The sequence below is a fragment of the Achromobacter sp. RTa genome (assembly GCF_000757485.1).
Classification (GTDB): domain Bacteria; phylum Pseudomonadota; class Gammaproteobacteria; order Burkholderiales; family Burkholderiaceae_B; genus Achromobacter.
This window is the reverse complement of sequence record NZ_JPYO01000041.1, coordinates 1-111019: the sequence shown is the minus strand read 5'-3', so window position 1 is coordinate 111019 and position 111019 is coordinate 1. Positions and strand designations below refer to the sequence as shown.

Below are 111019 nucleotides of genomic sequence, written 5' to 3'. Positions count from 1 at the left end.
GAAGCGCAAGGCCGGCGAGCGGGAGAAATGGAAATCCCGCGTCTGGATGTACTTCGGGCAATTGCCGAAAGACTGCGCCACGGCGATATCGAAGCGCTTGCCGTCCCAGGCCGAAATGCGTCCGTTCGCGCGATTGCGCCGGCGCGTATGCAGCTCGATGCCCAGTGCCGCCACCGGCTGGCCCGCGCCCAGGCCGGCAAGCAATGGGTCGTCGGCGTCGGGCATGGCGGCCACGCGCAGGATGCGCGGATCGGGCGACACCGCGAATCCGGGCAGCCCTTCCAGCACGCCCGCCCAGGGATCGCCCCGCGCATCCACCGCCCCCGCCACCAGGAATGGCAGCTGCGCGAAAAACTCGCGGTGCTGGTCCGGCATGTAGTCGCGGATGACCTTGCGCCCCGCCACCTCCATGCGCTCGGCCACGCCCGCGTGCCGCTGCAGCAGCGTTTCCCCCGCATGCCAGGGCGACGGCGTGTCGATGGTTGTTTCGGCTATCGGCATGATCGCGTTCCTTGCGGCCCGGGCGGCCGCGGTCAGGCGGCGAGCGGGCCGGAGGCCGCCGACAGCCAGCGCTGCACCGCGGTCGAATCCGCAACCACGACCCCGCCGCCGTCGATGACCGGCACCTGCCCGAACGCGTTCAGGGCAAGAAAGGCGGGAAGCTTCCGTTCCCGTCCGCGCAAATCCACGTCGGTCGTCCTGTGCGGCACGTCCGGCACGGACAACATGAGGGCCACGCGATGCGCATGGCCGGACAGCGGGAAACTGTAGAAGATCAGAAGCGGAGGCTGGGCGGTCTGCATGAGGGGCTTTCCAGGTTGGAGGCAGCCTCCATCTTGAACCCGCGCCGGCCCCGGGTGAACGGCCGGCCAGCGCAAGACACTCTTGCGCCGCGTGAAAGAAAGCCGCGCGGCCCCGACGCGGGCCCTAGGCCGGCGGCGCGGCCAGGTCGCGCCTCAAGGCCTCGACACAGAACTCGACGAAGCTGCGCACCTTGGCCGAGCTTTTACGGCCTTCCGGATACACCACGTGCACCGGCAACGGCGGAAGCTCGAAGTCGCGCAGCACCACCTGCAATGCCCCGCTGGCCAGGTGCCGCGCCACCTGGTAGGACACGACCTGGGTCAGGCCCCAGCCCTCGCAGGCCGCCAGCACCGCGGCCTGGAATGTCGTGACCGTCAGCTGCGAATCCACTCGCACCCGCCTGGGCTGCCCGTCCTGCATGAAACGCCATTGCGCCCCCCGTCCTTCGAGCGCCGCCGTGATCGTGCAATAGCGCTGCAAGGCGTCCGGATCCTCGGGGACGCCATGCTCCCGCAGGAAGGCGGGCGCGGCGCAGACAACACGGCGCACCTGCCCCACCGGCACGGCCGTCAAGGAAGAATCGGGCAAGGCGCCGATGCGCACGGCCACGTCGATCCCTTCGTCCAGCAGGTTCACCACGCGGTCCACCAGCAGGGTGCGCACCGAAACCTCGCGGTGCGCACGCAGGTATCCCAGCACGGCCGGCATCACGTGCAGTTCCCCGAAGAACGCGGGCGCGGTGATGCTGAGCGCGCCGCGCGGCGCGGCCATCGCGCCGGCGGCCGCGTCATCGGCCTGCTCCACTTCCTCCAGGATGCGGCGGCAATCGGCGGCATAGCGCTGGCCGGCCTCGGTCAGGCGCAGGCTGCGCGTGGTGCGCACGACCAGCAACGCCCCCAGCCGCCTCTCCAGCGCGGCCACGCTGCGCGTGACGGCGGGCGCCGACATCTCCAGGCGCCTGGCCGCGCCCGCGAAACTCTGCGCATCGGCCACCGCCAGGAATACGCTCATTTCATGGAAGCGGTTCATGGTTCGCGGCGGTCGATGCGGCGCGGTACTAAGGTGGCAGGCCTCATGCGATAGTCTGTGTTCCAAAGCCATCGGCGCGGAAAGCGCCGATTTGCGGGACGATATTAGAAGCGGCTCTCAGCGCCCGTCAATCCAGGCCGCGCGCCTGGCTGGGCCTGGAATTCCTGGCCCAGCCAGGCCAGGAAAGCCTTGACCGGCGGATGCCGTTCGCGGCCCGGCGCGCACAGGGCGGTGTAGGCGGCGCCCTCCACCTGGACCTCCGGCCTATAGGGCGCCAGGGTCCCCGCGCCCACGCTGTCCGACACCATCACGGAACTGGCCAGCACCAGGCCCTGCCCCGCGATGGCGGCCTGCAAGGCGTAATGTTCCTCCGTGTAGGCATGCTCCGCCGCCGGCCGCAGCCAGGCCGGCAGCCCGGCCGCCTCGCACCAATCCTGCCAGCCCTGGTCATACAAGGGCGAATCGCGCCAGCGCACGGTCACCAGCGCGGGCGGGCGCTTGCCCTGCCGCGCCGCCAGGGCCGGCGCGCCATAGACGCCAAACCACTCCTGCAGCATGCAGGCGGCGTGCAGGTCGGGAAAGCGCCGGCGGCTGTAGCGCACGGCCACGTCCACGCTGGCGTCCTGCAGCAGGTCCACGGGTTCGGCGGTGGCGTTCAGGCGCAGCTGGTACTGCGGATAGGCCTCGTAGAATCGTCCCAGCCGCGGCACCAGCCACAATGCCGCGAACGAATGCGTGGTGGATACGGTCAGCGCGCCCGAGGCCGGCGTGGGACGCAAGGCGTCCAGCGTCTGGGCCACGTCGAGCAGCGCCCCGTGCACGCGCGCGAATAGGCGTTCGCCCGCGCCGGTCAGGCGGACGCCGCGCGGCACCCGATCGAACAGCGCCACCCCCACGTGCCGCTCCAGCGCCTTGACCTGATGGGAAACAGCCGTAGCGGTGACCGAGAGCTCTGCCGCGGCCAGCTTGAAACTGCGCAGCCTTGCCGCCGCCTCGAAGGTGCGCAGCGCCGTGACAGGAAGCGTCGCGAACATGGATGCCTGCCATTCAGATGAAATTGACTCATCTTAGTTTAGGAATCCTCATTTGTCGCCACTTCCCTTTAAATCTAAATTTTCCTTGTCGCATCGAACATCGCATGCGTAAACAAGGAATCCAGCATGAATTCACATCATCCTGAAAAACGCCTGCTCATCCTGGTGGGCAGCCCGCGGCGCGATGGCAACAGCGCGGCGCTCGGCGCGGCCGCGCTACGCGGGGCCGAAGCCGCCGGCGCCTCCGCCACCCTCCTGTTCCTGGACGATTACATCCAAGAATTCCTGCCCGACTTGCGGCGCAAACCCGCGCCCTCCGACCGCTATGCGGAGCTGTTCCTGGAACACTTCCTGCCGGCCGACGGCGCGCTGATCTGCACGCCCATCTATTGGTACGGCATGTCGGCGCAGACCAAGGCTTTCTTCGACAGGTCATTCGGCCACTATGCCGGCGCGGGCCCCGAGCCGGAGCGGGTCAAGGCCCGCATGGCCGGCAAGCGCCTGGGGCTGGCCGTGGCGTCGGAAGAAACATATCCCGGCGCGGCGCTGGGCATCGTGCACCAGGTCCAGGAGTACGCGCGCTACACCCACTCGGATTTCGTTGGCTACGTGCATGGCGTGGGCAATCTGCGCGGCGAGGTCGAGGCGGATCCCTGGCAGCCGCTGGAGGCGGCCGCCAGGCTGGGCGCGGATTTCTTTACGCGGAAGTATTCGGACTACCGGATCGAGACGCCCCGGGCCCGCAATGTGTGGGAATCGGCCGAGCAGCCCACCGCCCGTGAACGGCCCTAGTCCAGCGCCAGCTCCCGGGAGCGGCCGAACAGGGGCCGCTGCACGGTCTGCGCCAGCAACACGCCGGCCAGCGTCACCGCGCCGCCCAGCAGGTGGTACATGTGCAACTCTTCGCGCAGCATCACGAAGGCGGCCAGCGCGGTAAACAGCGGCAGCAGGTTGATGAAGATGCTGCAGCGGTTCGGCCCCAGGCGATGCACGCCCTCGATCCACAGGAACGACAGCAGCACGGACGAAAAAATGCCGGCGTAGAGAATCAAGGGGATGGTGTTCACGTCCAGCGCGGCCTGCGCGGCCGGCACGCGCAGGTACAGGGGCAGCATATAGAGCAGCGCGAAGAACGACTGCACGAAGGTCGATTGCCACGCCGGCACCGGCACCTTCCAGTGCCGCAGCAGCACGCCGTACAGCGCATAGGACAGGGCCGCCAGCAGCATCAGGCCGTCGCCCACGTGGATGCCGTGCTGGAACACGCTCAACACGTCCCCCTGCCCCACCAGGTACAGCAGGCCGAGGAACGAAAGCGCGCCGCCCGCGGCCATGCCCAGGGTCAGCGGATCGCGCAGGATCACCACGCTGAGCAACATGCTCAGCAAGGGAATCAGCGCGGTCAGGATGGCCATGTTGGTGGCCGTGGTGGTCTCGGCCGCCCGGTACGAAAGCGCCTGGAATACGGCAGACGACAATGCGCCGTACAAGGCCAGCTTGGGCCAGTGGCGCAGCAGGGTCTTGCGGTTGCGCCAGGCGGGCCGGGCCGTGAACAGGCCCATGAGGAACAGCGCCAGCACCAGCCGGTAGAAGGTGATGGCGGTGGGAGAGATGGCGCTGGCGGCCATCTTGGAAACGATGACGTTGCCCGCCCAGAACAGGATGGCGAACAGCGGAAACAGGTAGGACATGATGGTTTGCGCTCGGGGAATGAGGGATCGGCTGCGCGCCGCGCGCGGCGCCGGGAGGCGGCGTGCGTGGCGGCACAGGATCGATATCCTATTGAGCGCAGATCAGTCCGTCTGCCGATGAAAAGGCAGCAACTATCTAGAAATGGACATACCCGATCTTCAAGGACGGAACGGCGCGGGGTCGAGCGGCAACGGCAGGCCCGCCATCTGGGCGGTCAGGAGCGCGGCGCTGCCGCAAGCCAGCGTGAAGCCCAGCGCCCCTTGCCCGATGTTTAGCCACAGATTGTCGGCCGCAGGGCTACGTCCGATCAGGGGCTTGCCGGTCGGCGTGGCCGGCCGCAGTCCGGCCCACGGAATGGCCTGGCGCAGGTCCAGCGCCGGGAATGCCTCGTGCACCTGGCGCTTGAGCAGCGCGATGCGCGCTGGATCGATATCGGCATTGGCGCTGCCGATGTCGACCATGGCCGCGATGCGCAATACGCTGCCCACGCGGGCATAGACGATGCGCCGCTCGTAGTCCGTCACGCTGATACTGGGCGCCACGCACTCGTCGTCATCGGCCAGCGGCACGCTCAGGCTGTAGCCCTTCAGCGGATACAGCGGCACGTCGTGGCCCAGGGGATTGAGCAGCGTCCGTGTGCCGATGCCGGTCGCCAGCACGATAGCGTCCGCGCCGATATCGCCGTCGCGGGTATTCACGGCCACGATGCGGCGGCCTTCGCGCTGCAGGCCGGAGACCGGGTTGGACATGGCGCACTGCACGTTGCCCAGGGACTGCAGGCGATCGAACAGCGCTTCCGTGAACTGGCGGCAATCGCCCGCCTCTTCGCTAGGCGTGAAGATTGCGCCCGCCAGGCTGCCGCCCATCCCGGCCAGCGCGGGTTCCAGCGCCAGCGTCTGGGCCGCGTCCAGCACCTGCTGCTCGGCCCCATGCGCCGCCTGGTATTCCACCAGCGCGCGCGCCTTCTCCAGCAAGGCCGGACTGCGGTAGGCGATGAGCTTGCCGTTCTTCAGATGGCCGAAGTCCAGGTCTTCCTGCTCGAGCAGGGTATGCATGACGTCGCGGCTGAGGTAGGACAGGCCGGACAGTTGCGCGGTCGACTGCCGCGCCACGGATTCCCGGCATGCCAGCGCGAACTGCAGGCACCAGCGCCATTGGTGCGGATCCAGCCGGGGCCGGAAACGCAGCGGGGAATCCTGGCGCAACAGCCAGCCGGGCACACTGGGCAACACGCCGGGGCCGGCCAGCGGCGCCACGTAGCTATAGCTGAGTTGCCCGCCGTTGGCGTAGCTGGAGACCTCGGCCGGACGAGGCTGGCTGTCCACCAGCACCACATCGTGGCCCTGGCGCGCCAGGAAATAAGCCGACGTAACACCCACGACGCCAGCACCGATAACGCAAACGCGCATATGCCTAGATCCAGAAAACAGGGAATTCAGCCTATTCTGGGGTGCGCGCGGCTAGTCCGGCAAATGCCAAACTCCGCAGGATCCATAACAAAACATCATGCCCCGCCTCAGGCGGCGCGGTGCAGGCGGATGATGGCCGCGGCGGTCGGGTCGCGCACCAGGTCGGCCAGCGTATAGCCGTTGAGGGCCTCGTAGAAGGCCTGCAGGGTCTGCGCCAGCACGCCCGACAGCCGGCACGAACCGTCCAGCGCGCAAGGCGGTTCGCGGCAATCGATCAGCGGCCCCTGCTGCTCCAGCTCGCGGATCAGGTCGCCCACCCGGTAGTCGGCGGCGGGCCGCGCCAGGCGCAGGCCGCCCCCCTTGCCCCGCGATGTATCGATCCACTCGCGTTGCGCCATGAAGTGCGCCACCTTGACCAGGTGATTGCGCGACACGCCGAAGCGGTCCGCGATCTCCGGAATGGTGACGGCGGAGGGCCGGTCGCGGCATTGCGTCAGGTACATCAGGATGCGCAGGCCGAAGTCGGTGAATCGGGTCAGTTGCATGGCATGGATGGGAAGATCCCCGGCGGCCCCGGGCAAGCAGGCCGCCAGGATACACCGCTCAGGCGGGCGCGCCGCCGCTGCCGAAGGCCTCGGCGTGGATCCGGTCCTCGGCCACGCCCAGGCTGGTCAAGGCCTGGCGTTGCGCGCGCATGAAGCCGGCCGGGCCGCAGAGGTAGTAGTCGGCGCCCGGAACGATGGCGTCCTCGCGGATGGCATGCAAGTCCACGCGGCCGGTATGGTCGTAGTCGCGGCCGCGCTGATCGCCATGGCCCACTTCCTCGTAGAACACCGCCTTGCGCACGTTGTCGCGTTCCGCGGCGATGCTGTTGATGTGCTCCTTCATGGCATGCGCCGAACTGTTGCGGCAGCCGTGCACGAAACGGATCTGCCGGTCGTCGTTGAGGCGCACCAGGTGATTCAGGATGGAGACCATGGGAGTCAAACCCACGCCGCCGCTCAGCAGCACGACCGGGGCCTTGCCTTCCTCGCGCAGGTGGAAATCGCCCTGCGGCGGCGCCACGTCCAGCACGCCACCCTCTTCCAGGCGGTCATGCAGGGCGGTGGAAACGCGGCCGGCCGGCGTCTGGCCGCTGCCCGCTTCGCGCTTGACCGAAATGCGCAGGCGGTCTTGGCCCGGCGCGTCCGACAGGCTGTACTGGCGCGGCTGCATCAGGCCCAGTTCAGGCACGTACAGGCGCACAGAAACATACTGGCCCGGCTGATAAGCCGGCACCGCGCCGCCGTCGGCAGGCGCCAGGTAGAACGAGGTGATCTCGGCGCTTTCACGCTGCTTGCCCACCACGCGGAACGCGCGCCAGCCCGTCCAGCCGCCCGGCTTGGCGGCCGATTCCCCATACAGGCGCGCTTCTTCGCCGATCAGCAGATCGGCCAGCTGGCCGTAGGCCGCAGCCCAGGCGTCCACCAGTTCGTCCGTAGCCGCCTCGCCCAGCACTTCGCGGATGGACGCCAGCAGGTGCTTGCCCACGATCGGATAGTGCTCCGGGCGGATGCCCAGGCTGACGTGCTTGTGCACGATGCGCGTCACGACCGGCATGAGCACCGAGGGATCGTCGATGTGTTCGGCATAGGCCGCGACCGCGCCGGCCAGCGCCTGCTGCTGCTCGCCGCCTGCCTGGTGGCCTTGGTTGAAGACGTGCTTGAGCTCGGGATTGTGCTGGAACATGCGGGCATAGAAATGCCGGGTCAGCGCAACGCCATGCGTCTTGAGGACGGGGGCCGTGCCCTTGACCAGGGCGCGGATTTGGGGACTCAACATCTACTGCTCCTTGTGGTGCGATCGTGTTCGCCATTAAACATATATTTATAATACATCTTTTAAAACCTAATGGAAAACCCTGAACCAGAGATCAAACCAAGCCCGATTCCCACTCCCCCAAAACGGTAACCGCCGGCAACTCGCAACCCGTTACGGTTCGCCATAAGGGACGGATGGACTCGCCTGTGCCCACGTCCCATACGACCGAAGAAATCCATTCATCGCCCAGCCGCCAGGAGCAGGCTTTCCAGCGCCCGGGCGGCGCGCGCAGGCGCCATGCGCCGTCCGGCCCCGCCGCCAGGCCGGCCGAGGCCATATCCGCGGGAAAATCCAGCGCCGCCGCCTTGATGAAGGCTTCCTTCAGCGTCCACATCAGGTAGAAGTGTTGCAGTTGGCGGGCGCCGTCCAGGCCGGCAAGCACGCCCCGCTCCTCGGGCGTGCAGACCCAATCCGCCAGCCGCAGCACCTCGCGGGGCCGGATCCTCTCCAGATCGGCTCCTAGCGGCCGCGCCGCCGATGTCGCGGCGCAGACCGCGGAACCGCCGCTGTGACTGAGCGACGTGGCGCCGCCAGGAGGCAGCTCCGCGCGGACCTCGTGCAACAGCGCGCGGCTGACCCGCCAATCACCCTGAGCCTTCGCGCTGCGCACGGCCTGCGCCCGCCGTAAATCGTCGGCGGACAGGTTTTCTATCCTGTAACGGCGGGCGGCCCGTGCATCCGCCCACCAGACAAAAAGTTCCTGAGTTTTCACGAACAAAAGTAATCTAAGGTAAAAACAAATACAAAAATACGGTTAAAATGCGTCTTATGTAACTATATAAGTCAAAAGTACTACAATCTGCCGTAGTAGAATCGCGCGCTATGTTGACGTTTTCAATCGCGCAATGGCAAGGTTGGACGCCAGGAATCGATAGCCCCGAAGCTTGGTTGGACTGGGCGGAACATCCGTACTGTCCCCTCGGGAATCAGAGCGTGCCCAGCCTGGATTTCTTGCCCCCCCTGCAACGCCGCCGCCTGAGCCCCCTGGCTCGCGGCGTGTTTGCGTGCGCGTGGCCCATGGCCGAAGGCCGGCCGGGCATGCCGCTGGTCTATGCCTCGCGGCATGGCGAAACCACCCGGAACTTCGGGCTCCTGCAATCGCTGGCGGCGGACGAGCCGCTTTCCCCCACCGCGTTCGGCCTGTCCGTGCATAACTCGATCGCCGCGCAGTGGTCGATCATACGCCGTGAAACGGCCGAATCCGTCGCCTTGTCCGTGGAAGACGACGGCCTCGAGCACGCCATCGCCGAAGCCGCCATGCTCTTGGCCCACGGCCACGAGGACGTGCTGGTGGTGTTGGCCGAAGAGCTGCCGCCCGCCCCGTATGCCCCCTGGACGCAGGATGTGCCGTGCACCTATGCGGTCGCCCTCCACCTGCGCCCGGGCGCCGATTGGACCCTGGCCCTGGATCCGCAGCAGGCGGCGCCGGCCGCCGATGCGCGGCAGGCCTGGCCCAACCCCCTGAACCTGCTGCGCCACCTGTTGTTGCGCACACATGCCTGGCGGCACGCGAACCACGCCCGCCAGTGGACCTGGACGCGCACGGCATGACCAGCACCACGCACCACCGGCAAGATTTCTGGCTCTGGCGGCTCGTCGCCACCGGCATGGCGTTCACCTTGTTCGGGCTGGGCGGCGTGCTGCTGCGCGCGTTTGTCTTCCCCTCCCAGCGTTTGCTGCCCGGCGACACGCTCGACCGCCAGCGCCGGGCGCGCTGGACCTTGAACCGCACCTTCCGCCTTTTCATCCGCTTCATGGTCCGCGTCGGCATCCTGACCGTGGAGTTCCGGGGCGCCGAACGCCTTGGCCAGCCCGGGCAGATGATATTGGCCAACCACCCCTCGCTGCTGGACGTGGTCTTCCTGGTGGGCCACGTCAAAAACGCCAACTGCATCGTCAAGCACAGCCTGGCCACGAACCCCTTCACCCGCGGCCCGATCGCCAACGCCCGCTACATCACCAACGACGAAAGCTTCGACATGTTCGACCGCGCCGCCGACGTGCTGCGCAGCGGCGAAACCCTGATCGTCTTTCCCGAAGGCACCCGCACGCCGCGCGACACCATGCCGCGTTTCCATCGGGGCGCCTGCGCCATCGCCCTGCGCGGGGCGCGCGTCGTGACGCCCGTCGTGATCAGCATGAATCCGCGCAGCCTGACCAAGGGCGAGCCCTGGTACCGGATTCCGCCTTGCCGGATGCGCTACGTCATCCATGTCGGCGAGGACATCGACCCCGCCACCTGGAGCGCCGCGCATCCGCTGCCGATCGCCGGACGCAGGATGAACGATCACCTGCACGCCTATTTCGAAGCCGAACTGGCGCGCACCGCGCCCTCCGGCGCCCCACTGAACAAATAATCGCCCATGGCGGCGAATGCGGAGTCCACGCTGGATGAATCAACTGGAACTTGAACTGAAGACCCTCGTCATCGAATCCCTGGGGCTGGAAGACATCACCCCCGAGGACATCGACCGCGACGCCCATCTGTTCGGCGACGGACTCGGACTGGATTCCGTGGACGCGCTGGAGCTGGGCCTCGCTCTGCAAAAACGCTACGGCATCACCATCGATCCGGAAACGAGGAACATGCGCGAGCATTTCGCCAGCATCGCCAAGCTGGCGGCCTTTGTCACCGCGCAACGCCACGATTAACGCATACGGAGTTCACGATGCATACCCGCGAGGAAATCTTCAATACGCTGCGCGGCGCGCTGGTCGAACTGTTCGAGATCGAACCGGAACGCATCACGCCCGAAGCGAACCTGTACACCGATCTTGAAATCGACAGCATCGACGCCATCGACCTCATCGACCACGTGCGCCGGCAGACCGGCCGCAAGCTCGACGCCAACGACTTCCGGACCGTGCGCACCGTCGAAGACGTCGTGCAGGCCATGTGGCAGAAGCAGGATCCCGCCGCATGAGGCACGGCGCGGCGGCCGCCCTGGCCCTGGCCGGCATCGCTTACCCCTTCGCCGTCCATGCGGCGCTGGGGCGCCTGAGCGTGGCCTGGGTGGTCCTGCCGCTGGCGCTGCTGTGGCTGGCGCGCGGCCTGACCGCAAGCGCCAGGCAACCCGGTTCGCGCCTGCTGCCCGCCGTGGCCATCGTCTTCTGCGTGATATTGGCGGTCTCGGATTCGGAAGCCGGGCTGCGCTGGTATCCGGTATTGATCAACGCCATGATGCTGGCGATCTTCGGCGCCAGCCTGAAGGCTGGCCGGCCCGTGATCGAACGCCTGGCGCGGCTGCGCCATCCCGACCTGCCGCCCGAGGGCGTGCGCTACACCCGCAACGTAACGCGGGTCTGGTGCGGTTTTTTCGCGTTGAACGGCGCAATAGCCGCGGCGCTCGCGGCCTGGGCGCCCTGGAGCTGGTGGGTCGCGTACAACGGCGCGATCAGCTACGGGTTGATGGGCCTGTTGTTCGCCGGCGAATGGATTTTGCGCCCCGCCGCCGCCAAAGTGGCTTGAACCATGGCCTGGATTCCCCTGACGCATCTGCTGTTGCCGGCTCCGCCCGAGGAAGCCGGTATTCCCGTCGCCGACGAACCGCTCCTGTCGCGCGGCGCTTTCGCGCAGGCCAGCCTGGCGGCGGCCGGCGGATTGCAGGCAAAGCCGCTGCGCCGCGTGGCGCTATGGTTCGAAGATGCCGCGCAGATGGCGGTCGCCCTCCTGGCCTGCTGGCGCGCAGGCGTGGTCGCCGTGCTCCCCGGCGATGCCCAGGCGCACACCTGCTCCGCGCTCGACGCCACCGTGGATGCCTGGCTGACCGATGCGGCCCTGCCCGTGCCGGCGGACCGGCAGTGGCGGCTGGAGGATCTTGAAGGCCACCCGCCGCTGGCGCCCGCCGAACTCGATCCCGCGCTCGGACTGGTGCTGTGCACGTCGGGATCCAGCGGACGGCCCAAGCATATCGCCAAGACCTGGCGGCAATTGATGGACGAGGTCCGCGCGCTGCAGGACCAATGGCCCGACGCGGACACGCCCGTGCTGGGCAGCGTATCGGCCCAGCATATGTACGGCCTGCCCTTCAGGGTGCTGTGGCCGCTATCCGCCGGACGGCTCCTCGACCGCCCCCAGCGCATCTACCCCGAGGACCTGCAGCAAGCCAGCCTGCGCCATCCTTCCTTCGTCTGGATCGCAAGCCCCGCGCTGCTGCGGCGCCTGGGCGAACGACTGAACTGGAAGGCGTTGCGCGGCAGGCTGGTCCGCATCCATTCATCGGGCGGCGAGCTGCCCGCCGAGGTCTCCGGCCACATCGAACGCCATCTGGGGCTGCGCCCCACCGAGATCTACGGCAGCTCCGAGACGGGCGCGGTCGCGTGGCGCCGGGGCGCGGAGGATTGGCAGCCGCTGCCCGGCGTCGCCGTCAGCCTGAACGCCGAGGGCGCGCTGCGCGTGCGATCCCCCTGGGTCAACGCCGCCGAAGAGCAAACGGCGGACGGCGCGGAGCTTGTCTGCGGGCGGTTCCGGCTGCTTGGCCGCCTGGACCGCATCGTCAAGATCGAAGAGAAGCGCATCTCCCTGCCGATGCTGGAACGGGCCCTGGCGGGACATCCCTACGTCACGGAAGCGCGGTTGGGCGCAATCGCCGGCGCGCCGCGCCTTGCCGCCCTGGTCGCGTTGTCGGCAAAGGGCCTGCACGCCCTGCGCAACCAAGGCCGGAAAGCGGTGACCGCCGCGTTGCGCGCGCATCTGGCCGCGGGCTTCGAATCGCTGGCCCTTCCCCGCACCTGGCGCTTCTTTTCGCAGCTGCCGGGCAACGCGCAAGGCAAATTGCCGCGCCATGAATTCGAGGCCGCCGCGGGCCCCCGTCCCCTGGCCCCGGAAGCGCGGGAACTGCCGGGCCAAGCGGAAAACGAGCGCCGGTACACACTGGACATTCCCTACGATCTCGCCTATTTCACCGGCCACTTCCCCTCCGCCCCCGTGGTGCCGGGAGTGGCGCAGATCAGCTGGGCGATGTCGTTGGCGCAGCGAGATCTCTGCCCCGGCTTTCATTTCGCCGGCATGGAAGTCCTGAAGTTCCAGCGGCTGCTTCGCCCGGGCGACGTCGCCTCCCTGGCGCTCAAATGGGACGCTTCGAAACGGAAGCTGCACTTCGCCTTCACGGTCGAGGGCGCGCCATGCTCATCGGGCCGCATCCTCGAAGGCGGCCGGCCATGACCGCGCACCGGCTCTGCGCGGTCATCCCCGTGTACAACCACGGCGCCACGGTGGGCGCGGTGCACGCGCAACTGGCGGCGCAAGGCCTGCCTTGCGTGCTGGTGGACGATGGCTCGGAGCCCGCTTGCGCCGCCGAACTGGATGCCCTGGCGGCCAAGCCCCGCACGCACCTGCTGCGGCGCGCGGCGAACGGCGGCAAGGGCGCCGCGGTGCAGGACGGGCTGCGCGCGGCGGCCTCCCTCGGCTATACCCACGCCCTGCAGGTGGATGCCGATGGACAGCATGCATTGCCGGACGCGGCGGCGTTCGCGGACGTCTCGCGCGCCAATCCGCAGGCCGTCATCTGCGGCCTTCCGGTGTACGGCGACGACGTGCCGCGCAGCCGTCTCTACGGCCGGTGGCTGACCCGCGTCTGGGTCTGGATCAACACGCTCTCCGCCGACATCCCCGACGCCATGTGCGGTTTCCGCGTCTACCCGCTGCGCCAGGCGCTATCCGTGATCGACCGGGGCCACGTCGGCCAGCGCATGGATTTCGATATCGCCATCCTGGTGCGGCTGCATTGGCGCGGCGTCGCCATGGTCTGGCTGCCGACGCGCGTGGCCTACCCGGAAGGCGGCATCTCGCACTTCAAGGGCGTGCGGGACAACGTGCTGATCAGCCGCATGCACGCGCGCCTGTTCTTCGGCATGCTGGCGCGCTCGCCCGCGCTGCTGTGGCGCCGGCTGGCGCGAGGCCCGCAACCATGAAGGCCATGGACAGGCACTGGGCGGGCCAGCCCGAGCGCGGCAGCCTGGCGCTCATGCGCATGACGGCCTGGGCGGCTCGCAACCTCGGGCGCCGGCTCGTCGCCCCCGTGGTCTGGATGGTCGTGCTGTATTTCTACCTTTCCGGCGCCCGCGCTCGGCGCGCCATTGCCGACTACCAGCGCCGGCTCGCGCAATCCGGCGACATGCCCGTTCCGCTGCCGCGCCGCATGCCCGTGTATCGCCAGTACCTCGCCTTCGCCCACGCGATACTGGACAAGCTGGACGTCTGGCAGGGCAGGATCACGCTGGCCAGCCTGGATATCTCGGACCCCGACGGCCTGCACGGCCAGATGGGCGAGGGCCGCGGCCAGATCCTGGTCGGCTCGCATTTGGGCAACATCGAAGTATGCCGCGCGCTGGCGGAACGTACCGGCGCATTGAAGCTCAACGTGCTGGTCCACGATAAGCACGCGGCCCGCTTCAGCCGCATGCTCAACGACGCTGGCGGCGGCTTGCGCATGATCCAGGTCAGCGAACTGGACGCTCCCACCATGCTGGACCTGGCGCAAAGGCTGGACCGCGGCGAATGGCTGGCCATCGCCGGCGACCGCGTTCCCTTGGAGGGCGACCGCACGGCGCCCGTGGAGTTTCTCGGCGCCACCGCCCTGCTGCCCCAAGGCCCGTGGCTGCTGGCCGGCCTGCTGCGCTGTCCGGTCAACCTGCTGTTCTGCACGCGCCACGGCCGGCGCTACCGCGTCTCCATGGAACGCTTTTCCGACGGCATCGAGTGGACGCGCGCCACCCGCCAGGCGCGGATCGCCGATTCGGCCCAACGCTATGCCGCCCGCCTCGCCGCGCACTGCCGCCAGGCGCCTCTGCAATGGTTCAACTTTTACCCCTTCTGGAAAGACGATGCGTAAACGAGGCCTCATCGGCGCTGAAGTCGAAATCCGGGTGCCCTTCTTCGACGTCGATTCGATCAACGTCGTCTGGCACGGCCACTACGTGAAGTACCTGGAACAGGCCCGCTGCGAACTGCTGGACATGCTGGGCTACAACTACGATGCCATGCGGGCCAGCGGTTACGCCTGGCCGGTGATCGACCTGCACCTGCGCTACGCTCAGCCCGCGCAGTTCGGACAACGCCTGACCGTGCGCGCCGAACTCGTGGAATGGGAGCATCGCCTGAAGATCAATTACCTGATTCTGGACGCCGAGAGCGGCCGCCGTCTCACGCGCGCCACCTCCGAGCAGGTCGCGGTCTGCATGCGGACCCGTGAAATGCAGCTGGCGTCTCCTGCCGAGCTCAGGGATGCCGTGCAGCGGCGGCTTCAATCCATGGAGGCGCCGGTATGAGGCGCTTGTTCGCTCCCCTCCTCGCGGGCCGCCTGGGCGCCCTGCTGGTCCTGGCCTTCCTGTCCTGGAACGCCAACGCCTTCGACCTGGCCGACTTGCAAGAGCAGTTGCGCGCCGCTCCCGTCGTTCGGGGCCACTTCGTGCAGCAGAAGTTCCTGCGCTCGCTGCCGCAGCCGCTGACCAGCCGCGGCGACTTCACCCTGGCGACGGGCAAGGGCCTGCTGTGGCTGCTGCGCACCCCTATCGCCCAGGACCTGCGCATCGATGCTTCCGGCATCTCCCGCCGCGACGAAACCGGCAAGTGGCAGGCCCTGCCGCAGCGCTCCGGCGCAAGCCGCGAGAACCAGCTGTTCCTGTCCGTGCTGGCCGGAGACACCGCCGGGCTGCGCGAGAATTTCGACCTGGAACTCAGCGGCGAATCGAATGCCTGGCAGCTGGTGCTGACCCCCAGGTCGGCGCTTCTGCGCCAGATCTTCGAGAGCATCCGGATCAACGGAGCGGCGCTGGTGGACCGCATCGAACTGCGCGAGACCCAGGGCGACCGCAGTGTGCTGCAGATGACGGACGCGACAGCCGCCCAGACCCTGACGGCCGAGGAACAAAGTGCGTTTGCCGACTGAACGCTGGCTGCCCCGGCTGTTCAAGCTGGGCTTCCTGCTGATCCTCTGCATCGGCGCATGGCAATGCCGCGACGGCTGGCCCGTGTCGGCCAACCTGATGGACCTGGTCCCGCAAGCCGGCACCGACGCCACGCGCCAACTGGCCGAGGCCCGCATCCAGGAGCCCCTGTCCCGCCAGCTCATCGCGCTGGTCGCGGCGCGCCCGGGCTCGGATTCCGCCGCCCCCGCGCGCCGGCTGGCGCAGCGCTGGACGGACAGCGGCCTGTTCTCCACCGTGCAGATGGAGCTCGCCGTCGACCTGGCGGCGCTGCGCGCGCAACTGGTGGCCGGCCGTCTGGCCATGCTGCCGGCGGCGGACCGGCGCCAGCTCGAAACGGACCCCGCCTCCTACGCCCAGCGCCGCGCGCGCGAATTGTCGGATCCGTTTTCATCGTCGGGGCTGGTGCCCGCGGACCAGGACTGGCTTGGACTCACCCGCCGCGCCGAACAGGCGCTGCACCCCGGCGGCGCGGTGCAGTACGACATCCGCACGGGCACTCTGCAGGCGGAGCAGGCCGGCAAGCGCTGGGTCCTGGTGCGCGCTGAAACCCAGGGCAACGCGTTCGACTCCAACGCGCCCCAGCGCATCGCAGCCCAGCTGGAACAGGACCGCCGGGTGCTGGACGCGGACGGCGCCGAATTGCTGGTGGCCGGCGGCCCCCTGTATGCGGCCGCCGGCCGGGCGCAGGCCGTGGCCGAAAGCAGCTCGATCGGCACGGGCGCCACGATCGGCATCGTCCTGGTCCTGCTGCTTGCGCTGCGGCGCGCCCGCGCGCTGTTGGCGTTCGTGCCCGTGGCGGTCGGCCTCGTGACGGGCGCCGTGGCCTGCGTGGCGGTATTCGGATCGATCCATCTCCTTACCCTCGTGATCGGCACGAGCCTGATCGGCGTGGCCGTCGATTTTCCGATGCACTGGCTGGGCAAAAGCTATGGCATGGCGAACTGGCAGGCCTGGCCGGCGCTGCGGCGGGTGTTGCCGGGCCTCACCATCAGCCTCGCCGCCAGCCTCGTGGGATACATCGCCCTGGCATTCACGCCGTTCCCGGCCCTCACGCAGACAGCGGTGTTCTCGGCTGCCGGCCTGCTCGGCGCCTATGCCTGCACCGTGTGCCAGCTTCCGGCCTGGATGAAGAATTGGCGCCCCCGCCCCTGGCAGCCGCTGCTGCGTTTCGCGCAAGCCGCCCTGAACGCGCGCGAACGCGTGGCTTCCCGCCGCGGCGTGCTGTGGTTGGGCGGCCTGGCCTTGGCCGCGGTCACCGTTGGCGGCGTTTCCCGGCTCGGCATCCAGGACGACCTGCGCCAGTGGCTGAGCCTGCCCGCGCCGTTGGTGCAACAGGCCAGGCAGATCGGCGAGATTACCGGCTTCGTGCCGACCAGCCAGTTCTTTTTGGTGCGCGCGCCCGATACGGACGAGTTGCTGCGCCGGCAGGCCCGGGTATCGCAGGCGCTGGACGGGCTGGTCGAGCGCGGGGATCTGGCGTCCTACAGCGCCCTGAGCCAGTTGGTATCGCCGGCGGCCGACCAGAAGGCGCTGGGACGGCACCTGGCCGCAAGCGCCGGCCGCCCCGAGGTCTGGAAACCCCTTACCGATCTGGGCATACCCTACGAGGCCCTGCGGCGGGAACTGCAGGCCATGGACAAGCTGGCCCCGCTCTCGATCGACGAGGCCCTGCAAGGCCAGCAGGCCGAGCGCTGGCGCCCGCTGTGGCTGGGAACGCACGGCGGGGAGGCAGCGGGCATGGTGACATTGCTGGGCCTGCGCAACGCGTCCGCCCTGGATGCCGTTGCCCAGGCCGCGCCGGGCGTCACGCTCGTGGATCGCAGCGGCGAGCTGAACCGCATGTTCGCGGCGACCCGCATCGAGGCCGCCGAACTCAAGCTGCTGTCGTACGTGGCCGCAGCCGTCCTGCTCTTGCTGACCCTGGGCCGCGCCGCGACCTGGCGCATCCTGGCCGTGCCCCTGGCGGCCACCGCCTGCAGCCTGGCCGCGCTGGGCTACCTCGGCCAGCCTCTCACGCTCTTCAGCCTGTTCGGCCTGCTGCTCGTATCGGCCATCGGCGTGGACTACGCGATCTTCATGTACGAGCGGGTCGCGGGCGCTCCCGCCAGCCTCGTGGGCATCCTGCTGAGCGCCGCCACCACGCTGTTGTCGTTCGGCCTTCTTGGCCTCAGCCACACACCTGCCCTGGCCAATTTCGGGCTGGCGGTGGCGCTGGGCGTGGCCTTTTCGCTGCTCTGGGCGCCCTGGATCCGGGCGCCCCAGGCAGCAGCGCAGCATCCTTCTTTCAATAACTGAATGTGGACACAGAAGAAATGGAACACCGGGAAGTCGTGGTAATCGGGGCGGGCCCCGCCGGCGCCGTCGCCGCCGCCCTGCTGAAGCGGCAAGGGCATGATGTGCTGATGCTGGAACGCCAGCAGTTCCCCCGCTTCTCCATCGGCGAGAGCCTGCTCGCCCACTGCCTGGAATTCGTGGAAGAGGCCGGCATGCTGCCCGCCGTCCAGGCCGCGGGCTTCCAGGTCAAGAACGGCGCCGCCTTCGCCTGCGGAAACCGCTATACCTTCTTCGATTTCCGCGACAAGTTCACTCCCGGCCCCGGCACCACGTTCCAGGTGCAGCGCGCGCACTTCGACAAGGTGCTGGCCGACGACGCCGCGCGCCAGGGCGTGGAGGTGCGCTACCTGCAGGAAGTGACCGCGGCCGATTTCAGCGGCGACGGCCCCCTACTCGACGTGCGCGGCGCGGATGGCCGCTCGTACCAGGTCAAGAGCCGCTTCGTGCTGGACGCCAGCGGCTACGGGCGCGTGCTGGCGCGCCTGCTGGATCTCGAGCGCCCGTCTTCCATGCCCCCGCGCAAGGCCATCTTCACCCACATCGAAGATCGCATCGACGACCCCGGCTTCGACCGCGAAAAGATCCTGATCAGCGTGCACCCCGAGGAGCGCGGCATCTGGTATTGGCTGATTCCGTTCTCCAATGGCCGCTGCTCGTTTGGAGTGGTGGGCGGCGAGAATCTCTTCGGCGGCCCCGGAGAAGACCTGATGACCACGCTGCGCGCCATGGCGGACGCGGCGCCGAACCTGAAACGCATCCTGAAGAACGCAGTCTGGGATACGCCCGCGAACATCATCGGCGGCTACTCGGCCAGCGTGGAGCGCTTGCACGGCCCCGGCTATGCCCTGCTGGGCAATGCGGCGGAATTCCTGGACCCCGTGTTTTCCTCAGGCGTCACGATCGCCCTGCGCTCCTCCAAGCTCGCGGCCGACGCGCTGCATCGCCAGCTGACCGGCGCCCAGGTCGACTGGCAGGCCGAATTCGCGGACCCGCTCATGGTCGGCGTGGAAACGTTCCGCGCCTACGTGCAGGGCTGGTACACGGGCGAATTCCAGGACGTGGTTTTCTACGAACGCGCACAACCGGAAATCCGCCGCATGATCAGCTCCATCCTGGCGGGGTACGCCTGGGACAGGACCAATCCCTTCGTCGCCAATCCGCAGCGCCGGCTGCGCATGCTGAGCGAACTCTGCCGCGGCCCGGAAGCGCCGCCGGTGCCCGCGTGAGGCGTGCGATGACAGCATTCCGCCATCCCGCTTCGGCCTTCCTCCGCGCCATCGGCGCGGCGGCGCTGCTGGCCGCGCTGGCGAGCTGCGCGGGCGCGCCCCCGGTGCCCGCGCGCGACGCGGGGTTTGCGCTGCCCCGGCAGCTCCACGTCGTGCAGGCGGCGCCCGGCCAACCCGCCCTGGATACGCTGCTGGTCGTGCAACGCGAAGGCGCGGCCCTGCGCTGGTCGCTGTTCGATCCCATGGGCGTGCCGCAGGCCAGGCAGATGCTCGAACGCGGAAAATGGCGCAACGACGGTTTCCTGCGGCCCAACGGCCAGGCGCGCAACCTCTTTGCCGCCCTGATATTCGCCTGGACGCCGGAGACGGAGCTGGATGCCGCCTATGGCGCGGGCAACTGGCAAACGCGCCGCGCAGGCGGCGGCGCGGCAGAGCGCGAACTGCTGGAACACGGCCGCCCGCGCTGGACGGTGCGCTGGCCGCAAGCCGCGCAGGCCGACACGTTTACCGTCGTCGACTCGGACGGCATCACCTGGCGGATATCGCCATTGAAGGAACAGCCATGAATACCTGGTTGGGCACGCCGGGCGTGGTATGCGCGCTGGGCTCGGGCATGGACGCCGTGGCGCAAGCCGCCTTCGCCGGCGACACCTCCGGCATGCGCGCCCGCACGGGCTGGGTCCATGGCCGCGCCCTGACCCTGGGCGGCTATGCCGGGGCCCTGCCCGCCATCGCCGACTCCCTGCCCGCGCACCACCATAGCCGCAACAATCAATTGCTGCTGGCCGCCGCGCTGCAGATCGAGCCGCAATTGCGCGGCGCCATTGCGCGCCACGGCCCGTCCCGTGTCGCCGTGGTGCTGGGCACCAGCACCTCCGGCATCAACGACAACGCGCCCGCCTTCCGCCACCTGGCGGCGCAAGACTGCTGGCCCGACAGCTACGACTATCGCCGCCAGGCCCTGTCCTCCCCCTCGGCGTTCTTCGCGGACTGGCTGGGAGCGCGCGGCCCGGCGTATACCCTTTCCACGGCCTGCACCTCCAGCGCCCGCGCGCTGCTGTCGGCGCGCCGCCTGCTTGAACTGAATCTTTGCGATGCCGTGGTCTGCGGCGGTGCGGACACCCTCTGCCGCCTCACCATCAACGGCTTCGCCACGCTGGAAGCCATCGACGACACGCTCTGCCTGCCGTTTTCGGCCAACCGGCGAGGCATCAATATCGGAGAGGCCGGCGTTCTGTTCCTGATGGAGCGCGAGCCGGCGGACACGCGCTCCGTAGCGTTTCTCGGCGGCGGCGCCAGTTCGGACGCCTGGCACATGTCGGCGCCGGAGCCCACCGGCGCCGGCGCGCGCCAGGCCATGCTCGCCGCGCTGGAATCGGCCGGCGTCGGTCCTGGCCAGATCGGCTGGGTCAACCTGCACGGCACCGGCACGCGGCATAACGACGCCATGGAAAGCCACGCGATGCATGCCGTGTTCCCGCAGGGCGTGCCCTGCGCGTCGACCAAGGCGCTCACCGGCCACGCGCTCGGCGCCGCCGGCGCGCTGGAAGCGGCGCTGGCGTGGGCGACGCTGTCTTCCGGCAATGCCAGCGGACGGCTCATGCCCCATGTCTGGGACGGCGAGCCCGACCCGGAGCTGCCGGCGTTGGAGTTCGTCACAGCGGCCCACCGCTATGCGCAGGGCCGGCCGCGCGTGGCCATGAGCAATTCCTTTGCGTTCGGCGGCAATAACGTCAGCCTGGTATTTGGAGCGCAGCCATGAGCCCCTGGCCCATCGCCAGCCTGCTGCCGCACGCGGGCGACATGATCCTGCTCGACGAAGTCCGCAGCTATGATGCGGAGAGCCTCTGCGCGCTTGCCGTCGTCAGGCCCGGCCCCTACTCGATGCCCGACGGTTCGCTCCCGCCCTGGCTCGGCATGGAACTCATGGCGCAGGCCGTGGGCGCCTGGGCCGGCTGCCAGGCGCGCCAGGCGGGCGAACCCGTGAAGCTGGGTTTCCTTCTTGGCACGCGCCGGTACGAAATCCATGCCGACACGCTGCCGGCCGGCGCCCGCCTTACCATCCATGTGCGCCGCGGACTGGTCGACGACAGCGGCATGAGCGTTTTCGAATGCGAACTGCACGATGACGCCCGCCTGCTGGCCGAAGCCCGGCTGAACGTCTACCAGCCCAAGGACCCCACCGCCTTTATCCAGGAAGAATCACCCGAATGAGCGCTGCCCCCATCCTCGTAACCGGTTCGAGCCGCGGCATCGGCCGCGCGATCGCGCTGGCGCTGGCCGACGCCGGCCATGATCTGGTGCTGCACTGCCGCCAGCAACGCGCCCAGGCCGAAGCCGTGCAAGCCGAAATCCAGGCGCGGGGCCGGCAGGCGCGCATCCTGCAATTCGACGTTGCCGACCGCGAGCAATGCGCGCAAGCGCTACAGGCCGACATCGATCGGCACGGCGCCTATTACGGTGTCGTCCTCAATGCCGGCCTGACGCGAGACGGCGCGTTCCCCGCCTTGAGCGGCGACGATTGGGACCAAGTCCTGCGCACCAATCTGGACGGCTTCTACAACGTGCTCAGCCCGCTGGCGATGCCCATGATCCGCCGCCGCGCCCCCGGCCGCGTCGTCTGCATGGCGTCCGTCTCCGGCATGGTGGGCAATCGCGGCCAGGTGAACTACAGCGCTTCCAAGGCCGGCCTCATCGGCGCGGCCAAGGCGCTGGCCGTGGAGCTGGCCAAGCGCCAGATCACCGTGAACTGCGTGGCGCCCGGGCTGATCGATACCGACATGCTGGACGAGCACGTTCCAGTCGAGGAAATCCTGAAGGCCGTGCCCGCCCAACGCATGGGGCGTCCGGAGGAGGTGGCCGCGGCCGTCGTCTTCCTGATGTCTCCGGGCGCGGCCTACATTACGCGCCAGGTCATAGGCGTCAACGGAGGGCTGTGCTGATGAAGCGGGTCGTCATTACCGGCATGGCCGGCATCAGCGCGCTCGGTTCCGACTGGACCACCGTGCAGGAAGCGCTGCAATCCGGCCGAAGCGCCATCCGCACCATGCCTGATTGGTCGCGCTACGCCGAACTCAACACCCGCCTGGCGGGCCCCATCGACGACTTCCAGCCGCCCGCCCACTGGACCCGGAAGCAGCTGCGCAGCATGGGCCGCGTATCGCAACTGGCGGTGCGGGCCGCGGAACTCGCCCTGGCCGACGCCGCCCTGCTGGGCGACCCTGCCATCACGGACGGGCGCATGGGCGTGGCCTGCGGCTCGTCGGTGGGCAGCACCGCCGAAATCCGCGCCTTCGGCAACATGCTGCTCAATGGCGTCACGGACGACCTGAACGCCAACTCCTATGTCCGCATGATGCCCCACACCACGGCAGCCAACGTGGGCATTTTCTTCGAGCTGAAAGGCCGCATCATCCCGACCTCCAGCGCCTGCACCTCGGGCAGCCAGGGCATAGGCTATGCCTACGAGGCCATCCGCTACGGGCGGCAGGACCTGATGCTGGCCGGCGGCTCGGAGGAACTGTGCGCGAGCGAAGCCCTGGTGTTCGACGCGCTCTACGCGACCAGCCAGAAGAACGACACGCCCGAGCTCACGCCCCGCCCCTACGACCGCGACCGCGACGGCCTCGTGATCGGCGAAGGCGGAGGCATGCTGGTGCTGGAATCGCTGGACCATGCGCTGGCGCGCGGCGCCCGCATCCACGCGGAAGTCGTGGGCTTCGGCAGCAATTCCGACGGCACGCACATCACGCGCCCGGAAGCCAAGACCATGCGCATCGCCATGGAGATGGCGCTGGCGGACGCCAACCTGCCGCCGCAGGCCATTGGCTACGTAAACGGCCACGGCACCGCGACCGAACAGGGCGACATCGCCGAAACGCAAGCCACCCACAGCCTGTTCGGCGGCAACATGCCGATCAGCTCGCAGAAGAGCTATCTCGGCCATACCCTGGGCGCCTGCGGGGTGCTGGAGTCCTGGTTCAGCATCGAAATGCTCAATCGCGACTGGTACGCCCCCACGCTGAACCTGCGCAACGTGGATCCGCGCTGCGGCGAGCTGGACTATCTGCGCGAAGGCCGCAGCATGAGCAATGAATACGTGATGAACAACAACTTCGCCTTCGGCGGCATCAACACGTCGCTTATCTTCCGCCGCTGGAGCTAGATCCGGCGGCTCAGTCGCCTTTCCCGTTTCACACCCTTGGAACTCCCACCATGAATCTGTCTAGCAAGCTGTTTGGAACCCTGGCCCTGTCGCTCGTCTGCTCCGCCCAGGCCCTTGCGGCGGACCGCACCGTCCACCTGCCGCTCCAGCCGGCGATCGAAGCCGCGCAGGCCGCCGGCAAGATCGACGGCAGCGTCCGCTTCTACCTGGCGGGCACCGGCCCCAAGGGGCAGGTGCTGCAATCGGACGTCGTCACCAACCGCAAGACCAACGCGTTCGCGAAAAAGGACGAAGAGGCATGCCTCTGGGTGGCCCAATCCGCCATCATCGCGCTGCACGAGGCGGCGAAGAAGGCGGGCGCAAACGCGGTGACCAACATCGTCAGCTACTACCGCAAGAACGTGTACAGCAACAAGACCGACTACGAATGCCACGCCGGCGCCGTGGTTGCGGGCGTCGCGCTGCGAGGCGACCTGGCCAAGGTCAAGTAGGAACGGAACCGGCCGCCCTGGCGAACCGCGGGGCGGATCGCAGGCTGCCGGTTTACACTGTTTATTTGCCGCTACACCACCACAAAGGTTCACCATGAGCACAGCTACGCTCAAAACCCGCCTCTCCGATTCCGTCAAGGAAGCAATGCGCGCCAAGGCCACCGAGCGCCTTGCGACGCTGCGCTTCCTCCTGGCCGCCGTCAAGCAGAAGGAAGTGGACGAACGCCGCGACCTGACCGACGCGGAAATCACCGCCATCATCGAAAAGCAGGTCAAGCAGCGCCGCGAATCCATCGCCGCGTTCGAACAGGCCGGCCGCACGGAAACCGCCGAGCAGGAAAAGGCCGAAGTGGTCGTGCTGCAGGAATTCCTGCCCCAGGCCGCCACGCCGGAAGAAGTCTCCGCCGCCATCGACACCGCACTGGCGGAAGTGGCCGCGCAAGGCGTGACGGGCGCGCCCGCCATGGGCAAGGTCATGGCCCTGCTCAAGCAGTCGCTGGCCGGCCGCGCCGACATGACGGCGCTGTCGCAGCAAGTGAAGGCCCGCCTGGCCTGATTCCCGGCGGCCCGCCAGGCGCGGGCCCAAAGGCTCCTGCGCCTGCAGGGGCCTGCCGCAGGCGCGGCCTCAGAACGCGCCGCCGAACAGGTCCGGCTGGCGCGACCGCTCCGCCGGATCGGCGAAATTGCTCATCCCCACCCCCGCCAGCCGGTACAGCGTTTCCGGCGGCAGTTCCACGCGTTCGCACAGCAGCCGGGCCACGGCGGCAAGCTCGGCCGCCGATCCGGGCGGGTTCGGGCTGGTCTGGCTGCGCGTCAGGATGCGGAAGCGGTCGGTCTTCAGCTTGAGCACCACCGTGCGGCCCAGCGCCCCCTTCTTCTGCGACTGGTCCCACACCTTCTGCGCCATGCGGTCGATGGCCTCGCCCAGCCCGCCCAGGCGCACGTCCTGCTCGAACGTGGTCTCGGCCGACACCTGCTGCAAAGGCGCGTCCGTCTGCACCTCGCGCTCGTCGATGCCGCGCGCCAATTCGTACAGGCGCCGTCCGTAGCGGCCAAAGTAATGTTCGAGCTCCTGGGCGCTGTGCGTGGCCAGGTCGCCCACCGTATGGATGCCCAATTGCTCCAGGCGGGCCTGCGTGACCTTGCCCACGCCCGGCACCTTGCGCACGGGCAGGGGCTCCAGGAACGCCAGCACCTTGCTGGGCCGGACCACGAACAGGCCGTCCGGCTTGTTCCAGTCGGACGCGATCTTGGCCAGGAATTTGTTGGGCGCCACCCCGGCCGACGCGGTCAGCCCGGTTTCCTCGCGGATCTGGTGACGGATGACCTGGGCGACCTCTGTGGCCGAGGGCAGCCCGTACTTGTTGACGGTGACGTCCAGGTAGGCCTCGTCCAGCGACAAGGGCTCGATCAGGTCGGTATGGCGCGCGAAAATCTGCCGGACCTGCCGCGATACCTCGCGGTAGCGGTGAAAGTCCGGCGGCACGTAGATGGCGTGCGGACAGAGCCGCTCCGCCCGCGCGGCGGACATGGCCGAATGAATGCCGAAGCGCCGCGCCTCGTAGGAGGCCGCGCAGACGACCGAACGCGGGCCCGTCCAGGCCACCACCACCGGCTTGCCGCGCAGTTCGGGGTTGTCGCGCTGCTCCACGGACGCGTAGAACGCGTCCATGTCCACATGCACGATCTTGCGCGCCTCAGACACGGGCGCTCCGCGCCGCGCCTGCCCGCCGCCCCGCGCGGGGGCAACGGTTTCCATGGCCTTTCATCGCCTGAAATCCCGTGGCAAAAGCATATATTATGACCGGCGACACCTTACTTTCCGTCCATAACGGTTCCATGACTGCACCCGAAACTGCCCAGACCGACTACTTCGGCCTCACCATCCCCTTCATGCATTTCCTCGGCCTGGTGCCCGACCATATCGAGCAAGGCTACGCCCGCACCACCCTGCCGTGGCGGCCGGATCTCACCAACAGCCGCGGCGACGTGCACGGCGGCACGCTGATGAGCGTGCTGGATTTCACGCTCAGCGCCGCCGCCCGCGGTTGCGCCGACGGCAAGGAAGGCATGGCCACCATCGACATGAACACCTCGTTCCTGTCTCCCGGCACGGGCGACCTGACCATCGAGGCGCGCTGCCTGCGGCGCGGCGCCTCGATCGCCTTCTGCGAGGGCGAGGTTCGGCGCGCCGACGGCGAACTGGTCGCCCGCGCCACAGCAACCTTCAAGATCATCCGCCGCCGCCCGGGCAGCGATTGACGGTCCCGGCGACCTTGCGCCGCCGGCGTCCCGCGCTCAGTCCGGCAGGTCGCGCGAGGGCTTGACAGGGGGACGCGGATCCAGCGGCATATAGCTGCTGCACGACACCAGGCTGTAATAGACGGCATCCTGCATGGCGCGCATCGCGGCCGGGTCCCAGGTGCCCTTGCCCCACATGACGATGCGCACGTCGGTGCTCTTGGGGCCGGCGGCCTTCAAATCGACCCGCGACATTTCGTTGTCGCTAAAAGGCGCCAGCACCCGCACCACGCCGGACTGCGCGCTTTCGTTCAGGTCGGCCACCACGCGGTAGGCGTTGTCCGTGCTGCGCAGGCAATCCCTGGATTGCCGGATCGCCGTGGCATAGGCGTCCTTGAAAGCCACAGGCGCCTTGAACTCGCTGTGCGGCGACGCGCCGTTCTGCGAAATGCCTATCGAGCACCCCGCCAGGCCCAGGGCCAGCGCCGATGCCGCGACCAGTTTCCCGTACATGTGTATCTCCAAATCAGTGCCCGCGATTATCCCGCATATCGGCCCGCTGCGCGTGGGCCGGGCCGGTCCGCCCCCCAATAGCTCGCCACGCCGCCGGCGGTTCGACACTGCCGGCGGCGCTATGGCATCATCGGTGGACCAGCCGCAGCCGGCCCTGCCCGCGGCCGCAGCAACCTCGGAGGTCCCCCTTGTTCTCATTCCTGAAGCGCACCGTCCTGGCCGCCAGCATCGTCGGCGCATCCTTGGGCGCCAGCGCCGCCCAGCCGCCGCGCGCCTATCCCTTGAAGGATTTCTTCCGCAACCCGGAACGCGGCTTCTTCCGGCTCGCCGATGACGGCAAGACCCTGGGCTTCATGCAGCCCACCAGCGTGGACGGCAACCCCGCCCGCATGAACATCTACGTGCAGCCGCTGCAAGGCAGCACGCCGGTGGGCGAACCCCGCCAGTTGACCAGCGAAACCGCGCGCGACATCAGCAATTTCTTCTGGAAAGGCGCGGACGTGGTGCTCTACCAGAAGGACTTCGGCGGCGACGAGAACTTCCACGTACTGGCCGTCAACGCCAAGACCGGCAAGATCACCGACCTGACGCCCTACGAGGGCGTGCGCGCCGGCATCGAGGACGACCTCGAAGACGATCCCGACCACGTCCTGATCAGCCACAACCAGCGCGATCCCGAAGTCTTCGACGTCTACCGCGTCAACGTCCACACCGGCGCAGGGGTCCTGGTGGCGCAGAATCCCGGCAACATCGTCGGGTGGCAGACCGACCATGCCGGCAAGGTGCGCGCGGCCGTCACCAGCGACGGGCTGAACACCACCCTGCTCTACCGCGACGACGAAGCGTCGGAATTCCGCCCGCTGATCACCACCGACTACCGGACCAGCGTCAGCCCGGCATTCTTCACCTTCGACGACAAGAAACTCTACGCGCTATCCAACCGCGGACGCGACAAGCTGGCGCTGGTGATCGTCGATCCGGCCAAGCCCGAGGCCGAAGAAGAGATCTTCACCCCCGATACCGTGGACCTGGACGCCGCGGCCTATTCCCGCAAGCGCCGCGTGCTGACGCTGGCCGCGTACCAGACCGACAAGCCACAGTACCGGTTCTTCGACGCGGAAACCGAAACGCTGTTCAAGAAGCTGTCGGCCAGGCTCGCCGGCTATGAATTCGCCATCCAGGGCTCCAACCGCGACGAGAACAAATTCATCGTCGCCGCCTACAACGACCGCACTCCCGGCTCGCGCTACATCTACGACGCCGCCGCCGACACGCTGACCAAGCTGGCCGACATCAACCCGGCCATCCCCGAAGCCGACATGTCCCGCGTCCAGCCCATCAGCTACCAGGCGCGCGACGGCCTGACGATACACGGCTACCTGACGCTGCCCGCCGGCCGCGCTTCCACCAACCTGCCCTGCATCGTGAACCCGCACGGCGGTCCTTGGGCTCGCGACGGCTGGGGCTACAACCCCGAGATACAGTTCCTGGCGAATCGCGGCTTCTGCGTGCTGCAAGTGAACTTCCGCGGCTCGACCGGCTATGGCCGCGCGTTCTGGGAGGCCAGCTTCGGGCAGTGGGGCCTGAAGATGCAGGACGACATCACGGACGGCGTGCAATGGCTGGTGCAGCAGGGCATCGCCGATCCCAAGCGCATCGGGATCTACGGCGCCAGCTACGGCGGCTATGCCACGCTGGCCGGCGTAGCCTTCACGCCCGACCTGTACGCCGCGGCGGTCGACTACGTGGGCGTGTCGAACCTGTTCACGTTCATGAAATCCATCCCGCCGTACTGGAAGCCCATGCTGGACAAGATGTACGACATGGTGGGCGATCCCGAGCGCGACCGCGACCGCCTGGCGGCGACCTCGCCCGCCCTGCACGCGGACAAGATCAAGACGCCGCTGTTCGTGGCGCAGGGCGCCAAGGATCCGCGCGTGAACAAGGACGAGAGCGACCAGATGGTCAAGGCGCTCCGGGCGCGCGGCGTGGACGTCGAATACATGGTCAAGGACAACGAAGGCCATGGCTTCCACAACGACGAGAACAAGTTCGAGTTCTACGAAGCAATGGAGAAGTTCCTGACGGAACACCTCAAGCCGTAGATTCCTCTCCCTGCCGCAAGGCAGACGCCCCGTCCAGCTGCGGGCGGGCCGCGGCCCGCCCGGTCCAGGCCATCTCCACGCGGTCGCGTCCCTGCTGCTTGGCCCGGTACAGCGCGGCGTCGGCGCGGGCCAGGATGCCGTCCGCGGTGTCGCCCGCCTGATACAGGGCCAGGCCGCCGCTGGTGGTCATCGGCACTTCCGCCCCCTGCAGGTGCAGCGGCGCGTCGCGCAAGGCGTCGCAGACGCGCTGGGCCTGCACCAGCGCGCGTGCCGGGTCGCAGTCGTACATCAGCAGCACGAACTCCTCGCCTCCCAGCCGGCCGAAGCGGTCGCTGGCCCTGACTGCGCGCTGGATCACCTGCGCATAGTGGCGCAGCGCCGTGTCGCCTCCCGCGTGGCCATGGCGGTCGTTGATGGATTTGAAGTGGTCGATGTCCAGCACCAGCACGGCCAGCCTTCCGCCGATGCGCTTGCAGCGCCGCAGTTCACGCTCGAGCTCGTCCAGGATGCTGCGCCGCGAATAGGCCCGGGTCAGGCTGTCGAAGGTCAGCGCCGCCTGCATCTGCTCGGACAGGCTGGTCTGGACCAGCAGGAGCAGCGCCAGGAACAGCGCCGGCACGGTGACCGCGCCGCAAACGATGAAGAACAGCCCCCATGGGGAAGGATCCAGCATGGACGCGGGCGCCTGTCCGCCCACCGTATAGACCGCCACGCGCAGCGCGTGCAGCGCCGCCAATCCGAAAATGGCCACCATCAGATACAGCATCACGCCGCGCGTCTGAAGCCGCCCGCGCTGCCGGAAAATCAGCCGGCCGATCGCGAGAGCGCCCGCGCAGGTATACGCGGAGAACAGCAGCATGCGCCCGCCCAGGTTGTCCTCGCCATACAGCATCAGCGCAAACGCCAGCGTGCAGAGCGCGCCCAGTCCGGCCGTGCGCAGGACATGGGCAGGCATGCAGAAGAATTGCCGCACGCCGATATAGACCAGGCTGAGCGAGCAGACCCACGCAGCGTTCGACACGATCACGTAGACGCCCGGCGGAACCACGGCGGAGGATGCATACGCCAGCAGGGACAGCACGGCCAGTGCATTGGCCGCCGTGAACGCCTTGACGCCTCCGATCTCGCGAGCATGAAAAGGCACCAGCAATGGCAATGCCAATGCCGTGGCCAGGCCCCACATCAGGAAGAATAAGGAAGTCGTCATAGGTGTTGTCGGCTCGCGCTTACGGGAGCGCCGCCGCTCGGAATTGCCGCTGCACCAAGGCCCCGCATCGCGGTACCGGTTACATCCCAGCATTACTGACGCGTTTTGTTACTAAGCAACGAAGAATACGCCAATGCCGCTCTCGCGCACCCTTCCTTTGCAGTAATTGACAGTTAAGTTCCTCAAAAACACCTAAAGTGCAGCCTATTGACGGTGCCGCCAGAGCGCCGCAATCACGCCCCACGGGCGTGGCGCGTACTAGCCATGCACTCCCATTGCGCGAGTGCGAAGGTCCCCGAAGCGGGCGCCGCGCATCAAAAATCCTAGCCTCCATCTCCCGTCGCTGGCGCCTTGCGCCCGCGTGCATCCGGCCGTCGCGCCCATGCGCGCGTCCGGCGGAGATCGCGAACGCCCTTAGTTGCAACTGCGGAAGTACTACAGATGCCATGCAAAGGAAGACCCGCGAGGGTCGCCGCCGACAGGCGGCAAACGCCTCGCATTGACGCCGCGGGCTTGTGCCTGCTTGCCGCCAGCGCCGCCCTGGCGCCCGTCCTGGCCCTTGCCAGCCCGGCCAATGACTACGACGACCTGATCGCCCGGGCGCGCGCCGGCGAATACGAACCCGCGCTGATCATGCTGCGCCAGCAAGGCCCGGATGCCGGCTGGCGAGCCATCCATGACCGGATCATCATTGCCGGCTGGGCCGGCAAGCCGGACGAAGTGGCCGCGGCCTACGAAACGCTGCCAGCCGGCGCCAGGCCGCCCGCCGAAGTCCAGTTGGCCGCGGCGCGCGCCTATCGCGACCTGCAACGCTGGCCCGAAGCGCTGGCCGCCTACCGCGCGGGCCTGCGCAGCCATCCTGGGCAAACGGCTTTCCAGGCCGGCGAAATCATGACGCTGGCCGACTCGGGCCAGCCGCAAGCCGCGCTCCAGGCCGGCGAACAATGGGTGCGCCGCCAACCCCGCAACGTCGATGCCCGCCTGGCGCTCGCCTATGTGCACGCCCGCGCACGCCGCCCTTTCGATGCCCTGCACCAGGCCGACCAGGCGCTGGCCATCGCCCCTGACACACCCTATGTCCAGCGCGAATACATCCACGCGCTGCAGCGCGCCCGCATGTCCGGCGCAGCCCTGGAGCGGGCCCGCGAGCATCCCGGCCTGTTCGACGCCGCCGAAATGCGGCGCTTCGAAGCGGACGCCGTGGCCCAGCAGGTGCGCCTGTCCTCCATGCCCACGCGCGGCGAAGCCGAACGCTTCGCCATCGCCGACCGCGCTCTGGCCCGCTATGACGAACTGATTCCCGCCTGGCGCGAACTGGGCGACGCCGCCCGCGGCGACGTGCTGCGCGCGCGCATCGACCGCCTCCACGCCCTGCACGCCCGCGTGCGCATGGCCGATCTCGTGCGCGAATACGAGGCCCTGCGCGCGGAAGGCGCCGCAGTGCCGCGTTATGCCCTGAACGACGTCGCCTCCGCCTACCTGTACCTGCGCGAGCCCGAGAAGGCCCGCGACATCTACCGGCAGGTCGCCGCGGACGACGCCGCGCGCGACGACGATCCCGAGGACCGCCTGAGCAACGAAACCGGCCTGTACTACTCCCTGGCCGAGGCCGAAGCATTCGGGGAAGCCTCGGAGGCCCTGATGGCCACGAGGGACGCATATCCGGAGTGGGTCTACATCAAGGGCCAGCCCAGCCGCATTCCGAACGATTTGAACCTGGAGCGCCTGCAGACCGAGGCGTCGGCCAGCCTGCTGGCCGATGACACCGAAGCCGCCCAGCGCAGCCTGGAACACATGGTGCGCGAGGCGCCCAACAACTCCACCCTGCTCGCCCAGCTCGCCGCGACGTACCGGGCGCGCTCGCTGCCACGCGCGTCGGAACGCACGCTGAAAATGGCGGAAACGCTGACGCCCCGCAGCCTGGGTGTGGAGAATGGCCAGGGCTTTGGCGCGCTGGAACTGCAGGAATGGCGCCAGGCCGAAGCCCTGAGCCAGGACACGCTTGCGCGCGCCCCCGAAGACCTGGTCTCGCGCCGGCTGGCGCGGCAATGGGAAGTGCACAACAAGGCCGAACTCCAGATCAACGGCTATCGCGGCCTGGCGTCCGACAGCCCGGTTTCCGGCAGTGGCGACTTCGGCATCGACGCCGTGCTGTACTCGAAGCCGCTGGACTACAACTGGCGCGTATTCGGCGGAGGCGGATACGCCGCCGGAGACTTCGAGGAAGGCCGCGGCACCTACCGCTGGGTACGCACCGGCGTGCAATGGCGCGGCCGCGACCTCACCGTCGAAGGCGAGGCCTCCACGCATGACTATGGCCATGGCGTCAAGCCGGGGCTGCGCCTGAGCGCCGCCTACGACGTGGACGACCACTGGCAGGTGGGCGGCTCGGCCGAGCTGATGTCGCGCGAAACGCCGCTGCGCGCGCTGGCCAGCGGAGTCTCGTCCAACAGCCTGTCCGGCTTCGTGCGCTGGCGCGCCAACGAGCGCCGCGAATGGACGCTGGCGCTGTCGCCCTCGCATTTCAGCGACGGCAACAACCGCTGGGCGCTGGGCCTGAACGGGCGCGAGCGCGTCTACACCGCGCCGCACCTGAAGGCCGACCTGGAGTTCGACATCTCCACGCAACGCAACAGCGGCGGCAACGACGTGCCCTATTTCAATCCGCGCTCCGACCTGATGCTGCTGCCTGGCGTGCGGTTGACGCACACCCTGTACCGCCGCTACGAAACCGCCTGGGAGCAGATCGGCACGATCGGCGCCGGCGCATACACCCAGCAGTACTACGGCACTGGCGGCGTGATCGCTCTGGGCTACGGCCAGCGCTATCGCGCCAATGACGTCCTCGACATGGGCGCCATGATCACCGGCATCAGCCGCCCGTACGACGGCGACCGCGAGCGCGAACTGCGCATCGTCTTCGACCTCGCCTACCGCTTCTGAGACTGCCTCCATGCTTAGAACCCATACCCGCATCCTGTTGGCCGGCCTGCTGTTGCTGCTCATCCTGGTCCTGACAGCCTGCGCCAAGGACATTCCCGTCTATACGCCCCCGTCCGAGCGGGCGGTCGCGCCCGTCGACCGCCCCTGGGTCTCCGGCCAGTTCCTGGCGCTGGCCTACCACGACGTCGAAGACGAGGACCCCGATCAGGGCTTCCTCAGCGTGCGCACCGACCGCCTCGTCGACCAGTTGGCCTGGCTGCGCGAAAACGGCTACCAGGCCGTGTCCGTGGACCAGATACTGGAAGCGCGCGACGGCGGCAAGCCCTTGCCCGACCGGGCTGTGCTGCTGAGCTTCGACGACGGCTACCGCAGCTTCCACACCCGAGTCCTGCCCATCCTGAAAGCCTATCGCTGGCCTGCCCTGCTGGCGCCCGTGGGCATGTGGATGGACACTCCCGCGGACAAGCAGGTGGACTTCGGCGGCAGCCCGCAGCCGCGCGAGCGCTTCCTGGACTGGAACGAGATCCGCGAGATCTCGCGCTCCGGCCTGGTGGAGATCGCCGCGCACACGGATGCCTCCCACTATGGCGCGCTGGCCAATCCGCAGGGCAACACCGAACCGGCGGCCGCCATCCGGGTCTACGACGGCCGCGATCGCCAATACGAAACCGAGCGGCAGTTCCAGGCCCGCATGGGCCGTGACGTCGCCGCCATCACCGAAAAGATCCGCCGCGCCACGGGCAAGGCCCCGCGCGTCTGGGTATGGCCCTACGGCGCGGAAGGCGGCTCGACGCTGAAGATCGCGGACGAACACGGCTACCGCATGGCGCTCACGCTGGAGGACGGCCCGAGCCGGGTATCGCGCCTCATGTCGACGCCGCGTCTGCTGCTGTCCAACGATCCGCAGCTCCGGTCCTTCGCCGACAGCGTCGCCGGCATCGAGACCCTGCCCACGATGCGCGTGGCCCACGTGGACCTGGACTATGTCTACGACCCGGATCCGGCGCAGGCCGAGCGCAACCTGGGCGAACTGGTGCAGCGCATCGTGGACATGCAGATCAACACGGTGTTCCTGCAGGCGTTCGCGGACCCGGAGGCCGACGGCCTGGTCCGGTCCGTGTACTTCCCCAACCGCTGGCTGCCCATGCGCGCCGATCTGTTCAACCGCGTCTCCTGGCAGCTGCAGAACCGGGCGCACGTAAGCGTCTACGCCTGGATGCCGGTGCTGGCCGTCGACCTCGACCCGTCCATCGCGCGCGTCACGCGCTGGGACCCCGGGCACCCCGACGCCGCGCCCACGCCGGACCCGGACCAGTACCGGCGCCTCTCGCCTTTCGACCCGATGGCGCGGCAGCGCATCGGCGATCTGTACGAAGACCTCGCGCGCTACGCGCTTTTCGATGGCGTGCTGTTCCATGACGACGCGCTGTTGAGCGACTTCGAGGACGCCAGCCCTGGCGCGCTGGCGGCCTACCGCAAGGCCGGCCTGCCCGGCTCGATCGCCGAGCTGCGCGCGGACCCGGAGACGCTGCAGCGCTGGACGCGCCTGAAAAGCCGCGCCCTGGTCGACTTCACGGCCGAGCTGGCCGAACGCGTGCGCGCCGTGCGCGGTCCGCAGATCAAGACCGCCCGCAACATCTATGCCGAGCCCATCCTGAACCCCGGTAGCGAAAACTGGTTCGCGCAGAACCTGGACGACTTCCTGGGCGCCTACGACTGGACCGCGCCCATGGCGATGCCGCGCATGGAAAACGTGCCCGAGGCCCGCGAAAACGCCTGGCTGGACCGACTGGTCGATACCGTCGCGCGGCGCCCCGGCGCGCTGGACAAGACCGTGTTCGAACTGCAGGCGCGCGACTGGCGCACCGGCCCCGGCCGTCCCGAAGCCACGCCCATCGACACGGCCGTGCTCGCGGGCTGGATGGCGCGGCTCCAACTGCGCGGCGCCCGCAGCTTCGGCTACTACCCCGACGATTTCTCGCAAGACCAGCCCCGGCTGCAAGGCATCCGGCCCGCCATTTCCGACGCCTGGTATCCCATCCGATGATAGACCGTCTGATCGCCCTGCTTATCCTCTGCGCGATGCTCGGCGCGCCCTTCGGCTTCACCCTGATGCTGACAGGCCAAGCGCTTCTGGGCTTCGTGTTCTTCTACCCTCTGTTCATGTCCGGCATCTGGATGACGGGCGGCCTCTACTTCTGGTGGCATTGGGAACGCCACTGGAAATGGGGCAAGGACCGCGAGCCCCCGCCGCTCGCGGGCAATCCGCTCGTTTCCATTCTGGTTCCCTGCTTCAACGAGGCGGACCATGGCGAAGACACCCTGCTGGCCGCGCTGGGTCAGAACTATCCGCACATCGAAGTCATCGCCATCAATGACGGCTCCACCGACGGCACGGCGGAAATGCTGGACCGCCTGGCCGGCCGGCATGACCGGCTGCGCGTGGTGCACCTGGCGCAGAACCAGGGCAAGGCCATGGCGCTGCGCATGGGCGCGCTGGCGGCGCGCAGCGAATACCTGGTCTGCATCGACGGCGACGCCTGGCTGGACCCGGACGCGGCCGCCTACCTGGTTGCGCCGCTGATCGACAATCCCCGCGTGGGCGCCGTCACCGGCAACCCGCGCATACGCACCCGTTCGACGATGATCGGCCGGATCCAGGTAGGGGAATTCTCCTCGATCATCGGCCTGATCAAGCGCACCCAGCGCGTCTATGGACAGGTGTTCACGGTGTCCGGCGTGGTCGCCGCCTTCCGGCGCACGGCGCTGGACCGCGTGGGCTACTGGAGCCTGGACATGATCACCGAGGACATCGATATCAGCTGGAAGCTGCAGCGCGACCACTGGTCGATCTTCTACGAGCCGCGCGGCCTGTGCTGGATCCTGATGCCCGAAACCCTGCGCGGGCTGTGGAAGCAGCGGCTGCGCTGGGCGCAGGGCGGCGCCGAAGTCTTCCTGAAGAACCTGCGCTCCATCTGGACCTGGCGCCATCGCCGGCTGTGGCCGCTGGTGGCGGAGTTCTGCCTCTCCACCGCGTGGTCCTTCGCCTTCGGCATCTCGGTGCTGCTGTGGGCCATCAGCCAGGTGGCCACCCTGCCCAACAACATGCACATCGCAAGCCTGATGCCTCCCGCCTTCACCGGCATGATGCTGGCGGTGGTGTGCCTGCTGCAATTCGCCGTCAGCATCCTGATCGACCGCCGATACGAGCCCGGCCTGCCGCGCGCCCTGTACTGGGTCATCTGGTATCCGCTGGCCTTCTGGATGGTGAGCCTGTTCACCACCCTGGTCAGCTTTCCCAAAGTCATGCTCCGCAAGCAGGGCCGACGCGCGCGCTGGACCAGCCCGGACCGGGGCATCAAATCACCGGACGCATCATGATCATCACTACGCAACGTTCCCGCGCGGGCTACGTGTTCGACTTCATCCTGACCGCCATTGGCTGGTTCGCTTTCGTCTACCTGTTCGGCGCGGGCATCCTGGCCATCCTGCGGGATGCGGCGGAAGGCCCCGGGCTGTCGCCTTGGCCCGCCTTCGTGCCCACGCTGCGCACGCTGTCGGGCTATGCCCTGCTCGCTGCCGCGAACGCGGCCGTGCTGGTGGCGTGGGCGGTCTACAACCATCGCCGCTTCGCCGGCAAGGACCGCCGCAAGCCGATCAAGCCCCTGAGCGATCGCAGGCTGGCGGCGAGCTTCGCCGTCACGCCCGCGCAGCTGTCCCACCTCCGGTCCGCCCGCTCCGCCGTCATCCACCACGGGGCGGAAGGCGAAATCACCGATATCGAGACCAGCAGCCCGCTGCTGAGCGCCCTGCGCACGGGCTGACCCGCGAACGCGGGAGGACGCCGCGCGCCCTCCCGCTCAGGCGCGCGCCTTTTCCACGTTCGGCAGCAGGATCGCCACCACGCCCAGCAAGGGCAGATAGGCGCACACCTGGTACACGTAGCCGATGCTCGTGGCGTCCGCCAGCTTACCCAGCGCCGCGGCGCCCACCCCGCCCATGCCGAAAGCGAAACCGAAGAACAGGCCGGCGATCATGCCCACCTTGCCCGGCACCAGTTCCTGCGCGTAGACCACGATGGCCGAGAAAGCCGAAGCCAGCACCATGCCGATGATCACGACCAGCGCGCCGGTCCAGAACAGGTTGGCATGGGGCAGCAGCAGCGTGAAAGGCGCCACGCCCAGGATCGACACCCAGATCACGATCTTGCGGCCGATACGGTCGCCGACGGGGCCGCCCACCACCGTGCCCACCGCCACCGCGGCCAGGAACAGGAACAGGTAGAGCTGCGCCTCGCGCACCGACAAGGCGAACTTGTCGATCAGATAGAAAGTGAAATAGCTGTTCAGGCTCGCCAGGTAGAAGTACTTGGAGAACACCAGCACGCCGAGCACGGCCAGGGCGCCCAGCACCTGCCTGCGCGACAACCCGTTGCCGGCCCCTTCGCGCCGCGCCTTGGGCTTGAGCCTGGCGCGGTTCGCGCTGTACCAGCGCCCGATGCCCGTCAGCACCACGATGCCGAACAGCGCCGCCAGCGAGAACCACGCCACGCTGCGCTGCCCATGCGGAATGATGAACAGCGCGGCCAGCAACGGCCCGAGCGCCGAGCCTACGTTGCCGCCTACCTGGAACAGCGACTGCGCCAGGCCGTGACGGCCGCCCGACGCCATCCGCGCCACGCGCGACGACTCCGGATGGAATACCGACGAGCCCGTGCCCACCAGCACCGCGGCCACCAGCAGCCAGCCGAAAGACGGCGCCATGGACAGCATCAGCAGGCCAACCAGCGTGAAGCCCATGCCCACCGGCAGAGAATACGGCTTGGGATTGCGGTCGGTGTAGAAGCCGATGAAGGGCTGCAGCAGCGACGCCGCCAGCTGGTACACCAGCGTGATCAGCCCGATCTGCGCGAATGACAGGCTGAATGAATCCTTCAACATGGGGTAGATGGCCAACAGGATCGACTGGATCATGTCGTTCATCAAATGCGCCACGCTGATCGCGCCCAGCACCTTGAAGGCGGTGGACGGGTCCGAAGCGGCCGGCGTGGCCGGATTGCCGTCAGCTACGGCGGCGGGATTCTGGGCGGAATTCATGGTCTCGGGCAATAAGGGGATGGCCTGCCCGGCAGGCGCGCCGGGACCTGTGGACAGTGTAGGAATCCGCGGCCGGCCCGATCTGCCATTTTTCGTCGTATAAGTGACAAGATACGGAAATTGCCCTTTTACCTTCCTTCTCATCCTTATGCCGGAAGTGACATCCATGCCCGCTCGCCTTACCCTGCCCGACCCCGCCCGCAGTGTCAACGCGCAGGATTACCAGGACCGGCCGCGCGTGGTGACGGCCATGGCCAAGGAATTTCCGGCCGGCGCCCGGACGGGCACCCATTCCCACCCCCGGGCCCAGCTGATCTATGCCGTCGAGGGGATCATGCGCGTCACCACCCCCAGCGGCTTCTGGGCCCTGCCGCCGCTGCGCGCGCTGTGGGTGCCGGCCGGCGTGCCCCACGGCGTGGACATGGTGGGCGCCGTGTCCATGCGTTCGCTCTATCTCCAGGCCGAGGCGGCCGGGCGCTACTGGCCGCAATGCCAGGTGGTCGAGGTCAGCGGGCTGCTACGCGAACTGATCCTGGCGCTTACCGCGGAACCCATCGAGTATCCGCTGGGGGGCCGGGCCGAACAGATCGCCGCCCTCGTCCTGGCCGAGCTGTCCGCCGCCCGGGTCGCGCCCTTCCAGATTCCCTGGCCGCGCGACCGCCGCCTGCAAACTATCTGCGCCGCCATCCTGGACCGGCCGGGGCTGCAGCGCGGCATCGAAGACTGGGGCAGCGAGGTCGGCGCCAGCGCACGCACGCTGATCCGGCTGTTCCAGGCCGAGCTGGGCCTGAACTACCGCCAGTGGGTGCAGCAGGTGCGGTTGGCGGACGCCGTATGCCGGCTGGCGCTGGGCGAACCCATCGCCCGGATCGCCTCCGACCTGGGCTATCGCAGCCCCAGCGCATTTTCGGCCATGTTCCACCGCGCGCTGGGCGCGCCGCCCCAGCGCTACCTCCGGCCCGCCCCGAAAGGCTGACCCGACGGCGCAAGCCGCCTTGCCGTTTGTCACGGCGCGCAATACATTTCAGTCCGCGCGCGGGCGGATCCGGCGCGGCGAAGGCGCGTTGCACATAGCCCAGACCCCGTCCCTGATTTTCAGCGTCTCCCCGCGCCCCTCCGTCCCCCGGGCAAGTTTGGTTACCGAAACCTTATCGCACGCTGGGCGGTCTATACCGTTCTGTCCTAGAATCGCCTGCAATGAGCACCCCCCAGCAATCTCCCGCCACCCCGGGCGGCAAATCGGGTTTCCCCTGGAAACGACTCCTCGTCAAGGCGGGCATCGCCGCCGCCGGAGCCGGCGTGTGCGGCGCCGTGCTGCTCGGGCTGGCGCTGGCCCTCGCCTGGCCCAGCCTGCCCGACCTGCACGCCATGACGGACTACCGCCCCCGGGTGCCGCTGCGCATCTATACCGCGGACAAGGTGCTGATCGGCGAATACGGCGAAGAGCACCGCAACGTGCTGCGTTTCGACGAAATCCCGCCCGTGATGCGCCAGGCGGTGCTGGCCGCCGAGGACGACCGCTTCTACAGCCACGGCGGCGTGGACTGGATGGGCGTGGCCCGCGCCGTGCTGACCAACATCGTCAAAGGCTCCAAGAGCCAGGGCGGCAGCACGATCACCATGCAGGTGGCGCGCAACTTCTACCTGTCATCGGAAAAGACCTATTCGCGCAAGTTCTACGAGCTGCTGCTCACCTTCAAGATCGAATCCGAGCTCACCAAGGACCAGATCCTCGAGCTCTACATGAACCAGATCTACCTGGGCCACCGCGCCTACGGCTTCGCCGCCGCCTCGCGCACCTATTTCGGCAAGCCCCTGTCCGAGGTCACCCCAGCCGAGGCCGCCATGCTGGCCGGCATCCCCAAGGCTCCCTCGCGCTTCAACCCCATCACCAACTTCCCGCGCGCCGAGATCCGCCAGCACTATGTGCTGGGCCGCATGAAGACGCTCGGCTACCTGACGCCCGAACAAACGGATGAAGCCCTCAAGCAGCACCTGACCATCCGCGGCGCGGACGGCACCAGCGCTCGCGGCTTCGCCATACATGGCGAGTATCCCGCCGAGCTGGCCCGCCAGCTGATGTATGGCGTGTTCCAGGAAGACACCTATTCCAAGGGCATCGATGTGTACACCACCATCGATTCCAAGGACCAGGAGGCCGCCTACCGCGCGGTGCGCGACGGCGTGCTGGACTACACGCGCCGCGCGGCCTATCCCGGCCCGGAAGACCAGATCGACCTGCCGGCCGACATAGAAAAGGATTCGGCCGCGCTGGACGAGATCCTGGACGGCGTGCAGGAAAAGACCCCGGACAGCGAGGATCTGCTCGCCGCCGTGGTGCTTTCCGCCAGCCCCACCGAGGTAACGCTGGCCCGCAGCGCCCGCGAGATCATCACCATTTCCGACAAGAAGGCCTTGGCCGTGGTCGCCCGCGCGCTGAATCCCAAGGCCAACGACAGCCTGCGCCTGAGCCGCGGCTCGGTGGTGTACATCCACAAGAACGGCGAGAACTGGGAAATCATCAACATGCCGGCGCTGCAAGCTGCGCTGGTGTCCGTGGTGCCCCAGGACGGCGCCATCCGCGCCATGATCGGCGGCTTCGACTACAACCGTGGCGGCTTCAACCGCGTTACCCAGGCCTGGCGCCAGCCCGGCTCCAACATCAAGCCCTTCGTCTACGCGGCGGCCCTGGAACGCGGCCTGACGCCGGCCACCCAGATCTCGGACCAGCCCTTCATGCTCACCGCCGAGCAGACCGGCTCCAAGGCCTGGCAGCCCAAGAACGACGGCAACAAATACGAACCCATGCTGACGCTGCGCCAGGGCCTGGTGCGCTCCAAGAACATGGTGTCGATCCGCATCCTGCAGGCCATCACGCCGCAGTACGCGCAGGACTACCTCACCCGCTTCGGCTTCGAGAAGTCGCGCTGGCCCGCCGTGCTGCCTCTGGCGCTGGGCGCGGGCGGCGCCACGCCCCTGCAGGTCGTCAACGCCTACAGCGTGTTCGCCAACGGCGGATACCGCGTCACCCCCTATCTGGTGGATCGCGTCACCGACCGCTCCGGCAATGTGCTGATGCAGGCGCAGCCCGTTGTCGCCGGCGACGAGCAGGCGCGCGCCATCGACCCGCGCACCGCCTGGGTCATGGACGACATCCTGCGCGGCGTCACGGTCAACGGCACGGCCGCCCGGGCGCACCAGGTGCTCAAGCGCAGCGACGTGGGCGGCAAGACCGGCACCACGAACGAAGCCGTGGACGTCTGGTTCTCGGGTTTCACGCCCAAGCTGGCCACCACCGTCTGGATGGGCTTCGACCAGCCCCGCTCGCTGGGCACCAACGAGTTCGGCAGCGGCCTGGCCCTGACCACCTGGCTGGATTACATGCAGCCCGTGCTCAAGGGCGTTCCGGAAAACAAGCCCGCGCCGCGTCCCGACGGGCTGCTGGTGGACAACGGCGAATACTACTTCTCCGAATTCCCGCCGGGCCAGGCCGTCGCCTCGCTGGACCTGTCGTCCGGCGACGAACTGACGGATTTCCTGAACAACAACCGTTCGACGGACGGCGTCGACACCTCGGTGAAGCCGCTGCCCCCCAACGGCGGAGCGGCGCCGCTCAACCCTCCCGTCCAGACGCCGCAGGCGCTGCCGATTCCGGTGCCCCGCGCCGGCGGCGCGCCGGCAGGCAACGCAACGGCCTTCCCGCCCATCCCCGTGCCGCGCGTCGACGCCGACGCCCCGGCGCAGGCCGGCACGGTCAGCGCCCCCGGAACCGTTACGGCGCGGCCCCTATAAGCGGAGTCCCGGGTATCCGGCACCCTTACGGCAAAACGCAGCAAGCCCAAGCCATAGCGACACGGGTGTCTGGCACATGAATGGCTAGACTTCCGTCACGACTTCCCTGGGCCAGGCCTGCAGGGATTCCAGCTCCAGGAACGTGAAGTAGCCCGACCTCCAGCCCTCGGTGTCGATGTGATAGACGTTGCCGAGCGCCAGCGGCGCCGCGACCGGCGTATGCCCCGCCACTACCGCTCGCACGCCCTGGATGCCGGTCCGGTTCATCTGCTGGAGACGTTCGCGCGACCACTGGCAGGCCGCGCTGGTGCGCTGGTAACGGTCCTGCAGCGCGGATTCCAGGCGCGGCCAGAACAGCACCGGGCAGTCGGCGTGCAGCAGGCCCACCGCCCCGGCCGAGGTCTCGACCTCGATGGCGATGGGCAATCGCGCAAAAGCCTCGGCAAAGGCCTCCTGCCGCTCCTGGGATAAATCCAGGAACCAGCCGCCGCCATAGTCGCGCCAGTTTTCCACGTCCACCCGCCCCGTGCGCACGTGGCGGATGGCGTAATCCTCGTGGTTGCCCTGCACGGCGTAAAACCACGGACGGGCCAGCCAATCCAGCACGGCCTCGTTTTCGGGGCCGCGGTCGACCAGGTCGCCCACGGAAAAGAGGCGGTCCCTGGACGGGTCGAAACCCAGCTGGCCCAGGCCGTCCTCCAGGCGGGAAAAATGCCCATGCAGGTCGCCCACCGCGAAATCGCGGCCGAGCTCGTTACGCGGGACTTTGAGAAAACGCTGCTCCATGATGCGGAACTACCACCGTGTCGATGCTTGATCCTTCTTTTTAACCTGCTTTCGACCCGTCCCCGGCAACCGCCCCGGCCCCGGTTCCGGAAAAATACCGTGACGAGAATCGATATTATTCGTGATAATGTTCCGACTTTCCCTACTCGCGCCTTAAAGGCCGCGCAACCCGCTGCCCCAGCCCCGCCCATGACAGCCGCGTCCACCATCAAAACCTGGTATCTGGTCCATAAATGGACCAGCCTGGTCTGCACGATCTTCCTCCTCATCATCTGTCTGACCGGCTTGCCGCTGGTGTTCCACCACGAGATCGAACACTGGCTGGACGACGCCAAGCCGCTTTCCGACGTGCCCGCCTCGACCCCGCCCGCCAACCTGGACAAGCTCGTCGGCACCGCCCTCGCCATGTACCCGGGCGAAGTCGTCGATTATCTGTTCTTCGATCCCGACGAGCCGCAGGTCTACGTAGGCATGGCGAAAAAGCCCGGCGACGGCCAGGTGTCCGGCCACGCCGTGCGCATGGACGGCCGCACGGGAGACGTGCTGCTGGACGGGCCTCCCTATGTCCAGGACCGCTTTTCTTTCATGGGCATCATGCTGGCCCTGCACGTGGACCTGTTCGCCGGCCTGCCCGGCGAGCTGTTCCTGGGTTTCATGGGCCTGCTGTTCTGCGTGGCCATCGTCTCGGGCGTCGTGCTCTACGGCCCCTTCATGAAAAAACTGGAATTCGGCACGGTGCGCGCCACCCGTTCCACCCGCCTGAAGTGGCTGGACCTGCACAACCTGCTGGGCATCGTGACGCTGGTGTGGGCCTTCGTGGTTGGCGTCACCGGCGTCATCAACGAACTCTCGACGCCGCTGTTCCGCCTGTGGCAGGGCACGGAATTGGTGCGTATCCTGGAGCCGTACAAGGGCGAAAGCGTGCCCACCGAACTCGCCTCCGCCCAGGTCGCCGCCGACACGGCCCGGAAGGCCATGCCGGGCAACGAAGTGTCGTTCATCGCCTTCCCCGGCAACGCCTTCGGCAGCCCCCACCACTACATCGCATGGATGCGCGGCGATTCGCCGCTGACCTCGCGCCTGAACACGCCCGTCCTGATCGACGGCAAGACCGGCGACCTGACGACCGTGGCCCGCATGCCCTGGTACCTGACCGCGCTGGAACTCTCGCGCCCCCTGCACTTCGGCGACTACGCCGGCATGCCCCTGAAGATCATTTGGGCGCTGCTGGACATCATCACCATCATTGTCCTGGTCAGCGGGCTATACCTCTGGCTGGCGCGGCGCCGCGCCACCGAAGCGCGCATTGCCGAACTCGTGCGCAAGCACCAGGCCGCAGCCATCCCCGACAGGACTCCCGCATGACGAAAGCAACCCGTGGTTTCATGTTTGTCTGGGGCGCGCCGATCGTGCTGGGCGTGCTCAGCGTGTTCGGCCTGCTGGCCGCCCTGCTCGGCACGGGCGCCTGGCACTGGGCGTCCTGGGTCGCCCTCGCCATCCTGCTCGGGGTGATCGTCCGCTACTGGGCCTACCCTTCGAAGTAGGATGAGTGGAGCGCGAGAGTCCTTAAGCTAGAACGCCGGCCTCCAGCGCGCGCAACCCATGCGCCTCACCCGCCCAACGCGAACGTTTCCGGATCGGGCCCCAGGCGCTTGCCGTCCGGGATGCCGTCGATGGCCGCCATGTCCGCCGCCGACAGCTCGAAGTCGAAAACGTCGATGTTCTCGCGGATGCGGGCCGGCGTGACCGACTTCGGAATCACGATCAGACCGCTCTGCAAGTGCCAGCGCAGCGTCACCTGGGCGGGCGACTTGCCGTGCTTCTGCGCCAGCTCCAGGATGGTCTTGTCCTTCGCGACCCCGCCCTGGGCCAGGGGGCTCCAGGATTCCGTCGCGATACCGTGCCTGGCATGGAAGGCCCGCAAGTCCCGCTGCGCGAAGCCCGGGTGCAATTCGATCTGGTTCACTGCCGGCACGACGCCGGACGCGTCGATCAGCCGCTCCAGGTTGGCCTGCGTGAAATTGGATACGCCGATCGAGCGCGCCCGGCCGTCTTCCTTCATCTCGATCATGGCCCGCCATGCGTCCAGGAACTTCTCGCTGCCGGCCACCGGCCAGTGGATCAGGTACAGGTCCACGTATGCCAGGCCCAGCTTCCCGAGGCTCTCGTCCATGGCCTTGTGGGCGTCGTCATAGCCGTGCCTGTCGTTCCAGAGCTTGGTCGTGATGAACAGATCCTTGCGCGCCACGCCGGAGGCGCGCAAGCCCGCGCCCACGCCGGCCTCGTTCCCGTAGATGGCCGCCGTGTCCACAGAGCGGTAGCCTGCCGCCAGCGCCTCTTTCACGCTGGAGGACGCCTGCTCGTCGGGCACCTGCCAAACACCCAGGCCCAGCTGCGGAATCTTGCCGCCGTCATTCAATTTCACTGCGGGTACCTTCGCCATAAGACCCTCCGTAGCTTGCAACGCGACGCAAGCGCGGCGAATACGCGCCAGATCGCGCAACCAAGGGGCAGCCAGGCTCAATCCTTGGTTGGAACAGTAAAAAAGCGGGCCCGTCAGGCTGCGCCCGTGTCGCGATACCGGATTGAAAGCCGCCGGAAGGGCCTTGCCATGCCCGGGGCCATGATCCCGATGATACCCCTACGGCCGTCTCCGCCCGGCCAGCCCCCCTCCGGGCAGGATTGCGGCCAGTGCCCGATAATGCCGTTCATCCGGCCCGCCGCCACGCCGCCGGCCCTGCGCAACCTACCCCTTTCCGCCCCATGAATCCTCCTGAAACGCGGCCCAAGAACCGCGGCAATCTCCACACGCTGCGCACGCTCTTCCCCTACCTGTGGCCGCCTGGCAGGACTGGCCTGAAGGCCCGGGTGGTCGCGGCGCTGCTGTGCCTGTTCGCCGCCAAGGCGGCCACCGTCTACGTTCCCCTGCTGTACAAGCAGGCCGTGGACGAACTGGGCAAGGGCGCGCCCGGAACCGTCACCGTGCCCCTGGGACTGATCCTGGCCTACGGCACCGCCCGGGTGTTCTCCCTGCTGTTTTCCGAATTGCGCGACGCCATATTCGCCCGCGTCGGCCAGCACGCCATCCACGCAGTGGGCCTGCAGATCTTCAAACACCTGCATGCGCTGGCGCTGCGTTTTCACCTGGCGCGCCAGACCGGCGGCCTGAACCGCGCCATCGAACGCGGCACCAAGGGCATCCAGACGCTGCTGTCGTTCCTGCTCTTCAACATCCTGCCCACCTTCTTCGAAATCGGGCTGGTCTGCGTCGTGCTGTGGAAGATGTTCGACGCCTGGCTGGCCCTTGCCACCGGCACGACCGTCATCCTGTACATGGCGTACACCCTCATCGTCACGGAATGGCGGACCAAGTTCCGCCGCCAGATGAACGAGACCGATTCGGAGGCCAACACCAAGGCCATCGAAAGCCTGCTGAACTACGAGACGGTCAAGTATTTCGGCAACGAAGAGCACGAAGCCCGCCGCTACGACGCATCCCTGACACGATACGAGCGCGCGGCCGTGCGCAGCCAGGTGAGCCTGTCGATACTTAACATAGGCCAGGCCGCGATCATTTCCGCGGGGCTGACGCTCGTCATGTGGATGGCCGCCACGGGGATAGCCGAGGGCCGCTACACGCTGGGCGATTTCGTCCTGGTCAACACCTATCTGCTGCAGCTCTATTCCCCGCTGAGTTTCTTCGGCTTCATCTACCGCGAGATCAAGCAGGCCATGGTCGACATGGAGCGCATGTTCGAACTGCTGGGCCAGGACCGCGAAGTGGCCGACCGGCCGCACGCCCATCCCCTGCGCGTGACGGGCGGCGAGGTGGAGTTCCGCGACGTGCGCTTCGGGTATGACGCCCGCCGGCCGATCCTCAAGGGAGTGAGCTTTACGATCCCCGCCGGCAGGACCGTGGCCGTCGTGGGCACCTCGGGCGCCGGAAAATCCACCATCGCGCGCCTCCTGTTCCGCTTCTACGACGCCGACGGCGGCGCCATACTCATCGACGGACAGGACGCGCGCAACGTCACGCAGGCCAGCCTGCGGGCGGCGATCGGCGTGGTGCCGCAGGATACGGTGCTGTTCAACGACACCATCCGCTACAACATCGGCTACGGCCGCCCGGACGCCGGCGATGCGGAAATCGAGGCGGCGGCCCGCCTGGCACACATCCACGACCTCATCATGGCCATGCCCGACGGCTACCAGACCATGGTGGGCGAACGCGGCCTGAAGCTGTCCGGCGGTGAAAAGCAGCGCGTGGCGATCGCGCGCACCCTGCTCAAGAACCCCGCAATCTTCCTGTTCGACGAAGCCACCAGCGCCCTGGACACGCATACGGAACGCGAGATCCAGGCCAATCTGCGCGAAGTCAGCCAGGGCCGCAGCACGCTGATCATCGCCCACCGGCTGTCCACCGTGGCGGACGCCGACGAGATCATCGTGCTGGCGGAGGGCCGCATCATCGAGCGCGGCCGCCACATGGACCTGCTCGCGCAGCGCGGCGTCTACGCCGGCATGTGGGCCCGCCAGCAGGAACGCGCCCAGGCCGAGCCGGCGGATTGACAAGGCCGCCGCCTTGCACGACTATCGCACCCTTTGATTTCCAGGCCTCCCATGCAGGACATCTCCGCCGCCCCTGAAGTCCGCGTCTGCGCCGCCCACGACCTCGTCAATGGCGGCCTGGGCGTGAAAATCCCCGTCTCCGACGGATCGGGGCGCACCACCGCGTTCTTCGTACGCTACCAGGACCGTGTGCACGGGTATCTGAACCGCTGCGCCCACGTCGGCGTGGAACTGGATTGGGAAAGCAGCTTCTTCACCCGGGCCGGCGACCTGATCATGTGCGCGCGCCACGGCGCCACCTACGAGCCGGACACCGGATTGTGCGTGGGCGGCCCCTGCAAGAACGGCCGCCTGACCGCGCTGTCGGTCGAAGAGCGCGACGGCGCCGTCTACTGGCGGCCCGCCGGCAAGATCCGCCCGCTGGAAGACGCGGCGGCCTGATCCTCGGCCGGGCGTTCCGCATAGCGGCGCGCCAGCACCGCGCACACCATCAGCTGCATCTGGTGGAAGATCATCAGCGGCAGCACCACCACTCCCATCTGCGAGGTGCCGAACAGAACGGTGGCCAGGGGAATGCCCGACGCCAGCGACTTCTTGGATCCGCAGAAAACCAGGGTGATCTCGTTCTCCTTGGACAAGCCGAGCTTGCGCGCGCCCCAGGTCGTGATCAGCAAGGCCGAGCCCAGCAGCAAGGCATTCACCAGCACCATCGAAGCCATGTCGATAGCCGGGAAGGCGTGCCAGATTCCTTGCGTCACGGCTTCGCTGAACGCGGTGTAGACGGCCAGCAGGATGGAACTGCGGTCCACTTTCGCCAGCGTGCGGCTATTGCGTTGGGCCCAGGCGCCGATCCATGGCCGCAACAGGCTGCCCACCGCGAACGGCAGCAGCAGCTGCAGCAGAATGCGGCCGGCATCGGCCAGGCCATGCCCTTCGCCCTGGCGGTTCAGCAGCACCGCCACCAGCAGCGGCGTCAGCACGGTCCCCAGCAGGTTCGAAGCGGTAGCCGCGCAGATCGCGCCCGGGATATTGCCGCGAGCCATGGACGTCAAGGCGATGGAAGACTGCACCGTAGAGGACAAGGTGCAGACGAACAGCACGCCCAGCCATAGCGACGGCGCCAGCAGGCCGGGAAACAGCGCACGCAGACCCAGCCCCAACGCGGGGAACAGCAGGAAGGTACAGGCCAGGATCAGCGCGTGCAGGCGCACGTCTTTCACGCCGGCCACGATGGCGTCCATCGACAGGCGCGCGCCATGCAGGAAGAACAGCAGCGAAATCGCCACGTTGCTGGCCACCATCATGAACGAAGCCCCCTTGCCCACGGCCGGGAAGAAACTGGCGAACACTACGGTGGCGATCAGGATGAGCGTGAACTGGTCGGGGAGAAAGCGGCGCATGGCAGGGATTTCCGGAGAGCTTGCGGAAAACTATAGGCGCGCGGCTTGTCATCGTGAAGGCCACTGGTTACTTTAACTGTCATCGGAATATCCTATGACAGGCCCCATGCTCAATCCTTTATGGCTCAAAACCTTCGCCGCCGCGGCGGCGGCCCCCAGCTTCACCGAAGCCGCCCGGCGCCTAGGCCTGACGCAGCCCACCGTCAGCGAGCACATCCGCCAACTGGAGTCGGCGCTGAACCGCCGCCTGTTCCTGCGCGACACGCATTCCCTCGCCTTGACCAACGATGGCCGCAGCCTGCTCGTGCATGCAGAGATCATCCTGGACGCCCATGAACGGGCCGAACGCCTTTTCGACGCGCCGCGCCTGCGCGGACGCGTACGCCTGGGCACCTCGGACGATCTGGCGATGGGACCTTTGCCCGACGTGCTGGCGGCTTTCCGGCTGGCCCACCCCGAGGTGGAATTGGACCTGACCATCGGCGTCACCAGCGAGCTCTACAAGCTGTTGGACGACAACGGGCTGGACGTCATGATCGGCAAGCGCCGCCGCGGCGACCGCCGCGGCCAGACCCTGCACAAGGAAGCATTGCTGTGGCAGGCGAAGGAAGGGCTGCGCGTGGCGCCCGACATTCCCCTGCCCCTGATTCTGCTGCGCGAGCCCAGCGTCACTCGCACGCTGGCCCTGGACGCCCTCGCGCGCGCGGGGCGCAGCTGGCAGATCGTATGCACCAGCACCAGCTACGCGGGCTGCCAGGCGGCCGCCCGCGCGGGCCTGGGCATAACCGTGCAACCGTCGCACCTGTCCACCGCGGGGCTGGCGGTGCCCGCGGGCGCCGCGCATCTGCCGGCGCTGCCGCAAGTGGAATTCATCGTTATCTCGGCGCCCGCGCCCAACCGGCCTACCCGCGCGCTGACGGACATCCTGATGCGCAGCACGCTGACCTGAGCCCGGCGCGACCTATCCGGGCAGATGGTCCGGCACGCCTCCGGCATCCACGGCTTCCACGCAGTCCAGCGCATTGCGCGCGGCCGACATGGCTTCGACGGTGCTGCGGAAGCGGCGGCTCGCGAAGATCTCGAATACCTGGCTGCTCGACGCGGACTCGCCTTCCTCGGCATCGTCCGCAGGCTCCGCGGCGCCCTTTTGGCCGAGCTTTCGCGTTTCCAGGAAAGCGCGCGGCGGAATGCGCCCTTCGGGCTGGGTCGCGTAAGCGACCACCGAGAACCCGTTGATGATCTTCTCAGCCATGGCGGCTCCGGTTGGCCGCCCCCGAAAGCGGCGCGGCTTCTGTTACCGACTACGGCCCGCCATCTGGAAACTTAAGCCTGCGCGGGCTGGCGCGCCCGCACGTATGCCGCCACTTGCGCAAGCACGTCCGACAGGTCGGCCTGCAACGAAGCGAAGCCCGAATTGCGCTCGCGCGTGGCTTCGTCCATATACAGCGGACGGCGGATCTCGACCTGGAGGCTGTGGCGGTTCAGGGCCGGCTGGCCGATCTGCGCGATCAGCTGCACGCCCTTGTAGGGATCGTTGCGCGCCACCGTATAGCCCTTGTCGCGCAGCGCCGCTTCGATCAGGGCGATGAATTCGGGCTCGCACGTCGTGCCGTCGCGGTCCCCCAGCACGAAGTCCGCCAGCGGATGCTCGCTCTTGCGGCCCAGCCGTTCGTAGGCGTCGTTGGGCATGGAATGCAGGTTGAGATGCCAGACCGCGCCGAATCGCCGGGTCACCCCCTCGATCGCCTCCGACAAGGCCGCATGGTAGGGCTGGTAGTACGCCTGGATGCGGTGCCGCACTTCGGCCAGCGTCAGCTTGCGGTCGTAGATCGGCGTGGCCTTGTCCATCCTGCGCCAGATCAGGCCCTTGCCCAGGCGGGTCTTTTCGCCCGGATCCAGCGCTTCCGGCCAGGGCTCCGCCAACAATTCCGGATCCAGGTCCTGCAAGGTCCGGTTGGGATCGATATAGACGCGCGGAAAATTCGCGGCGATCAACGTGGCGCCCAGCGCGGGCGCCGCCGACCACAACTCGTCCACGTGCGTATCCTCGCCCTGGCGCAGTTGGGCCAGGCTTGCCGCCGCCCCGAAATCCTCGGGATAGCGCTCGCCGCTATGCGGCGAATCGCAGACCAGCGGCAACGCCTGGCCTGCCGGCTCATGCACGGAAACTGCGTCGAAGTCGGCGTGTGTCATCGTCAATCTGCCTGAATGTTCGCGGTCTTGGCCACTTTGGCGTAGCGGGCCAGGGCCTGTTCGATCTGCGCCTGGAATTCCTGGGGCGTGGTGGGCATCAGCGTACCACCCACGTCCTCGGCCTTCTTGCGGAACTCCGGATCCCGCTGCGCGGCGCGCACGGCCTGGTTCAGGCGGTCGACCACGGCTTGCGGCGTGCCGGCAGGCGCCACCAGGCCGAACCAGCCGCCTGTGCCCATGTCGGGGTAACCCAGTTCGATATAGGTGGGCACGTCCGGCAGCAGGGGCGAACGCTCCATGCCCAGCACGGCCAACGGCCGCAGCTTGCCACCCTGCACCTGCGGCAGGGTCGAGGACAGGTTGTCGGTGATCGCGTCCACCTGACCGCCCATCACGTCGTTCAACGCCGGACCCGCGCCGCGGTACGGCACGTGCAGCAGCTTGATGCCCGACAGCATCATGAAGTTCTCGATGTTCACGTGGCCCAGCGAACCCACGCCGGGCGAGGCGAAGCTGTAGCGCTCCGGCTCGGCCTTGGCCAGCGCCACGAACTCGGCCATGTTCTTGGCCGGGACCTGCGGATTGATCGCGAAAATGCTGGGCACGGCCACCACGTTGGCGACCGGCACGAAGTCCTTGACCGGGTCGTAGTTCATCTTCCGGAAGACGGCCGGATTCGAGCCGTGCGTGCTCATCGTGGCCATGCCGATCGTGTAGCCGTCGGGCGTCGAGCGCGCCACCTGCTCCATGCCCAGCGAACCGCCCGCGCCGGCCTTGTTCTCCACCACGATGGTCTGCTTCAGGTCACGGCCGGCGTACTCGGCGACCAGGCGGGCAACGATGTCCGTCGAACCCCCGGCCGCGAACGGCACCACCAGCTTGATCGGGCGGGAAGGATAATCGGCGGCCTGGGCGGCGCCGGCGAGAGTCAGGGTGGCGAACAGGCCGGCGAGCGCGAAGCGCGCGGACCGGCCGGAAGGACGGCGGGACATGGGGATGGCTCCGAAAGTTGAGGTCAATCGACAAGGCCGCCAGTGTCCAAACTTTACGGTCCCCTTTCAAACGACTATATTGCACTCTTTCATTACCAAAGGTCATGCTAGAGATGCGCCTGCAGTCGCCATCCATGTCCGAACTGCATGCTTTCGTAACGGCGGCGCGCCTGGGCAGCTTCACGCAGGCTGCCGAAACCCTGTGCGTCACGCAGGGCGCGGTCAGTCGGGCCATTTCCCGGCTGGAGGCCCATTTCGGCCAACCGTTGATGCATCGGAACGCCCATGGCCTGACCCTGACCGACACCGGCCGTCGGCTCTATGACGGCGCGCTGGCGCCCTTGCAGGCGATCGAAGCGCTCAGCGCGGAATTGCGTGCGGACGACCGCCGGCTGCGCCTCACGCTATCCACGGTTCCCACGCTGGCCAGCGCCTGGCTGGTGCCGCGCCTGCCGGATTTCCACCGGCGCCACCCCGACATCCAGCTCGGCTTCGCAGCCTACCGCCGCAACGAGGATTTCTCGGGCGCCACGCCCGACGCCAGCATCCTGTCCGGCACGCCCGAGCAATGGCCCGGATGGCAGGCCGACTATGTGATCGGCCGCGAAATGGTCGTGATCTGCCATCCCGGGCGCCTGGCGGCGCGCCGGGCCCAGGGCCTCTGGAGCACACCGGCCGGCCTGCTCGGCGAAGCGCTGCTGTATCACTCCAATGGCGTAGACAACTGGGCGCAATGGTTCGCCGCCGCCGGCGTAGCGCGCGGCTCGGTCAAGCTGTCCAATGGATTCGACCAGGTATCCATACTGGTGCGCGCCGTCATGGCCGACATGGGCATTGCCGTCCTGCAACGCTGCCTGGTGCGCGACGATCTGCTTGCCGGGCGGGTGGCGGCCCCTTTTCCCGAACTGCCCATACGCATTGCCCGCGGCTATCACCTGTGCGCCCCGGCCCAGCGCCGCGATCACTACGCGCTGGCCTGCTTCCGCCAATGGCTGCTGGAAACCGCCGGCCGCGATCCCGACGTGCTGGCCGCGGGATCCGCTTCCTGATCCATGGCCGCCGCGGGAAACACATGGTTTCCCGGTATGCGGGACAAATAATTCAAAATAAAACAGGCTCCTTCCGGAGCCCGTTTCTACTGATGCCGCCCAACGCTCAAGGCGCGAGCTTGAATCCCAGGTCCACACCCCATTTGTCGGTTTCACGCAGCCACTTCGCGCCGCAATTCAAGCAGCGGAAATGGTCTTCGCGGCTTTCTTCCCGCCCTTTCTGCGTAGGATTGGTGAATCCCTGATGTCCGAGTTGGGCGTGCGGCGCAACGCCAGCAAGCCCCGGGTGAATGCGTTGGCAAGCCAAGCACATAACGCTCATTGATGCTTCCCCACAAACATAGTTACTAAATTGTAAGGGATTTCACCAATGCTTTTCTATCAATTTATGTCTATAACGCCACAAAAAATTGTTAACGCCGCAATTAAACAACGCCCGGCAACGCCGAAATGCAGGTAGCGAGGTGATACGGCGAGGTCGAAGGCATGTCTGCGCGCACGACGGCCCCGTCCGCGTCCAGGCATTCGTGCCACCCTCCCGGGTGCAGGAAACGGGCGCGGAAAACGGCAAGGCCGGCTTCCAGCGCCGGCAGGTCGCCCAGCACCGCAAGCACGCGCAGGTATTCGGTCTGGGCCCAGATCCGCCGCGTGTCATCGATGACGGCGCCCGACTCGTCCAGGGCCGCCACCACGCCGCCGGCGTCCACCCCGCGGCTGCGGGACCACTGCACCGCGCGCGGCAGGGATTCCGCCAGGTCCAGGCCTTCGAACACCGGGGCCGTCCCCTGCACCAGCGATAGCCACTCGAATTGGTGCCCGGGCTCCAGGCGGTTGCCTGCACCGCCCTGCCGCTCTTCCGAAATGCACTGCGTGGGCGCGTGCACGAAATGATGGCTGATGCCTTGCGCCAGGCCGCGCAGATGCTGTGCGAACAGCGCCGGTTCCGCTACCTGCGCGGCCGCCAGATACGCTTCGGTCAGGTGCATCATGGGGTTCTGCGCGGGCGGGCGCAACGCCTGGCCCATATCCGGGCTCAGCGCGGCGTGGTACAGGGAATCGGCGGTCTTGAAACGCGCTTCGATGGTCGACGCGGTGGCCAGCATGAGCTTGCGCGCGTCGGCATTGCGGCTGCGGCGGAAATAGGCCGAGCAAGCCAGCACGATGAATGCATGGGTGTAGAGGTCCTGCGTGTCGTCGAGCGGACGCGCCTCGGCGTCGACGCTGTAGCGCCAGCCGCCATGCGCTTCGTTGCGGAATACGCGGCGCAGCGACTCGAACAGAACATCGGCATGCTTGCCTGCCGCGGCGCCCGGCGCCCCGGAAAAAACATACAGTTGGCGCGCGCAGGCCATGGCGCGGTACCGCGCCGCCGGCAGCGGAGCCCCGGTGGCCGAATCCAGCGATTCGAAAGGAAGACCCAATGCGGAATTGAAGCCCTGCCCCGACCACATGGGCAGGACGACGGAATCGAAATGCTCGCGCAATGCGCGTATATGCGCCGCGAGATTTGTGGTGGTCTGTGCGGCAGTCATCTTGGAACGGCGCATGCCCGGCCGGAGCCCCAGGTTTTGGAGCAGCAACGATAACCGAAATTTTCGCCGCAAACCGCTGAGCATTCTCCGAAGCATCATGCACGCACAGACCGGTCCTGCTGATCAACTCCGTCGAGGGCTGGAAGCCCTATCGGAAGATATTTTCCTCTACCCAATTCTGCGCGAAGATTTCCGCGCGGTCGCGTGCTTCGTCCAGCGAAGCGCAGTTGCCCAAGTGGGAGAACGCGGCATCCACTTCAGTGCCGCCCTCGGCCGTTACCGTCAGCAAAACGCCATATCCGCCGGTATCCATGGCCGCCGTGGAAACGTCGATCAGTACTTCCTGGTCACGATGCTGCATGTGCTACCTCCCAGTCGGTTACCTAAACGCGTGAACCACGCGTGACGTTGCGGGACCAGCTTTCCCGCGCAAATGAATAGACCAGCAAACGTCACGCAAGTTCATCTTACTGGCGGCGCGGCGCCGGCGATATGCGGAAAACGACCAAATCGCGCATTCCGTCTCAGGAGATTCCCGTACTCTGTCGCGAATAGTCGCGAATGCGCGAAATACTGCGAAAACATTCGCAAATTGTGCGAAACCTGGCTTTCCAAACGATCAAGGCGCAACAAAACGCGGCAAGAATGCCGGAATGCCTGGGGATGATCGTGCGCCGCGCTCCGGCGGCAGGACTTGCGGGGTTGGCGACGGAGCTATCTCAGATGGATGGCGCCCGGCTCTTCCATGCGCAGGGCAAGCCTGCCCTTGTCCGTAATGAGCCAGCGCCCATCGGCGCCGGCGTGGATGCAACGCAAGGTCTCCAGCGCCGTCGCTACGTGCTCGGGCACCTCGGTCTGCTCGGCGCCTGGCTCGCCGTTGTCAGCGACGATCCGCAACCAATGACCCAATTCGCCCTTCTCGAAACGATGCAATGCCATGCGTGACTCTCTTTAGAACCTTCTAACGATAGCACGCGCGCCGCCCCCGGGCCGCGCGCCTCGCCTTGGCCGTGTCGGCGCCTAGGACAGCAGCTTGGGAACCGCCGATATCAGCAAGGCTACACCCGACGCGGTCAGCAGGCCCAGCACGATGCGGCGGAAGGCCACGTCGCTGATGCCCACGTAGACGCGCGTGCCCCAAAGAGTGGGAAGCAGCATCGCCGGCACGATCAGCGCGAACAGCGGCAGCATGTCGCGGGTGACGACGCCAGTGAATACATAGCTCGCCATGGTCACGACCAGCATCGACAGATTGAAGTTCTGGATGACCGCGCGCTGCACGTCACGGTCGAATCCGCGCAAGGTGCACCACAAGGTCGGAATCACGCCCGTGAATCCGCCGATGCCGCCCATGATCCCGCCCACCGCGCCCACCACGCCGTCGGCCAGGCGTCCCCCCAACGCGATACGCGGCAGCTTGGCCGCGAACAGCATGATCGGACACCAGATCGCCAGCAGCCCTCCGATGAAGGTCTTGAACACCAGAGGATCCAGGTGAGGCAGCAGCTTGACGCCTAGCGGTATGCCGAGCAGCCCGCCCGCGACGAAGGGCAGCAAGTGGCCCACGGCGAACCCGCGGCGCACGGTGAACGCAGCCAGGAGTTGCCCGGTCAGGGCGCCGAACACCACCATCGCGGCCGCAAGCTTCGGGTCCACCGTCCATGCCCAGAACGACATGGCCACCATGCCGAAGCCAAAGCCCGAAAGGCCTTGCACGAAACCCGCGGCCATGGCGCCCACCACGACCAGCACATAAAGAGAATCCATTTCCGCCGCACGCCCGCATGAAGCCGGGCCCTCCCGGCGCATGCCATTCTAGGGCCTGTTTACACCGATTGGGACCACACACGGCCCCGGGCGCGTTCTACGAGGGGCGTAGCAAGAGCGGGCGCTTATGGCGCGCCGCGGCGGCGGACGCGGCGACGCTCGCGCCGATCAAGGCCAGGCCCAGCGCCAGGTCGGCCGAGATGCGCTCGGCGAATGCCAGCGAAGAAACGAGCAACCCGATCACCGGCACGCAAAGCATCGCGATCGAGGTCGCCGCCGGCGGCATCTTCTGCGTCATGCCCAGCACCACGATGAAGGTGAGCGCCGTGGCCAGCGGCCCCGTGTAGAGGATCACAGGCCAGGCTTGCGGCTCGCCAAGGAACGCCGGCGCGCCGTCGCGCATCCATGCAAGCGCCGCGAGCGGCGCCGCAGCGATGGCCGTTTGCCACGGGATCATGTCGGCGCCCAGGCGGACGTGCCGGTTGCCGCGCAACTGGATGATGTTGCAGGCCCAGGCGAAAGACGCGCCCAGCAGCATCGCCAGCCCGATCACGGTATGCGCCTGCCATGGGCTGAAGGCCGGCGCCACGATGACGGCGATGCCCGCATAGCTCAACGCCGTCGCGAGCCACTGCGCCATCGACAGGCGCTCCTTGAGAACCAGCGACGACAGCGGGATCACCCAGATGGAGGTGGCGTACGCAATCACGGACGCGCGTCCGGGCGCCACATATTGCATCGCCCACAACGCCAGCGCGGTAAATGCGCCCATCTGCAGCAGCGCCACGCCCGCCACCAGCGGCAGCTCCTGCCGCGTGGGCAGGCGCAGGCGCCCCAGCAGGCCCAGCACCAGCACGCTGATCGCGGCGGCGGATCCGAAGCGGCTGGCGGCCAGCCATAGCGGGCTCATATGCGCCAGCCCCAGTTTCATGATGGGCCAGTTGCCTCCCCAGATCGCCACCGCGCCCATCAATGGCAAAAACCTGCCCAACACACTTCGCTGACTCATTACTACCCAACCAACCACAGGAATATTCTGCGTTTTGGCCGATTGGCCAAACGATGGAACAGTTTATAGGGTAAACCCCAGCACATTTCACCTCATTCAGCCTGGATAACCGGCATACTCAGCACATCTGAACTGCATCTTGAAGATGCCTAGGTGACTTATGCCGGAAATCAACCTCGACGCCACTGACATCCGCATCCTGAACGAACTCCAGCGCGATGCCCGCCTGACCAATGTCGAGCTGGCCGCACGCGTCAACCTGTCGGCCTCGCCTTGCCTGGCCCGGGTGCGGCGGCTCGAAGCCGAAGGGTTGATCGACCGCCGCGTCACACTGCTCAATGCGCGCAAGCTGGGCCTGAAGGTCAATGTGTTCATCCAGATATCTCTGGACAAGCAGCGCAAGGCCGCCCTGGACGTGTTCGAACGCGAAATCGCCGTCCTGCCCGAAATCATGGAGTGCTATCTGATGTCGGGAGACGCCGACTACCTGATCCGCGCCCTGGTGCCCGATGTCGACGCGCTGGAGCGCCTCATCGTCGAACACATCACCCGCATTCCGGGGGTGGCCAGCATCCGGTCCAGCTTCGCGCTGAAGCAGGTGCTCTACACAACCGCGGTGCCGCTCTCCTGACCCTCCCCGCCCGCCGCTTGCGAGAACGCCCGGCCCAGCCCACAATGAAAGCGCCGCGCGCGGGCCGCCAGGCCCGCGCCGCCCCCTCCCATCGTCTAGCAAGGAGCAAACCATGCCTGAAACCGACTGGTTCCCTGGCGGCACGCTACCCGATCGTCAGGGCTACTTCGAAGTGGAATTCGATACGGGTGAAACCGAAATCACGCGCTACGGCCTATTGGGCTGGGAACCCGGACCGGACCGCGGCCGGATCAAACGCTGGCGGGGCCTCGATCCGAACATCGAAGCCGCCGAAATGCAGCGCGAAAGCGCGGTGCGCGACAACGGCGATTCGCTGATCGGCTGAGCCACCGGCATTGCGCCAGAACAGCAAAACGCCGCGGACGTATCCGCGGCGTTTTGCTTTGCCGATGGGCGCGATCAGAGATCCAGCTTGGAGATCTTCGTGCCGGCCAGCGACACGCCCGCCATCAGGCCGCCATTGTTCATCACGAACCCCACAATCGGCTGCTGCGCCGTATTTGTGTCGATGCGCCCGTTGGCGCCGATATTGACGACCGCGACCGTGGCGTCGGCGCCCACGGTCCAGCCGCTGCTGTTGCGGAATTTATTAAGCGCCTCGTCAGTCATGAACAGCAACACCATCGCCTTGGATTGCGCGCCGGCCTGGAAGCCGATCGAACCCGCCGTCGTGCTGTAGTAGCCGGCGTTCGCGCCCCCAACCCGCAGGACGCCCTTGCCGTGCTCCGCCCCGACGATGAAGCTGCCGCTCAGCACGTCAGGAAAGACCAGCACGCCCTTCGCGCGCGCAACCAGGTCCTTGGACTGGGGCGAGGCCTGGTAGAGCTTGCCCAGCGTCGCATCCGCCGCGCTGCTGAGCGATTGCCGCTGCTCGGACGCGGTTGCGGCGGACTTGGGACTGGTGGTGGTGCAGCCGGCGAACAGCAAGCCAGCCGCGCCGATCGTCACGGCAGCCAGGCCGGCGCGACGCAAGACAGGAAAAGAATCAAACATGGAATTCTCCTTGTTGATGGCACCTTCCACCAATGTACCGGGCAAATCCATCAACGCAAGGCACACGATTGTGCCAAACGCAACAAAACCTGCCGGATGCCGGTTTCCGTCCGTCTATGCGGCGCTGCGCAACCGCCGCAATACATCTTATATTTCGTTCTGCAATCTTCTTCGCCAGTTAGACCACACACGCAATCACCGCAAGAGACGAAAGAACAGACGCCCCAACAGTTCACCACCATGACGTCCGAGCGCCTGGCGTTGTACAAAGATCTGATAGACCGCGCCGGCATCCGTCCTGAATAGGCCCTACTCCCATGAACAATCCCGCTTTCGAACCCGACACCGCCCCGCTGGAAGTCCTGCCGCGCAACCTCGCGGCCTATCGCGAAGGCAATGTAGGCATTCCCTACGTCCATCGTTTCGAGTCGGGCCTGCCTGGCCCGCACGCGCTGATCAACGCCATCACGCATGGCAACGAGATCTGCGGCATGGTCGCCGCCGCCCATCTGCTTGACACCGGCGTGCGGCCCAAGATCGGCACGCTGACGGTCAGCTTCGCGCATGTCGAGGCCTACGAGGCCTTCGACATCGAGAATCCCTACGAAAACCGCCAACTGGTGCACAACCTGAACCGCATCTGGTCGGCCGACATGCTGGATGGTCCGGAAGACAGCCCCGAACTGCGGCGCGCCCGGGAACTGCGCCCCGTGCTGGACGCCGCCGACTATGTGCTGGACATCCACTCCACGCGCGCCCCGGTGCAGCCGTTCTGGGTCTATACGGAAATGGACCGCAACACCGCGCTCGCCAGCGCCGTCGGCGCGCCGCAGGTCCACCTCGTCATGCCTCCGGGCATATTTCCCGGCACGGGCGTCATGGGCTATGGCCGCCATGGCGATCCGGACTCCGACAGCGGCGGCTCGCTGGTGGTCGAATGCGGCCAGCACTTCTCGCAGTCCGCCGCCGCGCTGGCTACCGACGTGACGCTGCGATTCCTGGCGCACCTGGGGCTGATCGACACGCCGGCGGGCACGCCGCCGCCCCCGGCGCCGCGCCGCTACCGGCTTCTGGAGGTGCACATGGTGAAATCGGCGGACTTCACCTTCACGCGACCGGTCATCGGCTTCGAGACCTACGCCAAGGGCGAACTCATCGCCATGAACGGCACCGAGGAAATCCGCTCGCCCTGCGACGACTGCACGATCTTCATGCCCACGCGCATGCCCATCGTCGGGCGCGAAGCGGTGTACCTGACCGTGGCGGTCTGACTGCCGGCAAGCGCCTGGGGCCGCGGCCCTTCAATGATCCGGGATCAGGCGCTTGCCCAGGCTGATGACTTCGTCCTGCCGGAATCCCAGCGTTCCATAGAAATCCTTCACCGCGACGTTGCTGGAGCGGATCAACAGATTGATCTTGGGGCATCCCATCTCCAGCAACCTGCGCTCCACGGCCCGCATGAGCGCGGTCGCGTAGCCCCGGCGCTGATGCGCCGGCGAAACCGCCAGGTAATTGATCCAGGCGCGGTGGCCGTCATAGCCGCCCATCAGCGTCCCGACGATCCCCCCTCCCGTTTCGCCCACCAGGAACAGCTCGGACTGCACCATCAGTTTGCGGGCGATGTCCTTGCGCGGATCGTTCCACGGACGCGTCAGGCCGCAGTCATGCCACAGCTGGATGATCGCGGCCTCGTCCGAAGAATGGTAGGGCCGGATGGATAGGTCTTGAGAGCTCATGTTTCGTTCCTTCGATGATGGAAACGAAAGCCTTGCGATACGCCTCGATAGCGGGAAGAACGGACCGAAAACACAAAAGCCACGAGGAGCATCGTGGCTTTCGGGAAAAGCGCTGAAGGATCAGCGCCCGGGTGCGACCAGCCACTCAACGCAAGCGTCGAGTGATTCGTCGATTGAAGGCGCCGGCGGGCGGCGCGAAATGCGGTGCTTCCATGAACGCAAGCATACAGGAGGCGCGCGCGGCCGCCAACAAAGCGTTGCAGCCTTCAGGCCTCGGCGGGCGCCGGCAAGGTCCCCTCCATGACTACCACGGCCTGGCCGGCCACGCCTGCCCATACTCCATCCGCCCGCGGTTCGGCATGCGCGGACAGCAGGCTGGCACGGCCCATGTCCACACCCTGGCCCACGCGCAGACGCAACAGGCCGCCGCCGCGCAAGGCCGCGCGCAGCGCCGTGACGGCCGCCGTCGCGCTGCCCGTGGCCGGGTCCTCCGTCATGCGGCCGGTGAACATGCGGGCCTGGATGTCGGTCTCCGGTTCGGCCTCGGTGTCCGTGGTGTAGGCATAGATGGATTTGGCGCCATCCAGCGGCAGCAAGGCCGCGTAGCCCTGCGCATCGGGCGCCGCGCGCCGCAATGCGTCGCGGCTTGCCAGTTGCACGACCAGAAACGTCAGCCCTACCGACACGACCTGAGGCGGATGCGCGGACGTATCGATATCCGCCGGGTCGAGCGTCAATGCCCGCGCCACCGCCGTTGTCGGCGCCACGCCTGCTCGCTCAAGCGGCCTGGGCGCGATCAGCTCCGCCTCCTGCGCCTCTTGCGCGCCAGCCTTGAGCGCTATGCGAACCAGGCCCGCCTCTTCTTCGAACACAAGGCTTTCGGGCACCGTCCCGCCCGCCGCCCTCCACTCGCGCGCGAGCACGATCGCGGTGCCCACGTTCGGATGCCCGGCAAAGGGAACCTCCCGGTCCGGCGTGAAGATGCGCACGCATGCGGTGTGGGCGGGGTCCCGCGCAGGCAGGACGAAGCTGGTTTCCGAGTAGTTGAATTCGCGCGCGATGCGCTGCATCTGCGCGGCGCTGAGCCCTTGGGCGTCGAGCACGACCGCCAGCGGATTGCCGCCATACGCGCGGCTGGTGAAAACATCGGCGGTGACATAACGGTAGCGCATGGAACTTCCTCTCTAACCGCGCATGGAAGGCGCGGCGACCGGAAAAGTGTGCCCGGACAGACGGCCTGCGCGCCAGACACAGAGCGGCGGAATCGGAGCCGTAACAGGAAGCGGCGCACCTAGGGTAAGCCGCAATTTCCACGCCCAGGCGCTCCACGTACCGTTCCGATAAATATGTTTATCGTACAAAGTCGCAACCAGGAATCGGAGCAGCACGTGGTGTAGCAAAACCAACCCAAGGGGAAGTCGTCATGAAACGTCGCAGCGCGTTGAAACTGATGGGAACCGCGGCCGGCCTGGCCGTGGCAGGCAGAGGCTGGGCCCTTGACGGGCCCTACCCGTCCCGAACGATCAAGATCATTGTCTCTTCCACCCCCGGAAGCGCGACCGATCTTGCCGGCAGGCTGGTCGGCGACCTGCTGTTCGCCAAGTACGGCCAGAGCGTGGTGATCGAGAACCGCGCCGGCGCCGGCGGCGTGATCGGCATGCAGGCCGCCGCCGCGTCCAAGCCGGACGGCTACACCCTGACGACAGGCGGTCTCGGCCACAACGTGCTGCCGCCCGCCACGCTGCGCGGGCTTCCGCTGGACATACCCACGGCCTTGCTGCCCATTGCCCAGGTCGCGGAGTTCGTCAACGCGCTGGTGGTGCGGACCGACCACCCCGCCAACTCGGTGCCTGAACTCGTCGAATACCTGCGCGCCAGCAAGCGCAAACCGCTATACGGCAGCAATGGCGTCGGCAGCTCGTCGCAGATGACCGCGGAGTTGTTCGCCATGCGCACCGGCCTGAAATTCGACCACGTTCCCTACAAGGGCGCGGCCGACGCCCTGCTGGGCACGGCCAACGGCGACCTGGACATCTGTTTCATGAACCTTCCGCCGACGCTGGCCATGGTGGAAGGCAAGCGCCTGAAGGCCCTGGCCGTCACCAGCGCCTACCGGGCGCGGCAGTTGCCCGACGTGCCCACCATGCAGCAGCAGGGCATGAAGGATTTCGACGTGACCAGCTGGCTGGGCATGTATGCCCCCGCCAAGGTCGATCCCGCCATCATCGCCCAGCTTTCGCAGACTATCGTCAGCGGCCTTGCCACGCCCGAATTCCAGGCCCGCATCATCGGCGCGGGGTTCGAGCCCAAGCTGCGCAACTCGGCGGAGTTCCAGGCGTTTTCGGCGGCGGAGTTCAAACGCTGGAGCGAAGTCGCCCAGCGGGCCGGCATCGTGGTCGCCTACGGCGGCAAGTAATCCTGCGAAAACGGGCAGGAACGCCTCGTAGGGCGTCCCTGCCCGTCCCGCTCTTCGCTGGCGATCAGGCGCGCGCCTGCCACACCTGCGGATTGACCATGGCTTGCGGCGTCCGCCCGGCCAGCGCATCCAGCAGGTTGGCCACGGCCAGATCGATCATGGCCCGCCGCGTTTCATGGGTGGCGCTGCCCACATGCGCCTGCAGCACCACGTTCGGCAGTTCGCACAAGGGGCTGGACGGCGGCAGCGGCTCCTGTTCCATGACGTCCAGGCCAGCACCGGCGATCGTGCCGGCCCGCAGCGCCTCGACCAGCGCCGCCTCGTCCAGCACAGGCCCCCGCGCCGTATTGATGATGTAGGCCGTCGGCTTCATCAGGCCGAACTCCCGCTTGCCCACGGAATGGCGAGTTTCGGCGGACAAGGGAATATGGACGCTGAGCACGTCCGACGACTTGAATAGCTCGTCGCGCGCGACATAAGCGGCCAGGCTTCCCACCGACGGATCCTCGCGGCGGTTGTGGTAGATCACCTTCATGTCGAACGCCTGCGCGGTGCGCGCCACCACCTTGCCGATGCGGCCCATGCCGAGCAGCCCCAGCGTCTTGCCGCGGATATCGGTGGTCAGGGGAAAGGCGCCCTTCGTCCAGGCGCCGCTGCGCACGAACGCATCGCCGGCCACGAGGTTGCGGGCCAGGCAGAGCATCAGGCCGATCGTGACGTCCGCCACTGCGCCGTCCAACACCCCCGGCGTATTGCAGATAAGCACGCGGCGTCCCGTGGCGGCTTCCAGATCGACGTTGTCGAAACCGACCGCGAAATTGGAGCTGACGGCAAGCGCGGGAAAGGCGTCGAGCAAGGCCTGGTCCACCCGGGTGCGGACGGTGCAGACCATGCCTGCGACCTGGGGACGGACCTCCGTGGGCACGGCTTCGGCGGGGTTCTGCCCCACCGGCACGTCGATGATCTCGCAGACGGCGGCGACGCGCTCTCGTAAGTCGGCCGGCAGCGGCGCGGACACGATGATTTTGGGCTTTTGGTTCATTGCGGCTCCATGAAGGTCAGGGTTCGATCGATTCGACGTCGGTGGCGAACACTTGTTGTTCACCGGCATCGACCAGGGAGGAATCCGTGGGATGGTCCAGGTAGCGGACGATCAGCCAGAATCCGTCCTGAGGGTTCTCTACGATCTCTGCAACGGCGCCGTCGGCCATGCGCACGCGCACGCCGGGCTGCAGATCGACGAGGTTGATGGACTTGTTGTCGGCCATGTCGGCGGCTCCTTGCGATAACCGCGGCTACAGCTCGAGCTGCTCCGACGGCACCCGCAGGCGGATGCCGTCCAGCTCGGGCCTCATGATCACCTGGCAGGACAGGCGGCTGGTGGCGCACCGCTCCGGCACCACCTCCAGCAGCGCCTCTTCGGCCATGCCGGGCGGGTCGAGCCTGTCGAACCAGGCCGCGTCGACCTGGACATGACAGGTGCCGCAGATGGCGCCGCCGCCGCACTCGGCAACGATGCCTTCCAGGCCGTCGCGCCGCGCAGCCTCCATCAGCGACCAGTCATCGGGAACGTCCAGCACCTGTTCGGCGCCGTCCGGCAATTCGAATACTGCTGAGGGCATGTCGACCACCTTTTTCAAGCAACGATTTCCGGCGTGCCGATGCGCGGCACGCCCTTGATGAATTCAACCGGGCTGTCCACCGCTTCGATCGCGGCCAGGCGGCCCTCCTGATAGCGTTCCACCAGCCATCCCTTGGCCGTGGGCAAAAGCACGTCGCGGCTGGGCTGCGCCGGATTCACCAGGCCCGCCATCTGCAGGCGCCGCCCGTGCTGCTCGGACCAGAAGGTGGGCGGCCGTGGCGCCGGCGGGCTCTTGCCGGCAATGGCGGCGGCCGCAATGCGCGCCTGCGCCAGCGCGTTCTGCACGCTTTCTATGCGCGCGTGGCGCTGCAGTTCGCCGCGAAAGGCGCTGGCGCAATCGCCGATCGCGTAGACGCCCGGCGCGGACGTCCGGCAGCATTCGTCCACCACGACGCCATCCAGGCAGATCAGGCCGGACGCCTCGGCCACGGCGGTCTCGGCGATGGCGCCGATCGACACCAGGACCAGGTCGGCGTCCACCGAGGATCCATCGGCCAGGTGCGCGCGCCAGCCCGCATCGGCGCGCTCCCAGCGCACGACCGCCGCGCCGTGCCGGATCTCGATGCCGGCGTCGCGATGAATGGAACCCATGCGTTCGGCGGTCGGTTCGGACACCTTTCCGCCCATGACGCTGCCGCCCTGCTCCAGCACCAGGACCTCGGCTCCCAGCTTGCGCGCCGAACAGGCCGCCTCCAGGCCCAGGTATCCCGCGCCAAGCACCAGCAGGCGGCAGCCGGGCCGCAACGCCATGCGCAGGCGGCGCGCGTCCTCCAGGCCTCGCACCGCGTAAACGCCCTCGCCCGCCACGCCGGCGATGCCGCGCGCCCGCGCTCCGGTGGCAAGCACGCAGTGCTCATAGCTCACGCGGCGCCCGGATCGCGTGTGCAGGACGCGCCCTTCCGTGTCCAACCGTTCCACGGGATCGCCCGCCACGATGGTCACGCGCAGCTTCTCATACGCGCCATCGGCGCGCAGGGCGATGCGCTCTTCGCTGGTGGCGCCCGTCAGCAAGGCCTTGGAGAGCGGCGGCCGCTCGTAGGGCGCGTGCCCCTCGGCGCCGAACAGCGCCACGTCGCCTTCGATGCCGGCGGCGCGCAGCGCCCAGGCGCATTCGACGCCCGCATGTCCCGCGCCGATGATGGCCGTATGCACGTGGCTCAGGCGAGAAATATCTTCCATGCCGCTCATGCTCCGAACTTCAGGGATACATTGGCGCGCCCCGCCACCTGCTTCCAGCGCGCCAGTTCGGCGCGGTTCAATTCGGCGAAAGCCTCGGCCGACGAGGCCTTGGGCTCGAAGCCCGCCGCGCTCAATGTCTCGCGCGAAGAGGCCTGGGCCATGCCTTCCTGCAAGGCCGCGCTCAGGGCCTGGACCACGGCCGGCGGCATGCCGGCAGGCCCATACAGGCCCAGCCAGCTGGTCACGTCGAAATCCGCCACGCCCTGCTCGGCCATGGTGGGCACGTCCGGCAACTGCTTGCTGCGATAGCTGCTGGTGACCGCGATCGCCCGGATCGAGCCCTTGCGGATCAGCCCCATCACGGGCGGCAGGTTGCTGAAGCTGAAATCCAGGTTGCCGTTCACCACATCGATCAGCATTTCGCCGCTGCCCTTGTACGGCACGTGCAGCAGGTTCGCGCCCGTGCGCTGCGCAAAAAACGCGGTGGTCAGGTGCACCGACGTGCCTATGCCGTTGGACCCGTAATTCAATCCATCCTTGCTGCGGGCGCGGGCCGCGGCGATCAGATCGTCGACGCTGCGGATCGGCGAGTCCGCGCGCACGATCAGCACATTGATGAACTCGGCCATCTGGCCGATCGGCGTGAACGCGCGGGACATGTCCAGCGGCAGGCCGGTGACGGTGGCCATGGGCAGGACCATGCCGCCCAGCCCGTTGAGGAGCAGCGTGTAGCCGTCCGGCGGCGCCGCCGCGACCTGCTGGCTGCCTATCATGCCGTTGGCGCCTGGCCGGTTCTCCACGACCACGGGCTGCCCGAACTTCTTGCCGAGGATCTCGCCCGCCAGACGCCCGGCCACGTCCGTAACGCCTCCTGGCGGGTACGGCACGATCAGGCGCATCGGCTTGGAAGGGAATGCCGCCTCGGCGGATCGCGCCGCAGCGGCCGTGCCCATCGCGGCCGCGGCGGCGATGGCTTTCAGTACAGTACGTCTATGCATGCTGCGACTCCAGGTATGGGCGCGCCACGCCCTCAGCGGACGCGCCCTGATCGGAAGGAAAACCATCGAACTCCGGCGAGCGGGCCGGCGCCGAAAAGCCGTGCGCTAGAAAAAGATCGTGAGCGCCTTGGAAAGCAGGACATTCTGGTCCAGGTGGATCTCCCGCGAGAGCACCTTCCAGCGTCCGTCGCGGCGGCGCAGCACGTCTTCGCGCTTGCCGACGAACAGGCTGACCTCCGCCTGCAGGCGGTTCTGGTAGATCAGGAAGCGCGAGCGCACCCGGACACGCTCCCCCCCGCCCTCGTCGGGCGTCACCTCCAGCACTCGGATATTGGTCACCAGATGGGACACCCGCGAGGCCGGCTCCTCGGCCCAATGGATGCCCGTCCGGATCTGCGCCACCCGTTGCCGCAACGTGTCGATGCCTTCGTCGAACCACGCGGCGTCGCTCTTGCCCGAATACTCCTGCGCCATGGCGTCGCGGCGCACGTTACGCGTGAGCGGCATGCGGTAGCTGATGTCCTCGTCCAGCAGCTCCAGCCAGGCATCGAACTCGCGGTGATCCAACAGATCCGCCTCATGGTGCATGAAACGCTGCACCTGCCACCAGATCTGCATATCGTCGATGCTGGAATCCAGGGCCGCGACGGACGCTTTGTCGGTGGGCGCGTTCATGCCGCCTTCTCCTGGGCGCGCGCGGCGCCGGCCATCAGCTCGTCCCAGGACAAGCCGTTCATGAATTGCGCCCAGCGGCGGTAATAGATGCGGGCGTTCTCTTCCGTGTACTCGCCATTGACTGCGCAGCCGGGAATTTCCGGCACCGGTTCGGCATGCCCCACGCCCATCTGGTAGTTGAAAAAGAGTTCGCGCGACATGGTGCCCATGCTGGCCTCGGTGGCGCCGGTCCAGTTCTCCATATCGTCCGACTCGGTCATGCCGCCCGGGCCCGAATAGCGCAGGAAGTAATGGCGCGCCGCTTCCTTGACCGCCTCGGGCGCATCCTTGTCCACCAGGTACATGCGCCACATTTCCATTTCGGTGGGGCTGATCGGGTGGAACACCGCCAGGGTGCGGGGCTGACGCCCGTGGAAGGACATGTTCGGGAAAATCGTGCCGACGCTGGTCTGCACGCGCATGGCCGAACCCAGCGTGCGTTCGCGGCGCTCATGCACCTCGCGGTAATACGCTTCGACTTCCGGATAGCGCGCATACTGCGGCGCGTATGGCCCTTCCTCGTAGAAGGGCAGCCGCCCCAGCAGCCCATGCCCCAGTTCGGGGAAACAGATGGCCGAACGCGTCGCCGAAGGATCTCGCCGCCCCCTTCCGCCCCCCGGGCCGATGCCGACGATATCCACGGAACGATGGCTGATGTCGTGGTACAGGTCGCCGATGAAATTCTCCGGCGCGAATTTCCAGTTGCACTTGACCCGCCACTTCTGCACGCCGCCGATGACCTCGGAGCCCCCGGCGCTGCCGTCGCGATGGTCCAGGGCCGCATCGAGATACAGCCGCATGTTGCCCAGATAATCGAGGAACGGCGGCGCATCCGGATCCCACGTCGCCCACACGGCGCCCTTGTAGTTGACCACCTTCGCGACCGTCTTCAGGCCCCACTGCTTCTTGTCCAGCTCGCCCTTGTAATGCGTGGCGTGTCCCGGCACGCCAACGAGCTCGCCCGGCCGTTCCACCAGCTTGCCGTCGGTGGAAAAGCTCCACCCGTGATACGGACAGGTGAAGGTCCGGTTGTTACCGTGATCGTAGCGGCACAGCTTCATGCCGCGGTGCGCACAGCTGTTGAGCATGACCTGGATCTGGCCCTGCCGGTCGCGGGTCAGGATCACGGACTCCGTGCCCATCCGCGAGACGAAATAGTCGTCCGGATTGGGCACCAGGCTTTCGTGCCCCACGAACAGCCAGGCCCGCGAAAATACTTGCCGCAGTTCCTGCTGGAAGATCTCGTCATCGACGAAGATGGAACGGCTGATCAGTCCTTCATCCGCGCGCACCAGTTCGTCTATCGTTTTACGCCCCATCGCCACTTCCCCTTGGAGATTGCCCGCAATCGGGGGGCTACGGCTTGTCCGCCGTGGCCGCCGCCGTGCGCAGTCGTGCTTCCGTGTTGTCGACGTGCGTGCGCGCCTGCTGACGCGCAAGCTCCACATCGCCTTTCTCTATGGCGGCGAACAGCGCCTCGTGCTCCTTTTGCGCCTGGGCGCCGCGGCCGGCGATCTTGGCCGACCGTGAACGCGAAACACGCAGGTTCTTCTTGAGCAGCACCGCCAGGAAATCGAAGAAATTCAGGTAATGTTCATTGCGGGTCGCCCGCGCCACGCAACGGTGGAACTCCATGTCGGCATCCACGCCGACCGCCACGTCCCCCGTGGCGATCGCATCGCCCATCTTGCGCAAGGCCCGGCGCATGGCGGCCAGGTCTTCCTCGCTGCGCCGCTGCGCCGCGAGCTGCGCGGCCTCGATCTCGAAGCCCCGGCGCAGTTCGACGATGCGCAGCACCTGGTCGGCGTCGCCGATATCCGCGGCCTGCATGCGCAGCACGGACGGCCGCGCCGTCTGCATGACGGTCAAGCCGCGGCCTTGCTTGCTCTGCACGATGCCATCGCCCTTCAGGCGCGAAACCGCTTCACGCAGCACGGTGCGCGAAACGCCCATGCGGGTGGCGATGATCTGTTCCGGCGGCAGCACTTCGCCGACCCGGTAGTCTCCGCTGGTAATCTCTTCCAGCAGCATTTCGGTGACGCGGTCGGTCAGATTGGGCTCCGACTGGACCGGCGCGACCGAGTCTTTTTTCAACAGTGATCGAGAAGCTGAAGTAGGCATAAGGAAGTTTCTGTCCGAAAACGTTCATCATTGCCAGCCCGCGTTGCCTCGGCTGTGTGCGCCGGGCGCGAGGCGTCGGCGTTGAAAATATGATAATCGTATAAAAAATCGGACGGATACTAGGGAAAGCGCGGATGCCCCGGCCCGGACGGTAAGCCGCTAGACTATGGCGGCCCGCCGCAATCCGATTCCTCCATCGCGCTGCGGATTGCGCACCACAGGACCCCGTCATGGCCAGCAGCCCGCGTACCTATTTCCTGAACCGCCTGCCGTCCGGCGAGCTCGCGCGCATCCTGCTCGGCCATGAACGGTTCTTCCTGGAAAACGTCGGCGACATGAATGGAACCTTGGCGGCGATCGAGGCGCATTGCCGGGAACATGGCCTGACGAGCCGGGTGTGCAAAAAGCCCTACAACCCCGGTCTGTCGGCCTGGGACGCGCTTCTCCTCATCCCTGCCTGGACCGGTTTGCTTGCGGCGACGGCCCTGTCTCTCCTGGGCCTGCGCGGCCCGCGCGCGGATCTGGTCATCACTCAGCGCAGCAACAGCCTGCTCGAAATACGCTATCGCACCCCCCTCGCACGCACTTGACGCAGCGCATCTCGCGGCCGATGCCAGACCGCTACACTATCCCATATATGGGGATGAAAAACATGAGAGACAGTGCCGCGCACGCAGGTGCACTCAGCATCGACGACGCATTGCGCCTGGCGCAAACCTGGGCCGCCGCGCATCACGCGGACGCGGACCGAAGCCGGAACTTCGCCGTCCAATGGCACAAGGACACCCCTGCCGCCAACAGGCGCGGCGACGCCTTGCTCCGGGACCTGGAATTCTTTTTCCGGGCGGCCGCAAAGGACGCCGCCTACTGGCAGTCGGTCGGCGACTTTTCCGAAGAAGCCACGGGCGTCTGGGGCGTGCAGGCGCTCAAGGCGCTGGCCGGCCTGAATGCCGTGGGTTTGCTGGCGGCGGCGATTCTTTTGGCGGCGCGTGGCGGCTCTGCCTACACCGCCGGCGCGATCGGCGCCTGTAGCCTGTTCCTGGCGGGCGTGCTCCTCGCCTATCCCGCGCTCAGGCTCATACGGATATCCCGCAGCCGCGCCAATGCCGCCGCCGCGTCCCAAAGCCGGGAGGCGGGCAGCGCGTCGACGTGGGAGCAGCTCCGGTCCGCGAACGACGCCAATCCCAATGTGGGCCGCAAGGAGCGCAAGCTGGCCGTCCGGCTGGCGGCGGCCATGGCCGTCACCGCCACGATAGGCTGCGCCGTGCTGGTGACGGCGGTCTGGCTCTAGCGTCCCGCGGCAGCGGCCACGGAAAGGCCGGCCACCGGAGCGGAGGCGCGACAAGGGCGCGCCGTTTGCCGTGACCCGCCCGCTCACGCTAGAATTTCGCGCGTTCCAGATCTTCCCGCCCTTCGCCTACCCATGTAACCGCGACACCCGACCTCTCAGCCTTCCACATCAAGGCCCCTCTCCGCCAGAGGTCTGTCGCGCGCCGCTTCCCTTTCCGCCGAGGGAAGCCGTCCATGGGGTGTCCCCCAAGCACGTCCAATCCGCCGTCCCCCCACGCGATGCGTGCATGGGCCAGCCGCGCGCATCCGGCCTCTCGTTCATTTCAAACATGCATCCATGCACGAATCATGATCTCTAATTCCCCACGCCAGGAATGGCTGTCCAATATCCGGGGAGACCTCCTCGCCGGCCTGGTCGTCGCTCTTGCCCTCATCCCCGAAGCGCTCGCCTTTTCCATCATTGCAGGCGTCGATCCGCAAGTCGGCCTGTACGCGGCATTCAGCATCGCGGTCGTGACCTCCATCGCCGGCGGCCGGCCCGGCATGATCTCCGCGGCGACGGGCGCGGTCGCCCTGCTGATCACCTCGCTGGTCAAGGACCATGGCGTCCAGTACGTATTCGCCGCAGCGATCGGGGCGGGAATCCTGCAGATCGCCGCGGGATTCCTGAAACTGGGCGGGCTGATGCGTTTTGTTTCCCGTTCGGTCATCACCGGCTTCATCAACGCCCTGGCCATCCTGATTTTCCTGGCCCAGCTTCCTGAGCTGACGAACGCGCCCACGGCTGTCTACGTCCTCGTCGCGGCGGGCCTGGCCATCATCTACACCCTTCCGCGAATCACGAAAGCGGTTCCTTCCCCGCTGGTATGCATAATCGTCCTCACGGCCGTCACGATGATCACGGGCCTCGACGTGCGGACCGTCGGGGATATGGGATCCTTCCCGAACGCGCTGCCGTCCTTCCTGGTGCCGGTCGTCCCCATGACCTGGGAAACGGTCCGGATCATCTTTCCCTACTCGCTCGCCATCGCGCTCGTCGGCCTGCTCGAGTCCCTGATGACCGCGTCCATCATCGACGACTTCACGGATACGCCCAGCGACAAGAACCGCGAATGCAAAGGCCAGGGAATCGCGAACATCGTCGCGGGGTTCCTTGGCGGCATGCCGGGCTGCGCCATGATCGGCCAGTCCGTCATCAATGTGAAGTCAGGCGGACGCGGGCGCCTGTCGTCGCTCACTGCCGGCGTGCTGCTCCTCATCATGGTCGTGTTCCTGGGGCCGTGGGTAAAGCAGATCCCCATGGCCGCGCTCGTCGCCGTCATGATCATGGTGTCGATCAGCACGTTCAGCTGGCGCTCCGTCAAAGACCTCCTCACACACCCGAAGAGCTCGTCTTTCGTCATGTTGACGACGGTGATCGTGGTCGTCGCCACGCACAACCTCGCGATGGGCGTCCTGGCCGGCGTGCTGCTCAGCGCTGTCTTCTTCGCATCCAAGGTACAGCGCGTGCTCAGCGTCACGTCCGCCCTGGAGGCCGGCGGAGCGACCCGGAAGTACACCGTCCGCGGGCAGGTGTTCTTCGCGTCATCGGAGGCGCTGGTCTCCGAATTCGATTTCAAGGAAGACATCGAGAACGTATTGCTCGACCTTTCGCACGCGCACTTCTGGGACATCACCGCGATCGACACACTGGACCGCATCGTGCACAAATTCCGCAGGAACGGCGTCGCAGTCACCCTGCATGGCCTGAACCGCGCAAGCACGACCATGGTGGAAAAATACGCAACGCACGACAAGCCGCAGGCTTGCGCCGCACCGCCCTCCCACTGATCCCCCAGGGCTCTCGTCCGGCCGTTCGCCGTTGCTGCGAACGGCTGGAAGAGCCGGCCGCCGCGCAACTCCCGGCGCCAGGTTTGCGAGCAAAGGCTTGTGATTAAAGCCTCGTGCTCAAAGACCGGTAAAAGACCACGAGGACAGAGGCGGCAGAGGCCTGCGAAAGCAAAATGAAAAAGGCCGTCAGTGATTTCTCACTGACGGCCTTTTGAACTACTGGTCGGGACGGCGGGATTCGAACTCGCGACCCCAAGCCTCGTATTGATATCGACCCGGCGCTGCGGGAACGACCCATTGGATGCGGACGCGGCAGCTGACGTGCTCGAAACCGACCTCATCCACGACGATCCGATAGGTGCCGGCGGCCGAACCTTCGGTCCAGTTCTCCCCCTGCACCACGCGCGTCGGCGGGATGTCCGCCTGCGTTTCGGGGCTAGTCGGTTTGACTCAGGAAATGGAAATCGGCTCGACGATCAAGGCAGGCCATACCTGCTGATCCATCTGGAGCATCGGCCGCATCGCGATCCGGCTACGGTCTCACGACAACTTGCGCGTCAGCTCGCCGTACTTGCGCAGCAGGCGCCGCCGGTTGAGCGACTTGCTCCAGGCATACAGCGGCAACAGTTGCTTGGGTCCGAAGCCGTCCACCAGATAAAGCCCTTCCCGCCCGCTCGCATTGAAGCCGACGACGATATTGCGCGCACTGACATCGTTGAAGATCACGTGCGCATCGATCAGGTCCCTGAAGAACGCCTGCAGCTTCCCCTGCAATTCCGGCCCGAACCCCTGCTGCGCCACAATCTGCTTCAGCGTCGGCGCGGGATGGCCATAAGCGTCGACGATGCGTTCCACCACCAGACCCAGCCCTTGCGAGGTCAGGGCCAGACCAGAGATGCGCGCCATCAGAACATTGCCTTGCGGCAGCTCTTGCCGCACCGTAGTGGCCACGTATTCGATCACTTCGGAAATGAAGACGCGGTGCGCATCCTCGCGCAGCAGGCGCTTGTGCCAGGGACGCTTGCGGCCGGGTTCGTTGATGCGCGAGCGGTTGATGATCTTGACGAGCAACGACTTGTCACTCGGATGCAGGTAAACGTCGCGCTCGCTCCCCGTTGCCACCAGGGTGGCCTGGGTCAGGTCCATGACCTGGAACGGGCTACAGGACAACGCGGGCAACGGCGCGGCCGTGAGAACCGCGGCTTCAAGCGCGATGGGAGCCTGCAAGGCCACGTCATGCTGGGCAGGTGTCTGGAACATGGCCGGACCTCAGCGCGCCAGCCGGCGCGAGCGTCCCGCGGCCTTGGCGTGCTCCTGCGCAAGCCAGAGCCGGTACACCTGTTCGGTACGCTCGGCCAGGCCGGCCAGCGAGAACTTGCCTTCGGCGCGCGCCATTCGAGTGCCGGCAACGCCCATGCGCGCCCGCAAATCGCCGTCGTCCAGCAATTGCTCCAGCGCGGCCCTGAGCCCGGGGATATCGCCCGGGGGCACCAATATGCCCGTCTCGCCGTCTCGCACCATTTCGCTCACCCCTCCCACATCGACCCCAACAACGGGCAGCCCCGCCGCGGCGGCCTCCACGTAAACCGTGCCGGACGCTTCCTTCTGCGTCGCCAGCGCGAAGATGTCGCTTCCCGCCAGGATATTCGGCACGTCATGGCGAAAGCCCAGCATGTGGATACGATCCGCAAGGCCGATATCCTCGATCAATGCCTGTAACTGCTCGAACAGCGGCGAACCGTTGCCCACCAGCACCAGGTGCACTTGCGGCCTCGTCTCCATCAAGGGGCGCAGCGCCTCGATGAGTTCCCGATGCCCTTTGGTCGCGCGCAGGATCGCCACGCAGCAAACCACGATGGCGTCCTCCGGCAAATTCAGTTCCTCGCGCAGGGTCGATCGGATATCCGTCGGCGGCAACGTGATGGGCGAGTAGATCGTTGCCACCCGGTCTGCCGGCACACCCCGTTCGATGAGGGTTTCCCGGACATGATTGCTGACCGTGCTGACACGATGCGGCACCCATGTGTAGGCCAGCATGGAGTTGACTCGATTGGTCAGGTGGCGGGTGCGCACGATCAGCGGCGTCCCCGCCATGCGCGCGCCCAGCCCGGCCAGCAAGGTGTCTATGCGGCTATGGGTATTGAGCACGTCGAAGCACCCTTCCCGCAGGATGCGGCGAACCTTGGGCGCGCCGCGCAGCAGATTCATGAGACCGCCCATGGGCAGCGTATGCACCTTGATGCCCGCATCGGTCGCGGCCTTGCAAAGCTTCGCCTCGGGTCTACAGATCAGTTCCACGCTATGTCCGCGTTCCCGCATCGCCCGCATTTCCTTGAGAATGCGGCGCTCCTGGCCTGCGAAGCCGAGCGCGGCCTCGGAATGTACGATGCGCAAAGAATGGTCCGTCGAGGAAGGCATGATATATGGCGGCGCGCTTCGCCCAAACACAACGAAAACGTCACCGTAACGACTTGAAGATGTCATCGACTCTAAAGGCCGATAGAACACGGCGCAAGTCGGGCATTTCCAGCAAAACAGGCGCAATCGCGCACTGAGCGGCAGCGATCCGCGCTCGAAAAAAGCGCGACGCATGGGCCGAAAAAGCACTGTTTCCCTGGGGCGCAACGGTTCACGACGCGCTTTCCTCGCCATGGCCGCGCGCCTCTAAAAACGCCTCCTGGCGGCCCTTCTTTTGCGTATGCGGAAATCAGTGTTCCGCCCCAGAGGCCTATCTGGCGGGCATTTGTCGCAAACACACCACAAAGGACTGGCACTTTTTTGCGTGGAGGGCTATCGAAGTCAAACAGCATCTTGCCGCGAAAGGGTGCGGAGTTTTCCAGCCGCCTTCGGGTGTTTTTTGGCCTATTTTTGGGTGTTTTTTTTGCCTATTTATTTTCGGCTTATATTCTTGGCCTATACCTTTCGGCTGGCGTTCTTTGGCAGCATTCTTTCGCAGCGTTCTTTCGCAGCACTCTTTGGCGTCATTCTTCAACCAAATTACTTCGGCAAAAATGAAAAGGCCGTCAGTGATTTCTCGCTGACGGCCTTTGGAACTGCTGGTCGGGACGGCGGGATTCGAACTCGCGACCCCTTGCACCCCATGCAAGTGCGCTACCAGGCTGCGCTACGCCCCGAAAGAAAAAGAGTATAGCAGAACAAAAAAATGTTTGCACGCATTCGTGCAAAAAAAGTGCTGAATACTCAAAAAAATTTGCGCCCCGTGTTCATCGATCGCATCAAATACATGCGGGTGACGGCGCGCGGGGCGCAAGGTATTGCTGTTGACAGCACGCAGCGCTTCGAACGTGCGCGTTGCCGGTACTGCGAAGAAACGGTATGTCGAACAAGAAGCGGCGCAACGCGCCGCGTCTGCTCTCAGGCTGCCGGCGTTGCGCTGGCGTTGCTTGCGCTTGCAGGATTGGCCGCCGTGCCCAGGGCCTCGGCCAGCATCGTCGAGACATTGCCGAGCTCGTTGCGCAGGGCTTGCATCTCGGCGCCGGACAGGCGCACGGCCGCGTCCTGATCGTGCGGCACGTCGCGCGCGTCGCCCAGGCGATTGCGCGCGCCGCTGATCGTGAAGCCTTGTTCGTACAGCAAGGAACGGATGCGGCGGATCAGCAGCACTTCGTGATGCTGATAATAACGGCGGTTGCCGCGCCGCTTCACCGGCTTGAGCTGCGTGAATTCCTGTTCCCAATACCGCAAGACATGAGGCTTGACGCCACACAGGTCGCTGACTTCACCGATGGTGAAGTAACGCTTGGCGGGAATGGGCGGTAAGGTAACGGTGGATTCTGTACGTGTCATAAGAGAATTTTATGCCGCGATACGTGGAGTGCCGATAACAATTACCGACAAAGCGTATCACTCCGCGGCGTCGTCGGATGCAGCAGGCACCGCCTGCTCCACCACGCTCTTGAGTTTCTGACTCGCATGGAAAGTGACCACGCGGCGTGCGGCGATGGGAATGGTCTCGCCGGTTTTGGGATTGCGGCCGGGGCGCGGCGGTTTGTCGCGCACCTGGAAATTGCCGAAGCCCGAAAGCTTCACGGAATCTCCGCGCGCCAGGGCGTCGCGGATTTCCTCGAAGAAGGTATCGACGATGTCCTTGGCTTCGCGCTTGTTCAGGCCGACCCGCTCAAAGAGCAGTTCGGCCAGCTCGGCCTTGGTCAGGGTGCGTGGCTCGGCAAGCATACTGTTCCCCATGGTTCAAGCACGCTGGCGCGCGCCATGCGCGGCCACCAAGGCGTCCTTGATGCGCGCCAGGCAATCCGCCACCCGGGCTTCATCCAGCGTGACCTCAGTGTCCTGTAGCCAGAACCGGAAAGCAAGGCTTTTCTCGGTCGCGGGCCCGCCACCCTGAGGCTTCTCGCGCCACACGTCGAACAGGCGCACGTCCTGCACCACCGCCAGCTGCGGGTCCGCCTTGACGGCCGCCGAGACGGTATCCAGCATGGATTGCAGCGACACGTGCGCGTCGACCCACAGCGCCAGATCGCGCATTACCACCGGCTGGCGGGATAGTTCGCGCACTTGCGGCAGCTCGCCCTCCGACAGGATTTCGACGTCCAGCTCGAACACGACGGGCGCGTGCGCCAGGTCGGATTGCTGCGCCCAGCGCGGGTGCAGTTCGCCGATCCAGCCCACGTGGCGGCCATCGAGCTCGACGCGCGCGCTGCGGCCCGGATGCAGGGCGGGATGGGCGGCGGCCTCGAAACGCAGGCGGCGGCCACGGATGCCGAACAGCGCCTCGACATCCATCTTCACGTCATAGAAATCCACCTGGCGCGTCGGCACGCCCCACTGCTCTTCCACGGCCGGGCCCCAGGCCGCGCCGGCCAGCTTCAGCGGCTGGCGCACGCCGGCCACTCCCAGCGGGCCGTCCTGGGCGGACGCATCGCGCATGAACACGCGGCCCAGCTCGAACAGGCGCACGCGGGACTGCTTGCGGTTGGCGTTGTGGCGGATGTTGGCGACCAGGCCGCCGATCAGGCTGGAGCGCATGACCGACAGATGGCTCGCGATGGGATTGACCAGGCGGACCGGGTTGCCGTTGTCGGCGTAGTCGCGCTCCCAATCGGCCTCGACGAAGCTGTAGTTGACGACTTCCTGGTAGTCCTGCGCGGCGGCCAGGCGACGCAGCGCATGGGCGCCGCGGCGGATTTCGGGCTGCGAGAACATCTTGGCGCGCGCCATCGGCGGCACGGCGGGAATGTTCTCGAAGCCATAGATGCGGGCCACTTCCTCGATCAGGTCCTCTTCCAGCTCCAGGTCGAAGCGGTAGGACGGCGGCGTCACGATGAAGTCGTCGCCCTCCACCGCGTACTCCAGGCCCAGGCTGCCGAAGATCTTCGCGACTTCGGCCTGAGTGACCGGCACGCCCAGCACGCGGTGGCAACGCGCCAGGCGCATGCGCACCGGCAGGCGCTTGGGCAGGTTGACGATCTGGTCGTCCAGCGGACCGGCCTGGCCGCCGCAGATATCGACGATCAGGCGCGTGATGAATTCGATGTGCTCGGGGATCGTGGCGAAGTCCACGCCGCGTTCGCCGCGGTGGCTAGCCTCGGAGCTGAACTTGTAGCGGCGCGCGCGGCCGGCCAGCGCTTCCGGCCACCAGAACGCGGCTTCCAGGTAGATGTTCTGCGTGTCCAGCGTCACCGAGGTGGCTTCGCCGCCCATGATGCCGGCCAGGCTTTCCACCTGGTCGCCCGCGGCGACCACGCCGACCTTGGGGTCCAGCGCCACGGTCTGGCCGTTGAGCAGTTCGAGGGTCTCGCCTTCGCGGGCCCAGCGCACGCACAGATCGCCCTGGATCTTATCCAGGTCGAAAACGTGGGACGGGCGGCCCAGCTCGAGCATGACGTAGTTGGAAATGTCCACCAGCGCCGACAGCGAGCGCTGACCGGCGCGCTCCAGGCGCGTCTTCATCCAGCCGGGCGTTGCGGCACGGGCGTTGACGCCGCGGATCACGCGGCCGCCGAAACGGCCGCACAGGTCGGGCGCTTCGACCTTGACCGGCAGGCGCTCGTCCAGCGTCACGGGCACGGCGGCGGCGGTGGGCACCGATAGCGGCGCGCCAGTCAGGGCGGCGACCTCGCGCGCCACGCCCAGGATGGACAGGCAGTCCGCGCGGTTGGGCGTCATCTTGAGGGTGAAGAGCGTGTCGTCCAGATCCAGCGCCTCGCGGATGGACTGGCCCGGCTCCATGTCGGCAGGCAGTTCCAGCAGGCCGGCATGGTCTTGCGACAGGCCCAGTTCGCGCGCCGAGCACAGCATGCCCGACGACTGCACGCCGCGCATCTTGGCCACGCCGATCTTCATGCCGCCAGGCAGTTCCGCGCCCACGCGGGCCAGCGGCACTTTCAGGCCGGCAGCGGCGTTCGGCGCGCCGCAAACGATCTGCAGCCGTTCGCCGGAGCCATCGTCCACTTGGCAGACGCGCAGCTTGTCGGCGTCGGGGTGCGGCGCGATCTCGACGATGTGGGCCACCACCACGCCCGTGAAGGCGGGCGCCGCGGGCACGGTGTCTTCGACTTCCAGGCCGGCCATCGTGAGCCGGTGCGCGAGTTCGTCGGTTGCGATCGGGGGATTGACCAGCGTACGCAGCCAGGATTCGGGAAATTGCATGATCAGCCGTGGGTTATTCGTTGAACTGGCGCAGGAAGCGCAAATCGCCTTCGTAGAACTGGCGCAGATCGTTGACGCCGTAGCGCAACATGGTCAGGCGCTCGAGTCCGGACCCGAAGGCAAAGCCGATATAGCGCTCGGGATCGAGGCCGAAGTTGCGCACCACTTGCGGGTGCACCTGGCCCGAACCGGAGATCTCCAGCCAGCGGCCGCGGTTCGGACCCGAGGTGAACATCATGTCGATCTCGGCGGACGGTTCCGTGAACGGGAAGAACGACGGGCGGAAACGCACGACGAGGTCGTCGCTTTCGAAGAAGCAACGCAGGAAATCGGTGTACACGCCCTTCAGGTCGGCGAACGAGATGTCCTCGGCGATCCACAGCCCTTCCACCTGGTGGAACATGGGCGAGTGCGTGGCGTCGCTGTCGACGCGATAGGTGCGCCCCGGCGCGATGACCTTGATGGGCGGCTTGTGCATGCGGGCGTAACGCACCTGCATGGGGCTGGTGTGCGTGCGCAGCAGCAGCGGCAGGCCTTCCGCGTCGTTCATGTCGACGTAGAACGTGTCCTGCATGGACCGCGCCGGATGGTCCAGCGGATTGTTCAGCGCGGTGAAATTGGTCCAGTCGTTTTCCACTTCGGGGCCGTCGGCCACATCGAAGCCGATGGAACGGAAGATCTCTTCCACGCGTTCCCAGGTGCGGATCACGGGATGGATGCCGCCAGGCACGCGGCCGCGGCCCGGAAGGGTGACGTCAATGGTTTCGGATGCCAGCCGGGCATCCAGTTCCGCCTGCGCCAGCGCGGCGCGGCGCAAATTCAGGAGCTCTTCGACCTTCTGCTTGGCCTGATTGATCCGGGCGCCCATCTCGCGCTTCTGCTCGGGATCGAGCTTGCCGAGGGCCTTCAGCAGCACCGTCAGCGCGCCTTCCTTGCCCAGGAACCGAGCCTTTGCGTTTTCCAGCGCGGCGGCGTCAGGGGCCGCGGCGAACCGTTCTTGCGCCTGGGAGACCAGGTCGTCAACCGTTTGAGTCATGAAATCCAGCCTTCAAAACGCAAACGGGGCCATTACAGCCCCGTTTGCAGCGATGCGCGATGAGTTAAAGCGCGCGATCAGGCAGCCAAGGCAGCCTTGGCTTGCTGCACGATGGCGGCAAAGCCGGCCTTGTCGCGCACGGCCAGATCGGCCAGGACCTTGCGGTCGAGTTCGATCGAAGCCTTCTTCAGGCCAGCGATGAACACGCTGTAGCTGACGCCATGTTCACGAACGGCGGCGTTGATACGCGTGATCCACAGAGCGCGGAACGTGCGCTTCTTGTTGCGGCGGTCGCGGTAGGCGTATTGGCCAGCACGCATGACCGCCTGCTTGGCGATACGGAACACATTACCGCGGCGGCCACGGTAACCCTTGGCGGCGGCAATGACTTTTTTGTGACGGGCACGGGCGGTTACGCCGCGTTTGACGCGAGGCATAGTAGATCTCCCTTAGATCAAGCGAAAGGCATCATGGCCTTGACGGAGGCCACGTTGGAGTCATGGACCGCCGTGGAACCGCGCAGCTGGCGCTTGTTCTTGGTGGTCTTCTTGGTCAGGATGTGACGCTTGAACGCCTGACCACGCTTGATGGAGCCGCTGCCGCGAACCTTAAAGCGCTTGGAGGCGCTTTTCTTGGTTTTCATCTTGGGCATGTTGATTCCCTAAACTAAAACACGCATTGTTGATTTATATGACGCCAGGTGCTTGACGCGCGTACGGCCGATGAAGCCCTACGCCGCGGCAAAACTTGGTCTACCTGTTGCCACTTCTTGGGGGTACTGCTGGGGGTACTAACTACTTTGGTACTGCTGGGTAAAACTTGATACCTTCCCTGGTAGGCAAAAGTAGCCCAGACCCGGGAAAGCCTTTGATTATATGGTGATTTCCCGTAGTTTGTCGAGCGGGCTGGCGGATATGTACCGTAAGGCGCGGCCCAGGGAGAGGAGCCGCGCGATCATACCCCCGACCGCCGGTATTGCACGGCCTGGGCCACGTGGCGCGCGGCCAGCATATCCTCGCCGTCCAGATCGGCGATGGTGCGGGCAACCCGCAACGCCCGGTGCAGGGCTCGGGCCGAACCCGCCAGCCGGCGCATCGCCTGCGACAGCAAGGCCCGGGCCTCGCCATCCATACGGCAATGCTCATCCAGCTCGGCGCCGGCCAGCGCGGCGTTGGGCTTGCCCTGGCGGGCCATCTGGCGCCGGCGGCAACCCATCACGCGTTCGCGCACGGGGCTCGACGGCTCGCCGGGCGGGCCGGACATCCAATCGGGGTCGGATGGAGGCAGGCTGACATGCAGGTCGATCCGGTCCAGCAAAGGGCCGGATATCTTGCCTACGTAGCGCGCCACCTGGTCCGGCGTGCAGGCGCAAGCCCTGGCCGGATGGCCGCGCCAGCCGCAGGGGCACGGATTCATGGCGGCCACCAGCTGGAAGCGGGCGGGGAACTGCGCGGTATGCAGCGCCCGGGCGATCACCACCCTGCCCGCTTCCAGCGGCTCGCGCAAGGCTTCCAGCGTGCGGCGGTTGAATTCGGGCAGCTCATCCAGGAACAGCACGCCCTGGTGCGCCAGGCTGATCTCGCCCGGGCGCGGGCGGCTGCCGCCGCCTACGAGCGCCGCCACCGACGCGGAATGGTGCGGCGCTCGGAATGGCGGCTGCTCCGCCAGGGCATCGGGCATGCCCGCCAGGGCGGCCATGGCCGCGGCTTCCAGGGCCTCGCCGCGCTCCAGGGGAGGCAGCAGGCCGGGCAGGCGCGCGGCCAGCATGCTTTTGCCCGCCCCTGGCGGTCCGATCATGAGCAGGCTGTGCCCCCCCGGCCGCGGCGACCTCCAGCGCCCGCCGCGCTCCGGGCTGTCCTCGCACGTCCGACAGGCACGGGGCGGGGGCAGCCGCCGGCCAAGGCCTGGGCACTGCGTCGGGCAACCGGCATGCGCCGGCCGCATGCGCCGCCACGTCGGCCAGGCTGCGCGCCGACAATACCCGCAGGTCCGGCACCCAGGCGGCCTGCTCGGCGCTGCCGGCCGGCAGGATGAGCGTGGCGCCCGGCGCCTCGCGCGCGACGCTCAGCGCGATGACCAGCGGCGCGGCGACGGGCACGAGCGCCCCCGTCAGCGAAAGCTCTCCGGCCAGCACCAAGTCCGCCAGCGCGGGATCCGGCGCCCGGGCATCCGGTATGCCGTCACCGGCGGAAGCCGCCAGTTGGCCGGAAGCCAGCAGCAGGCCCAGGGCGATCGGCAGGTCGAAGCGACCGGATTCCTTGGGAATATCGGCAGGCGAAAGATTGACGGTGATGCGGCCGGGAGGAAACTCGAATCCGCTGTTTTGAATGGCCGCGCGCACTCGCTCGCGGCTCTCGCGCACCTCGACGTCAGGCAGGCCCACCACGTTGAAACTGGGCAGGCCGGGCCCCAGGTGAGTTTCCACGCGCACCGCGTGGGCATCCAAGCCGCTCAGGGCCCGGCTGGCAAGCACGGCTAGCGTCAAGGCGTTCTCCATGGATGGACGAAAGCGCCAGTATCCGCAAAGAACCGGGAGCCACGCCTCCGACAGAGACAAAACCTTCACGCCGGAACGCGGCGGGCCGCCGCAAAAACGGCCGCTCGACGCGGCCGTGGATACGCTGCATTGCCCGGCCGCCACGCGGCCGGCGCCGCCTATTTGTCCAAGGCGGACAGGCGCGATTCCAGTTGCTGCACCTGGGCAGCCAGTTGATCCACTCGGGCCCGGGTGCGGGCCAGCAGGTCGGCCTGGACGTCGAACTCCTCGCGCGTGACGAGGTCCAGCTTGGAGAACGCCTGCGTCATCATCGCGCGCACATTGCGCTCCACGTCTGCAGCCGGGCTGCGAGCGATCAGGTCGGAAAGGTTCTTCTGGATGTCTTCCATCCACTGGGTGCGATTGTTCATGACTGCCCTCACTATGATTCTTGATGCCCCAAGTGTAGTGCGTCGGAACGCTCCGTTTTCGGAAACCCAGGCAAAAAAAAGGGCGGGCCGCATGCGGTGACCGCCCTTCAAAGCACAGGAGAAAACCGGGCTGCCATGGCGGCAACCCCCTACCAACATCAATACTCGATACTCAATACACACCTGACCGCTGCCGCGGCCCCAGCCGATTGCTGATCGGCATGGACTGTTGTCGATTCTTCTTCAGCAGACGATGCGTAACAAGCTAATGGGTGTAAACCCTCGTATCAGGCGCACGCCCTCGCGCGCGCCGTTCCGGGGCCCTTCGGTAGGTTGTCCGTCCTCATCCGTTTTGAGGCGAGAAGCAAGCCCAGCAAGGCCTGGCGGCCCGTGGCCGATATTCGAGCGGCTGGAAAATTAGGGGCATATGCAGATATGAATCGCAATATAAGCGGCATCAATTCGCAACACATCACGAGCACGGCACATATTTGGTTTCATCTGTCTGGCCCCTTGCCTGACGCACCAATTTGAAGCCGCCTCCCGGTGCATGCCGCACCACGCTGGTGCGGCCGCGCACGAATTGTGGGCCCTTTCCCTTTCCCGCCTGCGCGCCCCAACATGGCATGGAATTTGCTTGATACCCAGGGCCAACGTGCAACCATGAGAGGAAATGCCATGAAACTCATCATCGCCATCATCAAGCCCTTCAAGCTCGACGAAGTGCGGGTGGCCCTATCCGGAATCGGCGTCCAGGGCCTGACCGTTACCGAAGTCAAGGGATTCGGCCGCCAGAAGGGCCACACCGAGCTGTACCGCGGCGCGGAATACGCCGTCGACTTCCTGCCCAAGCTGCGCGTCGAGGCCGCCGTGCCGGACCACCTCGTCGATCAGGTCATCGAAGCGATCGAGATGGCCGCCCGCACCGGCAAGATCGGCGACGGCAAGATCTTTGCCGCCCCCCTGGAACAAGTCATCCGGATCAGAACAGGCGAAGCCGGCGAAGCGGCGCTCTGAACGAATAGAAAAAGACTCATTGGAGCCTGAAAAATGGATAAAGCGGATATTTCCTGGTTGCTCGTCTCTACCCTGCTCGTACTGATGATGGCCGTGCCTGGACTGGCGATGTTCTATGGCGGCCTGGTACGCAGCAAGAACGTGCTGTCCGTGCTGCTGCAAGTACTGTGCACGTTCGTGCTGGGCCTGGTTCTCTGGTTCATCTACGGATACTCCCTCGCGTTCACCGAGGGCAACGCCTTCTTCGGCGGCCTGTCGCGCGCCTTCTTCTCCGGGATATTCAATCCGGCCGACGGCACCTACGCCATGTCGAACTCCCTGACGGAGCTGCTCTTCGCCTCGTTCCAGGCCACCTTCGCCGGCATCACCTGCGCGCTGATCGTCGGCAGCTTCGCCGAACGCGCGCGCTTCTCGGCGGTACTGGTGTTCACCGTGATCTGGTTCACGTTCGCCTACGTGCCCATCGCGCACATGGTGTGGTTCGCGTCGGAAACGGCGCCCGGCCTGCTCAACGCCAAGGGCGCGCTGGACTTCGCCGGCGGCACCGTGGTGCACATCAACGCGGGCGTGGCCGGCCTGGTGGGCGCCTACGTGGTGGGCAAGCGCGTGGGCTACGGCCGCGAAGCGATGCAGCCGCACAACCTGCCCATGACGTTCGTCGGCGCCGCCCTGTTGTGGGTGGGCTGGTTCGGATTCAATGCGGGTTCGGCGCTGGCGGCCAATGAAAACGCCACCCTGGCCTTCTTCAACACCATGATCGCCACCGCGGGCGCGGTTCTGGCCTGGCTGTTCACCGAATGGGCCGTCAAGGGCAAGCCCTCGATGCTGGGCGCCGCCTCCGGCGCCGTCGCCGGCCTGGTCGGCATCACCCCTGGAGCCGGCCTGGTCGGCCCGGTGGGCGCCCTGGTCATCGGCGTAGTCGCCGGCGCGATCTGCGTCTGGGGCGTGAATGGCCTGAAGCGCCTGCTGCGCGCCGACGATGCGCTGGACGTGTTCGGCGTGCACGGCGTGGGCGGCATTGTCGGCGCCCTGCTGACCGGCGTGTTCAACGCGCAGGTCCTGGGAGGCCCCGGCCTTGCGGAGGCCGGCATGATCGGCCATCAGTTGTGGGTCCAGCTGGAAGGCGTGCTGCTGACCATCGTCTGGTCCGGCGTGGTCGCGTGGATCGCTTACAAGATCGCCAACGCCCTATGCGGCATGCGCGTGCCGGAAGACCAGGAGCGCGAAGGCCTGGACGTCACCAGCCATGGCGAATCAGCGTATCACAGTTAGGCCCACCCCCGAGGCGCTTCGCGCCTCCCCCTCAAGGGGGCGCGGCGGATGGACCGGCGGAGCCGGATCCATCGCCGCCTCGATGTGAACGGGACGATCGGTGTCATGCATGAAAAAAAGCCCGGGGCCTTGCGGTTCCGGGCTTCTTCTTTGGTCGGGGCAAAGCCCATTACTAGCCTGGACCCAGGGCGTCCAGATCGACCGGCAAGGCGCGGTTCAGGGCCGCGGCCACCTTGACCCGCAGGGCGTTGGAATGCGCGCGGCGCACTTCGCGCTTCACGTCGAGCAGTTGCTGCGGATGCATGGAGAACTCGGTAAGGCCCAGGCCCAGCAGCAATCGCGTCATGCGCGAATCGCCCGCCATTTCCCCGCACACGGCTACCGGCTTGCCGGCCCGCTCGCCCGCATTGATGGTGTGCGCGACCAGGCGCAGCACGGCCGGATGCAGCGGGTCGTACAAGGCCGCCACGTCGTGGTCGCCGCGGTCGATCGCCAGCGTGTACTGGATCAGGTCGTTGGTGCCGATGGAAAGGAAGTCCAGCGCCTGCGCAAAAGGTTCGATCGCAATGGCGATGGCGGGCACTTCGACCATCGCCCCCACCTCCATGTGCGGCGCATAGGCCTGGCCCCGGGCGTCGAGCTCGCGGCGCGCCGCTACGATGGCGGCCTTGGTCGCCACCACCTCATGCATATGGGCGATCATGGGAATCAGCAGGCGCACGGGCCCATGCGCCGACGCCCGCAGGATGGCGCGCAGCTGGGTCGCGAACATTTCCGGGCGCGCCAGGCAGTAGCGGATGGCGCGCTGCCCCAGGGCGGGGTTGGTGGCCACGGTGGCCTCGCCGTCCAGGGTCTTGTCCGAGCCGATGTCCAGCGTCCGGATCGTGACGGGACGGCCCGCCATTACCTTCACCACGGACGAATAAGCCTCGTACTGCTCTTCCTCGCCCGGCAGGTCCGGCCGCCCCATGAACAGGAATTCGCTGCGGAACAGCCCGATGCCATGCGCGCCGGAGGCCAGCGCCAGGGCTGCCTCCTCCGGCAGCTCGATATTCGCGTGCAGCACGATGTCGATGCCGTCCAGGGTGACGGACGGTTCGTCGCGCAGCAGGCTGAGCTCGGCGCGCTCGTCCGCATAGGCGGCCTGGCGGCGGCGGTACTCCTGCAGAATGCGATCGGATGGGTTCACGATCACCGCGCCGGCGCCGCCGTCGATGATCAGCATGTCCCCGTCGCGGACCAGCTCGCGCACGTTGCCCATGGCCACGACCGCGGGCACGCCCATGCTGCGCGCCACGATCGCGGTATGCGAGGTAGGGCCTCCCAGGTCGGTCACGAAGGCGGCGAAACGCCCCCCGCGCAGCCTCAGCATGTCGGCAGGCGAAATATCGTGGGCCACGACCACCAGCGCGTCATCGCCCCCCATGTGGGACATATCGGGCAGGATCGCCGAGGAGCCCGCCAGCACGTGCAGGACCCGTTCGATGACCTGGCGGACATCGGCCCCGCGCTCGCGCAGGTACTCGTCCTCCATCGCGTCGAACTGCTGCCCCAGGATCTGCCCCTGCGTGGTCAGCGCCCATTCGGCGTTGTAGTGGCGCTCGGCGATCAGGGCCAGCGTCTGTTCCGCCAGCAGTGGATCGCCCAGCAGCAGGCCGTGCACGTTCAGCATGGCGCCCAGCTCGCGCGGCGCGTCGGCCGGCAAGGTATCGGCCAGTTGCTGCAATTCCTGCTGCGCCGACGCCAGGGCCTCGGTCAGCCGGCTGCTTTCGGCCGGCACATCCTCGGGCGAAATGCGGTAGTGGGCGACCTCCAGCGCTGCGGCGCCCATGACGACGGCCCGCCCGATGGCGTATCCCTTGGCGACGCCTTTGCCATAAAGGCACACGACGGGACTGGCAGAGCCAGCCCCGTCGTGTGCGGTGTCCATAAGGGTCGTAGACGCGCCGGCCTGGGCTGCGCTCAGGCCGGCCGATTCAGAAGAAGTTCTATTCCTGCTCACCGAATTTGCTGTCGAACAGAGTTTCAATTTCCGAAAGGGCTTGCTCGGCATCATTGCCCGAAGCCTCCAGCCTGACCGTCACGCCCAGCCCCGCTGCCAGCATCATGACGCCCATGATGCTCTTGGCGTTTACGCGCTGCGCGCCACGCGAGATGAAGATCTCGCTGGAGAATTTGCTGGCCAGTTGCGTCAACTTGGCGGCCGCCCGGGCGTGCAGGCCCAGTTTATTGCTGATGACGATGTCTGTATTAGGCATAGGAAATATTATGACCGCGGCGGGAGCGCCGAGGTGTGAATTGCAGCAAAACGCCGAACCGCTTCATCGGCGTGAAAAATACCTGCCGACATAATAGGGCAAATTCCCGCCCGTCAGTCTACACGCAAGACGCCCTGCACTCCGCCGGCCAGGGCCTTTTCACGGGTCTCGGCCAAAGGCAGGCCGCGGTAGGTCAGAGCCCGCAGCAGCATCGGGGTATTCAGCCCGGCCAGCACGCAGCACTGTATGCCCTGCGCCTGGGCATCGGCCACGGCCCGTTTCGCGATGTTGGCGGGGGTGGCCCCGATCAGGTCGGTCAGCACCAGCACCCCGCCGCCGTGCTCCTGTTCCAGGATGTCCTTCAGGACGTCCGGCGCCAGGTCGTCAGGCCGGTCTTCGGGCTGGATATCGTGAATGGCCAGCATGCCGTCAAGGTTGCCCATGACGTGGCTGGCGCATTCGCGCATCGCCGCGCCCAGGGGCGCGTGCACGACGATGACAATACCCGTGGTCATGACGGAATCCTGGAGTTCAGGCCGCGGCTTTGCCCGCCACGGCTTTTTCCAGCGCCGAGACGAACATGCCCGCAACATCGAAGCCGGTCTGTTCTGCGATTTCCACGAAACAGGTGGGGCTGGTGACGTTGACTTCGGTGACGTAGTCGCCGATGACGTCCAGGCCTACCAGCAGCAGGCCGCGCGCGGCGAACTTGGGCGCCACGGCCTCGGCGATTTCCCGGTCGCGCGGCGACAGTTCCTGGGCCACGCCGCGTCCGCCGGCCGCCAGGTTGCCGCGGGTCTCGCCAGCCAGCGGGATGCGGGCCAGCGAATACGGCACGGGCTCGCCGCCGATCAGCAGGATGCGCTTGTCGCCCTTGACGATGTCGGGGATGAAGCGCTGGGCCATGATGGTGCGCGCGCCGTTGTCCGTCAGCGTTTCCAGGATGGCGTTCAGGTTCGGGTCCTTGGGCTGGAGCCGGAACACACCGGTGCCTCCCATGCCGTCCAGCGGCTTCACGATGACGTCGTGGTGCGCGTCATGGAAGGCCTTCAGGCGGGCCATGTTGCGCGTCACGAGCGTAGGCGCCGTGAACTCGCTGATTTCGGTGATGGCCAATTTTTCGGGATGGTTGCGGATCGCCGCGCCGCCATTGAATACCCGGGCGCCCTGCGCCTCGGCGTATTCGAGCAGATGCGTCGAATACACGTATTCCATGTCGAACGGCGGGTCCTTGCGCATGACCACCGCGCCGAAATCCGCCAGCGGCAGATCCTGGGCGGCGGATTCGCGCCACCAGTCGTGGCCGTGCAGATCGGCGTCCGCGACCAGTTCGATGGGCGTGGTGACGGCCTTGACCGTGCCGGCCTCGATGTAGAGATCGCCCTGCATGGCCACGCTGAGCGTGTGGCCGCGCGCCACGAGGGCACGCATCATGGCAACCGAGCTGTCCTTGTACGCCTTAAGCAGCGGCAAGGGATCCAAAACGAACAAAACGTGCATCGCGACACCCTGAACGGACGCCGCCTTCCCTCGCGGGAAGGCGGCTTTTTGACATCGTAGCGCAGAGCCGCCCAATAAGCGAACCCGCCGGTCCACGGAGCGGACGGCGGGTCGAACGAGCGGCCGGGCCTCCCGGAGAGACCAAGGCTGGAACTCAGGCCGCCGATTCGGGCTTGCCTGCGGGCGCAGCCTTCTTCTTGGGCGCCAGCACCATGACCATCTGACGGCCTTCGAGCTTAGGCATGGCTTCGACCTGGGCAAGTTCCAGCAGATCGTCGCGCACACGTTCAAGTACCCGCATGCCGAGTTCCTGGTGGGCCATTTCACGGCCGCGGAAACGCAGCGTCACCTTGGCCTTGTCGCCTTCCTCGAGGAAGCGGCGCAGGTTGCGCAGCTTGACCTGGTAGTCGCCCTCGTCGGTGGCCGGACGGAATTTGACTTCCTTGACCTGGATGACCTTTTGCTTGGAACGAGCTTCGGCCTGGCGCTTCTGCTCTTGGTACTTGAATTTGCCGTAGTCCATCAAACGGCAGACCGGCGGCTCGGCGTTCGGCGCGATTTCCACCAGATCCACGTCGTTTTGCTCGGAAAGACGGAAGGCGTCGGCAATCTTGACGATGCCGAGCTGTTCTCCGTCCAGACCTATCAGGCGCACCTCGGGGACGCGGATTTCACCGTTGATGCGATTGGCTTTTTCAGTGGCGATGTTGAAAGCTCCTAGAAATGTTAAGCAGCGCTGCTATCAGGTTGATTGACGTCGCGGCGGGTGGAGACATCCTCGGCCAATCGCGCGACGAACTCGTCGATGGCGATGGCGCCGAGGTCCAGACCACCCAGTCCGCGTACGGCGACGGTGCCGTTTTGCTTTTCCTTGTCGCCGACGACCAGGATGTACGGCACCTTTTGCAGGCTGTGCTCCCGAATTTTACGAGTGATTTTTTCACCGCGCAAATCGGACTCCACTCTAAAGCCTTGTTTTTTCAGGCTTTGCGTGATTTCAGCCGCATAATCGGCGGAAGGTTCGGAAATGCAGCATACGACAGCCTGCACCGGAGCGAGCCAGGGAGGCATCGCGCCGGCGTGGTTTTCGATCAGCATGCCGATAAAACGCTCCAGCGAACCCAGGATTGCCCGGTGCAGCATGACGGGCGGACGGCGCTGGTCGTTCTGGTCCACGTACTCGGCGCCAAGGCGCACCGGCATGGAAAAATCGACCTGGATCGTACCGCACTGCCAATGGCGGCCGATGGCGTCCTTCAGCGTGTATTCCACCTTCGGACCGTAGAACGCGCCCTCGCCCGGCGAAATTTCGAATTCGCAACCCGTGCGGCGCAGGCTTTCCATCAGGGCCTGCTCGGCCGTATCCCAAACTTCGTCCGATCCGATACGCTTTTCAGGACGCGTGGCGACCTTGTAGAGCACCTCGGTAAAGCCGAAATCGCGGTAGACCTTCTGCAGCAGTGCCGTGAAATCGGCGCACTCGTCCTGGAGCTGGTCTTCGGTACAGAAAATATGGCCGTCGTCCTGCGTGAAGCCGCGCACGCGCATCATGCCGTGCAGCGAACCCGAGGGTTCGTTGCGGTGGCATTGGCCGAACTCGCCGTAGCGCAGGGGCAGCTCCCGATAGGAATGCAGGCCCGCGTTGAAGATCTGCACGTGGCCCGGGCAGTTCATCGGCTTCAGGCCGTAGACGCGGTTTTCGGACTCGGTCGTGAACATGTTTTCACGGTAGTTGTCCCAGTGGCCGGTCTTCTTCCAGAGCGAAATATCGAGGATCTGCGGTGCCTTCACTTCCTGGTAGCCGTTGTCGCGGTAGACGGAGCGCATGTACTGCTCCACCTGCTGCCACAGCGTCCAGCCCTTGGGGTGCCAGAAAATCAGGCCCGGAGCCTCGTCCTGGAAATGGAACAGATCGAGTTCGCGGCCGATCTTGCGGTGGTCGCGGCGCTCGGCCTCTTCCAGCATGTGCAGATAGGCCTCCTGCTCTTCCTTGGTGGCCCAGGCCGTGCCGTAGATGCGCTGGAGCATCTCGTTCTTGCTGTCGCCACGCCAGTAGGCGCCGGCCACCTTCATCAGCTTGAAGACCTTCAGCTTGCCCGTGGAGGGCACGTGCGGGCCGCGGCAGAGGTCGATGAAGTCGCCTTCCCGATACAGGCTGAGCGTTTCATTCGAGGGGATCGAAGCAATGATCTCGGCCTTGTACTTTTCGCCTATGCCCTTGAAGAATTCGACGGCGTCGTCGCGCGACCATTCCTCGCGCGTAACGACTTCGTCCTTCTTGGCCAGTTCGGCCATTTTCTTCTCGATGGCGGCAAGGTCTTCGGGCGTGAACGGACGCTTGTACGAAAAGTCGTAGTAGAAGCCGTTGTCGATCACCGGGCCGATGGTTACCTGGGCGTCCGGGAACAGTTCCTTGACGGCGTAGGCCAGCAGGTGAGCCGTGGAGTGGCGGATCAAATCCAGCCCGTCCGCGTCCTTGGCGGTCACGATGGACAGGCGCGCATCGCCTTCGATGCGGAAGCTGGTGTCCACCAGACGGGATTCCGCGCCCTCGAATGTGACGCGCCCGCCCAGGGCGGCCTTCGCCAAGCCCGTGCCGATCGATTGCGCCACTTCGGCAACCGTTACCGGCCCCGGAAATTGGCGCTGCGAACCATCGGGCAATGTGATCTGTACCATCGGGAGTATTTCCTGGGAGGTTCTTGGAACTAAAAAATCAAAAAACGGAAACGAAAAACGCGGCCTTGAAGCCGCGTTCTTTTGATTTGTCTTGCTGAGTTCTGCCGCTGACCTGACACGGAGAAACCCGACGCACGAAAAAACTAACGCGACATAGGGCGAAAGTTCCGGGTCGTAGTTCGTGCCAGCGGGAAAAACATGGTGTTGGGGCCTGTCCGGGACGCGCCTTCGGCGGCGCGTATCAAAATGACGAAACTGCGCGATCGCAGCGGCAATAAAAGTTGCGTTTATCGCCCACGATTGTAGCACTATTTACGTCTGCCTGTGGCGAAAGCGCCACAGTTCACGCCAGGCGGCTCATTGCAGGCCGCGGCTGCCGGCCAAGGCCGCCAGCGCATGGGCAACGCCATCCTGCCAGGGCGGCGCGTGGACGCCGAACACGCGGGCGAGCAGCCCGGTATCCAGGCAGGAATTCAAGGGCCGGCGCGCCGCGGCCGGATACTGAGCCGAGGGCACCGGCTCGATGTCCTCCGGATTCAGGTTGACCGGCAGGCCCGCGAGCCTGGCCTGCGCGGCGATGAAGCAGGCGTATTCATGCCAGCTGGCCGCGCCCGCCGCCGCCAGGTGATAGAGGCCGAACGGGAAGCCTTCCCTTCCGTTCGCCAGGTAGCGCGCCACCGCCAGCGAGGTCACGTCGGCGATGAATGCCGCGCCAGTCGGCGCGCCGCGCTGGTCGTCCACGACGCGCAGCGCCTCGGCCTGGCGCAGCGCCATCAACACGGTCTTCAGGAAGTTGTCGCCGAAAACCCCGTAGATCCAGGACGTTCGGAACAGCAGGTGGGCGGGGTTCGTGGCCGCGACGGCCCGCTCGCCGGCCAGCTTGCTGCGGCCATAGGCATTCAGTGGCGCCGGCGCGTCGGCTTCGGTGTACGGGCCGGGCTTGGCGCCGTCGAATACATAGTCGGACGAATAATGCACGATCAGCGCGCCGCGGCTGGCGGCAAGCGCGGACAGCTCGCCAACCGCCTCGCCATTGATACGCATGGCCCGCACCGGGTCGTCTTCGGCGCGCTCGACGGCCGTGTAGGCCGCGGCATTGACGACGACGTCGGGTTTCTCCCGGCGCACCAGCCGCGCCAGCTGCAAAGGATGGGTCAGGTCGCAATCGCGCCGCCCCGCGGCCACGACCTCGCCCAGCGGCGCCAGGCTGCGCCGCAGTTCGAAGCCCAGTTGGCCATCCCTGCCCAATAGCAGAATCTTCCTGGTCATGAGTCCGCCCCGCTTAAGCGGCCCGAGGCCTGTTCGCCCTAGGGGTGCAACAGTCTGATTTTGGCGCGTTTCCGATGCGAATGGCCATACGAAACCGTAATCTGCCCACTCGAAATCTAGGACTGTTGGCGAACTCGACGCGGAGCCGGCCGCCGGCCCCGCACCCAACCCGATCGTGGAAGCACAGATGAAACATGTCTCAGCGCCCTACTCCAAAGCGCTTCCTTCTTCCTATTCCGCACGCAACGATGCGGGCAGCCCTCTTGGCACGCGCCAGCACCTGCTTCTGTCGCGCCTGCCGCCCATCGTCAAGGTAGCCATCCTCGACGACCATCCCGTGATCGCGGTGGGCGTCGGCGCCTATCTCGAAAGCCGGCCCGGTTTCCGGGTCCTGCACCGGGAAACCTCCTCGCGGGGCCTGCTGGAAAAACTGTCCCATTCGCCCTGCGACGTCGCGCTGGTCGATTTCTACCTGCCCCTGGAACCCTGGGACGGGGTGAGCTACCTGCGGCGGCTGCGCCGCTATTATCCCAACATGGCGATCATCACGTTCTCTGCCGGCAACCGCCAGGAAACCCAGTACGCCGCCTATCGCGCCGGCGCGAACGGCTACCTGGCCAAGCAATGGGGCATGGGCCTGCTGCCGGAAATGATCCGCGGGGTATTGAGCGGCAGGCACAAGTTCCTGTCGGTGCGCGACGGCCGGATCCATGCCCAGGAGCCCACCGCGCCGCACGACGCGCTCACCGCCTCGGAGGTGGAAGTATTGCGCCACATAAGCCAGGGTCTTTCCGTCACCCAGATCGCGGCGCGGCTCGTGCGCAGCAAGAAAACGATCAGCACGCACAAGCGCTGCGCCATGCGCAAGCTGCAGCTGTCCGACGATCTGTCGCTCGCACTGTACCTGCGCGAAAAATTCGTGCATGCATGATGGCGTGCCGCGCCCCTCCGGGGCGCTGCCCTAGATGATGCGGGAGTAGCTGGCGCCGGTGGCCGCAGATTGCAGATAGCGGTCGAACACCATAGCCACGGCGCGTACGAAGTACCAGCCCAGGTCGGTCACCCGCAGCTCTCCCGGCCGCATGTCCACCAGGCCCAGCTCGGCCAGGCCGGCCATCTGCAACAGTTCCGCGCCGAAGTATTCGCCGAACCGCAGTTTGTGGCGCGCCTCGATCCGCTCGAAATCCACCCGGCCCTGGCACATGACGTCCATGATGACCTCGCGCCGCACCAGGTCGTCCCCGCTCAGCGCCAACCCTCTTTCGACGGCGAACCGCCCTGCCTCGATGGCGGAGTAGTACTCGTCCAGCACCTTGGCGTTCTGGCTGTAGGTATCGCCGATGCGCCCGATGGCCGACACGCCTAGCGCGACCAGATCGCGGTCGGGCTGGGTGCTGTAGCCCTGGAAGTTGCGATGCAGCTCGCCCCGCTGCTTGGCGATCGCCAAAGAATCGGAGTCCAGGGCGAAATGGTCCATACCGATGTAGGTGTATCCCTGCTTCAGGAAACCGTCGATCGCCGCGCTCAGCAGGCCGACCCGCGTGGCGCGCTCCGGCAGATCGGCTTCATTGATGCGGCGCTGCGGCTTGAAACGCGTAGGCAGGTGGGCATAGGCGTACAGCGCAATGCGGTCCGGCCGCAGCTCGATCACCTGTTCGATGGTGCGGGTAAAGGATTCCGTGGTCTGCAAGGGCAGGCCATAGATCAGGTCCACGTTCACCGAGGCGTAGTCCAGTTCCCTGGCGCTGCGCACCAGTGCCTGCACGTCCTCGAACGACTGCACGCGGTGCACCGCGGCCTGCACCCTGGCATCGAAATCCTGGACGCCGAAACTCAGGCGGTTAAAGCCCAGTTTGCGCAGGTGGGCCAGCCGTTCGGGCGTCGCCGTGCGCGGATCCACCTCGATGGACAATTCCGCGTCGGGCTGGAAACGGAATGCGCGGCGCAGGTCCGCCATCAGCCGGTCCAGCTCGGCGTCGGACAGGAACGTAGGCGTGCCGCCGCCGAAATGCAGCTGGGACACCGGCACGCCCTCGCCCAGCTCCTGGGCGTGCAGGCGGATCTCGGCGGCGAGCGCATCCAGGTAGCGGGCGGCCCGGCCGTGCTGGCGGGTCACCACCTTGTTACAGGCGCAGTAGTAGCAGACCGATTCGCAGAAAGGTATGTGCACGTAGAGCGATAGCGGCTCATCGGGGCTCATGGCCCGTCGCTGCCTCAGCGCCAGCCGGTAGTCCAGCTCGCCGAAACCGGCATGGTAGCGGTCCGCGGTGGGATAGGAGGTATAGCGGGGCCCGTTCTTGTCCAGCCTCGCCAGCAGCTGGGGCGGAAAAAGGGGCTTGGCGACCGTGGGCGCTTCGGGGTCTGACGGTAGAGGACGTAGAGCGGCTTGCATACCTTGGATTATTCGCCTGTGCCGGCCGCCCCTACTTGATCTTGCGCAAACCCAGGCCCGTAAAATGCGTTCATTCAAGCCACACGACAAGGAAACCACAATGGGCACCGAACTGGATGGCCGCCTGCTGGCCATGCGCCAGGCCTTGGCGATCGCCATCGCCCTGTCCACCCGCAGCAGCCCGCAAGCCACAGGCATGGCGCTGGAGCTCCTCAATGACCTGAAGGCCAGCCTGGACGACACGCCGTCGGACAGCCCCTTCGAAACGCCCGAATGGGTGGCGGGCGCTCACGACGAACTGGACGGCATCGCGCGCCTGGTCCGCGCCTTCACCCAGACGCCCGAACCCGACGGCGAAGCGCAGTAGGCAACTGCCGGGCGCGGGGCCAGCCAGGCCGCGCGCCCTTTCCCCTTTCCGTTCCTCCCCCTGGAATCACACGGCCCTAGCTGGCCTGACCACCTCCACGAAAGAGGTGGAATCCCTGTGATCGTTTTCCCTTGAAACGCGAAATTTCCCTTTTTATTCAATAAGGGCGTGCCTATATTGGTGGCCTGACCACTGGCATGCGTTCTCGCTACCCCGACAGATGAGCACCTTCCAAGCCGTAGCCATCACCCGCCTGTATCGCGTGATCGCCGATCAGATCGCCGGCCGGATCCGGGCGGGCGAATTCCCCCGCGGCGGCAGGCTGCCGTCCGAAAGGGAACTGGCCGAGCAGCTCCAGGTCAGCCGCGCGTCCATCCGCGAAGCGCTGATCGCGCTGGAAATCGAAGGCTATGTGGAAGTGCGCGTCGGCACGGGCGTTTTCGTCACCCGGGAAGGCGCAGGGTTCCCCGCGGCCTCCGGCGCCTCGGGAGACGTCGAGCAGGAACACGACGACATCGGCCCGTTCGACCTGCTGGAAGCCCGCATGCTGATTGAACCCGAGTGCGCGGGCATGGCCGCGCAGCAGGCCTCTCCGGCGCAGATCGCGGCCATCCGCGACGCCCATGAAGGCATGTCGCTGACGGACTCCCCCGGCCGGCACGACCGTGAGTTCCACAATGCCATCGCCGCGGGCTGCGGCAATGCGGCCGTGGCGGCGGCGGTCGCCCGGTTGTGGGAGCTGACGCAGGCGAGCTCGGTGTACAGCCGCATGCAGGATTACTTCGTCAACACCAAGGTCTGGGCGGCGGCCCATGCCGAGCACCAACGCATCCTGGTCGCCATCCAGGCGCGCGATCCGATCCGCGCGCGCCACGCCATGCATGCGCACCTGCTCGGCATCCTGGCGCGCCTGCGTGAAGACTTCGGCGACGACAACAGCCACCGGTAGCGCCCATTCATCCCATGAGGTCACCGCCATGCCACAGCGAATTCTTGATTGCGCCTCCCGCGCACCGCCGGTTTCGCCGCAATGGTGCATGGCGCGTTGAAGAGCACCCAGACGAAGCATTGTTTTAGCGGCTCCACCCGTAGTACCCCTGAAAACGCAGGTGGCATGCAGTTTGCTTGCCGGGCAAGGCATCCGTCTTGCGCCGGCAGACACCTGTCACACCCTTTCCAGCCCGGAGGCTCGCAGTGAAATCGCAAAAATGGTTCTCCTTGAAGCTCGGCGCCCTGGTCCTTGCGGCCGCGCTGCCCGCCACGCAGGCCCTGGCCCAGACCAAGGGCGGCACCCTGAACATGATCGTCCAGCCCGAGCCGCCCGTGATCGTCACCGCCATCAACCAGCAGGGGCCGACACAGTTCGTGGCGGGCAAGATCTATGAAAGCCTGCTGACCTATTCCCCCGAACTGAAGCCCCAGCCCGGCCTCGCCAAATCCTGGGAGGCCTCGCCGGACGGCCTGTCCTACACGTTCCACCTGCAAGACAACGTCAAGTGGCACGATGGCAAGCCCTTTACGTCCGAAGACGTGGTGTTCTCGCTGGCGGACATGCTGCCCAAGACCCACGCCCGCGCGCGCGTGATCCTGAACAAGTTCGTGGACTCGGTACAGGCGCCGGACGCAAAGACGGTCGTCGTAAAGTTGAAGTCGCCCTTCCCCGCCTTCATGCTGATGTTCGAACCGGGCTTCGCGCCCATCATGCCCAAGCATCTCTACGCCGGCACCGACTACATGACCAACCCGGCCAACCAGAAGCCGGTGGGCACCGGCCCCTTCATGTTCAAGGAATGGAAGCGCGGCGAATACATCAAGCTGACGCGCAACCCCGACTACTGGAAGCCGGGCAAGCCCTACCTGGACGAACTGGTCTTCAATGTCATTCCCGACGCGGCCTCGCGCGCCGTGGCGTTCGAGCGCGGCAGCGTGGACGTGCTGCGCGGCGGCGATGTGGACAACGTCGACATCAAGCGGCTGCGCGCCCTGCCCAAGGTGGAATACACCACGGCGGGCTGGGAGATGTTCTCGCCCCAGGCGTACCTGATCTTCAACATGCGCAAGCCGCCCTTCGACAATCTCAAGGTGCGCCAGGCCGTCATGGCCGCGATCAACCGCAACATGGTGGTCAACAACATCTTCTTCGGCCTGGGCAAGGTATCCACCAGCCCGTTCGTTCCCACCGAGATGTTCTACGACAAGAACATGCCGCCGCTGCCCTTCGACATGAAGAAGGCGCGCGCGCTGATCAAGGAATCCGGCATCAAGCCCGAGGACTACACGATCCGCCAGTTGAGCTTCCCCTACGGATCCACCTGGGACCGGTTGGGCGAGTACACCAAGCAGGCCCTTGAGCAGCTTGGCTTCAAGGTGAACGTGGAATCCACCGACGCCGGAGGCTGGGCCAGCCGCACCGGCAACTGGGACTTCGACATGACGACCACCTACACGTACCAGTACGGCGACCCCGCGCTGGGCGTGCAGCGGCTCTACGTCACGTCGAACATCGTGAAGGGTTCGCCATTCGCCAACGTGCAGGGCTACAGCAATCCCGAGACCGACAAGCTCTGGGAGGCAGCCGCCTCGGAAGTGGATCCCGCCAAGCGCCAGGAGATCTACACCAAGCTGCAGACCACGCTCGTCAACGATATCGCCAACGGCTTCCTGGTGGACATGGAATTCCCCACGCTGTATCGCTCCAACGTGAAGAACCTCGTCAAGACCGCGATCGGGCTGAACGAGAGCTTCGACGACGTGTACATCGAGAAGTAAACGCAGCAGTGCGCCGCCGCGGCAGCCGTCCGCGGCGGCGCACCCCGCGGCCGCTCGACGGACGCGCGCCCCGCCCGTTCTCGGAGGAGCCCCAAGCATGAAATTCCTGTCTTTCCTCGTGTCCCGCATCGGCAAGGCCCTGGTGGTCGTGCTGGGCGTGGTGATCATCAATTTCTTCCTGATCCGCCTGGCGCCCGGCGATCCCGCCGCCGTGCTGGCGGGCCAGGCGGGAGCCGGCGACGCGGCCTACGTCGAACAATTGCGAGTGGCCTTCGGGCTGGACAAACCCATCATGACCCAGCTGCTGCTGTACCTGAAGGGCGTAGTCCAGCTGGACCTGGGATTCTCGTACCGCAACCACGTGCCGGTGCTGGACCTTATCGTGGAACGCCTGCCGGCCACGTTCCTGCTGATGTCCTGCGCCTTTGTGTTCTCCATCCTCCTGGGCGTCTTCCTGGGCGTCGTGGCCGCCAAGGCCCGCTACCGCAACAAGCGCCGCTGGATCGACAGTTCGGTCATGACGGGCGCCCTGCTGCTCTATGCCACGCCGCTCTTCTGGCTGTCGCTGATGGGGATTCTGCTGTTCTCGGTGGTGCTGGGCTGGCTGCCGGCCTTCGGTATGGAAACCGTGGGTGCCGGGCTCTCCGGATGGGCCCGCGCCGGCGACATCGCGCAGCACCTCATCCTGCCGACGGTAACGCTGGGCTGCTTCTTCATGGCCGTCTACGTGCGCCTGACCCGCGCTTCCATGCTGGAAGTGATAGGCATGGACTTCGTCAAGACTGCCCGCGCCAAGGGTGTGAGCCCGGGCCGCGTCATCCGCGCCCACGTGCTGCGCAACGCCCTGCTGCCGGTCATCACGTTCGCCGGCATCCAGCTGGGCCAGATGGCGGGCGGGGCCGTGCTGACCGAGACCGTCTTCGCCTGGCCGGGCATTGGCCGGCTGATGTTCGACGCGCTGCTGCAGCGCGACTACCAGCTGCTATTGGGCATCTTTCTGGTCACGTCCATCATGGTGGTGGTGTTCAACCTGCTGACCGACGTGCTGTACCGCCTCATCGACCCGCGCATCGCCGCGGGCGCACAGCAAGGAGCCGCCGCATGAAGGCATTCGCCCAACGCTACATGCGCAACTATGGCGCGGTGGCCGGCCTGATCATCATCTTGATCGTGGTCATCGTCGCCCTGGCCGCGCCGCTGCTATACGAAGAGTCGCCGTGGATGATGGTGGCCGACCCGCTGATCCCGCCGTTCACCAACGCCGACTATCCCTTCGGCACCGACATGCTGGGCCGCGACATCACTGCGGGCCTGGTCTGGGGCGCCCGCGTATCGCTGATGGTGGGATTGCTCTCGACCGCCGTGGCCCTGGTGTTCGGCATCCTGGTGGGCGCAGTCGCAGGCTACTGCGGCGGCCGCGTGGACGACGCGCTGATGCGCTTCACCGAGTTCTTCCAGACCATCCCGCAGCTGGCCATGGCCGTCGTGCTGGTGGCCATCCTGAGCCCGTCGATCTATTCGATCATGGGCGCAATCGCGATCGTGTCGTGGCCGCCGGCCGCGCGCCTGGTGCGGTCGGAATTCATGACGCTCAAGCAGCGCGAGTTCGTGCAGGCGGCCATCGTGATCGGACAGACGCCGGCCCGCATCGTCGGCACCCAGATACTGCCCAACGCCATGTCGCCCATCATCGTATCCGCCTCGTTCATGGTGGCGACCGCGATCCTGACCGAATCGGCGCTATCCTTCCTGGGCCTGGGCGACCGCAACCTGATGAGCTGGGGCTTCATGATCGGCGCCGCGCGCACCATGATCCGCGAGGCGTGGTGGATGAGCGTCTGGCCGGGCGTGGCCATCCTGCTGACCGTGCTGGCCATCAACCTGATCGGCGAGGGCCTGAACGATGCGCTCAACCCGCAGCTGCGCAAGCGCGGCGACTAGGGCCTGCGCCCTGCCTACTTTCCTGCGAACAGGCCTTAGGATGACGAGATGACCGAACCCACGCCTTTGCTGTCCGTCCAGAACCTCAGCATCGCCCTGCCCCGAGGCGGAGACCGCGCCTATGCCGTGCAGGACGTCTCCTATGACATCCAGTCCGGCGAGATCCTGTGCATCGTCGGCGAATCGGGCTCGGGCAAGTCCATGAGCGCCAACGCCATCATGGGCCTGCTGCCCGACTACCTCACGCCGCAGCAAGGCCGCATCCTGTTCCGCGGCCAGGATCTGCTGCGGCAGGACGAGGCGGCCCTGCAGGCCATGCGCGGCAAAGACATGGCGATGATCTTCCAGGAGCCTCTCTCTGCGCTGAACCCGCTGATGACGGTGGGCGAGCAGATCAGCGAAGTCATGCGCGTGCACAATGCCTACCCCGGCGCCCAGCGCATGGCGCGCGCACTGGAAATGCTGGCCTTCGTGGGCCTGCCCGATCCGGCCACCCTCTACCACGTCTATCCCTTCCGCCTGTCCGGCGGGCAGCGCCAGCGCGTCATGATCGCCATGGCCCTGGCGCTGGAACCCGCGCTGCTGATCGCCGACGAGCCGACGACGGCGCTGGACGTCACGACCCAGGCGCAGATCCTGGCGCTGATCGCCCGCATCCAGAAGGAAAAAGGCATGGGCGTGATGTTCGTCACCCATGACTTCGGGGTTGTGGCCGAGATCGCCCACCGGGTGGCGGTCATGGAAAAAGGCATTCTGGTGGAACAGGGGCCGGCGGACGAAGTGCTGAACCGGCCCCGCCATCCCTATACGCAGCGGCTGATCGCCGCCGTGCCGCACCGCCGCGGCGACGAGCGCGCGCTGGCCGCAGGCGACCAGCCCGTGCTGGACGTCAGGAATCTGAAGAAGACCTATGTGGTCGGCCGGGGCTGGCTGCGCGGCAAACGCGAAGTGCACGCGGTGGACGACGTCAGCTTCAGCGTGCGGCGCGGCGAAACGCTGGGCATCGTCGGCGAATCCGGCTCCGGCAAATCCACGATCGGCAAATGCCTGCTCAAGCTGGTGGGCATCGACGGCGGACAGCTCGTCTTCAACGGCCAGGACATCGCGTCCATGCCGGAAGCGCGCTTCCGGCCGCTGCGCCACGATATCCAGATGATCTTCCAGGACCCCTACGCCTCGCTCAACCCGCGCCATACCGTAGGCCGCATCGTCAGCGACGGCCCCGTCGCCAATGGCGTGCCTCGCGCCCAGGCCGAAGCCCGGGCACGCGAGTTGCTATCGCTCGTGGGATTGGATCCGTCCGCCTTCGACCGCTATCCCAACCAGTTCTCGGGCGGACAGCGCCAGCGCATCGGCATCGCCCGCGCGCTCGCGCTGGAACCCAAGGTGCTGGTGGCCGACGAATCGGTATCGGCGCTGGACGTTTCCGTACAGGCGCAGGTGCTGCAACTGTTGCACGATCTGCAGCAACGGCTGAAGATTGCGCTGGTATTCATTACCCATGACTTGCGCGTGGCCGCCCAGATCTGCAATGCCGTCCTGGTCATGCACCGCGGCAAGGTGGTCGAGTACGGCTCGCCCGCCCAGATATTCGACAACCCGCAGCATGCCTATACCCGGCAGCTGATCGCCGCCGTGCCTGGCCAGCACTGGGACCCCTCCCAGGCGCAGGCGGCCTGAACCGGCTTTGCGTTCTTTCAACTTTCATCCCCCAGGAGAACCATCCATGCAACGACCCGCAGCCATACCGACCGTGCAGATCGACAACGAGCAGGTCACCGTCACCGAATGGCGCTTCCCGCCCGGCGGGGAAACGGGGTGGCATCGCCATGGCATGAACTACGTCGTCGTACCGCAGACCACCGGCCCGCTGCTGCTGGAAACGCCCAATGGCGAGGTCACCAGCCAGCTCACCACCGGGGTGGCCTACTACCGCCCCGTCGGAGTGGAGCACAATGTCATCAACCCCGGCGATACGGAATTCGTGTTCGTCGAAATCGAACTCAAGCGCGCGTAGCGGAAGCGGCCGGGCCGCCACGCAACGGGCGCAAGCGGAGGTTCCCATGCCACAGACTCCCCGCAGGCTGCGCAGCCAGAAATGGTTCGACGACCCGGCGCACGCCGACATGACCGCCATCTATGTCGAGCGCTACCTCAACTACGGCCTCACGCGGCAGGAACTGCAATCGGGCCGGCCCATCATAGGCATCGCCCAGACGGGCAGCGACCTGGTGCCCTGTAACCGCCATCACCTCGCGCTGGCCGAACGCATCAAGGCGGGCGTCCGGGACGCCGGCGGCATCCCGATGGAATTTCCCGTGCACCCGCTGGCCGAACAGGGGCGGCGGCCCACCGCCGCGCTGGATCGCAACCTGGCCTATCTGGGCCTGGTGGAGATCCTGCACGGCTATCCGCTGGACGGCGTGGTGCTGACCACGGGCTGCGACAAGACCACCCCCGCCTGCCTCATGGCCGCGGCCACCGTCGACATCCCCGCCATCGTGCTTTCCGGCGGGCCGATGCTCGACGGCTGGCACGAGGGGAAGCGCGTGGGCTCGGGCACCATCATCTGGCACGCCCGCAACCTGATGGCCGCGGGCAAGCTGGACTACGAAGGCTTCATGACCCTGGCCACCGCATCATCCCCGTCCATCGGACACTGCAACACCATGGGCACCGCGCTGTCGATGAATTCGCTGGCCGAGGCGCTGGGGATGTCGCTGCCGACGTGCGCGAGCATTCCCGCTCCCTACCGGGAGCGCGGCCAGATGGCCTACGCCACCGGCATGCGCATCTGCGACATGGTCCGCGAGGACTTGCGGCCCAGCCAAATCCTGACCCGGCAGGCATTCGAGAATGCGATCGTCGTCGCTTCCGCGCTCGGCGCCTCCAGCAATTGCCCGCCGCACCTTATCGCCATCGCCCGGCATATGGGCGTCGACCTGAGCCTGGACGACTGGCAGCGGCTGGGCGAAGACGTGCCGCTGCTGGTCAATTGCGTGCCCGCCGGCGAATATCTGGGCGAGAGTTTCCACCGCGCCGGCGGCGTTCCCGCCGTGCTGCATGAACTGACGGCCGCCGGACGCCTGCATGCCGACTGCCCCACGGTATCCGGCCGGACCGTCGGCGAAATCGCAGCCGCTGCCCGCTCCCACGACGCAGAGGTCATCCGCAGCTGCAATGCGCCGCTGAAACACCGCGCCGGGTTCATCGTCCTGTCGGGCAATTTCTTCGACAGCGCGATCATCAAGATGTCGGTCGTGGGCGAAGCATTCCGCCGCGCCTATCTGTCCGAACCCGGCTCCGAAAACGCCTTCGAGGCGCGCGCCATCGTGTTCGAGGGACCCGAGGATTACCATGCCCGCATCGAGGACCCGGCGCTGAACATCGACGAGCACTGCATCCTGATCATCCGCGGCGCCGGCGACGTCGGCTACCCGGGCAGCGCGGAAGTAGTGAACATGGCGCCGCCCTCCTATCTGCTCAAGCGCGGCATCGATTCCCTGCCTTGCATGGGCGACGGCCGGCAGAGCGGCACGTCGGCAAGTCCGTCCATCCTTAACATGTCGCCGGAAGCGGCGGTGGGCGGCGGCCTGGCGCTGCTGCGCACCGGCGACCGCATTCGCGTCGACCTGAACCAGCGCACGGTCACCGCGCTGGTGGACGAAACGGAAATGGAGAAACGCAGGCAGGAGCCCGCCTATCAGGCGCCCCAGTCGCAGACGCCCTGGCAGGATCTGTATCGGCGGATGGTGGGCCAGCTTTCGACCGGAGGCTGCCTGGAGCCCGCCACGCTCTACCTCAGGGTCGTGGAGACCCGCGGCGACCCCAGGCATTCGCATTGAAAGCGAGGCCGCAGGCGCCTATCCCCGGCCAGGCTTGCCGTCCGGGCCGGGATCGCGCGGAGCCGGCCGGCTAAGCACATAGGCGGCGCTGGCCAGGAAGAAAACGCCGACGGCAAAGGCGAGAGGCCACGACGGATGCGCGCCCCACCAGAACAGCACGTACCCGACCGCCATTCCCAGGCAGGCATAGGTCTTGCCCTTGCCCGACACGGCCCCCTGGTCGCGCCAGGCGCGCAGCGCAGGGCCGTAGGTCGGACTGTCAAGCAGCCACTTTTCCAACCGGGGCGACGAGCGTGAAAAGCAGGCCACCGCCAGGATCAGGAAAATCGTCGTGGGCATGACAGGCAGAAACGCGCCGATGATGCCCAGCGCCAGCATCAGGCAGCCCAGGCACAGCCATAGAACTCTCATCATGATGGGCGGCAGGATATCGTGAAGATGGTGAACATTGCTGAGGGGCAGGCCATCTCAGGGCCGCGCGGGCTCCGGCATTTTCACGCGCAGCATTTCCACGAACGCCGGGCTGGGCTGGCCGCCCGCGGCTCGCGACTTGAAGATCATGGCCCAGGCGTCGGAGTATTGGCCCCGCCGATAGAAAGCGGACGCCCAAGAGGCGTAGAGATAGCCCTTGTCCGGCTCCAGCTGCTCGCCCTTTCGAAACATCGCATCGGAACGCAACGTTGCCGCCACGCGCGCCTCCGGAGGCAAGGTCTTGTCCTCGGCGGCGCAGCGAGCCGCGGTCCGGCCTGCGTCCGCATAGGACCCCTGGAAAGACCGCGGATCCAGGCTGAGCGCCCGATCCATCATGTTCATCGCATCGCAGAACCTGCCCTCGTCATGCAATACCGCGGCAAAGCCGGTGTAGACCTGGGGATTCTTCGAATCCAGCAGCCACGCCTGGTTGAACCGGCGCATGGCCATGCCGAGCTGGTCCGCCTGGTAAAAGCGGTAGCCCTGCTCCACCCAGGCCCTGGACGCGCTCTCACGGGACCCGTAGGACTGCGTCGCCTCGGCGATCAGCTTGTCGTCGGCCGCCCTCAGATCGGCGGCGGCCGACCTATCCGCGCCGCCATACATCGGCGCCTCGTCGAGCCCGGCCTTGGGCACGACCGGGGCGCCGCCCGCCGCGCAGCCGGCCAGCCAGAGGGCGGGCAGCAGAAGAATGGACCTGGCGGTCTGACGCATGGATGGCGAGTCCGAAGCTGAAGGAACACCGCAATATACCGTAGCGGGCGGTCCCGGCCATTGCCGCGCGCGCGGCGGCTGCGCCGGGAATCGTTTGCGATGCGTTCAAGCGCAAGGCGCGCAGCCGCTCAGGTGCGCTTGAGAGGCAGCAGCCGCTGGTATCCCTCGGGCAGCGGATGCTGCGCATGGTCCTGCACGGCGCCGGCCAGCCGCGCCGCCACCTCGGCGGGAAACGGCTTGGCTCGGCGCGTTTCCAGGTCCACGTGCAAAGACAATTGCTCCATCGTGGCGGCCAGGTAGCCGTCGCGGGCCTGTATCAGTTCCATCAGGCAAAGCAGCCTCTTGTCGTCCGCTTCCAGCAGGCGCAGGCGCAGTTCCAGCGGGTCGCCCGCCAGCACTTCGCGCCGGTAGGCGACATGGATGTTCATCGTATAGATGCCGCAACGCGTCTGGCGGGTGTAGTCCGAACCGACGCCAAAGCGGCCCAGCAGTTCGAAACCATGGCGGTCGAACACGCCCACGTAGTGAGCGGCATTCATGTGGCCGTACTCGTCGATCCAATCAGGTTTGACGGCCAGGGACAGCGCGGGAAGTGCGGGCATGATGGTCAGCTTTGGTTGTGGACCTGCAAGCATACGCCGTGCGAGGCGCGGCAACCCGGAGCGCCGGCGCTCTAGCGCAGCTTTTGCTCGTATAGATCCTGCGCCGCCCCGAGCGAGGCGCGCATGCCGTAGATGGTGCCGCCGCCTCCGCGGCTGAACCACAATTCGTACTGCCACGAGCCTTCCACGAAGACACGGCAAATAGTCCAGCCAGGCGGCCCCTGCCAGTAGTATTCGTCCCGCTGCGTCCATTCCACCTCAGCCATGCGCAGTCCCCTGTCGGCCGGAACCGGGGCCGATTTCATCACCATGAAAGTGAAATATACTGTGTTTTTATACAGTATATAGGACTAAATCGTAAGCTTCCCCTGCGCAATGCCGAGCCTCCATCACGGAGAACGGCCGAGGCCTTGAGACGCTTGTTTGTCGAAACCCGAGTCAGCGGCAGGACACAAACCTCGGACCTGCTTACATCTTTATCAGATTGGCCTCTACGCCAAAAGACTAGGCCCACCCTAGAATCGGCTCACTGCACTTTCGGCTGAGTAGGAGCCATGATGAGTCATCCCAATACCAAGAAATTCGTCACCGCCGCGATCTGCTGTCTGTTCCTGGCCGGCAACGCCCTGGCCGCCCCTCCTGAAGGAAAGGGCAAGCCTGACAACGCAGGCCAGGGCCAAGGGCAAAACAAGGGCAACAGCGGCGGCAAAGGCAACGGTTCCGGCAAGGGCAATAGCGGCAACGGCGGTTCGTCCAAAGGTGGCGGGAACGGCTCCGGCTCCGGCGACGTCAACGTCACGCTTCGCCACGCAGGCATCACGATCTCCACTGCCAGAGGCTACGCGCAAGAATATGGATTGTCGGGCTACAGCTCGCTGCCGCCGGGAGTCCGGAAGAACCTTGCCCGCGGCAAGCCTCTGCCTCCCGGGATCGCCAAGAAAATGGTCCCGGGCCCCATGCTCGCGCGTCTTCCTGTCTATCCCGGCTATGAATGGCGAGTCGCCGGCTCCGATCTCATTCTTGTAGCCGTCGCCACGGCGATCGTCGCCGACGTGCTGTTCGACGTTTTTGATTGACGCAGCCGCCCGCCCTTCGGCGCCCGCATCGGCCAATAGGCCGATGCGGCGAGGCAACGCATTGACTTGCGCAAGTTGAGTAAGCAACGGATCCCACTTCCGGTGGCCGCCGCTTTGCAGCGGAAAACAAAAAAGCCGCCAAGTTCGTACTTGGCGGCTTTCTTTTTGCCGTGCTTCACAGCACTTTGCAGGAATTTGGTAGGCGGTATTGGAATCGAACCAACGACCTCCACGATGTCAACGTGGCGCTCTAACCAGCTGAGCTAACCGCCTGCAAAGAAGAAGAATTATATAGTGCTTTTTTGAACTGTGCAAATCGTCTTGGAAGACTTTTTGCAGATTTCATTTCGTTCGAAGCGCCTTTGCATCTTTCCCGGCATCTCTGCCCGAGGCCTTGCCAACGGCTCGCGCCATGGCTGCTCCGAATCGCGTTTTGCACTACCTCAGTGCTGCTTATTCATCAGCACCGCTTCGCTCTTCAGCTTCGAATCTGCGGCTTGCACCGCAGCAACGAAGAACGAGATTCTATCAGAACTTTTTATTCCTTGCTGGACCTCTACTCCACTGCTGACATCCACGCCCCAAGGCTTCATCAATTGCACGGCCTGGCCGACATTTTCGGCGTTCAGGCCGCCCGAAAGAATCAGCGGGCGCGAGATGGGGTCGGCCTTCACGTCGTCGAGCAGCGCGTAGTCGAATCCATGCCCGCTGCCGCCATAGCCCGCGCTGTAGCTGTCGAACAGCCAGCCCGCCGCTTCGCCGTAGGCGCGGCAAGTGGAGGCGAGGTTTTCCGCGCTTTCCAGGCCGGGAGCGCCGGCCCGGAAGGCGCGCAGGAAGCGATGGCCGTAGTGGGCGCAGTCCTGTGGAGTTTCGTCGCCGTGGAACTGCAACAGTTCCGGTCCAACCTGATCCAGCACGGCCTGCACTTCATGGCGCGACGGATTGACGAACAGCGCCACGACGTCGACGAAAGCCGGCACCATGCGGCGCAATTGGGCCGCCCGCAGCGGCGTCAGGCAGCGCTTGCTCTTGGGGTAGAAGACAAAACCTATCGCGTCGACGCCCGCCGCGACGGCGGCGTCGATATCCTGTTCGCGGGTCAATCCGCAGATCTTGATGCGTGTGCGCATGGAACTCATCACTTACGCCGTCGCCCCGCGCGACGGTTTGAATCAGTATATCCGCCGCGCCTAGGTGGTTGGCTGGCCCAGGGTTGCGACGAGGTTGTCGAAACTGCCTTCGGCCAGGCGGAACCAGGGAACTTCCTTGTCGCGAAACGCGGCCATGCTCTCATAGAGCTTCTTGAACATCGGATCCTTTGCGCTCATCTCTTTATAAGCGGCGAGGGACGCTTCGTAGCTTGCCTGCAGGACCGGCTTGGGAAACGCTTTCAATTGCGCGCCGCGAGACACGAGGCGGCGCAGCGCGTCCGGGTTGCCGGCGTCGTACTTGGCGATCATGTTGCCCGTGGCCATGCGGCAAGCCAGCGCAAGCGCGGACTGGTAGGGTTTGGGCAGTTCGTCGTAGGCATCCTGGTTCACATACAGCGACAACTGCAGCGTGCCCGCCCACCAGCCCGGAAAGTAATAGTTCCTGGCCACTTTATAGAGAGCCAGGCTTTCGTCGTCATAGGGGCCGATCCAGGCCGCCGCATCGATGACACCCTGCTCCAGCGCCGTATAGGTTTCCGACGCAGGCACCTGGACGGGCGTGGCGCCCAGCCGCGCCAGCACATGGCGGGCGAATCCGCCGGCCTTAACTTTCAGGCCGCGCAGGTCGTCGACCGTCTTGATTTCGCCGCGGAACCAGCCCCCCATCTGGGCGCCGGTATAGCCACAGGGAAAGTTGAGGATGTTGTATTTGTCGAACAACACCCGCGTAAGCGCCAGGCCTTCTCCCTGGGTCATCCACGCATTCATCTGCCGCGTATTCAGGCCAAACGGCACGCCGGCGTCGAAGCAAAGCGCGGGATCCGTATCGAAATAACGGGTGGAAGCCGTATGGCCGCAATCCACGACGCGATACTGCACGGCTTCCAGCACCTGGCCCGGCTGCACCAGGTCCCCGGCCGGGAATATCTCGATATTGAAGCGCCCATCCGTCACTTCGGCGACATAGCGGGCGACGTCCTCCGCCCCTGCGAACAGCGTTGGCGATTCATTGGGAAAACTGGAGGCCAGCCGCCATGAGACCGTAGGGGCGTCCTGCGCGAAAACCGGGGCCGCCAGGGCAGCGCCGCCGGCGGTGGCTCCCAGGGCGGTCTGTTTCAAAAACGCGCGGCGTCGCATGGCAAAAGCCTCCATCGGGCGCGGAAGATGTCGCCGTTGCCGGCGGCTTCCCTAATAGGTTTGAGTAAACGGCGACAGCAGCTGCGAGCCGCCGTCGAGTTCGTCCAGGCCGAACTCTTCGGGATATTCAATGGCTGACAGGTACAGCCCGTCGGGCGCGAACGTGGGCGCGCCGCGCTTGCGGTCGCGCCACGACAGGAGCTGCGCCATCCAGTCCACCGGCTCCCTGCCCTGCCCGACTTGCAGCAGCGCTCCCATGATATTGCGTACCATGTGATGCAGGAAGGCATTCGCCTTCAGCGTAAACACCAGGAACGGGCCGCGCTCTTCGATGTCCAGCCTGTGCAGGTGACGCACCGGATGCTTGGCTTGGCATTGCGAAGAACGGAAGCTGGAAAAGTCGTGCTCGCCCAGCAGCGCCCTTGCCGCCGCGCGCATGGCGTCCACGTCCAGCGGCTGGAAACACCAGCCCGCGCGCCCCGCCCATAGCGCCGGGCGCACGCGGCCGCACCATAGCAGATAGACATAGGTTCGCGCGCGCGCCGAGAAGCGTGCATGAAAATCGTCCGGGACGGGCTGCGCCCACTGAACGGAAATGCTCGGCGGAAGAAAGGCGTTCACGCCGCGCACCCAGGACTCCATCCTGCGGTCCAGCTCAGTATCCAGATGGACCACCTGCATGGCGCCGTGCACGCCGGTATCCGTGCGGCCCGCGCAAATCGTGGAGACCGGGCCCGCTACATCGCAAAAACTTCCCAGGGCGGCTTCCAGCGTATCCTGCACCGTCTGCCGGTGCGGCTGCGTCTGCCAACCTTGCCAGGCGGAGCCGTCGTACGCCAGCCCCAATGCAACTCTAGACATGTATCAAACCTGTGGACCGCCGACCCGGCGCGGTTCGTCCGTGGGCGGTTCGTCCAGGTCGAGATTGATGCTATTGAGCTTGCGGTTCAGCGCTGCCGTGTCGAGCGCCGGCTCGGAATATTCGTAAGTCTCCTCGTCATCGTCTCCGCGCCTTGCACCCGCCCTGCGCAGCAGCCAGGCGATGGCAAATGCGATCAGCGCCAGCACGGCGGTGACGATGACAAGCAGGTTGTCGGCCAGCCATGCAGGCATGTCCGACGTGGCGTCCTTGTTGGGGGGAGTGCCTGCGGCCTTGTCCGGCGAAGCGGCGTTCGGCGCGCTTGCCGCGCCCGGAGCGCCTGCTGCGCCCGGCGTGCCTGCTGCGCCCGGCGTGCCTGCTGCGCCCGGCGT

The 111019-nt window shown here is 66.4% G+C and carries 113 protein-coding genes, 2 tRNA genes and 3 pseudogenes (1 of these 118 cut by a window edge); 54 read left to right on the top strand and 64 right to left on the bottom strand.

Features of this window, described 5'->3' with window-relative positions; translation table 11 throughout:
* From JL37_RS16120 to JL37_RS16105, 4 genes and pseudogenes are all read right to left on the bottom strand, one after another.
* Positions 1-501, bottom strand: the 5' portion of a protein-coding gene (locus tag JL37_RS16120; RefSeq protein WP_043545311.1) for a pyridoxamine 5'-phosphate oxidase family protein. It extends 471 nt beyond the left edge of the window; the window shows 501 of its 972 coding nt (coding positions 1-501); its start codon is at positions 499-501; the stop codon falls past the left edge of the window.
* Between the two features lie 41 nt (positions 502-542).
* Positions 543-803 (bottom strand): annotated as a pseudogene (locus tag JL37_RS16115) (glutathione S-transferase N-terminal domain-containing protein); the annotation flags it as partial.
* Positions 804-927: 124 nt separating this feature from the next.
* The gene (locus tag JL37_RS16110) at positions 928-1833 is read right to left on the bottom strand and encodes a LysR family transcriptional regulator (protein WP_043545310.1); all 906 of its coding nucleotides are present in this window, start codon (positions 1831-1833) and stop codon (positions 928-930) included.
* Between the two features lie 104 nt (positions 1834-1937).
* Positions 1938-2867 carry a LysR substrate-binding domain-containing protein gene (locus JL37_RS16105; RefSeq protein WP_043545308.1) on the bottom strand — a complete coding sequence of 310 codons (930 nt, stop codon included), beginning with the start codon at positions 2865-2867 and terminating at the stop codon, positions 1938-1940.
* A 126-nt stretch (positions 2868-2993) separates the two neighbouring features.
* Between JL37_RS16105 and JL37_RS16100 the strand changes: the two genes are divergently transcribed.
* Positions 2994-3659, top strand: coding sequence for a flavodoxin family protein (locus JL37_RS16100; RefSeq protein ID WP_043545307.1), 666 nt, complete (start codon positions 2994-2996; stop codon positions 3657-3659).
* Here JL37_RS16100 and JL37_RS16095 read toward each other — a convergent pair.
* The 5 genes from JL37_RS16095 to JL37_RS16075 all read right to left on the bottom strand — a co-directional run bounded on the left by JL37_RS16095 (position 3656) and on the right by JL37_RS16075 (position 8438).
* Complete coding sequence (locus JL37_RS16095) at positions 3656-4558, bottom strand: DMT family transporter (protein WP_043545305.1); 903 nt, start codon at positions 4556-4558, stop codon at positions 3656-3658. The genes JL37_RS16100 and JL37_RS16095 overlap by 4 nt on opposite strands.
* A gap of 159 nt (positions 4559-4717) precedes the next feature.
* The gene (locus JL37_RS16090) at positions 4718-5968 is read right to left on the bottom strand and encodes a D-amino acid dehydrogenase (RefSeq protein ID WP_043545304.1); all 1251 of its coding nucleotides are present in this window, start codon (positions 5966-5968) and stop codon (positions 4718-4720) included.
* A gap of 107 nt (positions 5969-6075) precedes the next feature.
* Positions 6076-6513, bottom strand: coding sequence for an Rrf2 family transcriptional regulator (locus JL37_RS16085; RefSeq protein ID WP_043545794.1), 438 nt, complete (start codon positions 6511-6513; stop codon positions 6076-6078).
* Between the two features lie 58 nt (positions 6514-6571).
* Positions 6572-7789, bottom strand: coding sequence for an NO-inducible flavohemoprotein (hmpA, locus tag JL37_RS16080; protein WP_043545302.1), 1218 nt, complete (start codon positions 7787-7789; stop codon positions 6572-6574).
* Positions 7790-7880: 91 nt separating this feature from the next.
* The gene (locus JL37_RS16075; protein WP_231570361.1) at positions 7881-8438 is read right to left on the bottom strand and encodes a 4'-phosphopantetheinyl transferase superfamily protein; all 558 of its coding nucleotides are present in this window, start codon (positions 8436-8438) and stop codon (positions 7881-7883) included.
* A 323-nt stretch (positions 8439-8761) separates the two neighbouring features.
* Between JL37_RS16075 and JL37_RS16070 the strand changes: the two genes are divergently transcribed.
* From JL37_RS16070 to JL37_RS15980, 19 genes are all read left to right on the top strand, one after another.
* The gene (locus JL37_RS16070; RefSeq protein ID WP_231570360.1) at positions 8762-9379 is read left to right on the top strand and encodes a beta-ketoacyl synthase chain length factor; all 618 of its coding nucleotides are present in this window, start codon (positions 8762-8764) and stop codon (positions 9377-9379) included.
* On the top strand, positions 9376-10185 hold the full coding sequence (locus JL37_RS16065; protein WP_043545792.1) for a 1-acyl-sn-glycerol-3-phosphate acyltransferase: 810 nt from the start codon (positions 9376-9378) through the stop codon (positions 10183-10185). The genes JL37_RS16070 and JL37_RS16065 overlap by 4 nt, the downstream gene beginning before the upstream one ends.
* A gap of 34 nt (positions 10186-10219) precedes the next feature.
* Positions 10220-10480: a phosphopantetheine-binding protein gene (locus tag JL37_RS16060; protein ID WP_043545300.1), complete on the top strand. Its 261-nt coding sequence runs from the start codon at positions 10220-10222 to the stop codon at positions 10478-10480.
* 17 nt (positions 10481-10497) lie between these two features.
* Positions 10498-10752 (top strand): acyl carrier protein, encoded by a 255-nt coding sequence (locus tag JL37_RS16055; protein ID WP_043545299.1) that lies wholly within the window; start codon positions 10498-10500, stop codon positions 10750-10752.
* A complete protein-coding gene (locus JL37_RS16050) occupies positions 10749-11297 on the top strand; it encodes a membrane protein (RefSeq protein WP_043545296.1) in 549 nt (182 codons plus the stop codon). The genes JL37_RS16055 and JL37_RS16050 overlap by 4 nt, the downstream gene beginning before the upstream one ends.
* Before the next feature lie 3 nt (positions 11298-11300).
* Positions 11301-12992, top strand: coding sequence for an AMP-binding protein (locus JL37_RS16045; protein ID WP_043545295.1), 1692 nt, complete (start codon positions 11301-11303; stop codon positions 12990-12992).
* Positions 12989-13741: a glycosyltransferase family 2 protein gene (locus tag JL37_RS16040; RefSeq protein WP_043545294.1), complete on the top strand. Its 753-nt coding sequence runs from the start codon at positions 12989-12991 to the stop codon at positions 13739-13741. Before JL37_RS16045 ends, JL37_RS16040 begins: the two co-directional genes overlap by 4 nt.
* Positions 13738-14661, top strand: coding sequence for a glycosyl transferase (locus JL37_RS16035; RefSeq protein ID WP_043545292.1), 924 nt, complete (start codon positions 13738-13740; stop codon positions 14659-14661). Before JL37_RS16040 ends, JL37_RS16035 begins: the two co-directional genes overlap by 4 nt.
* Positions 14654-15097 carry a thioesterase family protein gene (locus tag JL37_RS16030; protein WP_043545291.1) on the top strand — a complete coding sequence of 148 codons (444 nt, stop codon included), beginning with the start codon at positions 14654-14656 and terminating at the stop codon, positions 15095-15097. Before JL37_RS16035 ends, JL37_RS16030 begins: the two co-directional genes overlap by 8 nt.
* Positions 15094-15717, top strand: a complete 624-nt coding sequence (locus JL37_RS16025) for an outer membrane lipoprotein carrier protein LolA (RefSeq protein ID WP_052097263.1) — start codon at positions 15094-15096, stop codon at positions 15715-15717. Before JL37_RS16030 ends, JL37_RS16025 begins: the two co-directional genes overlap by 4 nt.
* Positions 15701-18052 (top strand): MMPL family transporter, encoded by a 2352-nt coding sequence (locus JL37_RS16020; RefSeq protein ID WP_081955084.1) that lies wholly within the window; start codon positions 15701-15703, stop codon positions 18050-18052. The genes JL37_RS16025 and JL37_RS16020 overlap by 17 nt, the downstream gene beginning before the upstream one ends.
* A 17-nt stretch (positions 18053-18069) precedes the next feature.
* The gene (locus JL37_RS16015) at positions 18070-19317 is read left to right on the top strand and encodes an NAD(P)/FAD-dependent oxidoreductase (protein ID WP_043545288.1); all 1248 of its coding nucleotides are present in this window, start codon (positions 18070-18072) and stop codon (positions 19315-19317) included.
* Between the two features lie 8 nt (positions 19318-19325).
* Entirely contained in the window at positions 19326-19883 is a 558-nt protein-coding gene (locus tag JL37_RS16010; RefSeq protein ID WP_043545287.1) for a hypothetical protein, read from the top strand.
* Positions 19880-21079: a beta-ketoacyl-[acyl-carrier-protein] synthase family protein gene (locus tag JL37_RS16005; protein WP_043545286.1), complete on the top strand. Its 1200-nt coding sequence runs from the start codon at positions 19880-19882 to the stop codon at positions 21077-21079. Before JL37_RS16010 ends, JL37_RS16005 begins: the two co-directional genes overlap by 4 nt.
* Positions 21076-21531 carry a hotdog family protein gene (locus tag JL37_RS16000; RefSeq protein ID WP_043545285.1) on the top strand — a complete coding sequence of 152 codons (456 nt, stop codon included), beginning with the start codon at positions 21076-21078 and terminating at the stop codon, positions 21529-21531. The genes JL37_RS16005 and JL37_RS16000 overlap by 4 nt, the downstream gene beginning before the upstream one ends.
* A complete protein-coding gene (gene fabG / locus JL37_RS15995; protein WP_043545283.1) occupies positions 21528-22259 on the top strand; it encodes a 3-oxoacyl-ACP reductase FabG in 732 nt (243 codons plus the stop codon). Before JL37_RS16000 ends, fabG begins: the two co-directional genes overlap by 4 nt.
* Positions 22259-23482: a beta-ketoacyl-ACP synthase gene (locus JL37_RS15990; protein ID WP_043545282.1), complete on the top strand. Its 1224-nt coding sequence runs from the start codon at positions 22259-22261 to the stop codon at positions 23480-23482. The genes fabG and JL37_RS15990 overlap by 1 nt, the downstream gene beginning before the upstream one ends.
* A gap of 50 nt (positions 23483-23532) precedes the next feature.
* Positions 23533-23973: a hypothetical protein gene (locus tag JL37_RS15985; RefSeq protein ID WP_052097261.1), complete on the top strand. Its 441-nt coding sequence runs from the start codon at positions 23533-23535 to the stop codon at positions 23971-23973.
* A gap of 94 nt (positions 23974-24067) precedes the next feature.
* A complete protein-coding gene (locus JL37_RS15980; RefSeq protein WP_043545279.1) occupies positions 24068-24529 on the top strand; it encodes a GatB/YqeY domain-containing protein in 462 nt (153 codons plus the stop codon).
* A 69-nt stretch (positions 24530-24598) separates the two neighbouring features.
* On the opposite strand, the gene dinB is transcribed toward JL37_RS15980, so the two are convergent.
* Positions 24599-25678 (bottom strand): DNA polymerase IV, encoded by a 1080-nt coding sequence (gene dinB, locus JL37_RS15975; RefSeq protein ID WP_043545789.1) that lies wholly within the window; start codon positions 25676-25678, stop codon positions 24599-24601.
* Between the two features lie 134 nt (positions 25679-25812).
* On the opposite strand from dinB, the gene JL37_RS15970 reads away from it, so the two are divergent.
* On the top strand, positions 25813-26235 hold the full coding sequence (locus JL37_RS15970) for a PaaI family thioesterase (protein WP_043545787.1): 423 nt from the start codon (positions 25813-25815) through the stop codon (positions 26233-26235).
* A gap of 36 nt (positions 26236-26271) precedes the next feature.
* Here the strand turns inward: JL37_RS15970 and JL37_RS15965 are convergent, their stop codons facing one another.
* Positions 26272-26727, bottom strand: coding sequence for a BPTD_2524 family lipoprotein (locus tag JL37_RS15965; protein ID WP_043545278.1), 456 nt, complete (start codon positions 26725-26727; stop codon positions 26272-26274).
* Between the two features lie 188 nt (positions 26728-26915).
* On the opposite strand from JL37_RS15965, the gene JL37_RS15960 reads away from it, so the two are divergent.
* Entirely contained in the window at positions 26916-28832 is a 1917-nt protein-coding gene (locus JL37_RS15960) for a S9 family peptidase (protein WP_043545277.1), read from the top strand.
* Here JL37_RS15960 and JL37_RS15955 read toward each other — a convergent pair.
* The gene (locus JL37_RS15955; protein WP_043545276.1) at positions 28822-30039 is read right to left on the bottom strand and encodes a GGDEF domain-containing protein; all 1218 of its coding nucleotides are present in this window, start codon (positions 30037-30039) and stop codon (positions 28822-28824) included. The genes JL37_RS15960 and JL37_RS15955 overlap by 11 nt on opposite strands.
* A gap of 513 nt (positions 30040-30552) precedes the next feature.
* Between JL37_RS15955 and pgaA the strand changes: the two genes are divergently transcribed.
* Genes pgaA through pgaD form a run of 4 tightly spaced genes read left to right on the top strand, consistent with a single transcriptional unit; the run spans position 30553 to position 36806 of the window.
* Positions 30553-32982, top strand: a complete 2430-nt coding sequence (gene pgaA, locus JL37_RS15950; RefSeq protein WP_231570359.1) for a poly-beta-1,6 N-acetyl-D-glucosamine export porin PgaA — start codon at positions 30553-30555, stop codon at positions 32980-32982.
* A gap of 10 nt (positions 32983-32992) precedes the next feature.
* Entirely contained in the window at positions 32993-35029 is a 2037-nt protein-coding gene (pgaB, locus tag JL37_RS15945) for a poly-beta-1,6-N-acetyl-D-glucosamine N-deacetylase PgaB (RefSeq protein ID WP_043545274.1), read from the top strand.
* Positions 35026-36363, top strand: a complete 1338-nt coding sequence (gene pgaC, locus JL37_RS15940) for a poly-beta-1,6-N-acetyl-D-glucosamine synthase (protein ID WP_043545273.1) — start codon at positions 35026-35028, stop codon at positions 36361-36363. The genes pgaB and pgaC overlap by 4 nt, the downstream gene beginning before the upstream one ends.
* Positions 36360-36806, top strand: a complete 447-nt coding sequence (gene pgaD, locus JL37_RS15935; protein WP_043545271.1) for a poly-beta-1,6-N-acetyl-D-glucosamine biosynthesis protein PgaD — start codon at positions 36360-36362, stop codon at positions 36804-36806. The genes pgaC and pgaD overlap by 4 nt, the downstream gene beginning before the upstream one ends.
* Positions 36807-36842: 36 nt before the next feature.
* On the opposite strand, the gene JL37_RS15930 is transcribed toward pgaD, so the two are convergent.
* Positions 36843-38078, bottom strand: a complete 1236-nt coding sequence (locus tag JL37_RS15930; RefSeq protein WP_043545785.1) for an MFS transporter — start codon at positions 38076-38078, stop codon at positions 36843-36845.
* A 166-nt stretch (positions 38079-38244) separates the two neighbouring features.
* On the opposite strand from JL37_RS15930, the gene JL37_RS15925 reads away from it, so the two are divergent.
* Positions 38245-39054: a helix-turn-helix domain-containing protein gene (locus JL37_RS15925; protein ID WP_043545782.1), complete on the top strand. Its 810-nt coding sequence runs from the start codon at positions 38245-38247 to the stop codon at positions 39052-39054.
* 221 nt (positions 39055-39275) lie between these two features.
* Positions 39276-41870 carry a penicillin-binding protein 1A gene (locus JL37_RS15920; RefSeq protein ID WP_043545269.1) on the top strand — a complete coding sequence of 865 codons (2595 nt, stop codon included), beginning with the start codon at positions 39276-39278 and terminating at the stop codon, positions 41868-41870.
* Between the two features lie 84 nt (positions 41871-41954).
* On the opposite strand, the gene JL37_RS15915 is transcribed toward JL37_RS15920, so the two are convergent.
* A complete protein-coding gene (locus tag JL37_RS15915; protein ID WP_043545268.1) occupies positions 41955-42656 on the bottom strand; it encodes a metallophosphoesterase in 702 nt (233 codons plus the stop codon).
* Between the two features lie 189 nt (positions 42657-42845).
* On the opposite strand from JL37_RS15915, the gene JL37_RS15910 reads away from it, so the two are divergent.
* Together JL37_RS15910 and JL37_RS15905 are read left to right on the top strand one after the other, a co-directional pair.
* Positions 42846-44021, top strand: coding sequence for a PepSY domain-containing protein (locus JL37_RS15910; RefSeq protein ID WP_043545267.1), 1176 nt, complete (start codon positions 42846-42848; stop codon positions 44019-44021).
* Positions 44018-44200: a hypothetical protein gene (locus tag JL37_RS15905; protein WP_043545265.1), complete on the top strand. Its 183-nt coding sequence runs from the start codon at positions 44018-44020 to the stop codon at positions 44198-44200. The genes JL37_RS15910 and JL37_RS15905 overlap by 4 nt, the downstream gene beginning before the upstream one ends.
* A 65-nt stretch (positions 44201-44265) precedes the next feature.
* On the opposite strand, the gene JL37_RS15900 is transcribed toward JL37_RS15905, so the two are convergent.
* Positions 44266-45099, bottom strand: a complete 834-nt coding sequence (locus tag JL37_RS15900) for an aldo/keto reductase (protein ID WP_043545264.1) — start codon at positions 45097-45099, stop codon at positions 44266-44268.
* A gap of 320 nt (positions 45100-45419) precedes the next feature.
* Between JL37_RS15900 and JL37_RS15895 the strand changes: the two genes are divergently transcribed.
* Together JL37_RS15895 and JL37_RS15890 are read left to right on the top strand one after the other, a co-directional pair.
* A complete protein-coding gene (locus JL37_RS15895) occupies positions 45420-47225 on the top strand; it encodes an ABC transporter ATP-binding protein/permease (RefSeq protein ID WP_043545262.1) in 1806 nt (601 codons plus the stop codon).
* A gap of 51 nt (positions 47226-47276) precedes the next feature.
* The gene (locus JL37_RS15890; RefSeq protein WP_081955083.1) at positions 47277-47666 is read left to right on the top strand and encodes a Rieske (2Fe-2S) protein; all 390 of its coding nucleotides are present in this window, start codon (positions 47277-47279) and stop codon (positions 47664-47666) included.
* Here the strand turns inward: JL37_RS15890 and JL37_RS15885 are convergent.
* Positions 47615-48625, bottom strand: a complete 1011-nt coding sequence (locus tag JL37_RS15885) for a bile acid:sodium symporter family protein (protein ID WP_043545261.1) — start codon at positions 48623-48625, stop codon at positions 47615-47617. The two genes, JL37_RS15890 and JL37_RS15885, sit on opposite strands and share 52 nt — an antisense overlap.
* 106 nt (positions 48626-48731) lie before the next feature.
* On the opposite strand from JL37_RS15885, the gene JL37_RS15880 reads away from it, so the two are divergent.
* Positions 48732-49574, top strand: a complete 843-nt coding sequence (locus JL37_RS15880) for a LysR family transcriptional regulator (protein ID WP_043545777.1) — start codon at positions 48732-48734, stop codon at positions 49572-49574.
* A 12-nt stretch (positions 49575-49586) separates the two neighbouring features.
* Here the strand turns inward: JL37_RS15880 and JL37_RS15875 are convergent, their stop codons facing one another.
* From JL37_RS15875 to JL37_RS15865, 3 genes are all read right to left on the bottom strand, one after another.
* Entirely contained in the window at positions 49587-49877 is a 291-nt protein-coding gene (locus tag JL37_RS15875) for a hypothetical protein (RefSeq protein ID WP_043545259.1), read from the bottom strand.
* A gap of 71 nt (positions 49878-49948) precedes the next feature.
* Positions 49949-50818 carry an N-formylglutamate amidohydrolase gene (locus tag JL37_RS15870; protein ID WP_043545257.1) on the bottom strand — a complete coding sequence of 290 codons (870 nt, stop codon included), beginning with the start codon at positions 50816-50818 and terminating at the stop codon, positions 49949-49951.
* 2 nt (positions 50819-50820) lie between these two features.
* Positions 50821-51810 (bottom strand): tripartite tricarboxylate transporter substrate binding protein, encoded by a 990-nt coding sequence (locus JL37_RS15865; protein WP_043545256.1) that lies wholly within the window; start codon positions 51808-51810, stop codon positions 50821-50823.
* Between the two features lie 113 nt (positions 51811-51923).
* On the opposite strand from JL37_RS15865, the gene JL37_RS15860 reads away from it, so the two are divergent.
* Positions 51924-52859 (top strand): LysR substrate-binding domain-containing protein, encoded by a 936-nt coding sequence (locus JL37_RS15860; protein WP_043545255.1) that lies wholly within the window; start codon positions 51924-51926, stop codon positions 52857-52859.
* 106 nt (positions 52860-52965) lie between these two features.
* Here the strand turns inward: JL37_RS15860 and JL37_RS31065 are convergent, their stop codons facing one another.
* From JL37_RS31065 to JL37_RS15835, 6 genes are all read right to left on the bottom strand, one after another.
* Entirely contained in the window at positions 52966-53181 is a 216-nt protein-coding gene (locus JL37_RS31065; protein ID WP_081955082.1) for a hypothetical protein, read from the bottom strand.
* A gap of 103 nt (positions 53182-53284) precedes the next feature.
* Positions 53285-54391: an AGE family epimerase/isomerase gene (locus JL37_RS15855; protein WP_043545773.1), complete on the bottom strand. Its 1107-nt coding sequence runs from the start codon at positions 54389-54391 to the stop codon at positions 53285-53287.
* Positions 54392-54539: 148 nt separating this feature from the next.
* On the bottom strand, positions 54540-54752 hold the full coding sequence (locus JL37_RS15850) for a hypothetical protein (RefSeq protein WP_006218759.1): 213 nt from the start codon (positions 54750-54752) through the stop codon (positions 54540-54542).
* A 353-nt stretch (positions 54753-55105) separates the two neighbouring features.
* Positions 55106-55330 carry a hypothetical protein gene (locus JL37_RS15845; protein ID WP_043545254.1) on the bottom strand — a complete coding sequence of 75 codons (225 nt, stop codon included), beginning with the start codon at positions 55328-55330 and terminating at the stop codon, positions 55106-55108.
* Positions 55331-55411: 81 nt separating this feature from the next.
* A complete protein-coding gene (locus JL37_RS15840; RefSeq protein ID WP_043545252.1) occupies positions 55412-56158 on the bottom strand; it encodes a sulfite exporter TauE/SafE family protein in 747 nt (248 codons plus the stop codon).
* A gap of 97 nt (positions 56159-56255) precedes the next feature.
* Positions 56256-57167 carry a DMT family transporter gene (locus JL37_RS15835; RefSeq protein WP_043545251.1) on the bottom strand — a complete coding sequence of 304 codons (912 nt, stop codon included), beginning with the start codon at positions 57165-57167 and terminating at the stop codon, positions 56256-56258.
* Positions 57168-57327: 160 nt separating this feature from the next.
* On the opposite strand from JL37_RS15835, the gene JL37_RS15830 reads away from it, so the two are divergent.
* Positions 57328-57798 carry an Lrp/AsnC family transcriptional regulator gene (locus JL37_RS15830; RefSeq protein ID WP_043545250.1) on the top strand — a complete coding sequence of 157 codons (471 nt, stop codon included), beginning with the start codon at positions 57328-57330 and terminating at the stop codon, positions 57796-57798.
* Between the two features lie 112 nt (positions 57799-57910).
* Positions 57911-58144 carry a hypothetical protein gene (locus JL37_RS15825; protein WP_043545249.1) on the top strand — a complete coding sequence of 78 codons (234 nt, stop codon included), beginning with the start codon at positions 57911-57913 and terminating at the stop codon, positions 58142-58144.
* A 74-nt stretch (positions 58145-58218) separates the two neighbouring features.
* On the opposite strand, the gene JL37_RS15820 is transcribed toward JL37_RS15825, so the two are convergent.
* Positions 58219-58812 (bottom strand): YSC84-related protein, encoded by a 594-nt coding sequence (locus JL37_RS15820; RefSeq protein ID WP_043545770.1) that lies wholly within the window; start codon positions 58810-58812, stop codon positions 58219-58221.
* On the opposite strand from JL37_RS15820, the gene JL37_RS30515 reads away from it, so the two are divergent.
* Together JL37_RS30515 and JL37_RS15815 are read left to right on the top strand one after the other, a co-directional pair.
* Positions 58811-59056, top strand: a complete 246-nt coding sequence (locus JL37_RS30515) for a hypothetical protein (protein WP_156124323.1) — start codon at positions 58811-58813, stop codon at positions 59054-59056. The genes JL37_RS15820 and JL37_RS30515 overlap by 2 nt on opposite strands.
* A gap of 73 nt (positions 59057-59129) precedes the next feature.
* Positions 59130-60083: a succinylglutamate desuccinylase/aspartoacylase family protein gene (locus tag JL37_RS15815; protein ID WP_043545248.1), complete on the top strand. Its 954-nt coding sequence runs from the start codon at positions 59130-59132 to the stop codon at positions 60081-60083.
* 30 nt (positions 60084-60113) lie between these two features.
* Here JL37_RS15815 and JL37_RS15810 read toward each other — a convergent pair whose 3' ends face one another.
* Positions 60114-60548: a GNAT family acetyltransferase gene (locus JL37_RS15810; protein WP_043545246.1), complete on the bottom strand. Its 435-nt coding sequence runs from the start codon at positions 60546-60548 to the stop codon at positions 60114-60116.
* A 266-nt stretch (positions 60549-60814) separates the two neighbouring features.
* The gene (locus JL37_RS15805; RefSeq protein ID WP_043545245.1) at positions 60815-61720 is read right to left on the bottom strand and encodes a PhzF family phenazine biosynthesis protein; all 906 of its coding nucleotides are present in this window, start codon (positions 61718-61720) and stop codon (positions 60815-60817) included.
* A gap of 251 nt (positions 61721-61971) precedes the next feature.
* On the opposite strand from JL37_RS15805, the gene JL37_RS15800 reads away from it, so the two are divergent.
* Entirely contained in the window at positions 61972-62964 is a 993-nt protein-coding gene (locus tag JL37_RS15800; RefSeq protein ID WP_043545244.1) for a tripartite tricarboxylate transporter substrate binding protein, read from the top strand.
* Positions 62965-63028: 64 nt separating this feature from the next.
* Here the strand turns inward: JL37_RS15800 and JL37_RS15795 are convergent, their stop codons facing one another.
* The 8 genes from JL37_RS15795 to JL37_RS15760 all read right to left on the bottom strand — a co-directional run bounded on the left by JL37_RS15795 (position 63029) and on the right by JL37_RS15760 (position 69591).
* Positions 63029-64006, bottom strand: coding sequence for a 2-hydroxyacid dehydrogenase (locus tag JL37_RS15795; protein ID WP_043545243.1), 978 nt, complete (start codon positions 64004-64006; stop codon positions 63029-63031).
* A gap of 16 nt (positions 64007-64022) precedes the next feature.
* The gene (locus JL37_RS15790; RefSeq protein ID WP_043545242.1) at positions 64023-64232 is read right to left on the bottom strand and encodes a hypothetical protein; all 210 of its coding nucleotides are present in this window, start codon (positions 64230-64232) and stop codon (positions 64023-64025) included.
* A 27-nt stretch (positions 64233-64259) separates the two neighbouring features.
* The gene (locus JL37_RS15785; protein ID WP_043545769.1) at positions 64260-64586 is read right to left on the bottom strand and encodes a 2Fe-2S iron-sulfur cluster-binding protein; all 327 of its coding nucleotides are present in this window, start codon (positions 64584-64586) and stop codon (positions 64260-64262) included.
* Between the two features lie 14 nt (positions 64587-64600).
* Complete coding sequence (locus JL37_RS15780) at positions 64601-65785, bottom strand: NAD(P)/FAD-dependent oxidoreductase (RefSeq protein WP_231570358.1); 1185 nt, start codon at positions 65783-65785, stop codon at positions 64601-64603.
* 5 nt (positions 65786-65790) lie between these two features.
* On the bottom strand, positions 65791-66783 hold the full coding sequence (locus JL37_RS15775; protein WP_043545240.1) for a tripartite tricarboxylate transporter substrate binding protein: 993 nt from the start codon (positions 66781-66783) through the stop codon (positions 65791-65793).
* A gap of 105 nt (positions 66784-66888) precedes the next feature.
* Positions 66889-67458 (bottom strand): 3-phenylpropionate/cinnamic acid dioxygenase subunit beta, encoded by a 570-nt coding sequence (locus tag JL37_RS15770; protein ID WP_052097259.1) that lies wholly within the window; start codon positions 67456-67458, stop codon positions 66889-66891.
* On the bottom strand, positions 67455-68816 hold the full coding sequence (locus JL37_RS15765; protein WP_043545239.1) for an aromatic ring-hydroxylating dioxygenase subunit alpha: 1362 nt from the start codon (positions 68814-68816) through the stop codon (positions 67455-67457). The genes JL37_RS15770 and JL37_RS15765 overlap by 4 nt, the downstream gene beginning before the upstream one ends.
* 37 nt (positions 68817-68853) lie before the next feature.
* Positions 68854-69591: a FadR/GntR family transcriptional regulator gene (locus JL37_RS15760; RefSeq protein ID WP_043545238.1), complete on the bottom strand. Its 738-nt coding sequence runs from the start codon at positions 69589-69591 to the stop codon at positions 68854-68856.
* Between the two features lie 257 nt (positions 69592-69848).
* Between JL37_RS15760 and JL37_RS15755 the strand changes: the two genes are divergently transcribed.
* The 3 genes from JL37_RS15755 to JL37_RS15745 all read left to right on the top strand — a co-directional run bounded on the left by JL37_RS15755 (position 69849) and on the right by JL37_RS15745 (position 72738).
* Positions 69849-70208 carry a hypothetical protein gene (locus JL37_RS15755; protein ID WP_043545237.1) on the top strand — a complete coding sequence of 120 codons (360 nt, stop codon included), beginning with the start codon at positions 69849-69851 and terminating at the stop codon, positions 70206-70208.
* A gap of 62 nt (positions 70209-70270) precedes the next feature.
* Positions 70271-70909 carry a hypothetical protein gene (locus JL37_RS15750; RefSeq protein ID WP_043545236.1) on the top strand — a complete coding sequence of 213 codons (639 nt, stop codon included), beginning with the start codon at positions 70271-70273 and terminating at the stop codon, positions 70907-70909.
* A gap of 347 nt (positions 70910-71256) precedes the next feature.
* Positions 71257-72738 carry a SulP family inorganic anion transporter gene (locus JL37_RS15745; RefSeq protein WP_156124322.1) on the top strand — a complete coding sequence of 494 codons (1482 nt, stop codon included), beginning with the start codon at positions 71257-71259 and terminating at the stop codon, positions 72736-72738.
* A gap of 540 nt (positions 72739-73278) precedes the next feature.
* Here JL37_RS15745 and JL37_RS15740 read toward each other — a convergent pair.
* From JL37_RS15740 to JL37_RS15690, 11 genes and pseudogenes are all read right to left on the bottom strand, one after another.
* Complete coding sequence (locus JL37_RS15740) at positions 73279-73998, bottom strand: YrbL family protein (protein WP_081955079.1); 720 nt, start codon at positions 73996-73998, stop codon at positions 73279-73281.
* A 9-nt stretch (positions 73999-74007) separates the two neighbouring features.
* Positions 74008-75156 carry a glycosyltransferase family 4 protein gene (locus JL37_RS15735; protein WP_043545235.1) on the bottom strand — a complete coding sequence of 383 codons (1149 nt, stop codon included), beginning with the start codon at positions 75154-75156 and terminating at the stop codon, positions 74008-74010.
* 639 nt (positions 75157-75795) lie between these two features.
* Positions 75796-75872: transfer RNA gene (locus tag JL37_RS15730), tRNA-Pro, on the bottom strand.
* 241 nt (positions 75873-76113) lie between these two features.
* Entirely contained in the window at positions 76114-76545 is a 432-nt protein-coding gene (locus JL37_RS15725) for a MerR family transcriptional regulator (RefSeq protein WP_043545234.1), read from the bottom strand.
* 57 nt (positions 76546-76602) lie between these two features.
* A complete protein-coding gene (locus JL37_RS15720) occupies positions 76603-76944 on the bottom strand; it encodes an integration host factor subunit alpha (protein ID WP_043545232.1) in 342 nt (113 codons plus the stop codon).
* 3 nt (positions 76945-76947) lie between these two features.
* Positions 76948-79365 carry a phenylalanine--tRNA ligase subunit beta gene (gene pheT, locus JL37_RS15715; protein WP_043545231.1) on the bottom strand — a complete coding sequence of 806 codons (2418 nt, stop codon included), beginning with the start codon at positions 79363-79365 and terminating at the stop codon, positions 76948-76950.
* Positions 79366-79378: 13 nt separating this feature from the next.
* Positions 79379-80401 (bottom strand): phenylalanine--tRNA ligase subunit alpha, encoded by a 1023-nt coding sequence (gene pheS, locus JL37_RS15710; RefSeq protein ID WP_043545229.1) that lies wholly within the window; start codon positions 80399-80401, stop codon positions 79379-79381.
* A gap of 77 nt (positions 80402-80478) precedes the next feature.
* Entirely contained in the window at positions 80479-80838 is a 360-nt protein-coding gene (rplT, locus tag JL37_RS15705; RefSeq protein WP_006218741.1) for a 50S ribosomal protein L20, read from the bottom strand.
* A 17-nt stretch (positions 80839-80855) separates the two neighbouring features.
* On the bottom strand, positions 80856-81053 hold the full coding sequence (gene rpmI / locus JL37_RS15700) for a 50S ribosomal protein L35 (protein ID WP_043545228.1): 198 nt from the start codon (positions 81051-81053) through the stop codon (positions 80856-80858).
* A 302-nt stretch (positions 81054-81355) separates the two neighbouring features.
* Positions 81356-82886, bottom strand: a pseudogene (locus JL37_RS15695) (YifB family Mg chelatase-like AAA ATPase).
* A 170-nt stretch (positions 82887-83056) separates the two neighbouring features.
* Positions 83057-83308 carry an accessory factor UbiK family protein gene (locus JL37_RS15690; protein WP_043545227.1) on the bottom strand — a complete coding sequence of 84 codons (252 nt, stop codon included), beginning with the start codon at positions 83306-83308 and terminating at the stop codon, positions 83057-83059.
* 678 nt (positions 83309-83986) lie between these two features.
* On the opposite strand from JL37_RS15690, the gene JL37_RS15685 reads away from it, so the two are divergent.
* Together JL37_RS15685 and amt are read left to right on the top strand one after the other, a co-directional pair.
* Complete coding sequence (locus tag JL37_RS15685; protein WP_043545226.1) at positions 83987-84325, top strand: P-II family nitrogen regulator; 339 nt, start codon at positions 83987-83989, stop codon at positions 84323-84325.
* 33 nt (positions 84326-84358) lie between these two features.
* The gene (gene amt / locus JL37_RS15680; protein WP_043545225.1) at positions 84359-85597 is read left to right on the top strand and encodes an ammonium transporter; all 1239 of its coding nucleotides are present in this window, start codon (positions 84359-84361) and stop codon (positions 85595-85597) included.
* Positions 85598-85769: 172 nt separating this feature from the next.
* Here the strand turns inward: amt and ptsP are convergent, their stop codons facing one another.
* The 7 genes from ptsP to rfbD form a co-directional block, all read right to left on the bottom strand.
* Complete coding sequence (ptsP, locus tag JL37_RS15675; protein WP_052097254.1) at positions 85770-87527, bottom strand: phosphoenolpyruvate--protein phosphotransferase; 1758 nt, start codon at positions 87525-87527, stop codon at positions 85770-85772.
* A gap of 58 nt (positions 87528-87585) precedes the next feature.
* A complete protein-coding gene (locus tag JL37_RS15670) occupies positions 87586-87855 on the bottom strand; it encodes an HPr family phosphocarrier protein (RefSeq protein WP_043545224.1) in 270 nt (89 codons plus the stop codon).
* 113 nt (positions 87856-87968) lie between these two features.
* A complete protein-coding gene (locus JL37_RS15665) occupies positions 87969-88370 on the bottom strand; it encodes a PTS sugar transporter subunit IIA (RefSeq protein WP_043545217.1) in 402 nt (133 codons plus the stop codon).
* Between the two features lie 16 nt (positions 88371-88386).
* The gene (gene gshB / locus JL37_RS15660; protein ID WP_043545216.1) at positions 88387-89355 is read right to left on the bottom strand and encodes a glutathione synthase; all 969 of its coding nucleotides are present in this window, start codon (positions 89353-89355) and stop codon (positions 88387-88389) included.
* Positions 89356-89509: 154 nt separating this feature from the next.
* Positions 89510-90061: a translation initiation factor IF-3 gene (gene infC / locus JL37_RS15655; RefSeq protein ID WP_076410237.1), complete on the bottom strand. Its 552-nt coding sequence runs from the start codon at positions 90059-90061 to the stop codon at positions 89510-89512.
* Positions 90062-90081: 20 nt separating this feature from the next.
* Positions 90082-92034 carry a threonine--tRNA ligase gene (gene thrS, locus JL37_RS15650; protein WP_043545215.1) on the bottom strand — a complete coding sequence of 651 codons (1953 nt, stop codon included), beginning with the start codon at positions 92032-92034 and terminating at the stop codon, positions 90082-90084.
* A 357-nt stretch (positions 92035-92391) separates the two neighbouring features.
* Positions 92392-93303 carry a dTDP-4-dehydrorhamnose reductase gene (gene rfbD / locus JL37_RS15645; RefSeq protein ID WP_043545214.1) on the bottom strand — a complete coding sequence of 304 codons (912 nt, stop codon included), beginning with the start codon at positions 93301-93303 and terminating at the stop codon, positions 92392-92394.
* A gap of 187 nt (positions 93304-93490) precedes the next feature.
* On the opposite strand from rfbD, the gene JL37_RS15640 reads away from it, so the two are divergent.
* Positions 93491-94234: a response regulator transcription factor gene (locus tag JL37_RS15640; protein ID WP_081955077.1), complete on the top strand. Its 744-nt coding sequence runs from the start codon at positions 93491-93493 to the stop codon at positions 94232-94234.
* A gap of 30 nt (positions 94235-94264) precedes the next feature.
* Here JL37_RS15640 and hemN read toward each other — a convergent pair whose 3' ends face one another.
* Complete coding sequence (gene hemN, locus JL37_RS15635) at positions 94265-95695, bottom strand: oxygen-independent coproporphyrinogen III oxidase (RefSeq protein ID WP_043545213.1); 1431 nt, start codon at positions 95693-95695, stop codon at positions 94265-94267.
* Positions 95696-95795: 100 nt separating this feature from the next.
* Between hemN and JL37_RS15630 the strand changes: the two genes are divergently transcribed.
* The 8 genes from JL37_RS15630 (at position 95796) to JL37_RS15595 (ending at position 104617) form a co-directional block, all read left to right on the top strand.
* Complete coding sequence (locus tag JL37_RS15630; protein ID WP_043545212.1) at positions 95796-96062, top strand: hypothetical protein; 267 nt, start codon at positions 95796-95798, stop codon at positions 96060-96062.
* Positions 96063-96282: 220 nt separating this feature from the next.
* Positions 96283-97011, top strand: coding sequence for a FadR/GntR family transcriptional regulator (locus JL37_RS15625; RefSeq protein WP_043545211.1), 729 nt, complete (start codon positions 96283-96285; stop codon positions 97009-97011).
* Between the two features lie 245 nt (positions 97012-97256).
* Complete coding sequence (locus tag JL37_RS15620; RefSeq protein ID WP_043545210.1) at positions 97257-98831, top strand: ABC transporter substrate-binding protein; 1575 nt, start codon at positions 97257-97259, stop codon at positions 98829-98831.
* A 97-nt stretch (positions 98832-98928) separates the two neighbouring features.
* Positions 98929-99936, top strand: a complete 1008-nt coding sequence (locus JL37_RS15615; protein ID WP_043545208.1) for an ABC transporter permease — start codon at positions 98929-98931, stop codon at positions 99934-99936.
* Complete coding sequence (locus JL37_RS15610) at positions 99933-100772, top strand: ABC transporter permease (RefSeq protein ID WP_043545207.1); 840 nt, start codon at positions 99933-99935, stop codon at positions 100770-100772. Before JL37_RS15615 ends, JL37_RS15610 begins: the two co-directional genes overlap by 4 nt.
* A 48-nt stretch (positions 100773-100820) precedes the next feature.
* A complete protein-coding gene (locus JL37_RS15605) occupies positions 100821-102452 on the top strand; it encodes an ABC transporter ATP-binding protein (protein ID WP_043545205.1) in 1632 nt (543 codons plus the stop codon).
* Between the two features lie 46 nt (positions 102453-102498).
* Positions 102499-102789, top strand: coding sequence for a cupin domain-containing protein (locus tag JL37_RS15600; RefSeq protein WP_043545202.1), 291 nt, complete (start codon positions 102499-102501; stop codon positions 102787-102789).
* Between the two features lie 46 nt (positions 102790-102835).
* Positions 102836-104617 carry an IlvD/Edd family dehydratase gene (locus tag JL37_RS15595; RefSeq protein WP_043545200.1) on the top strand — a complete coding sequence of 594 codons (1782 nt, stop codon included), beginning with the start codon at positions 102836-102838 and terminating at the stop codon, positions 104615-104617.
* Positions 104618-104635: 18 nt separating this feature from the next.
* Here JL37_RS15595 and JL37_RS15590 read toward each other — a convergent pair whose 3' ends face one another.
* The 4 genes from JL37_RS15590 to JL37_RS15575 form a co-directional block, all read right to left on the bottom strand.
* A complete protein-coding gene (locus JL37_RS15590) occupies positions 104636-105031 on the bottom strand; it encodes a YbaN family protein (RefSeq protein ID WP_081955076.1) in 396 nt (131 codons plus the stop codon).
* A gap of 54 nt (positions 105032-105085) precedes the next feature.
* The gene (locus tag JL37_RS15585; protein ID WP_043545198.1) at positions 105086-105802 is read right to left on the bottom strand and encodes a hypothetical protein; all 717 of its coding nucleotides are present in this window, start codon (positions 105800-105802) and stop codon (positions 105086-105088) included.
* A 128-nt stretch (positions 105803-105930) separates the two neighbouring features.
* Positions 105931-106404 carry a thioesterase family protein gene (locus tag JL37_RS15580; protein WP_043545195.1) on the bottom strand — a complete coding sequence of 158 codons (474 nt, stop codon included), beginning with the start codon at positions 106402-106404 and terminating at the stop codon, positions 105931-105933.
* A gap of 71 nt (positions 106405-106475) precedes the next feature.
* Entirely contained in the window at positions 106476-106670 is a 195-nt protein-coding gene (locus tag JL37_RS15575) for a hypothetical protein (RefSeq protein WP_043545194.1), read from the bottom strand.
* Between the two features lie 288 nt (positions 106671-106958).
* On the opposite strand from JL37_RS15575, the gene JL37_RS15570 reads away from it, so the two are divergent.
* The gene (locus JL37_RS15570) at positions 106959-107480 is read left to right on the top strand and encodes an anti-virulence regulator CigR family protein (protein WP_231570357.1); all 522 of its coding nucleotides are present in this window, start codon (positions 106959-106961) and stop codon (positions 107478-107480) included.
* A 196-nt stretch (positions 107481-107676) separates the two neighbouring features.
* Here the strand turns inward: JL37_RS15570 and JL37_RS15565 are convergent.
* The 5 genes and pseudogenes from JL37_RS15565 to JL37_RS30715 form a co-directional block, all read right to left on the bottom strand.
* Positions 107677-107753 (bottom strand) — tRNA-Val (locus JL37_RS15565).
* A gap of 170 nt (positions 107754-107923) precedes the next feature.
* Positions 107924-108610, bottom strand: a complete 687-nt coding sequence (locus JL37_RS15560) for a phosphoribosylanthranilate isomerase (RefSeq protein ID WP_043545192.1) — start codon at positions 108608-108610, stop codon at positions 107924-107926.
* 60 nt (positions 108611-108670) lie between these two features.
* Positions 108671-109768: a TRAP transporter substrate-binding protein gene (locus JL37_RS15555; RefSeq protein ID WP_043545756.1), complete on the bottom strand. Its 1098-nt coding sequence runs from the start codon at positions 109766-109768 to the stop codon at positions 108671-108673.
* A 51-nt stretch (positions 109769-109819) separates the two neighbouring features.
* The gene (truA, locus tag JL37_RS15550; protein ID WP_043545191.1) at positions 109820-110629 is read right to left on the bottom strand and encodes a tRNA pseudouridine(38-40) synthase TruA; all 810 of its coding nucleotides are present in this window, start codon (positions 110627-110629) and stop codon (positions 109820-109822) included.
* 3 nt (positions 110630-110632) lie between these two features.
* A pseudogene (locus tag JL37_RS30715) lies at positions 110633-111019 on the bottom strand (peptidoglycan-binding protein LysM); the annotation flags it as partial.

Bases quoted from the DNA above. Each gene is read 5' to 3' on its own strand.
- JL37_RS16110 (WP_043545310.1), bottom strand. From the start codon at position 1,833: ATGAACCGCTTCCATGAAATGAGCGTATTCCTGGCGGTGGCCGATGCG.
- JL37_RS16105 (WP_043545308.1), bottom strand. From the start codon at position 2,867: ATGTTCGCGACGCTTCCTGTCACGGCGCTGCGCACCTTCGAGGCGGCG.
- JL37_RS16100 (WP_043545307.1), top strand. From the start codon at position 2,994: ATGAATTCACATCATCCTGAAAAACGCCTGCTCATCCTGGTGGGCAGC.
- JL37_RS16095 (WP_043545305.1), bottom strand. From the start codon at position 4,558: ATGTCCTACCTGTTTCCGCTGTTCGCCATCCTGTTCTGGGCGGGCAAC.
- JL37_RS16090 (WP_043545304.1), bottom strand. From the start codon at position 5,968: ATGCGCGTTTGCGTTATCGGTGCTGGCGTCGTGGGTGTTACGTCGGCT.
- JL37_RS16085 (WP_043545794.1), bottom strand. From the start codon at position 6,513: ATGCAACTGACCCGATTCACCGACTTCGGCCTGCGCATCCTGATGTAC.
- hmpA (WP_043545302.1), bottom strand. From the start codon at position 7,789: ATGTTGAGTCCCCAAATCCGCGCCCTGGTCAAGGGCACGGCCCCCGTC.
- JL37_RS16065 (WP_043545792.1), top strand. From the start codon at position 9,376: ATGACCAGCACCACGCACCACCGGCAAGATTTCTGGCTCTGGCGGCTC.
- JL37_RS16060 (WP_043545300.1), top strand. From the start codon at position 10,220: ATGAATCAACTGGAACTTGAACTGAAGACCCTCGTCATCGAATCCCTG.
- JL37_RS16055 (WP_043545299.1), top strand. From the start codon at position 10,498: ATGCATACCCGCGAGGAAATCTTCAATACGCTGCGCGGCGCGCTGGTC.
- JL37_RS16050 (WP_043545296.1), top strand. From the start codon at position 10,749: ATGAGGCACGGCGCGGCGGCCGCCCTGGCCCTGGCCGGCATCGCTTAC.
- JL37_RS16045 (WP_043545295.1), top strand. From the start codon at position 11,301: ATGGCCTGGATTCCCCTGACGCATCTGCTGTTGCCGGCTCCGCCCGAG.
- JL37_RS16040 (WP_043545294.1), top strand. From the start codon at position 12,989: ATGACCGCGCACCGGCTCTGCGCGGTCATCCCCGTGTACAACCACGGC.
- JL37_RS16035 (WP_043545292.1), top strand. From the start codon at position 13,738: ATGAAGGCCATGGACAGGCACTGGGCGGGCCAGCCCGAGCGCGGCAGC.
- JL37_RS16030 (WP_043545291.1), top strand. From the start codon at position 14,654: ATGCGTAAACGAGGCCTCATCGGCGCTGAAGTCGAAATCCGGGTGCCC.
- JL37_RS16025 (WP_052097263.1), top strand. From the start codon at position 15,094: ATGAGGCGCTTGTTCGCTCCCCTCCTCGCGGGCCGCCTGGGCGCCCTG.
- JL37_RS16015 (WP_043545288.1), top strand. From the start codon at position 18,070: ATGGAACACCGGGAAGTCGTGGTAATCGGGGCGGGCCCCGCCGGCGCC.
- JL37_RS16010 (WP_043545287.1), top strand. From the start codon at position 19,326: ATGACAGCATTCCGCCATCCCGCTTCGGCCTTCCTCCGCGCCATCGGC.
- JL37_RS16005 (WP_043545286.1), top strand. From the start codon at position 19,880: ATGAATACCTGGTTGGGCACGCCGGGCGTGGTATGCGCGCTGGGCTCG.
- JL37_RS16000 (WP_043545285.1), top strand. From the start codon at position 21,076: ATGAGCCCCTGGCCCATCGCCAGCCTGCTGCCGCACGCGGGCGACATG.
- fabG (WP_043545283.1), top strand. From the start codon at position 21,528: ATGAGCGCTGCCCCCATCCTCGTAACCGGTTCGAGCCGCGGCATCGGC.
- JL37_RS15990 (WP_043545282.1), top strand. From the start codon at position 22,259: ATGAAGCGGGTCGTCATTACCGGCATGGCCGGCATCAGCGCGCTCGGT.
- JL37_RS15985 (WP_052097261.1), top strand. From the start codon at position 23,533: ATGAATCTGTCTAGCAAGCTGTTTGGAACCCTGGCCCTGTCGCTCGTC.
- JL37_RS15980 (WP_043545279.1), top strand. From the start codon at position 24,068: ATGAGCACAGCTACGCTCAAAACCCGCCTCTCCGATTCCGTCAAGGAA.
- JL37_RS15970 (WP_043545787.1), top strand. From the start codon at position 25,813: ATGACTGCACCCGAAACTGCCCAGACCGACTACTTCGGCCTCACCATC.
- JL37_RS15965 (WP_043545278.1), bottom strand. From the start codon at position 26,727: ATGTACGGGAAACTGGTCGCGGCATCGGCGCTGGCCCTGGGCCTGGCG.
- JL37_RS15955 (WP_043545276.1), bottom strand. From the start codon at position 30,039: ATGACGACTTCCTTATTCTTCCTGATGTGGGGCCTGGCCACGGCATTG.
- pgaB (WP_043545274.1), top strand. From the start codon at position 32,993: ATGCTTAGAACCCATACCCGCATCCTGTTGGCCGGCCTGCTGTTGCTG.
- pgaC (WP_043545273.1), top strand. From the start codon at position 35,026: ATGATAGACCGTCTGATCGCCCTGCTTATCCTCTGCGCGATGCTCGGC.
- pgaD (WP_043545271.1), top strand. From the start codon at position 36,360: ATGATCATCACTACGCAACGTTCCCGCGCGGGCTACGTGTTCGACTTC.
- JL37_RS15930 (WP_043545785.1), bottom strand. From the start codon at position 38,078: ATGAATTCCGCCCAGAATCCCGCCGCCGTAGCTGACGGCAATCCGGCC.
- JL37_RS15925 (WP_043545782.1), top strand. From the start codon at position 38,245: ATGCCCGCTCGCCTTACCCTGCCCGACCCCGCCCGCAGTGTCAACGCG.
- JL37_RS15920 (WP_043545269.1), top strand. From the start codon at position 39,276: ATGAGCACCCCCCAGCAATCTCCCGCCACCCCGGGCGGCAAATCGGGT.
- JL37_RS15915 (WP_043545268.1), bottom strand. From the start codon at position 42,656: ATGGAGCAGCGTTTTCTCAAAGTCCCGCGTAACGAGCTCGGCCGCGAT.
- JL37_RS15910 (WP_043545267.1), top strand. From the start codon at position 42,846: ATGACAGCCGCGTCCACCATCAAAACCTGGTATCTGGTCCATAAATGG.
- JL37_RS15905 (WP_043545265.1), top strand. From the start codon at position 44,018: ATGACGAAAGCAACCCGTGGTTTCATGTTTGTCTGGGGCGCGCCGATC.
- JL37_RS15900 (WP_043545264.1), bottom strand. From the start codon at position 45,099: ATGGCGAAGGTACCCGCAGTGAAATTGAATGACGGCGGCAAGATTCCG.
- JL37_RS15895 (WP_043545262.1), top strand. From the start codon at position 45,420: ATGAATCCTCCTGAAACGCGGCCCAAGAACCGCGGCAATCTCCACACG.
- JL37_RS15890 (WP_081955083.1), top strand. From the start codon at position 47,277: ATGCAGGACATCTCCGCCGCCCCTGAAGTCCGCGTCTGCGCCGCCCAC.
- JL37_RS15885 (WP_043545261.1), bottom strand. From the start codon at position 48,625: ATGCGCCGCTTTCTCCCCGACCAGTTCACGCTCATCCTGATCGCCACC.
- JL37_RS15880 (WP_043545777.1), top strand. From the start codon at position 48,732: ATGCTCAATCCTTTATGGCTCAAAACCTTCGCCGCCGCGGCGGCGGCC.
- JL37_RS15875 (WP_043545259.1), bottom strand. From the start codon at position 49,877: ATGGCTGAGAAGATCATCAACGGGTTCTCGGTGGTCGCTTACGCGACC.
- JL37_RS15870 (WP_043545257.1), bottom strand. From the start codon at position 50,818: ATGACACACGCCGACTTCGACGCAGTTTCCGTGCATGAGCCGGCAGGC.
- JL37_RS15865 (WP_043545256.1), bottom strand. From the start codon at position 51,810: ATGTCCCGCCGTCCTTCCGGCCGGTCCGCGCGCTTCGCGCTCGCCGGC.
- JL37_RS15860 (WP_043545255.1), top strand. From the start codon at position 51,924: ATGCGCCTGCAGTCGCCATCCATGTCCGAACTGCATGCTTTCGTAACG.
- JL37_RS31065 (WP_081955082.1), bottom strand. From the start codon at position 53,181: ATGAGCGTTATGTGCTTGGCTTGCCAACGCATTCACCCGGGGCTTGCT.
- JL37_RS15855 (WP_043545773.1), bottom strand. From the start codon at position 54,391: ATGACTGCCGCACAGACCACCACAAATCTCGCGGCGCATATACGCGCA.
- JL37_RS15850 (WP_006218759.1), bottom strand. From the start codon at position 54,752: ATGCAGCATCGTGACCAGGAAGTACTGATCGACGTTTCCACGGCGGCC.
- JL37_RS15845 (WP_043545254.1), bottom strand. From the start codon at position 55,330: ATGGCATTGCATCGTTTCGAGAAGGGCGAATTGGGTCATTGGTTGCGG.
- JL37_RS15840 (WP_043545252.1), bottom strand. From the start codon at position 56,158: ATGGATTCTCTTTATGTGCTGGTCGTGGTGGGCGCCATGGCCGCGGGT.
- JL37_RS15835 (WP_043545251.1), bottom strand. From the start codon at position 57,167: ATGAGTCAGCGAAGTGTGTTGGGCAGGTTTTTGCCATTGATGGGCGCG.
- JL37_RS15830 (WP_043545250.1), top strand. From the start codon at position 57,328: ATGCCGGAAATCAACCTCGACGCCACTGACATCCGCATCCTGAACGAA.
- JL37_RS15825 (WP_043545249.1), top strand. From the start codon at position 57,911: ATGCCTGAAACCGACTGGTTCCCTGGCGGCACGCTACCCGATCGTCAG.
- JL37_RS30515 (WP_156124323.1), top strand. From the start codon at position 58,811: ATGGAATTCTCCTTGTTGATGGCACCTTCCACCAATGTACCGGGCAAA.
- JL37_RS15820 (WP_043545770.1), bottom strand. From the start codon at position 58,812: ATGTTTGATTCTTTTCCTGTCTTGCGTCGCGCCGGCCTGGCTGCCGTG.
- JL37_RS15815 (WP_043545248.1), top strand. From the start codon at position 59,130: ATGAACAATCCCGCTTTCGAACCCGACACCGCCCCGCTGGAAGTCCTG.
- JL37_RS15810 (WP_043545246.1), bottom strand. From the start codon at position 60,548: ATGAGCTCTCAAGACCTATCCATCCGGCCCTACCATTCTTCGGACGAG.
- JL37_RS15805 (WP_043545245.1), bottom strand. From the start codon at position 61,720: ATGCGCTACCGTTATGTCACCGCCGATGTTTTCACCAGCCGCGCGTAT.
- JL37_RS15800 (WP_043545244.1), top strand. From the start codon at position 61,972: ATGAAACGTCGCAGCGCGTTGAAACTGATGGGAACCGCGGCCGGCCTG.
- JL37_RS15795 (WP_043545243.1), bottom strand. From the start codon at position 64,006: ATGAACCAAAAGCCCAAAATCATCGTGTCCGCGCCGCTGCCGGCCGAC.
- JL37_RS15790 (WP_043545242.1), bottom strand. From the start codon at position 64,232: ATGGCCGACAACAAGTCCATCAACCTCGTCGATCTGCAGCCCGGCGTG.
- JL37_RS15785 (WP_043545769.1), bottom strand. From the start codon at position 64,586: ATGCCCTCAGCAGTATTCGAATTGCCGGACGGCGCCGAACAGGTGCTG.
- JL37_RS15780 (WP_231570358.1), bottom strand. From the start codon at position 65,785: ATGGAAGATATTTCTCGCCTGAGCCACGTGCATACGGCCATCATCGGC.
- JL37_RS15775 (WP_043545240.1), bottom strand. From the start codon at position 66,783: ATGCATAGACGTACTGTACTGAAAGCCATCGCCGCCGCGGCCGCGATG.
- JL37_RS15770 (WP_052097259.1), bottom strand. From the start codon at position 67,458: ATGAACGCGCCCACCGACAAAGCGTCCGTCGCGGCCCTGGATTCCAGC.
- JL37_RS15765 (WP_043545239.1), bottom strand. From the start codon at position 68,816: ATGGGGCGTAAAACGATAGACGAACTGGTGCGCGCGGATGAAGGACTG.
- JL37_RS15755 (WP_043545237.1), top strand. From the start codon at position 69,849: ATGGCCAGCAGCCCGCGTACCTATTTCCTGAACCGCCTGCCGTCCGGC.
- JL37_RS15750 (WP_043545236.1), top strand. From the start codon at position 70,271: ATGAGAGACAGTGCCGCGCACGCAGGTGCACTCAGCATCGACGACGCA.
- JL37_RS15745 (WP_156124322.1), top strand. From the start codon at position 71,257: ATGATCTCTAATTCCCCACGCCAGGAATGGCTGTCCAATATCCGGGGA.
- JL37_RS15740 (WP_081955079.1), bottom strand. From the start codon at position 73,998: ATGTTCCAGACACCTGCCCAGCATGACGTGGCCTTGCAGGCTCCCATC.
- JL37_RS15735 (WP_043545235.1), bottom strand. From the start codon at position 75,156: ATGCCTTCCTCGACGGACCATTCTTTGCGCATCGTACATTCCGAGGCC.
- JL37_RS15725 (WP_043545234.1), bottom strand. From the start codon at position 76,545: ATGACACGTACAGAATCCACCGTTACCTTACCGCCCATTCCCGCCAAG.
- JL37_RS15720 (WP_043545232.1), bottom strand. From the start codon at position 76,944: ATGGGGAACAGTATGCTTGCCGAGCCACGCACCCTGACCAAGGCCGAG.
- pheT (WP_043545231.1), bottom strand. From the start codon at position 79,365: ATGCAATTTCCCGAATCCTGGCTGCGTACGCTGGTCAATCCCCCGATC.
- pheS (WP_043545229.1), bottom strand. From the start codon at position 80,401: ATGACTCAAACGGTTGACGACCTGGTCTCCCAGGCGCAAGAACGGTTC.
- rplT (WP_006218741.1), bottom strand. From the start codon at position 80,838: ATGCCTCGCGTCAAACGCGGCGTAACCGCCCGTGCCCGTCACAAAAAA.
- rpmI (WP_043545228.1), bottom strand. From the start codon at position 81,053: ATGCCCAAGATGAAAACCAAGAAAAGCGCCTCCAAGCGCTTTAAGGTT.
- JL37_RS15690 (WP_043545227.1), bottom strand. From the start codon at position 83,308: ATGAACAATCGCACCCAGTGGATGGAAGACATCCAGAAGAACCTTTCC.
- JL37_RS15685 (WP_043545226.1), top strand. From the start codon at position 83,987: ATGAAACTCATCATCGCCATCATCAAGCCCTTCAAGCTCGACGAAGTG.
- amt (WP_043545225.1), top strand. From the start codon at position 84,359: ATGGATAAAGCGGATATTTCCTGGTTGCTCGTCTCTACCCTGCTCGTA.
- ptsP (WP_052097254.1), bottom strand. From the start codon at position 87,527: ATGGACACCGCACACGACGGGGCTGGCTCTGCCAGTCCCGTCGTGTGC.
- JL37_RS15670 (WP_043545224.1), bottom strand. From the start codon at position 87,855: ATGCCTAATACAGACATCGTCATCAGCAATAAACTGGGCCTGCACGCC.
- JL37_RS15665 (WP_043545217.1), bottom strand. From the start codon at position 88,370: ATGACCACGGGTATTGTCATCGTCGTGCACGCGCCCCTGGGCGCGGCG.
- gshB (WP_043545216.1), bottom strand. From the start codon at position 89,355: ATGCACGTTTTGTTCGTTTTGGATCCCTTGCCGCTGCTTAAGGCGTAC.
- thrS (WP_043545215.1), bottom strand. From the start codon at position 92,034: ATGGTACAGATCACATTGCCCGATGGTTCGCAGCGCCAATTTCCGGGG.
- rfbD (WP_043545214.1), bottom strand. From the start codon at position 93,303: ATGACCAGGAAGATTCTGCTATTGGGCAGGGATGGCCAACTGGGCTTC.
- JL37_RS15640 (WP_081955077.1), top strand. From the start codon at position 93,491: ATGAAACATGTCTCAGCGCCCTACTCCAAAGCGCTTCCTTCTTCCTAT.
- hemN (WP_043545213.1), bottom strand. From the start codon at position 95,695: ATGCAAGCCGCTCTACGTCCTCTACCGTCAGACCCCGAAGCGCCCACG.
- JL37_RS15630 (WP_043545212.1), top strand. From the start codon at position 95,796: ATGGGCACCGAACTGGATGGCCGCCTGCTGGCCATGCGCCAGGCCTTG.
- JL37_RS15625 (WP_043545211.1), top strand. From the start codon at position 96,283: ATGAGCACCTTCCAAGCCGTAGCCATCACCCGCCTGTATCGCGTGATC.
- JL37_RS15615 (WP_043545208.1), top strand. From the start codon at position 98,929: ATGAAATTCCTGTCTTTCCTCGTGTCCCGCATCGGCAAGGCCCTGGTG.
- JL37_RS15610 (WP_043545207.1), top strand. From the start codon at position 99,933: ATGAAGGCATTCGCCCAACGCTACATGCGCAACTATGGCGCGGTGGCC.
- JL37_RS15605 (WP_043545205.1), top strand. From the start codon at position 100,821: ATGACCGAACCCACGCCTTTGCTGTCCGTCCAGAACCTCAGCATCGCC.
- JL37_RS15600 (WP_043545202.1), top strand. From the start codon at position 102,499: ATGCAACGACCCGCAGCCATACCGACCGTGCAGATCGACAACGAGCAG.
- JL37_RS15595 (WP_043545200.1), top strand. From the start codon at position 102,836: ATGCCACAGACTCCCCGCAGGCTGCGCAGCCAGAAATGGTTCGACGAC.
- JL37_RS15590 (WP_081955076.1), bottom strand. From the start codon at position 105,031: ATGATGAGAGTTCTATGGCTGTGCCTGGGCTGCCTGATGCTGGCGCTG.
- JL37_RS15585 (WP_043545198.1), bottom strand. From the start codon at position 105,802: ATGCGTCAGACCGCCAGGTCCATTCTTCTGCTGCCCGCCCTCTGGCTG.
- JL37_RS15580 (WP_043545195.1), bottom strand. From the start codon at position 106,404: ATGCCCGCACTTCCCGCGCTGTCCCTGGCCGTCAAACCTGATTGGATC.
- JL37_RS15575 (WP_043545194.1), bottom strand. From the start codon at position 106,670: ATGGCTGAGGTGGAATGGACGCAGCGGGACGAATACTACTGGCAGGGG.
- JL37_RS15570 (WP_231570357.1), top strand. From the start codon at position 106,959: ATGATGAGTCATCCCAATACCAAGAAATTCGTCACCGCCGCGATCTGC.
- JL37_RS15560 (WP_043545192.1), bottom strand. From the start codon at position 108,610: ATGCGCACACGCATCAAGATCTGCGGATTGACCCGCGAACAGGATATC.
- JL37_RS15555 (WP_043545756.1), bottom strand. From the start codon at position 109,768: ATGCGACGCCGCGCGTTTTTGAAACAGACCGCCCTGGGAGCCACCGCC.
- truA (WP_043545191.1), bottom strand. From the start codon at position 110,629: ATGTCTAGAGTTGCATTGGGGCTGGCGTACGACGGCTCCGCCTGGCAA.